General features: G+C 67.3%; 91 protein-coding genes and 2 tRNA genes (2 of these 93 running past the window's edge). 55 read left to right on the top strand and 38 right to left on the bottom strand.

The window, feature by feature from the left end:
- The 9 genes from HH212_RS03410 to HH212_RS03370 form a co-directional block, all read left to right on the top strand.
- Positions 1–231: the 3' portion of an RES family NAD+ phosphorylase gene (locus HH212_RS03410; protein ID WP_229217546.1), read on the top strand. Its footprint begins 384 nt before the window's first position; the window shows 231 of its 615 coding nt (coding positions 385–615); its start codon lies off the left edge, out of view; its stop codon occupies positions 229–231.
- A 48-nt stretch (positions 232–279) separates the two neighbouring features.
- Positions 280–1,686 (top strand): ethanolamine ammonia-lyase subunit EutB, encoded by a 1,407-nt coding sequence (locus tag HH212_RS03405; protein ID WP_169434096.1) that lies wholly within the window; start codon positions 280–282, stop codon positions 1,684–1,686.
- Positions 1,683–2,492, top strand: a complete 810-nt coding sequence (gene eutC / locus HH212_RS03400) for an ethanolamine ammonia-lyase subunit EutC (RefSeq protein WP_169434095.1) — start codon at positions 1,683–1,685, stop codon at positions 2,490–2,492. The genes HH212_RS03405 and eutC overlap by 4 nt, the downstream gene beginning before the upstream one ends.
- 209 nt (positions 2,493–2,701) lie before the next feature.
- Entirely contained in the window at positions 2,702–5,530 is a 2,829-nt protein-coding gene (locus HH212_RS03395; RefSeq protein ID WP_229217545.1) for a type VI secretion system Vgr family protein, read from the top strand.
- A gap of 15 nt (positions 5,531–5,545) precedes the next feature.
- Positions 5,546–7,858: a T6SS effector phospholipase Tle3 domain-containing protein gene (locus tag HH212_RS03390; RefSeq protein ID WP_169434094.1), complete on the top strand. Its 2,313-nt coding sequence runs from the start codon at positions 5,546–5,548 to the stop codon at positions 7,856–7,858.
- The gene (locus HH212_RS03385) at positions 7,855–9,690 is read left to right on the top strand and encodes a type VI lipase adapter Tla3 domain-containing protein (RefSeq protein WP_169434093.1); all 1,836 of its coding nucleotides are present in this window, start codon (positions 7,855–7,857) and stop codon (positions 9,688–9,690) included. Before HH212_RS03390 ends, HH212_RS03385 begins: the two co-directional genes overlap by 4 nt.
- Positions 9,691–9,715: 25 nt before the next feature.
- On the top strand, positions 9,716–9,982 hold the full coding sequence (locus HH212_RS03380) for a PAAR domain-containing protein (RefSeq protein WP_169434092.1): 267 nt from the start codon (positions 9,716–9,718) through the stop codon (positions 9,980–9,982).
- Positions 9,983–10,124: 142 nt separating this feature from the next.
- Positions 10,125–10,811, top strand: a complete 687-nt coding sequence (locus tag HH212_RS03375; protein WP_169434091.1) for a dihydrofolate reductase family protein — start codon at positions 10,125–10,127, stop codon at positions 10,809–10,811.
- A 146-nt stretch (positions 10,812–10,957) separates the two neighbouring features.
- The gene (locus HH212_RS03370; RefSeq protein WP_169434090.1) at positions 10,958–11,338 is read left to right on the top strand and encodes a translational machinery protein; all 381 of its coding nucleotides are present in this window, start codon (positions 10,958–10,960) and stop codon (positions 11,336–11,338) included.
- Between the two features lie 55 nt (positions 11,339–11,393).
- Here HH212_RS03370 and HH212_RS03365 read toward each other — a convergent pair whose 3' ends face one another.
- The 8 genes from HH212_RS03365 to uraH form a co-directional block, all read right to left on the bottom strand.
- Positions 11,394–12,629, bottom strand: coding sequence for a type II secretion system F family protein (locus HH212_RS03365; RefSeq protein WP_169434089.1), 1,236 nt, complete (start codon positions 12,627–12,629; stop codon positions 11,394–11,396).
- Positions 12,630–12,639: 10 nt separating this feature from the next.
- Positions 12,640–14,367 carry a type IV-A pilus assembly ATPase PilB gene (pilB, locus tag HH212_RS03360; protein WP_169434088.1) on the bottom strand — a complete coding sequence of 576 codons (1,728 nt, stop codon included), beginning with the start codon at positions 14,365–14,367 and terminating at the stop codon, positions 12,640–12,642.
- Positions 14,368–14,666: 299 nt separating this feature from the next.
- Positions 14,667–15,074 carry a hypothetical protein gene (locus HH212_RS03355; protein ID WP_169434087.1) on the bottom strand — a complete coding sequence of 136 codons (408 nt, stop codon included), beginning with the start codon at positions 15,072–15,074 and terminating at the stop codon, positions 14,667–14,669.
- Between the two features lie 11 nt (positions 15,075–15,085).
- Complete coding sequence (locus HH212_RS03350; RefSeq protein WP_169434086.1) at positions 15,086–16,327, bottom strand: hypothetical protein; 1,242 nt, start codon at positions 16,325–16,327, stop codon at positions 15,086–15,088.
- Between the two features lie 344 nt (positions 16,328–16,671).
- A complete protein-coding gene (locus HH212_RS03345; protein ID WP_169434085.1) occupies positions 16,672–18,255 on the bottom strand; it encodes a methyl-accepting chemotaxis protein in 1,584 nt (527 codons plus the stop codon).
- Positions 18,256–18,327: 72 nt separating this feature from the next.
- Positions 18,328–18,726 carry a hypothetical protein gene (locus HH212_RS03340; protein ID WP_169434084.1) on the bottom strand — a complete coding sequence of 133 codons (399 nt, stop codon included), beginning with the start codon at positions 18,724–18,726 and terminating at the stop codon, positions 18,328–18,330.
- An 11-nt stretch (positions 18,727–18,737) separates the two neighbouring features.
- Positions 18,738–19,982, bottom strand: a complete 1,245-nt coding sequence (locus HH212_RS03335; protein WP_169434083.1) for a hypothetical protein — start codon at positions 19,980–19,982, stop codon at positions 18,738–18,740.
- Positions 19,983–20,323: 341 nt separating this feature from the next.
- Positions 20,324–20,677, bottom strand: a complete 354-nt coding sequence (gene uraH, locus HH212_RS03330; protein ID WP_169434082.1) for a hydroxyisourate hydrolase — start codon at positions 20,675–20,677, stop codon at positions 20,324–20,326.
- A 123-nt stretch (positions 20,678–20,800) separates the two neighbouring features.
- Here uraH and puuE point away from each other — a divergent pair, with 123 nt between their 5' ends.
- The 10 genes from puuE (at position 20,801) to HH212_RS03280 (ending at position 38,262) form a co-directional block, all read left to right on the top strand.
- Complete coding sequence (puuE, locus tag HH212_RS03325; protein WP_169434081.1) at positions 20,801–21,757, top strand: allantoinase PuuE; 957 nt, start codon at positions 20,801–20,803, stop codon at positions 21,755–21,757.
- Positions 21,758–21,872: 115 nt separating this feature from the next.
- Positions 21,873–23,372, top strand: coding sequence for a xanthine dehydrogenase small subunit (gene xdhA / locus HH212_RS03320; protein WP_169434080.1), 1,500 nt, complete (start codon positions 21,873–21,875; stop codon positions 23,370–23,372).
- 2 nt (positions 23,373–23,374) lie between these two features.
- A complete protein-coding gene (xdhB, locus tag HH212_RS03315; RefSeq protein WP_229217544.1) occupies positions 23,375–25,921 on the top strand; it encodes a xanthine dehydrogenase molybdopterin binding subunit in 2,547 nt (848 codons plus the stop codon).
- Positions 25,922–25,937: 16 nt separating this feature from the next.
- The gene (gene xdhC, locus HH212_RS03310; protein ID WP_169434079.1) at positions 25,938–27,110 is read left to right on the top strand and encodes a xanthine dehydrogenase accessory protein XdhC; all 1,173 of its coding nucleotides are present in this window, start codon (positions 25,938–25,940) and stop codon (positions 27,108–27,110) included.
- Positions 27,110–28,423: a guanine deaminase gene (guaD, locus tag HH212_RS03305; protein WP_169434078.1), complete on the top strand. Its 1,314-nt coding sequence runs from the start codon at positions 27,110–27,112 to the stop codon at positions 28,421–28,423. The genes xdhC and guaD overlap by 1 nt, the downstream gene beginning before the upstream one ends.
- Before the next feature lie 53 nt (positions 28,424–28,476).
- Complete coding sequence (locus tag HH212_RS03300; RefSeq protein ID WP_170205238.1) at positions 28,477–30,012, top strand: amidohydrolase family protein; 1,536 nt, start codon at positions 28,477–28,479, stop codon at positions 30,010–30,012.
- A 620-nt stretch (positions 30,013–30,632) separates the two neighbouring features.
- Positions 30,633–34,037 (top strand): TonB-dependent receptor, encoded by a 3,405-nt coding sequence (locus HH212_RS03295; RefSeq protein ID WP_169434077.1) that lies wholly within the window; start codon positions 30,633–30,635, stop codon positions 34,035–34,037.
- 203 nt (positions 34,038–34,240) lie between these two features.
- Positions 34,241–35,983, top strand: coding sequence for a bifunctional metallophosphatase/5'-nucleotidase (locus tag HH212_RS03290; protein ID WP_169434076.1), 1,743 nt, complete (start codon positions 34,241–34,243; stop codon positions 35,981–35,983).
- 41 nt (positions 35,984–36,024) lie between these two features.
- Positions 36,025–37,077 carry a S1/P1 nuclease gene (locus tag HH212_RS03285; RefSeq protein WP_169434075.1) on the top strand — a complete coding sequence of 351 codons (1,053 nt, stop codon included), beginning with the start codon at positions 36,025–36,027 and terminating at the stop codon, positions 37,075–37,077.
- Positions 37,078–37,353: 276 nt separating this feature from the next.
- Positions 37,354–38,262: a MipA/OmpV family protein gene (locus HH212_RS03280; RefSeq protein ID WP_169434074.1), complete on the top strand. Its 909-nt coding sequence runs from the start codon at positions 37,354–37,356 to the stop codon at positions 38,260–38,262.
- A gap of 221 nt (positions 38,263–38,483) precedes the next feature.
- On the opposite strand, the gene HH212_RS03275 is transcribed toward HH212_RS03280, so the two are convergent.
- From HH212_RS03275 to HH212_RS03255, 5 genes are all read right to left on the bottom strand, one after another.
- Positions 38,484–39,449 (bottom strand): ABC transporter permease, encoded by a 966-nt coding sequence (locus HH212_RS03275; protein WP_169434073.1) that lies wholly within the window; start codon positions 39,447–39,449, stop codon positions 38,484–38,486.
- A 2-nt stretch (positions 39,450–39,451) separates the two neighbouring features.
- Positions 39,452–40,558 carry an ABC transporter permease gene (locus HH212_RS03270; protein WP_169434072.1) on the bottom strand — a complete coding sequence of 369 codons (1,107 nt, stop codon included), beginning with the start codon at positions 40,556–40,558 and terminating at the stop codon, positions 39,452–39,454.
- 15 nt (positions 40,559–40,573) lie between these two features.
- Positions 40,574–42,103 (bottom strand): ABC transporter ATP-binding protein, encoded by a 1,530-nt coding sequence (locus HH212_RS03265; protein ID WP_169434071.1) that lies wholly within the window; start codon positions 42,101–42,103, stop codon positions 40,574–40,576.
- 97 nt (positions 42,104–42,200) lie between these two features.
- Positions 42,201–43,202 (bottom strand): BMP family lipoprotein, encoded by a 1,002-nt coding sequence (locus tag HH212_RS03260; RefSeq protein ID WP_169434070.1) that lies wholly within the window; start codon positions 43,200–43,202, stop codon positions 42,201–42,203.
- 428 nt (positions 43,203–43,630) lie between these two features.
- A complete protein-coding gene (locus HH212_RS03255; RefSeq protein WP_169434069.1) occupies positions 43,631–44,710 on the bottom strand; it encodes an alpha/beta hydrolase in 1,080 nt (359 codons plus the stop codon).
- Positions 44,711–44,937: 227 nt separating this feature from the next.
- Between HH212_RS03255 and HH212_RS03250 the strand changes: the two genes are divergently transcribed.
- Entirely contained in the window at positions 44,938–45,240 is a 303-nt protein-coding gene (locus HH212_RS03250; protein WP_169434068.1) for a YciI-like protein, read from the top strand.
- A gap of 90 nt (positions 45,241–45,330) precedes the next feature.
- Positions 45,331–45,846 carry a hypothetical protein gene (locus tag HH212_RS03245; protein WP_169434067.1) on the top strand — a complete coding sequence of 172 codons (516 nt, stop codon included), beginning with the start codon at positions 45,331–45,333 and terminating at the stop codon, positions 45,844–45,846.
- Between the two features lie 91 nt (positions 45,847–45,937).
- On the opposite strand, the gene HH212_RS03240 is transcribed toward HH212_RS03245, so the two are convergent.
- Entirely contained in the window at positions 45,938–47,269 is a 1,332-nt protein-coding gene (locus tag HH212_RS03240; RefSeq protein ID WP_169434066.1) for an NHL repeat-containing protein, read from the bottom strand.
- Positions 47,270–47,508: 239 nt separating this feature from the next.
- On the opposite strand from HH212_RS03240, the gene HH212_RS03235 reads away from it, so the two are divergent.
- The 3 genes from HH212_RS03235 to pcp are packed head-to-tail and all read left to right on the top strand — an operon-like array spanning position 47,509 to position 49,877.
- Positions 47,509–48,249: a DUF969 domain-containing protein gene (locus HH212_RS03235; RefSeq protein WP_169434065.1), complete on the top strand. Its 741-nt coding sequence runs from the start codon at positions 47,509–47,511 to the stop codon at positions 48,247–48,249.
- The gene (locus HH212_RS03230; RefSeq protein WP_169434064.1) at positions 48,246–49,211 is read left to right on the top strand and encodes a DUF979 domain-containing protein; all 966 of its coding nucleotides are present in this window, start codon (positions 48,246–48,248) and stop codon (positions 49,209–49,211) included. Before HH212_RS03235 ends, HH212_RS03230 begins: the two co-directional genes overlap by 4 nt.
- Before the next feature lie 18 nt (positions 49,212–49,229).
- Complete coding sequence (pcp, locus tag HH212_RS03225; protein WP_169434063.1) at positions 49,230–49,877, top strand: pyroglutamyl-peptidase I; 648 nt, start codon at positions 49,230–49,232, stop codon at positions 49,875–49,877.
- An 18-nt stretch (positions 49,878–49,895) separates the two neighbouring features.
- Here the strand turns inward: pcp and HH212_RS03220 are convergent, their stop codons facing one another.
- The 3 genes from HH212_RS03220 to HH212_RS03210 are packed head-to-tail and all read right to left on the bottom strand — an operon-like array spanning position 49,896 to position 52,990.
- Positions 49,896–50,798, bottom strand: coding sequence for a LysR family transcriptional regulator (locus HH212_RS03220; RefSeq protein ID WP_169434062.1), 903 nt, complete (start codon positions 50,796–50,798; stop codon positions 49,896–49,898).
- Positions 50,799–50,851: 53 nt separating this feature from the next.
- The gene (locus tag HH212_RS03215; protein ID WP_169434061.1) at positions 50,852–51,769 is read right to left on the bottom strand and encodes a pseudouridine-5'-phosphate glycosidase; all 918 of its coding nucleotides are present in this window, start codon (positions 51,767–51,769) and stop codon (positions 50,852–50,854) included.
- Between the two features lie 3 nt (positions 51,770–51,772).
- Complete coding sequence (locus HH212_RS03210) at positions 51,773–52,990, bottom strand: carbohydrate kinase (RefSeq protein ID WP_169434060.1); 1,218 nt, start codon at positions 52,988–52,990, stop codon at positions 51,773–51,775.
- Between the two features lie 295 nt (positions 52,991–53,285).
- Here HH212_RS03210 and xapA point away from each other — a divergent pair, with 295 nt between their 5' ends.
- The 7 genes from xapA (at position 53,286) to HH212_RS03175 (ending at position 62,048) form a co-directional block, all read left to right on the top strand.
- A complete protein-coding gene (xapA, locus tag HH212_RS03205) occupies positions 53,286–54,152 on the top strand; it encodes a xanthosine phosphorylase (RefSeq protein ID WP_169434059.1) in 867 nt (288 codons plus the stop codon).
- Positions 54,153–54,351: 199 nt separating this feature from the next.
- Entirely contained in the window at positions 54,352–55,545 is a 1,194-nt protein-coding gene (locus HH212_RS03200; RefSeq protein ID WP_169434058.1) for a phosphopentomutase, read from the top strand.
- On the top strand, positions 55,542–56,498 hold the full coding sequence (gene deoC / locus HH212_RS03195; protein ID WP_169434057.1) for a deoxyribose-phosphate aldolase: 957 nt from the start codon (positions 55,542–55,544) through the stop codon (positions 56,496–56,498). Before HH212_RS03200 ends, deoC begins: the two co-directional genes overlap by 4 nt.
- A 16-nt stretch (positions 56,499–56,514) precedes the next feature.
- Positions 56,515–58,899, top strand: a complete 2,385-nt coding sequence (locus HH212_RS03190; protein WP_370663906.1) for an aldehyde dehydrogenase family protein — start codon at positions 56,515–56,517, stop codon at positions 58,897–58,899.
- 260 nt (positions 58,900–59,159) lie between these two features.
- On the top strand, positions 59,160–60,482 hold the full coding sequence (deoA, locus tag HH212_RS03185; protein WP_169434056.1) for a thymidine phosphorylase: 1,323 nt from the start codon (positions 59,160–59,162) through the stop codon (positions 60,480–60,482).
- 195 nt (positions 60,483–60,677) lie between these two features.
- A complete protein-coding gene (locus HH212_RS03180) occupies positions 60,678–61,094 on the top strand; it encodes a cytidine deaminase (protein WP_169434055.1) in 417 nt (138 codons plus the stop codon).
- Between the two features lie 183 nt (positions 61,095–61,277).
- Positions 61,278–62,048 carry a DUF2076 domain-containing protein gene (locus HH212_RS03175; protein ID WP_169434054.1) on the top strand — a complete coding sequence of 257 codons (771 nt, stop codon included), beginning with the start codon at positions 61,278–61,280 and terminating at the stop codon, positions 62,046–62,048.
- A gap of 103 nt (positions 62,049–62,151) precedes the next feature.
- Here the strand turns inward: HH212_RS03175 and HH212_RS03170 are convergent, their stop codons facing one another.
- The 4 genes from HH212_RS03170 to HH212_RS27030 all read right to left on the bottom strand — a co-directional run bounded on the left by HH212_RS03170 (position 62,152) and on the right by HH212_RS27030 (position 64,754).
- A complete protein-coding gene (locus HH212_RS03170; RefSeq protein ID WP_169434053.1) occupies positions 62,152–62,589 on the bottom strand; it encodes a VOC family protein in 438 nt (145 codons plus the stop codon).
- A 77-nt stretch (positions 62,590–62,666) separates the two neighbouring features.
- Positions 62,667–63,557 (bottom strand): LytR/AlgR family response regulator transcription factor, encoded by an 891-nt coding sequence (locus HH212_RS03165; protein ID WP_229217543.1) that lies wholly within the window; start codon positions 63,555–63,557, stop codon positions 62,667–62,669.
- A complete protein-coding gene (locus tag HH212_RS03160) occupies positions 63,554–64,462 on the bottom strand; it encodes a sensor histidine kinase (protein WP_229217542.1) in 909 nt (302 codons plus the stop codon). Before HH212_RS03160 ends, HH212_RS03165 begins: the two co-directional genes overlap by 4 nt.
- Complete coding sequence (locus HH212_RS27030) at positions 64,449–64,754, bottom strand: hypothetical protein (RefSeq protein ID WP_211172448.1); 306 nt, start codon at positions 64,752–64,754, stop codon at positions 64,449–64,451. The genes HH212_RS03160 and HH212_RS27030 overlap by 14 nt, the downstream gene beginning before the upstream one ends.
- On the opposite strand from HH212_RS27030, the gene HH212_RS03150 reads away from it, so the two are divergent.
- The 3 genes from HH212_RS03150 (at position 64,663) to HH212_RS03140 (ending at position 69,631) form a co-directional block, all read left to right on the top strand.
- Entirely contained in the window at positions 64,663–67,752 is a 3,090-nt protein-coding gene (locus HH212_RS03150; protein ID WP_308633267.1) for a PAS domain-containing protein, read from the top strand. The genes HH212_RS27030 and HH212_RS03150 overlap by 92 nt on opposite strands.
- Positions 67,753–67,891: 139 nt before the next feature.
- Positions 67,892–69,214, top strand: coding sequence for a hypothetical protein (locus tag HH212_RS03145; protein WP_169434051.1), 1,323 nt, complete (start codon positions 67,892–67,894; stop codon positions 69,212–69,214).
- A gap of 36 nt (positions 69,215–69,250) precedes the next feature.
- Positions 69,251–69,631, top strand: a complete 381-nt coding sequence (locus HH212_RS03140) for a hypothetical protein (RefSeq protein WP_169434050.1) — start codon at positions 69,251–69,253, stop codon at positions 69,629–69,631.
- Between the two features lie 79 nt (positions 69,632–69,710).
- On the opposite strand, the gene HH212_RS03135 is transcribed toward HH212_RS03140, so the two are convergent.
- From HH212_RS03135 to HH212_RS03125, 3 genes are read right to left on the bottom strand one after another with little or no spacing between them, the layout of a single operon-like run.
- The gene (locus HH212_RS03135; protein WP_169434049.1) at positions 69,711–70,271 is read right to left on the bottom strand and encodes a GNAT family N-acetyltransferase; all 561 of its coding nucleotides are present in this window, start codon (positions 70,269–70,271) and stop codon (positions 69,711–69,713) included.
- 11 nt (positions 70,272–70,282) lie between these two features.
- Entirely contained in the window at positions 70,283–70,960 is a 678-nt protein-coding gene (locus HH212_RS03130; RefSeq protein ID WP_169434048.1) for a TetR/AcrR family transcriptional regulator, read from the bottom strand.
- Between the two features lie 11 nt (positions 70,961–70,971).
- Complete coding sequence (locus HH212_RS03125; protein ID WP_169434047.1) at positions 70,972–72,504, bottom strand: aminotransferase-like domain-containing protein; 1,533 nt, start codon at positions 72,502–72,504, stop codon at positions 70,972–70,974.
- A 397-nt stretch (positions 72,505–72,901) separates the two neighbouring features.
- On the opposite strand from HH212_RS03125, the gene aptA reads away from it, so the two are divergent.
- From aptA to HH212_RS03080, 9 genes are all read left to right on the top strand, one after another.
- Positions 72,902–74,218 (top strand): omega-aminotransferase AptA, encoded by a 1,317-nt coding sequence (gene aptA / locus HH212_RS03120; RefSeq protein ID WP_169434046.1) that lies wholly within the window; start codon positions 72,902–72,904, stop codon positions 74,216–74,218.
- Between the two features lie 10 nt (positions 74,219–74,228).
- Positions 74,229–75,728 (top strand): CoA-acylating methylmalonate-semialdehyde dehydrogenase, encoded by a 1,500-nt coding sequence (locus HH212_RS03115; protein ID WP_169434045.1) that lies wholly within the window; start codon positions 74,229–74,231, stop codon positions 75,726–75,728.
- Between the two features lie 217 nt (positions 75,729–75,945).
- Positions 75,946–77,319 carry an NAD(P)-dependent oxidoreductase gene (locus tag HH212_RS03110; protein WP_169434044.1) on the top strand — a complete coding sequence of 458 codons (1,374 nt, stop codon included), beginning with the start codon at positions 75,946–75,948 and terminating at the stop codon, positions 77,317–77,319.
- Positions 77,307–78,602 carry an NAD-dependent dihydropyrimidine dehydrogenase subunit PreA gene (gene preA / locus HH212_RS03105; RefSeq protein WP_169434043.1) on the top strand — a complete coding sequence of 432 codons (1,296 nt, stop codon included), beginning with the start codon at positions 77,307–77,309 and terminating at the stop codon, positions 78,600–78,602. The genes HH212_RS03110 and preA overlap by 13 nt, the downstream gene beginning before the upstream one ends.
- A gap of 101 nt (positions 78,603–78,703) precedes the next feature.
- The gene (locus HH212_RS03100) at positions 78,704–80,176 is read left to right on the top strand and encodes an NCS1 family nucleobase:cation symporter-1 (protein ID WP_169434042.1); all 1,473 of its coding nucleotides are present in this window, start codon (positions 78,704–78,706) and stop codon (positions 80,174–80,176) included.
- Positions 80,177–80,208: 32 nt separating this feature from the next.
- On the top strand, positions 80,209–81,675 hold the full coding sequence (hydA, locus tag HH212_RS03095) for a dihydropyrimidinase (protein ID WP_169434041.1): 1,467 nt from the start codon (positions 80,209–80,211) through the stop codon (positions 81,673–81,675).
- A gap of 154 nt (positions 81,676–81,829) precedes the next feature.
- Entirely contained in the window at positions 81,830–83,080 is a 1,251-nt protein-coding gene (locus HH212_RS03090) for a Zn-dependent hydrolase (protein ID WP_169434040.1), read from the top strand.
- Entirely contained in the window at positions 83,070–83,657 is a 588-nt protein-coding gene (locus tag HH212_RS03085; RefSeq protein ID WP_169434039.1) for a sigma-70 family RNA polymerase sigma factor, read from the top strand. Before HH212_RS03090 ends, HH212_RS03085 begins: the two co-directional genes overlap by 11 nt.
- Positions 83,654–85,009, top strand: coding sequence for a hypothetical protein (locus HH212_RS03080; protein WP_169434038.1), 1,356 nt, complete (start codon positions 83,654–83,656; stop codon positions 85,007–85,009). The genes HH212_RS03085 and HH212_RS03080 overlap by 4 nt, the downstream gene beginning before the upstream one ends.
- Before the next feature lie 3 nt (positions 85,010–85,012).
- Here HH212_RS03080 and HH212_RS03075 read toward each other — a convergent pair whose 3' ends face one another.
- From HH212_RS03075 to HH212_RS03055, 5 genes are all read right to left on the bottom strand, one after another.
- Positions 85,013–87,994 carry a DUF2135 domain-containing protein gene (locus HH212_RS03075; protein ID WP_229217541.1) on the bottom strand — a complete coding sequence of 994 codons (2,982 nt, stop codon included), beginning with the start codon at positions 87,992–87,994 and terminating at the stop codon, positions 85,013–85,015.
- A 214-nt stretch (positions 87,995–88,208) separates the two neighbouring features.
- A complete protein-coding gene (locus HH212_RS03070; RefSeq protein ID WP_169434037.1) occupies positions 88,209–89,414 on the bottom strand; it encodes an ammonium transporter in 1,206 nt (401 codons plus the stop codon).
- 238 nt (positions 89,415–89,652) lie between these two features.
- The gene (locus HH212_RS03065) at positions 89,653–90,744 is read right to left on the bottom strand and encodes an oxidoreductase (RefSeq protein ID WP_169434036.1); all 1,092 of its coding nucleotides are present in this window, start codon (positions 90,742–90,744) and stop codon (positions 89,653–89,655) included.
- Between the two features lie 54 nt (positions 90,745–90,798).
- Positions 90,799–92,604, bottom strand: a complete 1,806-nt coding sequence (locus HH212_RS03060; protein ID WP_169434035.1) for an allantoate amidohydrolase — start codon at positions 92,602–92,604, stop codon at positions 90,799–90,801.
- 181 nt (positions 92,605–92,785) lie between these two features.
- The gene (locus HH212_RS03055; protein ID WP_169434034.1) at positions 92,786–93,724 is read right to left on the bottom strand and encodes a LysR substrate-binding domain-containing protein; all 939 of its coding nucleotides are present in this window, start codon (positions 93,722–93,724) and stop codon (positions 92,786–92,788) included.
- A gap of 148 nt (positions 93,725–93,872) precedes the next feature.
- Here HH212_RS03055 and HH212_RS03050 point away from each other — a divergent pair, with 148 nt between their 5' ends.
- Both HH212_RS03050 and HH212_RS03045 read left to right on the top strand, forming a co-directional pair.
- Entirely contained in the window at positions 93,873–95,132 is a 1,260-nt protein-coding gene (locus HH212_RS03050) for a urate hydroxylase PuuD (RefSeq protein WP_169434033.1), read from the top strand.
- A gap of 26 nt (positions 95,133–95,158) precedes the next feature.
- Positions 95,159–96,391: a M20/M25/M40 family metallo-hydrolase gene (locus tag HH212_RS03045; protein WP_169434032.1), complete on the top strand. Its 1,233-nt coding sequence runs from the start codon at positions 95,159–95,161 to the stop codon at positions 96,389–96,391.
- 108 nt (positions 96,392–96,499) lie between these two features.
- Here the strand turns inward: HH212_RS03045 and HH212_RS03040 are convergent, their stop codons facing one another.
- From HH212_RS03040 to HH212_RS03025, 5 genes are all read right to left on the bottom strand, one after another.
- On the bottom strand, positions 96,500–97,045 hold the full coding sequence (locus HH212_RS03040; protein ID WP_169434031.1) for a GNAT family N-acetyltransferase: 546 nt from the start codon (positions 97,043–97,045) through the stop codon (positions 96,500–96,502).
- A 72-nt stretch (positions 97,046–97,117) separates the two neighbouring features.
- Complete coding sequence (locus tag HH212_RS03035; RefSeq protein WP_169434030.1) at positions 97,118–97,573, bottom strand: hypothetical protein; 456 nt, start codon at positions 97,571–97,573, stop codon at positions 97,118–97,120.
- Positions 97,573–99,966, bottom strand: coding sequence for a S9 family peptidase (locus HH212_RS03030; RefSeq protein ID WP_211172499.1), 2,394 nt, complete (start codon positions 99,964–99,966; stop codon positions 97,573–97,575). Before HH212_RS03030 ends, HH212_RS03035 begins: the two co-directional genes overlap by 1 nt.
- 235 nt (positions 99,967–100,201) lie before the next feature.
- On the bottom strand, positions 100,202–100,333 hold the full coding sequence (locus tag HH212_RS27605) for a hypothetical protein (RefSeq protein WP_255486921.1): 132 nt from the start codon (positions 100,331–100,333) through the stop codon (positions 100,202–100,204).
- A gap of 59 nt (positions 100,334–100,392) precedes the next feature.
- Positions 100,393–100,659 (bottom strand): hypothetical protein, encoded by a 267-nt coding sequence (locus HH212_RS03025; protein ID WP_169434028.1) that lies wholly within the window; start codon positions 100,657–100,659, stop codon positions 100,393–100,395.
- 236 nt (positions 100,660–100,895) lie between these two features.
- Here HH212_RS03025 and HH212_RS03020 point away from each other — a divergent pair, with 236 nt between their 5' ends.
- The 7 genes from HH212_RS03020 (at position 100,896) to HH212_RS02990 (ending at position 111,393) form a co-directional block, all read left to right on the top strand.
- Positions 100,896–101,528, top strand: a complete 633-nt coding sequence (locus HH212_RS03020) for an ANTAR domain-containing response regulator (protein WP_169434027.1) — start codon at positions 100,896–100,898, stop codon at positions 101,526–101,528.
- Positions 101,529–101,605: 77 nt separating this feature from the next.
- The gene (locus tag HH212_RS03015) at positions 101,606–102,751 is read left to right on the top strand and encodes a CmpA/NrtA family ABC transporter substrate-binding protein (protein ID WP_169434026.1); all 1,146 of its coding nucleotides are present in this window, start codon (positions 101,606–101,608) and stop codon (positions 102,749–102,751) included.
- A 294-nt stretch (positions 102,752–103,045) separates the two neighbouring features.
- Positions 103,046–104,341 carry an MFS transporter gene (locus HH212_RS03010; RefSeq protein ID WP_169434025.1) on the top strand — a complete coding sequence of 432 codons (1,296 nt, stop codon included), beginning with the start codon at positions 103,046–103,048 and terminating at the stop codon, positions 104,339–104,341.
- Positions 104,342–104,379: 38 nt separating this feature from the next.
- The gene (gene nirB / locus HH212_RS03005; protein ID WP_169434024.1) at positions 104,380–106,914 is read left to right on the top strand and encodes a nitrite reductase large subunit NirB; all 2,535 of its coding nucleotides are present in this window, start codon (positions 104,380–104,382) and stop codon (positions 106,912–106,914) included.
- Between the two features lie 32 nt (positions 106,915–106,946).
- Positions 106,947–107,300, top strand: a complete 354-nt coding sequence (nirD, locus tag HH212_RS03000) for a nitrite reductase small subunit NirD (RefSeq protein WP_169434023.1) — start codon at positions 106,947–106,949, stop codon at positions 107,298–107,300.
- A 2-nt stretch (positions 107,301–107,302) separates the two neighbouring features.
- Positions 107,303–108,562 carry an NAD(P)/FAD-dependent oxidoreductase gene (locus tag HH212_RS02995; protein ID WP_211172447.1) on the top strand — a complete coding sequence of 420 codons (1,260 nt, stop codon included), beginning with the start codon at positions 107,303–107,305 and terminating at the stop codon, positions 108,560–108,562.
- A gap of 14 nt (positions 108,563–108,576) precedes the next feature.
- Positions 108,577–111,393 (top strand): nitrate reductase, encoded by a 2,817-nt coding sequence (locus tag HH212_RS02990; RefSeq protein WP_169434021.1) that lies wholly within the window; start codon positions 108,577–108,579, stop codon positions 111,391–111,393.
- 183 nt (positions 111,394–111,576) lie between these two features.
- Here HH212_RS02990 and HH212_RS02985 read toward each other — a convergent pair whose 3' ends face one another.
- The 4 genes from HH212_RS02985 to ispB all read right to left on the bottom strand — a co-directional run bounded on the left by HH212_RS02985 (position 111,577) and on the right by ispB (position 113,994).
- Complete coding sequence (locus tag HH212_RS02985; protein ID WP_169434020.1) at positions 111,577–112,536, bottom strand: TerC family protein; 960 nt, start codon at positions 112,534–112,536, stop codon at positions 111,577–111,579.
- 193 nt (positions 112,537–112,729) lie between these two features.
- Positions 112,730–112,806, bottom strand: a tRNA-Pro gene (locus HH212_RS02980).
- A 71-nt stretch (positions 112,807–112,877) separates the two neighbouring features.
- Positions 112,878–112,954: transfer RNA gene (locus tag HH212_RS02975), tRNA-Pro, on the bottom strand.
- Positions 112,955–113,004: 50 nt separating this feature from the next.
- Positions 113,005–113,994, bottom strand: a complete 990-nt coding sequence (gene ispB / locus HH212_RS02970) for an octaprenyl diphosphate synthase (protein WP_169434019.1) — start codon at positions 113,992–113,994, stop codon at positions 113,005–113,007.
- 401 nt (positions 113,995–114,395) lie between these two features.
- Between ispB and rplU the strand changes: the two genes are divergently transcribed.
- From rplU to obgE, 3 genes are all read left to right on the top strand, one after another.
- Positions 114,396–114,707: a 50S ribosomal protein L21 gene (rplU, locus tag HH212_RS02965; RefSeq protein WP_170205233.1), complete on the top strand. Its 312-nt coding sequence runs from the start codon at positions 114,396–114,398 to the stop codon at positions 114,705–114,707.
- Positions 114,708–114,748: 41 nt separating this feature from the next.
- Positions 114,749–115,051, top strand: coding sequence for a 50S ribosomal protein L27 (gene rpmA / locus HH212_RS02960; protein ID WP_169434018.1), 303 nt, complete (start codon positions 114,749–114,751; stop codon positions 115,049–115,051).
- A 79-nt stretch (positions 115,052–115,130) separates the two neighbouring features.
- Positions 115,131–115,343: the start of a GTPase ObgE gene (gene obgE, locus HH212_RS02955; RefSeq protein ID WP_169434017.1), read on the top strand. Its footprint extends 900 nt past the window's final position; the window shows 213 of its 1,113 coding nt (coding positions 1–213); its start codon is at positions 115,131–115,133; its stop codon lies beyond the right edge, outside the window.

The raw sequence follows: 115,343 nt of genomic DNA, 5'->3' as shown, positions 1-115,343 counted from the left end.
TGGGCCGCGGCCATCCACGCCGCCTGTCCCGACGTGCAGGGCCTGTGCTGGACCTCGCGCCAGGACGACAGCGCGCGCGCCATGGTGCTGTTCGGCGACCGCATCGCGCCCGCCACGCTGCGCCGCGAGGGCGCCACGCGCAGCCTGACCGCGGACCCGGCCGCGTACGGCGAACTGCTGGCGCTGGCACAGCAGATCGGCGTCGATATCGTGCCGGGCACGATGTCCTGACGTTTCATGTCCTGACGCTTTACAATCGGCGCAAGGAGGGTCGCAGCGATGAGCAGGTATACCCATGTGATCGGCAGCCGCACCTACGTATTCGCCGATTTGCGCGAATTGCTGGCCAAGGCCACGCCGGTGCGTTCCGGCGATTACCTGGCCGGCGTGGGCGCCGCCAGCGCCGAGGAACGCGTGGCCGCGCAGATGGCCCTGGCAGCGCTGCCGCTCACGCGCTTCCTCGACGAAGCCGTCATCCCCTACGAAGAAGACGAGGTCACGCGCCTGATCGTCGATACGCACGACGCCGCCGCCTTCCAGCCGGTCCGCCACCTGACGGTCGGCGACTTGCGCGACTGGCTGCTGGGCGACGCCGCCGACGGCGCCACGCTGGCACGGGTGGCGCCCGGCATCACGCCGGAAATGGCGGCGGCGGTCTCGAAGATCATGCGCATCCAGGACCTGGTGCTGGTGGCGCGCAAATGCCGCGTCGTCACGCGCTTTCGCAACACCATCGGCCTGGCCGGCACCTTGTCCACGCGCCTGCAGCCGAACCACCCGACCGACGACGCCTCCGGCATCGCCGCCAGCCTGTTCGACGGCCTGATGTACGGCGCCGGCGACGCCGTCATCGGTATCAACCCGGCCACCGACAACGTCGGGCAAGTGACGCGCATCGTCGGCATGCTCGACGAGATCATCGGCCGTTATGGCATTCCGACGCAAAGCTGCGTGCTGACCCACATCACCAACACCATCGCCGCGATCGAACGCGGCGCGCCGGTCGACCTGGTGTTCCAGTCGATCGCCGGCACGCAAGCCGCCAACGCCAGCTTCGGCATCGACCTGAAGCTGCTGGAAGAAGGACGCCAAGCCGCGCTGTCGCTGGGACGCGGCACGCTCGGCAGCAACGTCATGTATTTCGAGACCGGCCAGGGCAGCGCACTGTCGGCCGGCGCCCACCACGGCGTCGACCAGCAGACCTGCGAGGCGCGCGCCTACGCGGTGGCGCGACGGTATCAGCCGCTGCTGGTGAACACCGTGGTCGGCTTCATGGGGCCGGAATACCTGTACGACGGCAAGCAGATCACCCGCGCCGGCCTGGAAGACCATTTCTGCGGCAAGCTGCTCGGCCTGCCGATGGGCTGCGACGTCTGCTATACCAACCACGCCGAGGCCGACCAGGACGACATGGATGTTCTGCTGACCATGCTGGGCGCGGCCGGCTGCAACTTCGTCATGGGTATTCCGGGATCGGACGACATCATGCTGAACTACCAGACCACGTCGTTCCACGATGCGCTGTATGCGCGCCGGGTGCTGGGCCTGTCGCCGGCGCCGGAATTCGCGGCCTGGCTGCGCAGTATCGGCATCTTCGAAGGCGAGGGCGTGGCACAGCTGGGGCAGGGCGTGCCGGCGGCGTTCCAGGGCGCGCTGCTGCAACTGTCCGCAAAGGAGACCTCATGAGCGAGCCCACCGTGATCGACAATCCGTGGCAAGCGCTGCGCCGCTTCACCGGCGCGCGCATTGCCCTGGGCCGCGCCGGCATCAGCCAGCCGACCGCGGCGCAACTGGCGTTCCAGCTCGACCACGCGCGGGCGCGCGATGCGGTGCACCTGGCGCTGGACGTGCCGCGCCTGCGCCAGGCGTTGGAAGAGGGACTGCCGTCGCTGCCCGGGCCGTGCCTGCTGCTGCACAGCGCGGCGGCCGACCGTCACGTCTACCTGCAGCGGCCGGACCTGGGACGGCGGCTGGATGCGGCCTCGCGCGCGGCGTTGCACGCGCATGCGGCTTCGCGGGCCGGTGGATACGACCTGGCCGTGGTGCTGGCCGACGGCTTGTCGGCGCTGGCGATCGAGCAGAATGCCTTGCCCTTCCTGCAGGCGCTGCAGGCGCGCATCGCCGCGCAAGGGTGGTCGCTGGCGCCGCTGGCCATCGTCGGGCAGGGGCGGGTGGCGGTCGGCGACGAGGTCGGCGAATTGCTGGGGGCGCGGATGGTGGTGGTGCTGGTCGGCGAGCGGCCTGGTCTCAGCTCGCCCGACAGCATGGGGCTGTACATGACTTGGCAGCCGCGCGTGGGGCTGACTGACGAGAGCCGCAATTGCATTTCGAACGTGCGGCCGGCGGGGATGCAGTGTGCGGAAGCGGCGGCCAGGCTGCATTGGCTGCTGGCCGAGGCGTGGCGGCGCGGGGGGAGCGGGGTGGGGTTGAAGGATGAGTCGGGCGGGGACTTGATTACACCGTCACAGACTGGTAAGACTTTCTTGTTGTAACTACAAATAGTGCAATAGCCAAGCTATTTCATGGTGCTCTGAAAATTTATGCGCTAATAGTTTATTGCGTAATGTCAGTAATAAAGTCATTTACGATAAACGCAACAGTAAATAGCTAGTTGCGATAACGCATTATTTATCATTGATCGGTCGCCAATAATTCTTCCTTGGGTCAGCACCTGACTCGCTTATCCAGGAAGGAACAGACCATGGCAGAAGGCGATACAGCTCAGGCGCTCGACCTGATGCAATATACCCTTGTCACACGTGACCGCCCAATTGGCCTTGCCTTGGCACAGTCAGGAGGCCTACCTGCCGATCTGTTGCTACCGCAGCGGTTGATCGGAAAGGAAGCCATGTTCGATGGCTTCGTTTATCGCGTCTTGTGTGTTTCAAAAAATGCACAGTTAGCCCTGAAAGAATTTATCGGGTTGCCGGCTGAATTGCGTATCGTTACCGATAGGGGCCAACAGCGCCGCATTTGCGGCATCGTCACAGAGATGGCATCCGGCCAGAGCGATGGAGCACTCGCGACCTATCAACTCACGATACGCGATGCCTTATCGGTCATGGACAAGCGAATCAATACCCGCATATTCCGCAATCAGAACGAATTGGACGTCGTCAAAATAATTCTTGGCGAATGGCTCAAGCGCAGCGGTGTATTGTGTGCGAGCTTCGATTTTCATATCGAAGCTGGGCTCGACAGCAAATTTCCGAAACGCGAATTCATCATGCAGCATAACGAGTCCGATGCTGCGTTCATCCGGCGTCTGCTGCAACGACGTGGTATCGCATGGTTTTTTCGCAGTGGATTACCGCAGCGTGGCGATAGACATAATCAGGTCGATGCTATCGGCCATACCCTGGTCATGTTCAAGGACCCGCGTCGACTACCACGCAATATGGCGGAGAGCGTTCGTTTTCACCGTGATGCGGCTACCGAACAGCGTGATGCCGTCACCGGATGGAGTGCCGCACGTTACCTGCAACCTGGCAGTTCGTCCTTGCATAGTTGGGACTACAAACAGCCATCCGGTGGCGCGTTCATGGCAGCGCATTCACAATCCGTCGTCGACCAAGGCAAACGCGGGAACGAAGTGGCTGCCACGCTTGATGATTATTGCGTCATGGCGCCGCATGCTGGTAACGATGCACGTGACCTCGGCGAACTGGCCGATGCACGCATGGCGTACTATGAATATGAGGCCAAATCTTTTTTCGGCGAAGGCGGTATACGCGACTTTGCAGTGGGCGAATGGTTCAGTCTCGAAGGACATTCGGAAATCGATACCCATGTGGCAAGCGAACGCGAATTCGTGATCACGGCTCAGCAGATCGCGGCTGCCAATAATCTGCCTGTCGAGATCAGCGCCCGGGTCGCGCGTCTGTTCGGACGTAATGGTTGGGATCAGGGAGATTATGCGGTTTTCACCGACGACGCCAAGCGGCCGGTTCGTTACCAGTCGCGCTTCACCTGCGTGCGGCGCGGCATTCGCATCGTGCCGCCGCCTGCCATGCTGCTGCGCCCGGCATTACAGACGGCCATCGTGGTCGGTCCGGCCAAGGAAGAGGTGTGGTGCGACGAACTTGGGCGCGTCAAGATCCGTTTTGCGGAAATGCGTCCGCAAGACCATGCGCATGCAGGCGGTGCCGGCAGCGCCAATTCGGACGCAGACTCGGCTTGGGTACGTGTGGTGTCCGGCTGGGCCGGCAGTGCCATCGGCCCGCATGGAGAGGCCGGCACACGCTTGTTGCCGCCCGTTGGTACCGAAGTCCTGGTCGACTTCGCTGGCGGCGATCCTGACAAGCCTATCATCATCGGTCAGTTGTACAACAGTGCTGCGCCGCCACCTGCGTTTCGCCATGAAGGCGAACTACCGACAACCAGATACCAAGCAGGAATCCGCTCGCGCGAGGTGGGTGGCAAGCGCGGTAATCAGCTGCGGCTGGATGACACGTCGGGCCAGATCAGTGCGCAACTGGCAAGCGATCACGCCGCGACCGAGCTGAATCTCGGATACCTGACCGAGCCACGCCAGGATGGCAGGGCGGCGCCCCGCGGCGAAGGTGCGGAGTTGCGCAGCGAGGAAGCGATCGCCCTGCGCGCCGCCAAGGGCATCCTGCTCAGCAGCTGGAAATTACTCGGCGGTGCACGCACGAAAGGCAGCCAGCTTGCACGCGAGGATTTCCTGATGCTGCTGCGCGAATGCGGTGAACTGTGCACGTCTCTCGGCAAACATGCGGCTGAACACAACGGCCTACCGATCGATGGCAAGGAGCAGGACGAATTGCTGGCCTGCTTCAAGCAATGGGAGGACGGCAGCAATACCGCACCCGATGCGGTCGAGCCGGGCCAGCCGGTGATCGGGATCACCTCCCCGGCCGGCATCGGCTTCGCCAGCAGCAAGGCCATCGTCACCTACTCGGCACGCAATATCGATAGCGTGGCCCAGCGACACCTGCAACTGACCGCCGGCCAGCATATCGGCGTACATGCCGGCAAAGGGATTTCACTGTTCGCTCAAAACGATGGACTCAGTGCCATCGCCCATTTCGGCAAGCTGCTGCTTCAGAGCCAGCACGACGACACCGACGTCAACGCCGCCAAAAACCTGAAACTGAGCGCCACCGACGGCATGGCCACGATTTCCGCCAAGGTGATCCTGCTGGTGGCAGAAGACGGTTCTTTCCTGAAACTGGGCGACGGTGCGCCTGTGCTGGGCAGCAAACAGCCGCTCACGTTCCACGCGCCGGATTTTCTCTACGACGAACCGGAAACCATGGCGGCGCAATTCCCGGCTTTCGGCAAGGGCGGTGCCGATCAGAAGCTGGCGGTGCACTACGCACCTGGTATTCCGCTCGAGAACGGCGAACGGCCGCCCGGTGGCGCCGTCAAGGACGCGAAACTGAAGATTGCCCTCAGCGATGGTACTGCGCTTCAGGCGCGTAGTGGCGCCGACGGCAAATCCGACCTGATCGAGCGCGATGCGATGCACATGGCCGATATCGGTCTGTTGCGTGGTGGCGACCAATAATTTTCTGGAGCGAACATGAGCGGCAAGTATCCAAAACCGGAATACGTGGCGAGCCAGACCAGTACTGTGCTACAGCACAAGCGGGCCGCCGACAAGATCATCGAGCACCCACGTGACAAGCCGGGCAACATCATCATCATCCATGGCGTGAACGATGTCGGTAGTGGCTTTGGCGAGGTGGAAGAGGGCTTGTGCGCCGGGCTGGAACAGCGCTTGTTCCGCCATTTCAAGCCGGCGGCCTATACAGCACCGACCGACAAGGACGAGGTCGTGGACGACCCGGACCTGGTGTATTTCAAGCGCAAGACAAACAAGGAAACGGATAGCCCGGTAATTCCGTTTTACTGGGGTTTTCGGGAAGTCGGGAGCGAGACAAAAACCGTCAATGGCCAGAAGACCGATCGATACGGCAACCGCCTCGACAAGGATTTGTCGAAAGGCGGCGGCCCATTCGGCAATGCCACCAGCACGCTGCCCGATATGTGGAATCGCGGTGTCGGAGCACCGGTCGATGTGATGCGCGATCCTCTGCGGCCACTGAAGGATGGCCCCGGGCACATGTACATGGTGCTGGCCGCGCGCCGCATGGCGGCCCTGGTGTCGATGATCCGCGACTACGAACCCAAGGACACGGTGACGATTGTCGCCCACAGCCAGGGATGCCTCATCAGCTTGCTTGCCCAGGCATTCCTGATGGAAATGGGCGAGCGCACGGCCGACGCATTGATCCTTACGCATCCGCCGTACAGCCTGGAAGATGAATGGAAATTGGCTGCCAGTGCCGTCAGTTTATTTTCAGGCGGAACCGACGAAGTAATGAAGCCGCATTACGACAAGATTTCGGGAGTGCAAAGTTTGCATGGAAGATTACAGACGCTGGTCAACATCGTGCAGGGCATTGCGAAAGCCAAGGCAACGGCACCGGTTTTTGCACAGATCACCGAGACTGGTTGCAATGGCATGGTCGAAGGTCGCTGGAAGCCGGACGGCGACCGTGATAACCGGGGCAAGGTATATCTATATTTCAGCCCGGAGGACATGACAGTCGCATTGGAGAACATGCGCGGTATCGGCTGGCAAGGTATACCGGACCATATCGAAGGTTTACAGGCAAGTTACGAATCGGTGAAAAAGAAGTGGGGCCGTGGCGGCGATGTCGATATGGTGCGACGGCAGGAATGGACGCCGCACTCGGTCAAACGCCAGCCGCTGAAGGAGCTTGGCGACAGCTTCCGTCAGCGGGTGTTCACCGCCAAGCAGCGCCCGGATCCTCGCACCAGGAAAGCGGCACCGGTACTGGTCGGCCTGCCACCGCACGACTTCGTGCTGCGTGTGGCAGGCGAGGACGATCACGCGCACGTCGAGTCCAGCGGAAGAAGTTTGCGTAGTTCGCTGCCGATAGCCACATGGCCGCCACATCCTGAAGACAAACCCGAGCAACGACGTCTCGGTATCCGCACGATCAATGGCGAAGCACTGGCCAAGCCGTGCCTGGCCGATATGCGCGGCAACCAGATCGATGCCGACAGGATCCCGGCGAACTCGATGCATGCCAACCTGAAGCCTGCCGATCGCGGTCCATGCGAAGAAGTGGATCCTATCACTGCGGCGATCGCCGTCACCGCCAGTGGCGGACTCCAAGTGCAGCGCGAACAACGGCCGGACCCGACGCTGCGGAGCACATCCCCTGGCATCCAAGTCGGCCAAACCGGGCGGGTTCATTCTGGCGGCACGACACAAGACCTTGGCAAAGCGGAACTAGATCGGATGACGGCTTCATACAACAAGGAACGTTTTCCTGATGGTACCGACCCGAACGACAACTTTACCGTGATACGCGCCATTCGCTACCCGGACGGCAAGGTAATGGCGGACATCATGGAAAGCCCGAACGCGGCGCGCCGGCGCTGGCAACATGAAGTGTCCGCCAAATCCTTTCATAGCGCGATCTTTGACAGCCGCAAGAACCACAGCCAGGTGACGGCGTATGACGTTGCCATCGGCAGCGGCAAGGCATCGAGCGATCCCAATTTCTACGCCTACCTGTGTGCGGTGGCGGACTGGCGACTGAAAAATCCTCCGCCTAGGGACCAGCTTCGTCCAGGAATGATGATCTGGAGCGAATTCATTACAAAGTACAGCGCTTATCTCGGATGCGAGCCCAAGTGGCGACGTGAACTGATAGAAGGCAATGTGGCTTATTACAGCAGCGGACGATTGCCGACGTGTTTGCCCTTATTGACAGGAAAACTATGTGACATCGTGATATCGGAAACGAAGAGTGGAAGCCGGATCAACCGGCCGGATTTGCCGACGGAGAAAACATGAGTGCGCCGACTTTTGTTGAAGACAAGGTGGCGGTTAAGCAGCCCAAGGCCTGGCGCTATGTTGCCGGCGCGGTGGCGAGTTTTCCAATCGTGCTTCTACTGTGGCTGATGTTCGATTTTCAGGTATTGCACCCGGAATTATCCAATGCTGACATGGAGACGACGATGGACAAGATCAGGTGGTTCGGCGTGCCGCTGATAGCGGTTGCGCTGCTGTTCGGTACTGGTTGGCTGGTTGCGGCCTTCAGGGCCAATGCGCGTTCGCAAGAGTGGGAGCAAAAGACGCGGCATCTCAAGGACCAGGAAACGGCGGCGCATATGGAAAAGGTGCGCCGTGAATACGTGCTGGAAGTCATAGGCATGGGCGTCACGGTCGAGAAATACCGGCAGGGCAGGCTGTGGGATATCCTGCAGCAAGGAACGCCTTATACCAGCATCCGCGAGAAGGATCCCAACAAATACGAGTGGACGTCGGACGACAAGATTGGGGTGAGCGGCGGACGTGCGCTCGACGCGCTCGAGAACGGTGTCGAGCCGTCGCCGATGTTCTGGGGCGTGCCGACTTTTTATGCCGGGAGTGCCATCTTGGACCCTGCCGAAGAGCCCAGCGAGATACGGCCGATGGCGGGCATGGGAGCTAGTGCGGAAAACACGGGAATGGCATGGCATCTGTTCGTCACCGGACCATGGCAGCTTGGAGAGCGCCCTGATCAGTTGCTGGAGCAAGTGTTCGCGTTCTTTGATGCCCATCCGGACCTGCCTTATGCCGTTCTCATGGCCGACGACAGCTCGGTCGCGCGGCATATCTCACGCGCTCCCGGCAGTCCACCAATTATCACAGATGGTTATTTCATACCCGAGATGCCCGATTCAACCGCCGTTTTCGTCCTGGCGCGCCGTGAAAGAATCGAGCCGTTGCGCCCATACATCTGGAACGATCCGGACAACGACTATCTCCAGGAAAACCTGCGCAGGATGTATTACGCATTGAAGGACACGGTGCCCACGCCTGAAAAGCTCGCCAATAACGATGTATTCAATAGGAGTCGCCCGCCCACGGTTGCCGAATGGCTCACCGCCGCCGCTGCCTTCGCCAAGCGTCCAGTCTTCGACAAGAAAGAAGCCGACATCTCGCTGGCCGCTTTCCGCCGCTGGCTGAACGACCCTCCCAAGGATTGGAAACCGACGCCCTGGTTTCCCGTTCCGTGGAACCGCAACCAGATGCAAGCTTTCGACAATTTGCCGTCGCTGGGTTATATCCACCGTCCGGTCTTCGTCAAATTCGAGGACGGACACGGCCGGCCGGTCAAGCGCCGTGCCGACCGCCAAAAGATCCTGGAATCGGGCTGGCAGCAAGCCCTGCAAACCTTGCCGGCGGGCGAACGGGCCAAAGGCCCGGCGCGTATCGTCGGTGCATTCGGCAAGCAGGTGGAGCAGCAGCTCGCATTCGAAGGCACCCTATACAGTTATGCCGCGCAAGGCGGACCGGAAATCGACACCGGCAAGACCGCACAGTTCATCAATACCGATCACCGCATCGGCAATGCCGGAGCGAGCACGTTCTTCATGCAGATGGCGCTCGGCGTCATGGGCAGCTACATCGAAGGCGGTACGTCGGCCGCCGTCAACCTGCGCGATCCTGCCGGCGCAAGCATCGTGTTCATCAGCCCGCCGACCGAGGAAAGCCGCAAGAAACAGGGAAGGCGAGATGTGTTCAAACACAAAGTGACACCTGCTATCGATCCCGAAAACTATAAGCCACCCACGGTCGGTGAGGTCCTGCACACCGGTGCAGTGCCGGCAGAGTCGCAAAAGAGCGCGTCACAGCATTGAATTCAAAGCATGAAAAGGAACAACTATGCGTAAAGTGATTCGGCTGGGCGACACCACGTCCCATGGCGGCAAAGTGATCGGCACGGCCGCCAGCAATTTCAAGGTAGGAGGCATTCCTGTCGCCTGTGTCGGCGATTCCTGTACTTGTCCCATATCAGGGCATAACGGATGCAAGATCGTTAGCGGTTCGCCGCGTCATCACATCAAAGGCGTTTCGATCGCCTTTGAAGACGACGTGACCAGTTGCGGTGCGAAACTCAAGTCGAGTGTCGAAAATTTTCGCACGATATGATTGCGTAATACATATGACGCTACTCCGGCGCGTACGATGCTGCCGTCGCTTTCCCATTGATTTTTGGTTCGACAACACCAAGTCAAGCCAAGACCCAAAATTTGTCTTCCCAATATCAATGGTATCGCTCCCGGAGAACCCGATGAAACCCTACGTTATCTGCCACATGATGTCCTCGCTCGACGGCCACGCACTGACCGATGGCTGGGACCGCCCGTTCAAGAAAGCCGCAGGCGACCTCTACGAAAAACTGGCCCAGACTTTCGAGTTCGACGGCTGGATCTGTGGCCGCACCACGATGGAAGAAATCGCCCACGGCGAGGGCTATCCGAAAGGGCTGGCCAAGGCGCCGCTGCCGCGCACCCACTACTTTGCCAAGCGCGATGCGGACACGTATGCGATCGCCATCGATGGTCACGGCAAGGTGGCCTGGAAAAGCAATGAAGCGCTGGGTTCGCACGTGGTCGCCGTGCTGACCGAAGCGGTCGCCGACGATTACCTCGCCTACCTGCGCTCGATCGAGGTCTCCTACATTTTCGCCGGCAAGACCGACATCGACCTGGCGCTGGTGCTGCAGATCCTGTCCGACGAACTCGGCACGAAGCGCCTGGTGGTCGAAGGCGGCCCCCACGTGAGCGGCTCGTTCGTGAATGCCGGCCTGGTCGACGAGGTCAGCGTGCTGATCCTGCCGCTGGTCGACGGGCGCGGCGAGCACCCGTCATCGTTCGAAATCGCCAAGGAGGCGTGGACCAGGCCGAGCTACCTGACCTTGGCCTCGGCCGATGTGCAGGAAGGCGGCGCCGTCTGGCTGCGCTACAAGCGCCACTGAGGCGCTGCTTGCATCGACTGTGTTCCCGCTCGCGCTTTCCGCTCGTGCTTGGTGCGTCACCGTACTCACACAGGGCGTGGCTTGCTTTAATCTGATGCCACTGTCTGTTTCAGTAATTTATTGACAACTTCATCAGGAAACTTACCATGGCATTCAACAACACCATCGTCTGGCTCGACCACACCAAAGCCCAAGTCATCCATTTCGACAAGGATGCGTCGGATACCGAATCGTTCAAGACGCATTCGAGCCATCCGCATCCGCATCAGAAGCATGGCGACAACCATGTGAATGGCGACGACAACACACTGTTTCACAAGGATATCGCGAACGCATTGACGGACAGCCAGCAGATCCTGGTGGTCGGTCCTTCGGAAGAAAAGAAAGTGTTCGTTACCTATCTGACCGAGAAAATGCCGGCGATCGCCGCCAAGATCAAGGCCGTCGAAACCGTCGATCACCCGTCGGAAGGCCAGTTGCTGGCCTACGCCCGTGAGCATTTCGTGAGCAGTGGCGGCATGCGCTAAATCGCAAGCCTGAAAGTGCGCGTCGCTTTGCCTTCAGGCGAATGGACGCGCATTCTCACACCACCGATCCCAATTTAAAGATCGGCAAATACATCGCAATCACCAGCCCGCCGATCAGCACCCCGAGGATCACCATGATCATCGGCTCCATCAGCGACGACAAGGCCGCCACCGCCTCGTCGACTTCCTCTTCATAAAAATCGGCCACCTTGCCCAGCATCCCGTCCAGCGCGCCCGATTCCTCGCCGATCGACACCATCTGCGTCACCATGTTCGGAAATACATTGGCATTCTGCATCGCCACGGTCAGGCTGGTGCCGGTGCTCACTTCGGTCTGGATGCGCCTGGTGGCGTCGACGTAGACCGCGTTGCCGGAGGCGCCGCCGACCGAATCCAGCGCTTCGACCAGCGGCACGCCGGCGGCGAACATGGTGGCCAGGGTACGGGTCCAGCGGGCGATGGTGGCCTTGCGGATCACGCCGCCGAACACCGGCAGGCGCAGCAGCAGGCGGTCCATCGCGGCCTGCATGTTGGGCGAGCGGCGCCAGGCCTGGAAGAAGAAGTACAGGCTGCCGAACAGCGAGCCGAAGATCAGGTACCACCACTTGACGACGAAGTCGGAGATGCCCATCACGATCAGGGTCGGGGCGGGCAGGTCGGCGCCGAAGCTGGTGAACACTTCCTTGAAGGCCGGCACCACCCAGATCATGATCACGGCGGTGACGATGAAGGCGATCGCCAGGATCGAGATCGGGTACATCAGCGCCGACTTGATCTTGGCCTTCAGCGCCAGCGTCTTTTCCTTGTAGATCGCCAGGCGCGTGAGCAGGTCTTCCAGGATGCCGGCCTGTTCGCCGGCGCCCACCAGGTTGCAGAACAGCGGGTCGAAGTACAGCGGGTACTTGCGGAAGGCGTTGTTCAGGCTGGTGCCGGTCTCGATGTCGCCGCGCAGGTCCAGGATCAGCTTCGACATGGACGGGTTCGCATGGCCCTTGCCGACGATGTCGAACGATTGCAGCAGCGGCACGCCGGCCTTCATCATGGTGGCCAGCTGGCGCGTGAACAGCGTCAAGTCCTTGTCGACGATCTTCTTGCCGCTGCGATACGCCTTCTTTTTGACCTTGGTCACCATGATGCCCTGGCGGCGCAGAGTCACGTTGACGATGGTTTCGCCGCCGGCGCGCATTTCGCCGCGCACGATCTTGCCGGTCTTGTCGCGGCCTTCCCAGGCGAACACGTGTTCCTTGACCTGGGCGCCGCCGGCGCGCAGTTGCGCTGAAGTGGTTGCCATGCTTGCCGTCCTATTCGTTGGTGCAGCCGAGGACTTCCTCGAGGCTGGTGAGTCCTTGTTTCACCTTCATCAGGCCGGAGCGACGCAGAGAATTCACGCCTTCCAGCTCGGCCTGGGCGGCGATCTGCATGGCGTTGCCGTGCCCCAGGATCAAGGCTTCGATCGCTTCCGTGATCGGCATGATCTGGTAGATGCCGACGCGGCCCTTGTAGCCGGAACCCAGGCAGCGCTCGCAGCCGATCGGGCCGTACGGCTTCCAGTCGCCTTCCAGGTCGGCGTCGCGGAAACCCGCCGATTTCAATACGTCGCGCCCGACCTCGAGCGGCTGCTTGCAGGTGCACAGGCGGCGCGCCAGGCGCTGCGCCGTGATCAAGATCACGGAGGAGGCGATGTTGAATGGCGCCACGCCCATGTTCATGAGGCGCGTCAGGGTGGACGGGGCGTCGTTGGTGTGCAGCGTCGAGAACACCATGTGGCCGGTCTGGGCCGCCTTGATCGCGATGTCGGCGGTTTCCAGGTCGCGGATCTCGCCCACCATGATGATGTCCGGGTCCTGGCGCAGGAACGCCTTCAGGGCGATCGGAAAGGTCAGTCCCGCCTTTTCGTTGACGTTGACCTGGTTCACGCCGGGCAGGTTGATCTCGGCCGGGTCTTCCGCGGTCGAGATGTTGATGCCGGGTTTGTTCAGCAAATTCAGGCAGCTGTACAGGGACACCGTCTTGCCGGAGCCGGTCGGGCCGGTCACCAGCACCATGCCGTAGGGGCGGGTGATGGCGTCCACCAGCAGCGCCTTCTGGTCGGGGTCGTAGCCGAGCGCGTCGATGCCCATCTGTGCCTGTGTGGCGTCGAGGATACGCATGACGGTCTTTTCGCCGAACAGCGTGGGCAGCGTGCTGACGCGGAAGTCGATGGTGCGGGTCGGCGACAGCACCAGGCGCATGCGGCCGTCCTGCGGCACGCGCTTTTCCGAGATGTCCAGTTTGGCCAGCACCTTGATGCGCGAGACCAGCTTGTCGCGGATCGCCAGCGGCGGCGCCATGTGGTCGCGCAGCACGCCGTCCACGCGCAGGCGGATGCGGTACTGCTTTTCGTAGGGTTCGAAGTGCAGGTCGGATGCGCCCAGCGTGATCGCGTCCATCAGCACCTTGTTCAGGAAGCGCACGATGGGCGCGTCCTCGACTTCGGACACCGGCGCTTCCGCTGCCGCGGCCTGCGATTCCTCTTCGGCGAATTCGATGTCGCCTTCCTCGCCCACCAGGTCGTTCAGGCTCTGGTCGCCGCTCTTGGCCAGGCTGGCCAGCAGCGCCTGCAGCACGTCGTGGGCGACGATCACCGGCTCGACCGAGGCTTCGCTCTGGAACTTGATCTGGTCGAGGGCCTGGGAATTGGTCGGGTCGGACAGCGCCACCGACATCTTGTTGCCGCGCTTGGACAGCGGCACCACGCGCAGCGTCTGCATCAGCTTGGCGTCGATGGCGTTGGCGGGCAGCATCTCCGGGCTGAAGGCGGACAGGTCGAGCAGCGGGTAGCCGAAGGTCTCGGCGCAGAACAGCGCCAGGTTGCGCGCATCGATCGCGCCCGAGCCGAGCAGGGCGTCGATGAAGCCGACCTTGTCGTTGGCCGCCTTCTTTTGCAGGGTGTCCGCCTGCGGCATGCCGAGCTTGCCGGACTGGACCAGGGCGCGCGCCAACCCGGGCAGCATGCTGCCAGTGGTGGTGGTGGGAAGGACTGCGGCCATAAGTCAGGAACGGAAGGAGGACGACAGGCAGGGCATGGCAAGCGCTGTGGGAAGCGGCCCCGGCGGATGCTTTGGATGATGCCCGTGGGCACTAAATTTGTAAAGAGATTGTCGTAAGGAAAGAGGTATACATACCACGTAGACAGAATGGCATGCGCTACGGCATGGGCGTGAATGCAAGGACATGGCGCTCCCGATGGCGGTGTGAGGGATGCCGGGCCATGCTGGGGCTGCCGGCGCCCGGTTGGACAGCGACCGGGCGCGACAGTTCCGGATCCCGACCGGGATCCGGTGGTGGATTACTGGGCGGTGTACAGCACCTTCACCGAACCGTCGACCGCACCCTTGTCGATATAGCCGATGGCTTTCGGATCGGCGGCGACGGCCTTCTTGACGGCGGCGCTGTCGGCGACTTCCTTCGGCATCGTGGCCTTGCCGGTGAACACCAGCTTGGACCACAGCGATTTCACCTGCGCGCTGTCCTTGTCGGTCACTTTTTTGTAGAACTCGGAACGGATGGCGGCGCTCTCCGGCTGGTCGACCGGGGTCATGGCGCTGGATTTGCCGAGGAAGAACTGGGCGACCTGGTCCTTGCTCATGCTGCTCTCGGCGGCCTTCGGGTTGCCCACGACCACGACTTCGGCCATTGCCGGCACGGCCAGGGCAAACGCAGTGGCAGCGAGCGTGGCGTTGATCAGTTGTTTCATATGGGCTCTCCTCAGAATACGAAGTCGACGGCGACGGCGCCGACGGTGACCGGGCCATGGAAGCCCGGCGCGGTGTGCACGAACAGGCCGCTGCCTTGCGGCCTGATGCGGTCGACCTGGAACTTGACGTCGACCGAGCTGGCCACGTCCCAGCGCAGGCCGATGCTGTCGGTGGTCTGGGCCTTGCCGTTGTCGCCGTTGCGCAAGCCTTCCACGACGGCGTTCAAGGCGCGCACGGTCGGGGTGCAGGCCGCCGGATAGCCGGCTGGGCAGGACGTCGGGATGGTGTTGGCGAAGTCGGCCTTGACCGTCAGCCTGGCGTGGGTGTAGTAGGGCAGGAACTTGCCGATGCGGTAGCCCCCCATCACGTACCAGGCGTCGGTGGCGCCGGAGTTGGTGGCCAGCTTGCGCTTGGCGTATTCGCTCTGCAGCACGATGTCGTGCCAGTCCATGCCGGCGCCGACCGAGGTGAAGGTGCCTTTCTTGTCGCGGCTTTCGATCAGGCGCGCCATGTCGTTGATCTGGCCGATGCGCAGCGCGGTGCCGGCCTTGTCCAGCGTGGCGATCAGGGTGTTCAGCTGCGCCGAATCGGCCACCGTCACCTTGGATTCGGTACGGCCGAAGCGCAGCGTGAACGGGCCGTGTTCGGCGCTCAGGTTGATCGCACGTACGTTCTTGGCATCCACGTGGGCGCCGCCGGTGACTTCGGTCTTGCTGCGGCCCAGCGCCACCTGCGCGGTGAAGGTGGTGTCGGCATACGCCGTCTGCCAGGTCAGGTCGACGCCGTCGACGCTGTTGAGCGGCACCAGCGAATACACTTCCGACGGCGGACGCAGGAAGGTGTTGGCATAGCCGACGTTGCGGTAGTCGGAAATCATAAAGGCGGGCAAGCCGACGCGGCCGGCGCGCACGCTCAGGTTGTCCGAGATTTTCGCCTTGGCGAAGGCCCAGGTCAGTTCGGCGCCGTAGTCGTCGGTGGCGTCCTTGCGCACCAGGCCCTGGCCGGTGACGGACAGCCAGTCGTTGACGCGGTAGTCGGCCTGCAGGCCGAGGTTGGAATCGACGCCGGTGCGCGGGTCCTTCTTGACGCCGCTGACCTGGTTGGGACGGGCGAATTCGGCCTGGTCGGTATCGCCCCAGGTGAGGGCGCCGGTGCCGAAGCCGCTGATGCGCAGCGCGGAAGTGTCCTGGGCATAGGCGCTGGACATGGCCAGCGGCAGGGCGAGCACTGCCGCGGTAAGGATGTTGTTCATGGATACGGTGGGTCGGGTTATTGCGTTGAGGTGATGAGAGACGAGTGAAACAGTGCTGCCCAGTCGTTGAAGGCACACTGTTATTTGCTGAAAATGATTGTAATTTGAGACAAATTGTTTCCACAAGGAAAATGCGTGAATATTCACATTTCCTAGTGGAAATTATCAATTTTGTTGTGCCGTATATACAGCCAGCATGTCCAGGGACTGGCGCTGCCACCGTTTCCCAGCCTGGAAGACGGCTGGACGCCGCGCCGCATTTCCAGCATTGTCCGCACCAATGAAAAAGGGCCGGAACCGCCTTCGCGGTCCCGGCCCTGCGGCAGGACGCCGGCGGCGCCGCTTCAGCCGGCCAGTGCCAGCGGCGCCGGACGCGCGCTGTGTGTACCTTGCATGGCCGGGCGGCCGCCCGCGTCGGCCAGCTTGAACACGGCCAGCGCGCCCGACAACTGGCCGGTCTGGTCGGTCAGCGATTCGGCCGCGGCCGAGGCTTGCTCGACCAGCGCGGAATTCTGCTGCGTCATCTGGTCCATGTCGTCGATGGCGCGGCCGATCTGTTCGATGCCTTCGGTCTGGCGCTGGCCGGCTTCGCTGATCTCGGCCATGATGTCGTGCACCTTGCGCACCGAGGCCACGATCTGCTCCATGGTCACGCCGGCCTGGTCGACCAGCGCCGAGCCGGCGTTGACCTTGGCCACCGAGTCGCCGATCAGTTCCTTGATTTCCTTGGCGGCGGCGGCGCTGCGCTGGGCCAGGTTGCGTACCTCGCCGGCCACGACCGCGAAGCCGCGCCCCTGCTCGCCGGCGCGCGCCGCTTCCACCGCCGCGTTCAATGCCAGGATGTTGGTCTGGAAGGCGATGCCGTCGATCACCGAGATGATCTCGACGATCTTGCCGGCCGAAGAATTGATGGCGCCCATGGTCTGCACCACGTTGCCGACCACTTCGCCGCCGCGGGTGGCGATATCGCTGGCCGACACCACCAGCTGGTTGGCCTGGTTGGCGTTGGCGGCGTTGGCGCGCACGGTGTCGGTGAGCGATTCCATGGCGCGCGTGGTGTTTTCCAGGCGTCCGGCCTGCGACTCCGTGCGGCTGGCCAGGTCGGCGTTGCCGCTGGCGATCTCGGCGCTGGCCACGGCGATGGTCTCGGCCGAGGTCTTGATGCCGGATACCATGTTGGCCAGGCGCGCGCGCATGTCCTGCAGCGCGGCCAGCAGGCTGTGCTGGTCGCCGGCCTCCAGGCGGATTTCCATCGACAGGTCGCCGGCGGCCACCGCGCGGGTGATGTCGCGCGCATACTTCGGCTCGCCGCCCAATTGCTGCCAGATGGTGCGCACCACGAACCAGGACACGGCGACCATGGTCAGGATCACGACCAGGGCGGTGGCGATGGTGGTGACCAGCACGCGGCGCACGCTCGATTCGCTGTTGGCGATACCGCTGGCAAATTTCTGCTGCGCCTGTGCGGCAAATGCCGCCACGTCCTTGTTCAGCACGCCCAGCGCGCCCTGCATGCGCGTCACCGTGGCCTGCGGATCGCCTTGCTCCATGTCGAGCATGATCTTGGCGGCGGATACCGCCGGCGCCAGGTAATCCTCGAATTCCTTCGACAGGCGCTTGCCGGTGTCTTCCATGCCGGCGATCCTGACCACCTTGGCCAGGCGCGCGCGCACCCGGTTGGCTTGTTCGTTCACCTGGCCGATACGTGCCTTGTCGCCTTCGCTGACCGCGTCGCGCAAGCCGTCGGTGACGCTCTGGATCTCGGCCGTCAGCGCCTTGGAGGCATCCAGCAGCGGGAAATCGGTGCTTTCGGTGGTGTGGATCGAATCCAGCGCACGGCTGGCGAAACTGGTGCTGACGGCGACGCCGAGGCCGAAGATGACGGCCGAAATGACCGGTAGTGCCCAGATCCTGCGCTTGATGCTCATATGTTGACGACTCCTGGAGAATGCGAAAAAATGCCGGTCCGTCCGCGCACGGGACAGGCCGGCATCCGTCGTTTACGGCGCGGTATACAAAACCTTGACCGTGCCGTCGACCGCGGCCTTGTCGATGTAGCCGATCGCCTTCGGATCGGCGGCCACCGCCTTCTTGACGGCAGCGCTGTCCGCGGCTTCCTTCGGCATCGTCGCCTTGCCGGTGAAGACCAGCTTGGACCACAGCGCCTTCACCTGGGACGCATCCTTGTCGGTGACCTTCTTGTAGAACTCGGCGCGGATCGGCGCACCCTCGGCCTGGTCGACCGGGGTCATGGCGCTCGATTTACCGAGGAAGAACTGGGCGACCTGGTCCTTTGTCATGCTGGCCTCGGCAGCCTTGGGATTGGCCACCACCACCACTTCGGCCATGGCCGGCGCGGCCAGCGCGCAGGCGATCACTGCAATCATCAGTCGGTTCATGCCAGGCTCCTTCAAAACACGAAGTCGAGGGACACCGCGCCCACCGTCACCGGGCCGCGGAAGCCCGGTTGCGGCGCGATCAAGAGGCCGGTGCCGTTCTGCGGACGCACGCGGTCGACCTGCGCCTTCAGCGCCACCGAGCGGTAGAAGTCCCAGCGCACGCCGATGCTGTCGGTTTCCTGCTCGCCCTGGCCGACGCCGCTGACCTTCAGGCGGTTGACGCCGTTCGACAGCGCCGCCAGGGTAGGGGCGCAAGCCGCCGGATAGCCGGCCGGGCAGGCGCCCGGCACGGTGTTGGCGACGGCGCTGTCGATCTTCAGCGACGAGTGCAGGTAGTAGGGCAGGAACTTGCCGACGCGGTAGCCGGCCATCGCGTACCACGAGGTGGTGTCGTTGGCATAGCCGTCGATCTTGCGCTTGGCGTATTCGGACTGGACGATGATGTCGTTCCAGTCGAGGCCGATGCCGGCCGAGGTGAACGACGCTTTTTTCCTGTGCAGTTGCAGGTCGTCGGCCAGCTGGTTCAACTGGGCGAAACGGTAGCCGCTGCCGGCAGCGCGCAAGCCGTTCAGCAGGCCGTTGACGGTGGTCGAATTGTCGATGCTGATCTTGGTGTCGGCACGGCCGATACGCATGGTCAGCGGGCCGTGTTCCGCCACCAGGTTGAGGACGGTGACGTTGTCGCCTTTCATGGTCAGGCCGCCGGCCAGGTCGGCCTTCGAGCGTCCCACGCCCAGCTGGGCGGTCAGGTTGGTGTCGCCGTAGGCGTGCTGCCAGGTACCGTCCACGCCGTCCAGGTGGTTGAACACCACCTGCGAATACATCTCGGTGGGCGGACGCAGGAAAGTATTGGCGTAGCCGACGTTGCGGTAGTCGGAGATCATGAAGATCGGCAGGCCCATGCGGCCGACGCGCACGCTGAACTCGTCGGACAGCTTGGCCTTGGCGAAGGCCAGGGTCAGCTCGGCGCCGAAGTCGTCCTCGGCATCCTTGCGCACCAGGCCCTGGGCGGTGGCCGACAGCCAGCTGTTGAGCGGCGCATCGGCCTGCAGGCCGAGGTTCGAATCGACGCCGGTGGTGACGTGCTTGTCGGCGCCGCTGGCCTGGTTGGGGCGGCCGAATTCGGCGCGGTCGGTATTGGTCCAGGTGAGGGCGCCGCTGCCGAAGCCGCTGATGCGCACGGCGTTGTCCTGCGCATGGACGGCAGGGACGGCAAGGGGCAAGGCGAGCAAGCTCGCGATAACACGCTTTTTCATAGGGATACTCGAGAAAATATAGATCAGGGTTACGCAAGGCCTGTTGCGCAGGACACGCCAAATGGCAGGCCAAACAACAGATTTATCGAAAATGATTGTATCCCTGCGGCAATTTTTGCTGCAAGAAAAACGTAACCTTGATTCACAGCAATACGAACGACCAAAACAAACTGTTGTAGGCTCCCTACATAGTTTCAATCGTGATATTGAACAATTTGACGATCGGCGCTATCGCCGGGCAGCGGCAATGGGCCGTATGCTGGAAAGCGATGCGATGCGATGCGATGCGATGCGAGGGGAAGGATGGGCACGGGCGCCGCGCGGCGCCCGCGATTGCCGGCTCAGCTGCCGCGGTAGGTCGAATACGACCACGGCGTCACCACCAGCGGCACGTGGTAGTTCTGGGAAGCGTCGGCCACGCCGAAGGCGATCGTGACGCGGTCGACGAAGCGCGGCTCCGGCAACGGGATGCCGTGCGCCGCAAAATAATCGCCGGCGGCGAATACCAGTTCGTAGCGCCCGGCGCGCAGGGCATCGCCTTCCAGCAGCGGGCCGTCGCAGCGGCCGTCGGCGTTGGTGACGGCGCGCTTGAGCAAAGTGCGGCCGGCGTCGCCGGCTTCGTACAATTCCACCGCCACGCCGGCGGCGGGCCTGCCTTGCGCCGTGTCGAGCACGTGGGTGCTGAGTTTTCCCATCCCGAGTTTCTCCTGTCGATTATGGCCATATGGCGGCACTGACATGCCGTATGCCGTCGATGATATACCGGTGTGCTTTTTGCAATATAAGATGGCGGATATACCCGACCCGAGCCGAGGCCCATGAACGACAGCATCCAGCACTATCCGCGCGACCTGACCGGCTACGGCCGCAATCCGCCCCATCCGCAATGGCCGGGCGAGGCGCGCATCGCCCTGCAGTTCGTGCTCAACTACGAGGAGGGCGCCGAGAACAGCGTGCTGCACGGCGACCCGGCCTCGGAAACCTTTTTGTCGGAGATCATCGGCGCCCAGGCCTTTTCGATGCGCCACATGAGCATGGAATCGCTGTACGAGTACGGCTCGCGCGCCGGGCTGTGGCGCATCCTGCGCCTGTTCGAGGAACGCAAGCTGCCGCTGACGGTGTTCGGGGTGGCGATGGCGCTCCAGCGCCATCCGGAAGCGGCGGCGGCATGCCGCGAGCTGGGCCACGAGATCGCCTGCCACGGCCTGCGCTGGATCTCGTACCAGCACGTCGACGAAGCCACCGAGCGCGCCCACATGCGCGAGGCGGTCGCCATCCTGCGCGAACTGACCGGGGAAGCGCCGCAGGGCTGGTACACCGGACGCGATTCGCCGAACACGCGCCGGCTGGTGGTCGAGCACGGCGGCTTCGACTACGACAGCGATTACTATGGCGACGACCTGCCGTTCTGGACCCGGATCGAGATCGCAGGAGAAGACGGCGCGCCGCTGGCGAAGCCGCACCTGGTGGTGCCGTACACGCTGGACACCAACGACATGCGCTTCGCCGCCATGCAGGGCTTCAATTCCGGTACCCAGTTCTTCGATTATCTGAAAGATGCCTTCGACGTGCTGTACGCCGAGGGCGACCCGAACGGCCTGAACCAGCCGAAGATGCTGTCGATCGGCCTGCATTGCCGCCTGGCCGGGCGGCCGGCGCGGGCGGCCTCGCTGGCGCGCTTCCTGGATTATGTGCAGCGCCACAACCATGTTTGGATCACGCGCCGCATCGACATCGCGCGCCACTGGCGGGCGGTGCACCCCTTCGTCGGCTAGCGCCGGCGGCGTTCATCGATATACGAATTGACTGATATGTAAAATCATTTTTTTCTGATATCCATAATTTGCGCCCGATGCTACTCTTGCGGGTTGGTTTACATCCGAGGCAAGCATGTCCACACCGATCCGTTTCCTGTTCCGCGGCGCCGTCCAAGAAGTGAGCGGGGTGGCGCCGACGCAGACCATCCTGCAGCACCTGCGCGAGGACCGCCATTGCACCGGCACCAAGGAAGGCTGCGCCGAAGGCGATTGCGGCGCCTGCACGGTGGTGATCGGCGCGCTGGAAGGCGACGACCTGCAGCTGAAGGCGGTGAACGCCTGCATCCAGTTCACGCCGACGCTGGACGGCAAGGCCCTGTTCACGGTGGAAGACCTGCAGCAGGCCGGCGGCGCACTGCATCCGGTGCAGCAGGCGCTGGTGGAGTGCCACGGTTCGCAATGCGGCTTCTGCACGCCGGGCTTCGCCATGTCGCTGTGGGGCATGTACCTGAAACAGGCGCCGGACGCGGGCGCGCCGAGCCGCTGCCAGGTCGACGACGCCCTGTCCGGCAACCTGTGCCGCTGCACCGGCTACCGCCCGATCATCGACGCCGCCCGCCGCATGACCGAACTGCCGCGCGTGGCATTCGACCGCGCCGCGCTGGCGGACCAGTTGCGCGCGCTGCGGCGCGACGGCGGGTCGGTGTACAGCCACGCCGGCCGCGCCTTCCATGCGCCGCGCACGCTGGACGAGCTGGCGGCGGCGCGTGCGGCCAATCCGGACGCGGTGCTGGTGGCCGGTTCCACCGACGTCGGCCTGTGGGTCACCAAGCAGTTGCGCGAACTCGGCGACATCATCTACCTCGGCCAGGTGGACGAGCTCAGGCAGGTGCGCGAACGGGAAGGCGACATCGAGATCGGCGCCGGCGTGTCGCTGGAAGACGCCTACGCCGCCGTGTGCCGCCACTACCCGAACGAACTGGGCGAACTGCGCCAGCGCTTCGCTTCTCTGCCGATCCGCAATGCCGGCACGCTCGGCGGCAACGTCGCCAACGGCTCGCCGATCGGCGACTCGATGCCGTGGCTGATCGCGCTGGGCAGCATGCTGGTGCTGCGCGGCCCGGACGGCGAACGCAGCATGCCGCTCGAGGATTTCTACCTCGGCTACCAGCACAAGGCCTGGCTGCCGGGTGAGTTCGTGCAGGCGCTGCGGGTGCCGCTGCCGCAGGCCGGCACGGCGTTCCGTGTCTATAAACTGGCCAAGCGCTTCGACCAGGACATCTCGGCCGTGTGCGCCGCCTTTGCGCTGCAGCTGGACGACGGCGGTACGGTGCGCGCGGCGCGCATCGCCTTCGGCGGCATGGCGGCCACGCCGAAGCGCGCCCTCGGGGCGGAAAGCGCGCTGCGCGGCCGCGCCTGGGACGAAGCCGCCCTGCGCGACGCCATGGCGGCGCTGGCCGGCGACTACACGCCGCTGTCGGACATGCGCGCCTCCAGTACCTACCGCATGCGCGCGGCGCAGAACCTGCTGCGCCGCTTCTGGCTCGAGACCCGCATCGACGATCCGCTGCCGCCGCAGTCGGTGAACGCGTTCGCCGCCGGCCGCGGCGCCGCGCATGTGGAAGGAGCATGAGCATGAACGACGCAGGCGTCCCCGTTTCCACCCTCCAGCCGGCCCCCGGCGCCGGCAGCGGACCGGATGTCGACAGCGCGCGCGATCCCTTGCCGGACCCGGTACGCGAACCGGTCGCCGAGCCGGTGCCGGGCAGCGCGCCGGCCGTGACGGCCGAGGCGCCGGCAGCGCCGCAAGCCGATACCGCGCCGGCGGCGCCGCGAGCCGATGCCGCGCCTGCGCCCGCCGCCGCGCCCTGGGCCGCGGTCGGCAAGCCGGCGCCGCACGAATCGGCGCGCCTGCACGTGCTCGGCCAGGCCGACTACACCGACGACATCGCCGAGGTGCGCGGCACCCTGCACGCGGCGCTGGGCCTGTCCGCCAGGGCGCATGCGCGCATCCTCGCCATCGACCTGTCGCGCGTGCGCGCCAGCCGCGGCGTGACGGCGGTGTACACGGCCAGCGACATCCCCGGCACCAACGATTGCGGCCCGATCATCCACGACGATCCGATCCTGGCCGACGGCCTGGTGCAGTACGTCGGCCAGCCGGTCTTCATCGTGGTGGCGGACAGCCACGACAACGCGCGCCGCGCCGCGCGCCTGGCCGAGGTCGACTACGAAGAACTGCCGGCGATCCTGACGCCGCAGGCGGCGCGCGCCGCGCAGTCGTACGTGCTGCCGCCGATGCGCCTGCAGCGCGGCGATGCCCAGGCCGCCTTCGAGCGCGCCCCGCACCGCGTCAAGGGCGAACTGTATGTCGGCGGCCAGGAACAGTTTTACCTGGAAGGGCAGATCGCCTACGCCATCCCGCAGGAAAACCAGGGCATGCTGGTGCAATGCTCGACCCAGCACCCGAGCGAGATGCAGCACGTGGTGGCGCACGCGCTCGGCCTGCATTCGCACCACGTGACGGTCGAGTGCCGGCGCATGGGCGGCGGCTTCGGCGGCAAGGAATCGCAATCGGCGCTGTGGTCCGCCGCCGCCGCGGTGGCGGCCAGCCTGCTGCGCCGTCCGGTCAAGCTGCGCGCCGACCGCGACGACGACATGCTGGTCACCGGCAAGCGCCATTGCTTCCATTACGAGTACGAGGTCGGCCACGACGACGACGGCCGCATCGTCGCGGCGCGCGTCGACATGGTGTCGCGCGCCGGCTATTCGGCCGACCTGTCCGGCCCGGTGGCCACGCGCGCGGTCTGCCACTTCGACAACGCCTATTACCTCTCCGACGTCGATATCCGCGCCGCCTGCGGCAAGACCAACACGCAGTCGAACACCGCCTTCCGCGGCTTCGGCGGGCCGCAGGGCGCGATCGCGATGGAATACGTGCTCGACGAGATCGCGCGCAATCTGGGACGCGACGCGCTCGACGTGCGCAAGCTGAACTTCTACGGCCGCAAGGGGGAAGGGCGCGATGTCACGCCCTACGGCCAGGTCATCGTCGACAACGTCATCCACGAACTGGTGGACGAGCTGGAAGCCGGCAGCGACTACCGCGCCTGCCGCGCCGCCATCGAGGCCTACAACCGCGCCAGCCCGGTGCTCAAGAAGGGCCTGGCGCTCACGCCCGTGAAATTCGGCATCGCCTTCAACGTCACCCACCTGAACCAGGCCGGCGCGCTGGTGCACGTCTACGTGGACGGCTCGATCCTGGTGAACCACGGCGGCACCGAGATGGGGCAGGGCGTCAACACCAAGATCATGCAGGTGGTGGCGCACGAACTGGGCGTGGACCTGGCGCGCGTGCGCGTCACGGCGACCCGCACCGACAAGGTGGCGAATACCTCGGCCACGGCGGCTTCCACCGGCGCCGACCTGAACGGCAAGGCGGCGCAGGATGCGGCGTATCAGATCCGCCAGCGCCTGGCGGCATTCGCCGCGCGCCAGTACGGCGGCGACCCGGACGGCGTGCGCTTCGCGGCGGACACGGTGTCCGTCGCTGGCCACGAGATTCCGTTCGGTGACCTGGTCGCCAAGGCCTATCTGGCGCGCGTGCAGCTGTGGTCGGACGGCTTCTATGCCACGCCGGGCCTGTCGTGGGACCCGAAGACCATGACCGGCAATCCGTTTTCCTACTTCGCCTACGGCGCGGCGGTGGCGGAGGTGGTGGTCGACACCCTCACCGGCGAATGGAAGCTGACCCGCGCCGATGCGCTGTACGACGCCGGCCGCTCGCTCAATCCCGCCCTCGATATCGGCCAGGTCGAAGGCGCCTTCATCCAGGGCATGGGCTGGCTGACCACCGAGGAACTGCGCTGGAACGGCGCCGGCAAGCTGACCACGCACGCGCCGTCGACCTACAAGATCCCGGGCGTGTCGGACTGCCCCGAGGATTTCCGCGTGCGCCTGTTCGACAACGCCAACGTCGAGGATTCGATCCACCGTTCCAAGGCGGTGGGCGAGCCGCCGCTGCTGCTGCCGTTCTCGGTGTTCTTCGCGATCCGCGATGCCATTTCCAGCGTCGGCGGGCACCGCGTCGATCCGCCCCTGCAGGCGCCGGCCACCTGCGAAGCCATCCTGGATGCGGTGGCGGCGGTGCAAGCCGCCGGCGCGCCGGTGCGGGCCGCCTGAGCATGGAGGCTTGAGCATGGACGACTGGCTGTTCGCCGGCGCCGACGGCCGCGCTGCCGCCCTGCCGGAGCAGGCGGTGCTGGTCACGGTCGCGCACGCCGAAGGCTCGGTGCCGCGCGAAGCGGGCGCGCACCTGCTGGTCGGCGCGGCGGCGCAGTGGGGCACCATCGGCGGCGGCCACCTGGAGCTGCGCGCCATCGAGCGCGCCCGCGCCATGCTGGCGGAAGGCGCCCTGGCGGCGCGCCTGGAGCGCTACCCGCTCGGACCCGGCCTGGGCCAGTGCTGCGGCGGCGTGGTGCACCTGGCGTTCGAGCGCGTCGAGCGCGACGAGTTGGCCGCGCTGGCGGCGCAGGTGGCCGGCCGCGGCCAGGATGGCTGGCGCCTGGCGGCGCTGGACGGCTCGCCTGCCGCAGCGCTGTTCGATGCCGGTGGCGGCTTGCTGCATTGCGGCCGCCATGCCGCGCACGCCCGGGCGGAACATGCCGCGGCCGGCGGCGCGTGGTGCGGCGCTGCCGCGGCAACGGCCGACGCCGGCCGGGCGGCGGGCGCGGCATCCGCCGCCGCGTCCGTCCCGGCGCCGATAATGCAACACACGCCGCAGCACCCGCCGCAGCAGGGCGTATTCCCCGCCTTCGACCGCGCCGGCGGCACCCACGTGCTGCGCGACGCCGCCGGCCGGCGCTGGCTGGCCGACCGCGTCGCGGCGCCGCACCGGCACGTGCTGCTGTTCGGCGCCGGCCACGTCGGCGCCGCCCTGGTGCGCGTGCTGGGCGCGCTGCCGTGCCGCGTGACCTGGGTGGACGAGCGCGCCGACCTGTTTCCGTCCGCGCTGCCGCATAATGTCACCGTCGAGGCCACCGATACCCCGGAAGCCGTGGCCGCGCAGGCCGCGCCCGGCGCCTGGTTCCTGGTCATGACCCACAGCCACGCGCTCGACCAGCGCCTGGCCGAGACGATCCTGCAGCGCCCCGGCCAGGACTGGTTCGGCCTGATCGGATCGAGCACCAAGCGTGCGCAGTTCGAACGCCGCCTGCGCGAGCGCGGCATTTCCCAGGCGCGCCTGGATGCCATGGCGTGCCCGATCGGCGTGCCCGGCATCGCCGGCAAGCAGCCCGGCGTGATCGCCGTCGCCGTCGCCGCGCAGCTGCTGCTGGCCTGGGAAGCCATCCCCCAATTAGAGAGAAACTGATGTCGACCGAATCCACCGTGCAGGCCTTCCGAGCGAGCCTGCTGCATTTCCACGCCGATCCGGCTTTTACGGCGGACGCCCACACCTGGATCGAGGATGGCCTGCTGGTCGTCGAGGACGGCCGCGTCAAGGCCGCCGGCGACCATGCCGCGCTGCTGCCCACGCTGCCGCCCGGTGCGCCCGTGGCTGATTACCGCGGCAAGATCATCTGCCCCGGCTTCATCGACACCCACATCCACTTCCCGCAGACCGACATGATCGCCTCGCCGGCGCCGGGCCTGCTGCCGTGGCTGGACACCTACACCTTCCCGACCGAGCGCCGTTTCGAGGACCCGGCGCACGGGCGCGCGACGGCCGATTTCTTCCTGGACGAGCTGCTACGCAACGGCACCACCACGGCGCTGGTCTACTGCACCGTGCATCCGGGGTCGGTGGATGCGCTGTTCGAGGCCAGCGCCGCGCGCCGGCTGCGCATGGGCGGCGGCAAGGTGCTGATGGACCGCCACTGTCCCGACTTCCTGCGCGACAGCGCCGACATGCGCGACAGCCAGGCGCTGATCGAGCGCTGGCACGGCAAGGGCCGCGCCATGTACGCGATCACGCCGCGCTTCGCCCCGACCTCGACCGAGGCGCAACTGGTCGCCACCGGGGAGCTGGCCAAGGCCTATCCGGACACCTTCATCCAGACCCACGTCGCGGAAAACCAGGACGAATGCGCCTGGGTGGGCGAGCTGTTCCCGCAGCGGCGCAGCTACCTGGAAGTCTACGAGCACTACGGCCTGATGCGCCCGCGCGCCATGTTCGGCCACTGCATCTGGCTGGACGACACCGACTTCGCACGCATGGCGGACACCGGCGCGGCGATCTCGCATTGCCCGACCTCGAACCTGTTCCTGGGCAGCGGCCTGTTCGACCTGGCGCGCGCCGACAATGCCGGGGCGCCGGTCTCGCTGGGCACCGACGTCGGCGCCGGCACCTCGTTCTCGATGTTGCAAACCATGAATGAAGCGTATAAAGTTGCGCGCTTGAAAGGCAGCTACCTGCCGGCGCTGCGCATGTTCTATCTCGCCACGCTGGGCGCCGCGCGCAGCATGCGGCTGGAGGGCACGATCGGCAATTTCGTGCCCGGCGCCGAGGCGGATTTCATCGTCCTCGACCCCAAGGCCACGCCGCTGCTGGCGCGCCGCACCGCGCACAGCGACGCACTGGAAGAGACCCTGTTCGCGCTGGCGCTGCTGGGCGACGACCGCGCCATCCAGGCTACCTATGCGCTGGGGCGCCGGGTGCACGAGCGCGGCGCGGCGGCGGGGTAGGGCGCAGCTGTCTTGACATGCCGTTCCATTCCACCAGCCGAGAACCATCCATGATGCAGAAGAACCTGAGCCGCCCCTTGCTGACCGCCCTGGCCGCGGCCGCGATCGCCGTCCCGGCGCTGGACGCCGGCGCGCGTCCCGCTGTACGTTCCTCCGCGGCGTCCGTGCGCGCCAACGAAGCCGCCACCGCGCGCCACTACGCCGCGCTGATCGCCGGCGCCCAGCCGCAGACGGCCGAGCTGACCCTGTTCTTCTCGCAGATGCCCAAGGGCGGCGACCTGCACCACCATTACTCGGGCGCGCTGTACGCCGAAAGCTATGTCGACTTCCTCGACAAGCAGGGCCTGTGCGTCAACAAGCATACGTACCGCATCGAGACCGACAAGGCGCTGATCGAGGCCGAGCGCGCCAAGCCGCCGGCGGCGCGCAACTGCCTCGGCACGGCCGAGGTGTACGCCGACGACCAGACCTGGCGCGAGCTGCTGCAGCGCTGGTCGAGCAAGGACTTCGCCAACCACGGCGCCCTGCAGGCGCCGCCGGACCGCCAGTTCTTCCAGACCTTCGGCTATTTCGGCCCGGTCTCCAACGCCAACTTCCACGACGGCCTGGTGGAAATCAAGAACCGCGCCATCCAGGAAAACGTCGGCTACATCGAGACCATGTTCAAGCTGGCGCCGTTCGTGGCCGACAAGGAGTTCGATGCCCAGGCCTGGAACAACGCCCGCGACGACGCCGCCTTCGACGCCCAGATGCGCGCCTGGATGACCACGCTGGACCGGGACGCCAGGTTCAACGGCCAGGTCGCCGACTTCGTGGCCAAGGTCGAGGATGCCGCCGCCGGCATCGACGACGAGCGCTTCACGATGCGCTACCAGACCTACGTGCTACGCCTGCTGGCGCCATCGCAGGTGTTCTCGTCGATGCTGGCCGGCTTCAAGGCCGCCCATGACGGCGGCAAGAGCGGAGGAAAAATCGTCGGCGTCAACATCGTCGGCCAGGAAAGCCAGATGGTCTCGATGCGCGACTACACGCTGCACATGAAGATGTTCCGCTTCCTGAAGTCGGTGTATCCGGACGTGAACCTGGCGCTGCACGCCGGCGAACTGGCGCTGGGCGACGTCCCGCCCGAGCAGCTGCAGTACCACATCGACCAGGCCCTGAACCTGGCCGGCGCCAGGCGCATCGGCCACGGCATCGACCTGGCCCACGAGAGCAACGCGCCCGCCATCATGAAGGCCATGCGCGAGAAGGATGTCCCGGTCGAGATCAACCTGACCTCGAACGCCTTCATCAACGGCGTGCAGGGCGCCGACCACCCGATCACCCTGTACCGCCGCTACGGCGTGCCGTACTTGATCTCGACCGACGATGCCGGCGTGACCCGCCATAACCTGTCGGGCGAGTACGTGCTGTTCGCCAGCCGCTACAAGCCGGGCTACGCCGAGGTGAAGAAGGCGTCGTACAACAGCATCCGCTACAGCTTCCTGGCCGCCGCCGACAAGGCGCGCCTGACGCGCCAGCTCGACGAGCGTTTCGCCAAATTCGAGGCCGCCATCGCGGCGCTCGAGCGCACCAGCGCGAAGCATTGATCGCGGGCGCTGCGGCGCCGTTTACCTCCCGTTTTTCGTCCTTCCGGCCGGCCGCACATCTGCGGCCGGCTCCCTCCGGCAGTCTCCCGACCGAATCGACCGTGGCAAAAACGCATATGTTTATGCACCGGGTGTGGTCAACTCGCGACAAATCTCGCGCTTTCTCACTTTGCCTGCTTAAAAAATAAGCGAAAAAATTTCATTAAGGAACGCACACCTTATAATCCGCCCGAGCCCTTTTCCGAGGGAAAACGCCGTGTTTCGATGGTTTTCTGCCGCTTTTTTGGGCGACTTAGTCGCGCAAGCTCTGAATGGCAAAGCGAAAACGTATTTGTCGGCCATTGAAACTTCATGCAAATTGGTCTTTTGTTAACCGAGCGCAAGGCTAAAAAAGCGGAAAAGTGGTTGTAACAGGCAGGAAATAATTCGCAGCTATCATCGCCGGCGCTGCTTTTCGATGGTGCAAATGGCAAGGGCCTGCACCGTCGATGAGCGAGATTGAAACCAGAACATTTACGGCCAGGGAACATCAAGATTTCCGGTCGGTCCAGGATCGCAGTACTTGTAAAGAGGGAAACTTCGGTTTCCAAACATAACATCAGTCTTTTTGGGGTTTAACAATGATCTATCAGAAACGGATCCAGCTGACCAAGCTGGCGCTGGCGTTGTCGGTGGTGCTGGCTGGCGCGCCGGCGCTCGCACAGAACACGACCTCGGCAGTGGCCGGTCGTATCTCGGGCGCGGACGGCAAGCCGGCCGCCGGCGCCTCGGTGCAGATTATCCACACCGAATCCGGCTCGGTCAGCACCGTCACCACCGACGCTGAAGGCCGTTACTCGGCACGCGGCCTGCGTACCGGCGGTCCGTACACGATCATCATCACCAAGAACGGCGAGACCGAGCGCCGCGAAGGCGTGTTCCTGCAACTGGCGGAAACCGCCACCGTGGACGCCACCGTCGGCGCCCAGATGCAGACCGTGACCGTCGCCGGCAACCGCGCGCGCGCTGACATCTTCAACCGCAACAACATGGGCGCCGGTACCTCGATCAGCAACGCCCAGCTGCAGACCCAGGCATCGATCAACCGCAACCTGCAGGACTACGCACGCGCCGACCCCCGCGTGTCGCAGACCGACAAGGAGCGCGGCGAGATCTCGGTCGCCGGCCAGAACTCGCGCTACAACTCGATGACCGTCGACGGCGTCGCCATCAACGACACCTTCGGCCTGGAAGCCAACGGCAGCCCGACCGCGCGCCAGCCGATCTCGATCGAAGCGATCCAGTCCGTGCAGGTGAACGTCGCCAACTACGACGTCACCCAGAAGGGCTACACCGGCGGCAACATCAACGCCGTCACCAAGTCCGGCACCAACAAGTGGCGCGGCGGCGCGTACTACGTGTACCGCAACGACAAGCTGGCCGGCGACCGCTACAACACCGCCAGCGGCATCTACAGCGACCCGCCGAAGTTCGACGAAACCACCAAGGGCATCTGGGCCAGCGGTCCGATCATCCAGGACAAGCTGTTCTTCTACGCATTGACCGAAGAGACCAGCTCGAGCCGCAGTGCGCCGGACTTCGGCTACGTCGGCCAGGGTTCCGGCTCGACCGTCGGCGTCACCCAGAGCGAAATCACGCGCGTGCAGAACCTGGCCAAGAGCCGCTACGGCCTGGACCTCGGTTCGACCGTCGCCGGCGGCGGCAACCTGAGCTCGCGCGAGCAGATGTTCAAGGTCGACTGGAACATCAGCGACAACCACCGCGCCAACGTCCGCTACCAGCGCACCTCGCAGTCCGAGCCGATCTTCCCGGGCTTCTCGGCCACCGGCGTCTCGCTGAGCTCCTACCTGTACCAGCAGAACAAGGAAATCGAGACCGTCGTCGCCCAGGTGTTCTCCGACTGGACCCCGACCTTCTCGACCGAGTTCAAGGCCTCTTCGCGCGACTACGATTCGGTACCAAAGAACAATGCGCGCCTGCCGACCCTGGGCTTCCAGTTCAGCGGTCCGCTGCCGACCGACGCGCCGAGCGGCACCCGCACCGGCAACCGCTTCCTGAACGCCGGCACCGAGAACTCGCGCCAGCAGAACGTGCTGGGTACCCGCACCCAGGACTACTACGGCGGCGCCAACTGGACCGTCGGCGACCACGAAATCAAGTTCGGCGCCGACTACCAGAAGAACAAGATCTACAACGCGTTCCTGCAGAACGTCTACGGCAACTACACCTTTGCCTGCGACAACAACTTCAGCTACAGCTTCGGTTCGATCAACTGCTCGAGCGCGTCGCTGGCGCAGGTCGAAGCCGCCGTGCTGGAAAACTTCCAGCGTGGCCGTCCATCCTCGTACACGCTGCAGAGCGCCGCCGCCGGCTACACCCTGAACGACGCCGTTGCCGCGTTCACGATGGACAATACCGGCCTGTTCCTGCAGGACACCTGGAACCTGAACCGCCAGCTGACCCTGAACTACGGCTTCCGTGTCGACAAGCTGGGCGTGGACAAGCGTCCGCTGCGTAACGCCGCCGTCGCCGCGCCGCTGGTGGCGAATGCCGCCGGCGTGCGCCAGACCGGCGGCTTCGGCCGCGACAACACCGTCACCGCCGATGGCCAGAAGCTGTTCCAGCCGCGCGTCGGCTTCAACTACCGCTTCGACACCCCGCGCCTGATGCAGGTGCGCGGCGGCGCCGGCCTGTTCCAGGGCGCAGCGGCGGCGGTGTGGATGTCGAACCCGTTCCAGAACGCCGGCATCGCCACCCGCACCATCACCTGCTCGACTTCGGGCGCGGTCCGTTGCCCGAACGTGGACGGCACCTTCAGCATCAACCCGGACACCCAGCCGAGCGTCACCGGCGCGCCGTCGACCGCCAACGTCGACCTGCTGGATCCGAGCCTGCGCCAGCCGTCGGTATGGAAAGCCAACCTGGCCTTCGAAACCGAACTGCCGTGGTACGGCCTGGTCGCCGGCGCCGAGTACCTGTACACCCACAACAAGGACGGTATCTATTACCAGAACCTGAACCTGGGCAAGACCACCGCCACCGGCAGCGACGGCCGTCCGATGTTCTGGAACGCCACCGGCGGCCTGCTGCAGCGCTGCTGGGTCCCGGGCAACAACTCGGTGACCGTCGCCAGCGGCTGCACGACCACCGCCAAGGCGCTGAACAACATCTCGTACGGCAACGTGCTGCTGGCCACCGGTACCGACAAGGGCGAAAGCCGCCTGCAGACCGTGTCGCTGAGCTACCCGATGACCAAGGGCATGAGCTGGTCGGTCGCCGCGACCCACACCTTCGCCACCGAAGTGTCGAACCTGTCGTCGTCGACCTCGAGCTCGAACTACGGTGCGCGCAGCTCGTTCAACCCGAACGAAGACATCGCCGCCAACTCGTCGTACCTGGTCAAGAACCGCGTCAACGCCACCATCAACTTCGAGAAGAACTTCTTCCAGGCATACAAGACCCGCTTCGGCCTGTTCTACGAAGGCCGTACCGGCAAGCCGTACAGCTGGACCTTCAAGAACGACCTGAACGGCGACGGCATCAGCACCAACGACCTGATGTACATCCCGAAGTCGTTCGGTTCGGGTGAAGTGACCTTCGCGGGCGACACCGCGACCAGCCACGCCAACGAGCAGCGCTTCTGGGACGTCGTCAACGCCAACAAGGCGCTGCGCAACGCTGCCGGCGGCGTCGTCGGCCGCAACAGCGACTTCGCACCGTGGACCAACAGCGTCGACCTGCGCCTGAGCCAGGAAATCCCGGGCCTGTTCGCACGCAACAAGGGCACCGTGTCGTTCGACATCTTCAACGTCGGCAACCTGCTGAACAAGAAGTGGGGTCACATCAACGAAGTGCCGTTCTCGTCGTCGGGCGGCTACACCCGTGGCTTCGTCGACTACGCCGGCCTGGATGCACAGGGCCACTACGTGTACTCGGTGCGTACCCAGGTGGACGACTACGCGATCCGCCAGGTCAAGGGCGAGTCGCAGTGGGCTGCCCAGGTCACCCTCAAGTACGAGTTCTGATCGCCCGATCGGACTTGTTTTGAAGGTTTGACCCGATGACGGCCGGTGGCGACACCGGCCGTTTTTCTTTTCTTTTTTTGCTTGCGGACGGTGCCTGTAAAGACCGGCGCCGGTGCGCGCCATGCCATAATCCGGGGCGCCGCGGCCCGCGTCTGCGCAGGCAAGCGGCACACGCTCCAGCTACGAATAAGGTGATTTTCTTCATGACCGCTTCACGTTCCGTCCGCCGTTCCGTCCACCTTCCCGCACGCGCCGCATTGAACGCGCTGGCCGCCGCCCTGGCGCTGGCCCTTGGCGGCTGCGCCGCCACCGGCCCCGGTGCGCCGGCAGCCGCCGGTCCTTCGGGCCTGGTCGAACTCAACCTGGTGGCGCTGAACGACTTCCACGGCAACCTCGAAGCGAGCAAGTACACCGCCGCGGCGGACGGCGCCAGCGAAAAACGCACCATCCAGGCCGGCGGCATCGACGTGCTGGGCGGCGCCCTCGATGCCTTCCGCAAGGAAGACAAGGACCTGCTGTTCGTCGCCGCCGGCGACCTGGTCGGCGCCAGTCCGGCGATGTCCTCGATGTTCGCCGACGAGCCGAGCATCGTCGCCATGAACCGCATGGGCCTGGTCGCCAGCGCGCTCGGCAACCACGAATTCGACCAGGGCAAGAACGAACTGCTGCGCCAGCAGCGCGGCGGCTGCGATTCGCCGCGTCCAGACAAGGCGTGCCGGCTGTCGCCCGACTTCAAGGGCGCCGGCTTCAGCTACCTGGCCACCAACGTCATCGACCAGCAGACCGGGCGCAACCTGGTGCCGGGCTGGCGCATCGTCGACGTCAAGGGCGTCAAGGTCGGCCTGATCGGCGCGGTGCTGCAGGACGTGCCGTCGGTGGCGGTGGCGTCCGCGGTCAAGGGCTTGACCTTCCTGGACGAGGCCGAGTCGATCAACAAGGTGCTGCCGGCCATGCGCGCCCAGGGCGCGCAAGTGTTCGTGGTGCTGATCCACGAGGGCGGCCACACCGGCGAAGCCTACGACAAGCAACACTGCGACGGCCTGGAAGGCCCGATCGTCGGCATCGTGAAAAAACTCGATCCGGCGATCCGCCTGGTCGTCACCGGCCACTCCCATAAAGGCTACCTGTGCAAGGTCGACGGGCGCGTGGTGACCCAGGCCGACGCCTATGGCCACCTGGTCTCGCGCATCAGGATGACGGTGGACGCCGTGTCCGGCCGCGTCGACGACATCGCCGTGCGCAACGTGGTGATGGCGCCCGGCGCCTTTGCGCCCGATGCGCAGCTGGCCGCCTACCTGCAGGACGTGCGCACGCGCAGCCAGGCCGAACTGGACAAGCCGGTGGCGCGCATCGGCGCTGCCGCCGGCCTGTCCCGGCGCGAAAACAGCGACGGCGAATCGGCGCTGGGCGGCCTGATCGCCGACGCCGCCGTGGCCGCCACGCAGGACAAGGGCGTGCAGGTCGGCTTCATGAACCCGGGCGGCATCCGCAAGGACCTGGAAGCCGGGGAGGGCGGCGTGGTCAGCTTCGGCCAGGCCCAGGCCGTCCTCCCGTTCGGCAACACGCTGGTGGTGCTGGACCTCACCGGCGCCCAGCTGCGCGCGCTGCTCGAGCAGCAGTGGCAGCGCGAAGGGCAAGGCTATATGCTGCAGGTGTCGCGCGGCCTTTCCTACCAGTGGGATGCCAACCGTCCCGCCGGCCGGCGCGTGGTGGCCGGCAGCCTGAAGGTGGACGGCAAGCCCGTCGAGGAAGGCCGCCATTACCGCGTGGTGGCCAACAACTTCCTGGCCGACGGCGGCGACAACTTCCCGGCGCTGGCCAAGGGCGTCAACCGGCTGGACACCGGCATGCGCGACCTGGACGCCCTGATCGCCTACATGAAGCAGCACCCGGACACCGGCGCGGCATCCCTGGCGCCGCAGGCGCGCATCCGCAAGCTGCGCTGAGCGCCGATATCCGATAAATCGTTTATATCCAAGGAATCAAGATGAAGAAACTGGCTTGTGTGCTGGCGCTGGCAGGCGCCTTCGTTTCCCTCGACGCCGCGGCCTGGGGCAACGACGGCCACCGCGCCGTGGGCGCCATCGCCGACCGCCTGCTCAAGGGCAGCAACGCCGAAAAGCAGGTGAAAGCGCTGCTGCTGCCGGGCGAGACGCTGGAATCGATCGCCAACTGGCCGGACTGCGTCAAGGGCACCTACTGCGGCCCGCAGACCCCGGAAATGATCGACTACGTGAACGCCAACCCGAAGCACAGCGAGTACCACTACACCGACGTGCCGTTCCAGCTGGACCACTACCATGACGGCGCGGTCGGCACCGCCGACGACGACATCGTGCAGACCCTGAAGGAAGCCATCGCCGTCCTGCAGGGCAAGGACACGCCTGCCACCAACCCGCACAAGTTCACCCGGCGCCAGGCGCTGATCCTGGTCACCCATCTGGTCGGCGACATCCACCAGCCGCTGCACGTGGGCGCCGCCTTCGTCTCCAAGGATGGCAAGTTCGTGGTGCCGGCCACCAAGGCGCAGATCGACGAGACCGCGATCTTCGATTCGCGCGGCGGCAACAACCTGCTGCTCGACGACGAGAACCTGGAACGCATCAGCGCCGGCGTGATCCCGGCTGGCGAGCCGAAGGTGGTCAAGCCGGGCGTGCCCAAGGCACTGACGAAACCGTTCCACTCGTACTGGGACACGACCACGGTCGACTACGCGTTCCGCCGCAACCGCAACAAGACCCCGGACCAGTTCGCGCAGTGGGCGATCGATTCGAAACCGGACGTGGTCAAGAACACCGGCGTGCCGGCGACCTGGCCCTACCAGTGGGCCGACGACGCGCTGGTGGCGTCCAAGGCCGCCTACGGCCCGGTCACGGTCGGCAAGCTGACCCCGCAGGTGAGCAAGAAGGGCGAGACCTATTACACCTGGACGCTGGAAGTGCCGAACGACTACCCGGTGCCGAGCTCGGCGCTGGCGCGCACGCAGCTGATCAAGGGCGGGTATCACCTGGCGCAGGTGTTGCAGGCGATCTGGCAGTGACGAAGCGCCGGTCCTGCCAGCGCTATGGACAGTCGTCGCATTACCACCGTCGTTCCCGCGCAGGCGGGAACCCAAGCCGGCTTTTCAACGAAGTCTGCAGCGAATTCGCTCCGATGGTGATCGGTAACGGAGCATGGGCCCCCGCCTGCGCGGGGGCGACGTTCACGAGCTGACGAAAGAACACCGGCCGCACATCGCAGGTGCCGAAAGCACGGTCCCCGTACCGACACGCATCGCTTAGAATGACGCCAATCCCGTCATTCCATGCCTTTCCCGATGCGATCCATCTCTTTCCCCGCGCTCGCCCTCGGCGGCGCCATCCTGTCCTGCGCCGCGCACGCCGGCGCGCTTGAACCCGCACCGCAATCCGCGCCGCCCGAAGCCATCGCATCAGCGCCCGAAACGCGCCTCGAACCGGTCGACCCCGGCCTGCCGTTGTGGGAAGCCGGCATCGGCGCCGCCTCCTTCGCCACGCCGGCGTATCCCGGCGCTTCCGACCGTTCCAACCGAGTGCTGGCGCTGCCCTTCCTGATCTACCGCGGCAAGGTCTTGCGCGCCGACCAGAACGGCGTCGGCGCGCGCCTGCTGAACACGGACAAGGTCGAATTCGACATCGGCTTCGCCGCCGCGCTGCCGGCCGATTCCGACGACGTCGCCGCGCGCCGCGGCATGCCGGACCTGGGCACGCTGGTCGAATTCGGCCCGCGCGTGAAATTCAAGTTCGCCGACCTGGGAGAGTACGGCCGCATGCGCGCCGAGCTGCCGCTGCGTACCGTGATCGAGGGCAGGGGCGGCCTGCGGCGCCAGGGCTGGACCACGGAGCCACGCCTGGTGTGGGAACGGCGGGCGGATGACGGATGCTGGACCGTCGAGGGCCAGCTCGGCGCCTTGTTCGGCGACCGCCGCATCAACCGCTACTTCTATGAAGTGGCGCCGCGGTATGCGACCGTGGACCGTGCGGCGTATGCGGCCGACGCCGGCCTGATGCTGGTGCGCACCGGCGTGTTCGGCACCTGGCGCATGAACCCGGACGTGCGCGTGTTCGGCTTCGTGCGCTACGAGAGTTACGCCGGCGCGGCCAACCGCGACAGCCCCTTGATGCGCAAGTCGACCGGCGCCTCGGCCGGGATCGGCTTCGCGTGGACCCTGGCGCGCTCGGCGGCGCGGGCGCGGGTGGCGGAATGATCGTGCGTAGGGTGGACGGCTGCACCCGCACATGATGCGCATCGCCGCCGTCAACGCCGTCCACGCGTCCAACATACGCATGCATGACCGCATGCCCGCATGACGCATCATGGCCACGCAACCGGCACGTACATGCGCGAACACGGCTCGTATCGGCATCGCAAAAAACGGGGAATGAAACGATACCCGCGGACCGAGCGGCCCGCGGGCAGGGAGGCATCTCAGCGCGATTTGACGAAGGGCTTGCCCAGCGCCTTGGGCGCCACCGACTTCGCCATCAGGCCGGCCAGCACCACCACGGTGACGACATACGGGATCATCTGGATCAGCGAGCCCGGAATGCGGCCCACCACCGGCAAATCGACGCCTTCGAGCTGGATCTGCACCGCGCCGAACAGGCCGAACATCAGGCAGCCCATCACGGTGTGCAGCGGACGCCAGTTGCCGAACACCAGCGCGGTCAGCGCCAGGTAGCCGGCGCCGGCCGACATGTCGCGCAGGAAGAAGCCGCTCTGGACGATGGCGAGGTAGGCGCCCGAGAACGAGCACAGCACGCCGGCCACCAGCATCGCCAGGTAGCGGGTGCGCTCCACCGAGACGCCGGCGGCGTCGGCCGCGTGCGGGTTCTCGCCGCAGGCGCGCAGGCGCAGGCCGAAGCGGCTGTGGTACAGCACCCAGTGCACGATCGGCACCAGGATGAACGCCAGGTACACCAGCACCGACTGGCCGCCGATCACGTGGCCGTACAGCCAGCCGATGAAGGGGATGTTGTCCAGTGCTGCGGTGCCGGGCAGGACCACGTCGGTCAGGCGCGCCGCGCCCAGGTCCGGCGTGCGCCCGCCCTGCTGGAAGAAGAACTGCGCGACCACGAAGGTCAGGCCGCTCATGGCGATGTTGACGGCGATGCCGCACACCAGCTGGTTGCCCTTTTGCGTGATCGAGACGAAGGCTTGCACCATGGCCAGCGCCACCGAGACGGCGATGCCGGCGGCGATGCCGTACCACGGGTTCTGCGTCGTGTACGCCACCGCGGCCGAGACGAAGGCCGAGGCCAGGATCTTGCCTTCCAGGCCGATGTCGACCACGCCGGAGCGTTCGGCGAACAGGCCGGCCATCGCGGCGAACATCAGCACCGGCGCGTTGCGGATCGTGGAGACCACGATGCTTGCGAGATGAAGGTCTTCCATGCTTATACCTTGTTGATGCGGGTGGAGTTGCCGCGGGTGAGGTTGATCAGTTTCAGCACGGCCGGCGCGTAGAAATTCTCCATCGCGCCGCAGAACAGGATGATCAGGCCCTGGATGAAGATGAAGGTCTCCTGCGGGATGTTCGGCTTTTCCAGCGAGAGGTCGAAGCCGCCCTGGATCAGCGCGCCGAACAGCACCGACGACAGGAAGATGCCGACCGGGTGCTGGCGTCCCATCAGCGCGATGGCGATGCCGACGAAGCCGGCGCCGGCCGGGAAGTTCAGCGACAGGTAGTGGGTCGAACCGAGCACCGAGTTCACCGCCGCCAGGCCGGCCAGCGCGCCCGAGACCAGCATGGTGACGACGATGGTGCGGCTGATCCGGATGCCGGCGTAGTGCGCCGCATGCGCGTTCAGGCCGGTCGCCTTGAGCTTATAACCCCATTCCGAGCGCGACATCATGACGCCGTAGATCGCCAGCGCCGCGATCGCCACCAGGAAGCTGATGTTCAGGGGCGTATCGCCCAGCGCCGGGAACCAGGCGTTCAGCGGCGGCAGCGCGGCGGCTTCCGAGAACACGCGCGAGGCCGGATTCTGCTGGCCTTCCGGGATCATGTACTTGACGATGATGAAATTCATCAGGCTGGCGGCGATGAAGTTGAACATGATGGTCGTGACCACCACGTGGCTGCCGCGCTTGGCCTGCAGGTAGCCGGGCAGGAAGGCCCACAGGCCGCCGAACAGGGCCGCGCCGAGCATCGCCAGCGGAATCAGCAGCACGGCCGGCAGGTGCGCGTCGAAGGCCAGCATGGCCAGCGTCACGCCCAGGCCGCCGACGTACATCTGGCCTTCCGCGCCGATGTTGAACAGGCCGGCCTGCATCGCCACCGAGACCGCCAGGCCGGTGAAGATGAAGGTGGAGGCGTAGAACAGCGTATAGGCCAGGCCTTCCGGGTTGACGATGGCGCTGTTGACCAGGATCGTCATCGATTCCAGCGGGCTCTCGCCCAGCAGGTGGATCACCAGCGCGGCGACCAGCAGCGCCGACAGCAGGTTCAGGATGGGCAGGACGAAACCCGTGGCCCAGCGTGGGAGTTCAGTCGTTTTCATGTCAGCTTCGTTCGGTCATGACTTGTGCAAGCCGCCCATGAGCAGGCCGATGCGGGTGGTGTCGAATTCGTCGACCGGCAAAATGCCGGTGATGCGACCGCCGGACATCACGATGATGCGGTCGGCCAGCGCGCGCACTTCTTCCAGCTCGACCGAGGACAGCAGGATCGCCACGCCTTCGTCGCGCAGGCGCAGCAACTGCGTGTGGATGCTCTCGATGGTGCCGATGTCGACGCCGCGGGTCGGCTGGCCGACCAGCATCAGTTTCGGATTGGCCGAGACTTCGCGCGCGATCACGACCTTTTGCTGGTTGCCGCCGGACAGCAGGCCGATGCGCAGGTCCGGATTATTCGGGCGCACGTCGAAGGCTTGCAGCAGGTGCGCGCAGCGCTGCGCGATCTTCCTGAAGTCGAACAGGCCCCAGCGGTTCCTGACGTGCTTCTGGTAGCCGAACACGGTGTTCTGCATGACCGAGAAATCCTTGATCACGCCGTCGCGCAGGCGGTCTTCCGGCACGTGGCCGATGCCCAGGTCGCGGAACGTGGCCGGCATGCCGTCGGCGTTGGTACGGCCCGCGTAGGGCAGGGGCTGGCCGAGGAAGTCGACGCTGCCGCTGCTCGGCAGGCGCATGCCGGACAGGATCTCGAGCAGCTCGCTCTGGCCGTTGCCGGACACGCCGGCGATCGCCACCACCTCGCCCGCGTGCAGGGTGAAGTCGATGTCGGCCAGCAGAGTCACGCCGCTGCCGTCCTTCAGCCCGAGGTTCGACACCTTCATGACTTCCGCGCCCGGATTGTAGGGCTTGCGCGGCAGCTCGCTCTGGATCGGGCGGCCGACCATCATGTTGGCCAGCTGCTCGCGCGTGGTGTCGGCGGTCTGGACGGCGCCGACCACGCGGCCGGCGCGCATCACGGTCACCTCGTCGGTGATCTCCTTGATCTCCTGCAGCTTGTGGGTGATCAGGATGATGGTCTTGCCTTGTTCCTTGAACAGCCGCAGGATCTCGAACAGCGACGCGGTTTCCTGCGCGGTGAGCACGGCGGTCGGCTCGTCCAGGATCAGGATGTTGGCGCTGCGGTAGATCTGCTTCAGGATCTCGACGCGCTGCTGGGCGCCCACCGACAAATCGTGCACGGTGGCCAGCGGATCGACGTCGAGGCGGTAGCGCTGGCAGATCTCGCGCAGCTTGGCCTCGACCTGGGCGCGGGTGGCGGCCAGCTTGAAGGCGCCTTCGTTGCCGAGCATGACGTTGTCGAGCACGGTCATGTTCTCGACCAGCATGAAGTGCTGGTGCACCATGCCGATGCCGAGGGCGATCGCTTCGTGGCTGGTGCGGATGGTGCGCTCGGCACCGTCGATCAGGAGCTGGCCGCTGTCGGCGTTGTAGTAGCCGTACAGGATGCTCATCAGCGTCGATTTGCCGGCGCCGTTCTCGCCGATCACGCCGTGGATCGAGCCCTTGGCGATGGTGAAGCTGACGTCGGCATTCGCCTGCACCGCCCCGAAGGCTTTGCTAATGTTGCGAAATTCTACGGCTGGCTGCATAGCGGTCTGTGTCAAAGAAGATGGAATGCATTCGTTCAAAAGCGCACCGCGCCGGGAGTGCCGGCGCGGTGCGCTTGACGTGTAAAACGGACGAGGCTTACTGCGGGCAGGAGCCGGCGGCGCGGTAGTCGACCACCTTGATCTTGCCGCCGACGATGTCGGCCTTGGCGGCGTTCACGCGCTTTTCGATGTCGGCCGGGACCACGCTGCGGTTATCCTTGTCCAGCACCCAGTCGACGCCGCCTTCCTTCAGGCCCTTGTAGGTCACGCCCGGGGTGAACTGGCCGCTTTTCGCCTGCATGAAGGCGTCGTAGGTGACGTTGTCGACGTGCTTGACCATCGAGGTCAGCACCGAGCCCGGCTGGATGCCGTTCTGGTTCGAATCGACGCCGATCGCCAGCTTGCCCTTGGCCTTGGCCATCTGCAGCACGCCCAGGCCGGAACCGCCGGCCACCGCGAACACCACGTCGGCGCCGCGGTCGAATTGCGCGCGCGCCAGTTCGCCGCCCTTGGCCGGGTCGTTCCAGGCCGCGCTGGTGGTGCCGACCATGTTCTGCTGGATGGCGACCTTGCCGTTGACCGCTTTCGCGCCCTGGGTGTAGCCGCAGGCGAAGGCGCGGATCAGCGGGATGTCCATGCCGCCGACGAAGCCGATGTTCTTGCTCTTGGACGCCATGGCGGCGGCCACGCCGACCAGGTAGGAGCCTTCCTGTTCCTTGAACAGCACCGAATTCACGTTCTTGCCGGTGGCGTTGCCGTCGATTAGGACGAAGTGCGTGCCCGGAAACTCGGCCGCGACCTTTTGCACCGCCTGGGTCTGCGAAAAGCCGATCGCCGCGATCAGGTCCAGCTTCTTGCGCGCGAAGCCGCGCAGGGTCTGCTCGGCTTGCGTGTCGCTGCTGGCCTGGGCTTCGTAGACGTTGATGCCGGTTTCCTTCTTGAAGCGCGCCGCGCCTTCGGCCGCCGACTGGTTGAACGACTTGTCGAACTTGCCGCCGGCGTCGTAGACGATGCCCAGCTTCGGCGCGCCCGGCGCCGCCGCGGCGCCGCCGGCGACGCACAGCGCCGCGATCGTCATACTGAGTTGCTTGAATTTCATGTATTGGCTCCTGGAATCCTAGTATTGTACCCGGCGCAGCGGCTGCATTGGGAGGACATGCACGGCTTCCCGCCGGGCGGCGAACGGAAACGGTCGCCGCATCGCATTGCGGGGAGGCTTTGTGCCAGCGGATTGTGTCAGACCTGCTCGTATCCTGTGGTGTCGATTTGTAACGCGGTCGGGGCCGATATGAGCGCCGTCGCGTCATCGCAACAGCCGCCCATGCATCGGCTCTTCGACCACGGCGCTGCGCTTCGGCATCCCTTCGCAGCTCGGCTCTACAACTATGCAACAGCCCATTTACTCGTGGCAAATACGATTTTACTTCGCAATTTATTTGGTGGAAATATAAATAAAGACAACTTTCAGCAATTTCTCACTGAAAACCACAGGATCGCCGCGCGATCGCGGCGCCCGTGCAGCCGGCATCATTCGATGGCCACGGATGGCGCGGGCCGGAAAGGCAGGGCAGGCGGGGAATTGGACGGGGAGACGGCAGCGGCGTCGTTCCCCGGCAGAAGCGCGCCAGCGCCGCTGCGCACGATGGCGGATGCGACGCTGCCTGCGCCGGCGGCGGGCGTGATGGTGGTGGCCGGGGCTGCGGCGGCCGGCGTTCCGGCGGCCGGCGTTCCGGCGGCCGGCGCTCCGATGGCCGGCATACCGGCCGCAGGTGCCGGCCGGCGGAAGCGGTCGGTCAAAAAGGCGGCGATGCGTTCCTGGGTCGCCGCCAGGTAGGGAATGTTCATGTGGTTGGAGCCGGGCACCACCTCGTCGCCGCACAGCCGGGCCAGCCTGGCCACCAGCTGGTCGGTATGCGAATGCGGCACCACGTCGTCGCTGGCCGCGCGCAGCACGTAGGTGGGGGCGGTGAGCGAAGGCGCGTACTTGATCGACTCGAAACGGTGACGCAGCATGTAGCCGATCGGCATCCCGCGGAAGCGCCGCTTGGCGATCGCCAGGATCGAATCGTAGGGCGTGACCAGCACCACCGCATGCGCCGGGCGCGCCTTGGCCACCTGCACCGCCACGCCCGAGCCCAGGCTGCGGCCGACCACGGCGATGCGCTGCGGGTCGACGTGGTCACTGGCGGCCAGCCAGTCGAACAGCATGCGTCCGTCGTCCACCATGTGGATTTCGGCCGGGACGCCGTGCGACGCGCCGTAGCCGCGGTAGTTCATGGCCAGCACCGCCATGCCGGGAAACAGCCGGGCGGCATCGCGCACCACCCACGACACTTCCTCGGAGCGGCCGCCGAAATACAGGACCGCCGGGTGCCGGCCGGGCAGGTGCGGCGTCATCAGCCAGCCGGACAGGCGCGTGCCATCGGCCGCGCGCAGCACCACCGGGCGGGTACGGTGGCCCTGGCTGCGCGGACGAGCGACTTCACGGCGCAGGGTGGGATTGAACACCAGGCGGCGCTGGTTGGCCGTCACCGCGGCCGTCAGGCCCAGCCACAGCATGCTGGCAACACCAGCCATCCCCGCCGCCATCTTTTGTCGTGTGTTCATGCGGACAGTGTAGCTCTGCCATGGAAACACGCTGTGCGTTCGTGCGCAAATGATGAGTCAAGGCGCTTTTGAAGGACAAATCGAGAAAAGAGTGGTTTTAAGGTGACAGGCAGGCACATGCTTCCTGCGCTGCATAAAGATGCGGTCTCATGTTTTACGGATACCGTTGCCTTTCATGTAATGCCTTGCTAGCCTTGTCACCGGTTCGATTTTGTCGAGGAGACGACGTGCACTACCTGCTGATGTATGACCTGGCCCCGGATTACCTGGAACGCCGCGGCGAATTCCGCAACGAACACCTGCAACTGGCCTGGGACGCCCAGGAACGCGGCGAGATCGTGATCGCCGGCGCGCTGGCCGATCCGGCCGATTGCGCTGTGCTGCTGTTCAGCGGCGATTCGCCGGAAGCCGCCGAGCGCTTCGCGCGCGCGGACCCGTATGTGACGCAAGGCCTGGTCACGCGCTGGCGCGTGCGGCCGTGGACCACCGTCGTCGGCAAGGATGCGTTCAAACCCGTGCGCCCGGATTAATCTGTTGGCATGGATTCAAGCGCCAGGCCCGGCGAGGTTCAATGTTCTGTCAGAGGTGCCCCTTATCGATGTCATCCTCGGGAGGAAATCATGCGCAAACGATTGTTGATCGGTACTGCCTTGCTCGGCGCCTGCCTGCCGGCGCTGGCCCAGGAATCCCTGTTGCTCGGGCGTGTCGAGCGCATCACCATGCTGCCACCCGGCGCGGCGGCCTGCCCGGCGGCCTGCCCGGCACTGTCCGCGAAGCAGCCCGACGGCAGCGTGCGCGTGTGCGTCTCGAACGAGAGCGGCTGCCAGCAGACCGAGTTCCGCATCGAGCGCGTGCTGCTGGGGAACGAGGCGACCAGCCTGAAAACCTTCCAGGGCCGCATCGGCGAGTGGGGCCGGCTGGATTTCCCGAACACGCACGAGCCGATCCTGGTGCACGTCGACGCTGGGCGCGTGCATTGGGCATCGACCGCCGAACGCGACGGCAAGCTGTACATCGACGCCGCCGGCCTGGAGCGGGACACCGTGGCCGGCGTTGCCGTGCGTTCGATCGCGCCGGATGAGCGCGGCACGATCGCGCTCGACCGCTTGCTGGGCGGCACGCGCGCGCCCAGGTAGGCGCAGCCGCGCCCGTCCCGGCCGCACCGGCACGCCGGCCTGGATGTGCCGGCGCGCCGGCCGGGATGCGCCGGCGAGCCCGGACGAGCGCTTACTTCGCCACCAGCAGCTTCACCACCAAGTTGTGCGTGGTGATGGCGAGCGAGCCGTCCGGCGCCAGCGCCACGCCCGTCGGCCGGTCCAGGCCGCCGGGCAGGGCGCCCAGCACGATGCCGTTCTTGCCGGTCACGCCGGCCACGGTGGAGGTCACGTTGTCGAGGTTGATGCGGCGGATGGTGGCGTTGCCGGTGTCGGCGACATACAAATCGTTGCCTTCGATATCGATCCCGGACGGCGAGCACAGGCGCGACTGGCCGGCGCCGCCGTCGGCGGCGCCGCACTGGCCCGGCAGGCCGGCCAGGGTCGAGACGCGGCCGTCGGGGGCGATCATCCGCACCGTCGAATTGCCGGTGTCGGCGATATAGACGTTGTCCCACTGGTCTACCACCACGTCCTGCGGGCTGCAGAAGCGCGCCGCGTCGCCGCGCCCGTCGGCGCTGCCGCACACGCCGGCCGCGCCGGCCACCGTGGTCACGCGGCCGGCGCTGTCGATGCGGCGCACGGTGTGGTTGCCGGTATCGGCCACCCACAGGTTGCCGGCGCGGTCGAGGGCGATGCCTTTCGGGTTGCAGAACTGGGCGATGCTGCCGTTGCCGTCGTTGCTGCCGCAGGTGCCGCTGCCGGCCACGGTGGCGACCGCGCCGGACGGGGTGATGCTGCGGATCGCCGAATTGCCGCTGTCGGTCACGTAGAGCTTGCCGTTGGCATCGCTTTCCAGGCGGCTCGGGCCGTTGAAGCGGGCTGCGCCGCCGCTGCCGTCGGCATAGCCGAGCGTGCCGGCGGCGCCCGCCAGCGTGGTGACCACGCCCTGCGGCGTGATCTTGCGGACGGTGGCGCTGGCGCTCTCGGCCACGTACAGGTTGCCGGCGCCGTCGGCGGCGATGCCTTGCGGATCGTTGAAGCGTGCCGCCGAGCCGGTGCCGTCGCGCGTGCCGCTGCACACGCCGCAGACGTCGCCGGCGATCGGAAACATGCCGGTGGCGCCCTGCGGCCGGTCCGGCCAGCTCGGCCACTCGGGGTGGTCGGGCCAGGGGTGGTAATCCGGGCCGTCGTACCAGTAGCCGCCGATGCCGATGCCGACCTCGCCGCCGCCGCAGCCGCCGATGCCGGCGCCGAGCGCCAGCAGCAGCGGCAGGATGCGCAGCCGGCGCAGCGCGGATGGCTGGCACGCGGGAAGGGCGCGGCGCAGCGCGCGCGGCAGCGAAGGCAACTCGCGCAGCAGCCGGGCAAGGCGGCGCGCCGGTAACGATGCCGGCACCGGCACCGGCACCGGCACCGGCACCGGCACCGGCGCCGGCCGTGGTCGTGACGTGGATGCGTTCATGGCAAGTCCCTCATGTCGTATGGCGTGATCGAAGCGGTGGAACCCGATCGGAGCTTACCGAGCGCGCCCATTCGGGCCATGCGGGTGCTCAATGCGTTCGGGGAACTTCATGAGGGCGGTACGCGCGCGGCATGAAAGCGACGCCGACGCCGGAAGAGACGCACTGGTCCGCCGACGCATTTGCCTTGTCTAGGCAGTGAGGTAATATCTCGCGAGCAAAATCATTCGACTGGAGAACCATGCACACCGCCGTCAACCTGTGGCCGCTGCTCGGCATCGCCGTGGTCGCCGCCGGCTTCCTGTTGCGCGCCAATCCGGTGCTGGTGGTGATCGCCGCCTGCGCCGTCACCGGGCTGGCGGCGGCGCTGCCGCCGACCCATATCCTGGAATCGCTGGGCAGCGCCTTCCTCAAGACGCGCAACCTGCCGCTGATCCTGCTGCTGCCGCTGGCGGCGATCGGGCTGCTGGAACGTGCCGGCTTGAAGGAGCACGCGCAGGCCAGCATCGCCCGGGTGCGTTCGGCCACGGCCGGACGCCTGCTGACCGTCTACCTGCTGGTGCGCGAGCTGGCCGCTGCCTTCGGGCTGACCAGCCTGGGCGGCCATCCGAACATGGTGCGCCCGCTGGTGGCGCCGATGGCGGAGGCGGCGGCCGACGCCGCCGCGGCCAAGGCAGGCGGCGCGCTCGGCGAGCCGCTGCGCCAGCGCATCCGCGCCATGAGCGCCGCCACCGACAACGTCGGCCTGTTCTTCGGCGAGGACGTGTTCGTCGCCTTCGGCGCCATCGTGCTGATGCAGACCATCCTGCGCGCCGAAGGACTGGAAGTCGATCCGCTGCACATGGCGCTGTGGGGCATCCCGACCGCGGTGTCCGCCTTCGTCATCCACGCCTGGAACCTGCGCCGGCTCGACCGCCGCATCCTGCGCGAAGCCATGGCGGCGCAGCCGCGCGCCGGACACGGCATGCAGGCGCGCCCGTGATCTCGATCGACCTGTTCTATCTGCTGGTCGGGCTGCTGTTCGCCGCCACCGCCATCCTCAACCTGCGCGACCGCGCCAACCCGCGCCGCTACACCACTGCCCTGTTCTGGGGGCTGTACGCCATGCTGTACCTGCTCGGCGAGCGCCTGGCGCCGCTGGCGGCGGGCGTGCTGATGGTGGCGATGGCGCTGGTCGCCGGCTTCGGCCTGGTACGGCCGGGCCGCGCGCCGCTGCCGGGGGAAACGGCGCGGCGCGCGTCGGCGGCGCGCCTGGGGCACAAGCTGTTGATCCCGGCGCTGGCGATTCCGGTGGTGACCATGATCGGCTCGACCCTGCTGAAGGACGTGCGCGTCGACCTCGGCGGCTTCGCCGGGCCGCTGCTGGACCCGAAAAACCTGACCCTGGTCAGCATGGGTTGCGGCGCCATGGCCGCGCTGGCGCTGGCCTGCCGGGTCACGCGCGCCACGCCGCTGCAGGGCGTGCGCGAGGCGCGCCGCCTGATCGACGCCATGGGCTGGGCGGTGGTGCTGCCGCACATGCTGGCCGTGCTCGGCCTGCTGTTCGCCGAGGCCGGCGTCGGCAAGGCGGTGGCGCACGTGACGACCGCGTACATCGGCCTGGATTCGCGCCTGCTCGCCTGCGCCGTGTTCTGCATCGGCATGGCGCTGTTCACGATCGTCATGGGCAACGGCTTCGCCGCCTTCCCGGTGATCGCTGGCGGGATCGGTATCCCGGTGCTGGTTGGGGTGTATCATGCGAATCCGGCCGTGATGGCGGCGATCGGCATGTTCAGCGCCTACTGCGGCACGCTGCTGACGCCGATGGCCGCCAACTTCAACATCGTCCCGGCAGCGCTGCTCGAACTGCCGGACAAGAACGCCGTGATCAAGGCCCAGCTGCCGACCGCGCTGCCGGTGCTGGCCGTGAACATCGCGCTGCTGTATTTCCTCATGTACCAATAGAACTATTTGCCAGACCCCATGACCAAGACCATCCTGCTCACCGGCTTCGAACCCTTCAACGGTGCCGACATCAACCCCTCGTGGGAAGCGGCGCGCGCGCTGGACGGCTGGACCGGACCGGGCTTCCAGGTCGTCGCGCGCCAGCTGCCGTGCGTGTTCGGCCGCGCCAACGTGGCCCTGCTCGACGCGGTCGAGGAACTGCACCCCGACATCGTGATCGGGGTCGGCCAGGCCGGCGGCCGGCCCGAAGTCTCGCTCGAACGGGTAGCGATCAACGTCGACGACGCCAGCATCCTCGACAACGCCGGCCAGCAGCCGGTGGACAGCGCCATCATCGCCGGCGGCCCGGCCGCCTATTTCAGCACGCTGCCGATCAAGGCCATCGTGCGCGCGCTGCGCCTGCGCGGCTTTCCGGCCGGCGTGTCGCAGACCGCCGGCACCTTCGTCTGCAACCACGTGTTCTACGGCTTGATGCACCATGCGGCCGGGCGCCTGCTCAAGGCCGGCTTCGTGCACGTGCCCTACCTGCCGGAGCAGGCGGCGGCGCGCCCGGAACGGCCGCCGTCGATGGCGCTGGCGGATATCGTCGATTGCCTGCGCATCGCGGTCGAGCTGGCGGTGGGCGTGGACGGCGACGTGGCGGAGGCGGGCGGCGCCACGCATTGAGCGCGGCGCGCGCGCCGCCTACTCGCCCTCGGGGTGCAGGATCTTCAAGAATGCCCGCACCACCGGCGCATCGTCCTGGCTCGGATAGGTGATGTACAGATTGGCCGACGGCGCCCCGCTGCGGATCGGTAAAAAACGCACTCCCGGCCAGCCGATGCGGCTGGTGGTCTGCGGCATCAGCGCCACGCCCAGCCCGGCGCCGACCATCGCCAGCAGCGTCTGCGGCTCGGCCGCCTCCTGGAAGATGGCCGGCTGGAAGCCGGCGTCGATGCAGCACTGGATCAGGTAGCGCGGCTCGGCCGACTGGTCCAGGTGCAGCGTCAGCATCGGCTCGTGCGCGATGTCGGTCAGGTCGATGGCGTCCTCCTGCGCCAGCGGATGGCGCGCGTTGATCGCCACGCACACGTCCTCGCGGAAGCACAGGTCCTGGCGCAGGTTGGCGTGCTTGAGCGCCTCGTCGTCCAGCTTCGGCTCGCGCCAGAAGCCGACGTCGATCTGGCGCGCGCGCAGCGCTTCCCACTGGTCGTTCGGCCCCAGTTCGTGGATGGTCCAGGTCACGCGCGGAAACTGGCTCTGGAACTGTTCCAGCAAGCCGGGAATCGGCCCCCACATGGCCGAGCCGACGATGCCCACGCGCAGTCGCCCGACCTCGCCGCGGTCGATCTGCCGGATGGTGTCGATGGTCATGCGCATGCGCCCCAGCAGGTCGGCCGCTTCCTGCATCAGCGCCTTGCCGGCCACCGTCAGCTCGAAGCTGCGCGTGGTGCGCGCGAACAGGCGCACCCCGAGTTCGCTCTCCAGCTTCATGATCTGCTGCGACAGCGGCGGCTGCGAGATGTGCAGGCGCTCGGCGGCGCGGCTGAAGCTCTTTTCTTCGGCCACCGCCAGGAAGTATTTCAGCTGCTTCAAATCGATCGACATGGATTCGCTCTCGGTTGGGACGGCGCCTGCCCGCCGCTTGCTTGCGTCGCCGCTTATTTGGCCATTTGTGCCAGCGCCAGCGCCAGCTGCGCGCCGACCAGGGCGTTGTGCTTGACCAGCGCGATGTTGGTCGCCAGGCTGCGCCCGCCGGTGAGTTCCTTGATGCGGCCCAGCAGGAACGGCGTCACCGCCTTGCCCTTCACGCCTTGCGCATCGGCCTCGCCCAGTGCCTGGGCGATGATGGCGTCGATCTCGTCGCCGCGCATGGCCGACGCTTCCGGCACCGGGTTGCCGACCACCACGCCGCCGGCCAGGCCGAGCTGCCACTTGGTGCGGATGAAGCGCGCCTGTTCTTCCGGCGTGTCGAGCTGGAAGTCGGCCTGGTAACCGCTCTCGCGCGTGAAGAACGCCGGGAAGCCGCCCTGGCCAACGCTCACCACCGGCACGCCGTGGGTTTCCAGGTATTCCAGGGTCAGGCCGATGTCGAGGATCGACTTCACGCCGGCGCACACCACGGCGACGCTGGTGGCAGCCAGTTCCTGCAGGTCGGCCGAGATGTCGAAGCTGGTTTCCGCGCCGCGGTGCACGCCGCCGATGCCGCCGGTGACGAACACCTCGATGCCGGCCAGGGAAGCGCAGATCATGGTGGCGGCCACCGTGGTCGCGCCGAGTTTGTTTGTCGCCAGCACGTAGGCCAGGTCGCGCCGGCTGACCTTCAAGGCGTCGCGCGAATTGCCGAGCGTTTCCAGCTGCGCGTCGGACAGGCCGATGCAGATCTTGCCGCCGATGATGGCGATGGTGGCCGGCACCGCGCCGGCATCGCGGATCACCTGCTCGACGTCGCGGGCGGTCTGCACGTTCTGCGGGTAGGGCATGCCGTGCGAGATGATCGTCGATTCCAGCGCGACGATCGGCTTGCCGGCCGCGCGCGCGGCTTGCACTTCGGGGGAGAATTGGAGAAAAGCTTGCATGGTTCAGTCCTGTTCGGGTGATGCGGAGTTTGTGTTCGTGTTCGCGTTCTTGTCGAGGCTGGCGACGATGTCGGCATCGACTGCGGCCAGGCTGTCCGGGCCGAGATCCGGGTGCACGGTCGCGCGCGTGCCCACGGTCAGCTTCGAGAGCTGCAGGCCGCGCCGGCAGGCCAGCACCAGGCCGCCGTCGCGCTCGTCGCCTGCGGCGCCGGCTTCGTCGTCGGCGCCCAGGTCCTGCGCCAGCGACCAGCACACGGCCGCCGCGAAGGCATCGCCGGCGCCGGTGACGTCGACCACCTCGGCCTGCGGCGCCGCCAGGTGCACGATGGGGGCAGTGGGGCCGTCGGTCAGCAGCACGCCGGCGGCGCCGCGCGTGACGACCACGTCGCGCGCGCCCTGCGCCTGCAGCGCGCGCATGGCGGCGCCAAGCGCGGCGTCGTCGGCAAGGTCATGGCCGGCGCGCGCCGCCAGTTCGCCGGCATTCAGGATCAACAGGCGCACGCCGGACAGGTCGCGCGGCAGGCGCGCCATCTTCGGTTCCGACACCGCCACCAGCACCAGCGGCGCCTCGCCGCGGCGCGCCCCGTCGACGATCGCCTCGACCGTCGCCAGCGGCAGGTTGAGGTCGGCCGCCACCAGCGCCGCGCCCGTGAACTGGGCCTGGCGCGCGGCGATGAAGGCGGGGTCGAGCTGTTCGTACAGCGCCATGTCGGCCAGCGCCACCACCATGTCGCCGTCCTGGTCGAGCACCGCGGTGTAGGTGCCGCTGGACACGCCGTCCAGGCGCAGCGCGCCGCGGGTGTCGATGCCGAGCGTCTCGGCATGGGTGAGCAGGGCGGCGCCCGAGCCGTCGGCGCCGATCGCCGTCAGCAGCGATACCTGCGAACCCAGGCGCGCCAGGTTCTCGGCGATGTTGCGCGCCACGCCGCCGAAGGATTCGCTCTGCACCGCCGGGTTCGAGGTGCCCAGCGCCAGCGTATCCAGCGAACGCAGCTTGCGGTCCAGGTTGGCGGCGCCGACGCAGACGATGGGACGGCGCTGCGGCGCGGTCGGCAGCACGTAGGCGCGGCCCAGCAGCTTGCGCTCGCGGATCAGGCCGGCGATGTAGCCGGCCACGGCCGAGCGCGACAAGCCGAGCTGGCCGGCCAGGTCTTGCTGCGCGATGAACGGATTGGCGCGGATCAGCGCGAGTAATTGTTGTTTCTTGCTTTGTTCGGACACGGTCGACATCGATTTAAACTTTTGTCTTTCATGTTAAACATATGTTTTAACGACGTCAACGCCAGCCGTTTTTGCCGGACTCATATAGAACAATCAACGAAAACAAGCCGGAGCGATTTACGATGGCGATTTATATAGTCTACATATAAATCAAGCAAAAAAATGGTATTTGCCATACCAATCCGCGATAATGCATAGTTCGCACATTCTGGTGCGCGGCCGCCCGCAAACCGTGCGACGTGCCCGCCGCCACCCGCACCGATTCCCGCATCGACCCAACTTATTTCTCGCGACAATGACCACTCACGTATTCAGCAATACTCCTTTCGACGCAGCCGACGTCATCCGTGCCCGCAAGCCCGGCTTCCAGCCGCGCGCCGCCCTGATCCTGGGTTCCGGCCTGGGCGTGCTGGCCGAGCAGATGACCGACGCCGTCTCGATCGGCTACGCCGACCTGCCGGGCTTCCCGATCAGCACCGTGCACGGCCACGCCGGCGAACTGGTGCTCGGCCTGCTGGCCGGCGTGCCGGTGGTGTGCATGAAGGGCCGCGGCCACTTCTACGAAGGCTACGGCCCGGGCGTGATGACCTCCGCCGTGCGCACCTTCAAGCTGCTCGGCTGCGAACTGCTGTTCGTGACCAATGCCGCCGGTTCGCTGCGTCCGGAAGTCGACGCCGGCAGCGTGGTGGTGCTGAACGACCACATCAACCTGCTGCCGGGCAGCCCGATGGCCGGTCCCAACGACGAGCGCTTCGGTCCGCGTTTCTTCAGCATGGCCAACGCCTACGACGCCGAGCTGCGCGACCTGGTGAAAGCCACCGCGGCGGACAAGGGCGTCACCCTGGCAGAAGGCGTGTACCTGGCCTGCCCGGGCCCGAACTTCGAGACCGCCGCCGAAATCCGCGCCTTCAAGACGCTGGGCGCGGACGTGGTCGGCATGTCCGTGGTGCCGGAAGTGATCGCCGCGCGCCACTGCGGCCTGAAGGTGGCCGGCCTGTCGGCCATCACCAACCTGGCCGAGGGCCTGAGCCCGTTCCCGCTGTCGCACGAGCAGACCCTGAAATATGCGGCGATCGCGGCCAAGGACATGGTCACGCTGATCCATGGCTTCGTCGAGCGTTTAGGCCAGACTGGCGCCGCCACCACGACCGCCGCTGCCTGATTACGGCCAGTGCAGCCAGAGCCGTCGTCCCCGCGCAGGCGGGGACCCATGCTGAGGCTCCGATAATCGTTAAACCGATGTCGAGGTAAACATTTTCTGAAGCTGGGTATGGGTCCCCGCCTTCGCGGGGACGACGGGTCAGCGATTCACTGCATCGAACGACATCAGCTCACTCCAACAACCGATTAGCGAGTAATCCATGTCACGCGCATTCATCCTCCTGCTTGATTCCTTCGGCCTCGGCGCGCTGCCGGATGCCGACAAATACGGCGACGCAGGCGCCAACACCCTCGGCCACATCGCCCAGTGGGCAGCCGACGCCGGCACGCCGATGGCGCTGCCGAACCTGGAACGGATCGGCCTGGGCGCCGCCGCGCACAAGGCCAGCGGCGCATGGCCGCAGGGTTTTAAGGTCCGTGACGGCTTCACCGGCGCCTGGGGCGTCGCGCGCGAGCAGTCGACCGGCAAGGACACGCAAAGCGGCCACTGGGAAATCGCCGGCGTGCCGGTGCTGTTCGACTGGGGCTACTTCCCCAAGACCGTGCCCTCGTTCCCGAAGGAGCTAACCGACAAGCTTCAGGAACTCACGGGCGTGCCCGGCTGGCTGGGCAACTGCCACGCCTCCGGCACCACCATCATCGACGAGCTGGGCGACGAGCACGTCGCCAGCGGCAAGCCGATCCTGTACACCTCGGCCGACTCGGTGCTGCAGATCGCCGCGCACGAAGAGCACTTCGGCCTGGAGCGCCTGTACCAGGTGTGCGAAGCGGCGTATGAGCTGGTCAAGCCGTACAACATCGGCCGCGTGATCGCGCGTCCGTTCCTGGGAGCGAACGGCAAGTACAAGCGCACCAGCAATCGCCACGACTACGCGGTGCCGCCGGTGGCGCCGACACTGCTGGACCACGTCAAGGACGGCGGCGGCGAAGTCATCGCCCTCGGCAAGATCAGCGACATCTTCGCGGGGCAGGGCGTGTCGCGCCTGGTGAAGGGCGCGGACAACATGGCGCTGTTCGACCGCCTGCTGGAAGTGGCCGACGAGGCCGGCGACAAGTCGCTGACCTTCGTGAATTTCGTCGACTTCGACATGCACTTCGGCCACCGCCGCGACGTCGCCGGCTATGCCAACGCGCTGCACGAGCTGGATGCGCGCCTGCCGGAATTCATGGCCAAGCTGAAGGAAGGCGACCTGGTCGTGGTCACCGCCGACCATGGCTGCGACCCGACCTGGAGCGGCTCCGACCACACGCGCGAACACATCCCGGTGCTGTTCTTCGGCCCGGCCGCGCCGGCTAGGGAGCTGCCGGTGTCAGACACCTTCTCGAACATCGGCGCCACGCTGGCGAAACACCTCGGCGTCCAACCCCTCTCGAACGGAACCGCACTGCTATGACCCAGAACCTGGATTTCCAAAGAAACACCGCGGTCGGACTCGACCTGGGCTGGATCAACCACCTGAAGGTGAACCGCAACGCCGCCGAGCGCCGCGCCGCCAGCCTGGCCAACCGCCGCACGGTGAAGAAGGATTACCAGGCCGCCTGGCTGATCCGCGCGATCGAGTGCATCGATCTCACCACGCTGTCCGGTGACGATACCCCGGGCCGCGTCGAGCGCCTGTGCCGCAAGGCCATGCGTCCGCTGCGCGCCGATCTGATGCAGGCGCTCGGCATCGAGACCTTGAGCACCGGCGCCGTGTGCGTGTACCACGAGATGATCACGCCGGCGACCCAGGTGCTGCAGGGCCGCCTGCCGATCGCCGCGGTCTCGACCGCGTTCCCGGCCGGCCTGTCGAGCATGGAAACCAAGCTGCGCGAGATCGAGTTGTCGGTGGCCGCCGGCGCCACCGAGATCGACATCGTGATCACCCGCCAGCACGTCCTGACCGGGAACTGGCAGGCGCTGTACGACGAGATGGTGGCCTACCGCCAGGCCTGCGGCGAGGCGCACGTGAAGGCGATCCTGGCCACCGGCGACCTGGTCACGCTGGAAAACGTGGCCAAGGCCTCGTGGGTGTGCATGATGGCCGGCGCCGATTTCATCAAGACGTCGACCGGCAAGGAAGGCGTGAACGCCACCATTCCGGTGTCCTTGGTGATGGTGCGCGCGATCCGCGAATACCACGAGCGCACCGGCTTCATGGTCGGCTACAAGCCGGCCGGCGGCGTGTCCACCGCCAAGGCGGCGCTGCAATACCTGACCGTGATGAAGGAAGAGCTGGGCAACGAATGGCTGCAGCCGCACCTGTTCCGCATCGGCGCTTCCAGCCTGCTGACCGACATCGAGCGCCAGCTCGAGCACCACGTCACCGGCAGCTACTCGGCCGCCCACCGCCACGCGCAACCCTGATCACTACGGATTCTTCATGCCAACGATTAAAGAGATTCTGCAAACTATGGATTACGGCCCCGCACCGGAAAGCACCAAGGAAGCGCACGCGTGGCTGGACCAGCATGGCCGCCGTTTCGGCCTGTTCATCGACGATGCCTGGAGCGAGGCCGCCGACACCTTCGGCTCGTTCAACCCGGCCGACGGCAGCGAACTGGCGCAGGTGACGCAGGCGAGCGATGACGACGTCGAGCGCGCCGTGCAGGCCGCGCGCCGCGCCCAGCCGGGCTGGGTGGCGCTGGGCGGCCACGGCCGCGCGCGCATCCTGTATGCGCTGGCGCGCCTGCTGCAGCGCCATGCGCGCCTGTTCGCGGTGCTGGAAACGCTGGACAACGGCAAGACCATCCGCGAGACGCGCGACGCCGACCTGCCGCTGGCCGCCCGTCACTTCTATCACCACGCCGGCTGGGCGCAACTGCAGTCGGAAGAATTCGCGGATTACCGCGCCGTCGGCGTGGTCGGCCAGATCGTGCCGTGGAATTTTCCATTGCTGATGCTGGCCTGGAAGATCGCCCCGGCCCTGGCCGCCGGCAACACGGTGGTGTTCAAGCCGGCCGAGTACACGTCCTTGACGGCGCTGCTGTTCGCCGAAATCTGCCAACAGGCCGGCCTGCCGGCCGGCGTGGTCAACATCGTCACCGGCGACGGCCGCGTGGGCGAGGCCATCGTCAACCATCCTGGCATCGACAAGATCGCCTTTACCGGTTCCACCGAAGTCGGACGCATGATCAGGAAGAGCACCGCCGGCAGCGGCAAGAAGCTGTCGCTGGAACTGGGAGGTAAGTCGCCGTTCATCGTGTTCGAGGACGCCGACCTGGATGCCGCCGTCGAGGGCCTGGTCGATTCGATCTGGTTCAACCAGGGGCAGGTGTGCTGCGCCGGCTCGCGCCTGCTGGTGCAGGAGTCCGTCTATCCGCGCTTCATCGCCAAGGTCAAGGCGCGCATGCAGAACCTGCGCGTCGGCTCGCCGCTGGACAAGTCCAACGACATCGGCGCGCTGGTCGACCCGGTGCAGCAGCAGCGCATCCACGGCCTGGTGGAGTCCGCCCGCGCCGAAGGCTGCGAGATCTGGCAGCCGGACGGCGCCGCCCCGGCCGAAGGCGCGTGGTACCTGCCGACGCTGATCACCGGCGCCTCGACCTCGGCCGCCGTGGCGCACACCGAGATCTTCGGGCCGGTGCTGGTAGCGTCCAGCTTCCGCACCCCGGGCGAGGCGGTGCAGCTGGCCAACAACACGACCTATGGCCTGGCCGCCTGCGTCTGGAGCGAGTCGATCAGCCTGGCGCTGGACGTGGCGCCGCAGATCAAGGCCGGTGTGGTCTGGATCAACACCGCCAACCAGTTCGACGCCGCCTGCGGCTTCGGCGGCTACAAGGAATCCGGCTTCGGCCGCGAAGGCGGCAGGGAGGGCATGGTCGAATACCTGGTGCCGCTGTCCGAAGACGCGCGCCCGGCGGCGCCGGCATCGACGCGCATGGCCGACAAGGGCCAGGTCACGCCGCAGGATGCCGGCCCGTTCGCCCTCGACCGCACCGCCAAGCTGTACATCGGCGGCAAGCAGGCGCGCCCGGACGGCGCCTACAGCCGCGCCATCCACGGCGCCGACGGCAGCTACCTGGCCGACATCGGCGAAGGCAGCCGCAAGGACATCCGCAACGCGGTGGAAGCGGCGCACAAGGCGTCCGGCTGGGCCAGGGCGACCGCGCACAACCGCGCCCAGGTGCTGTACTACCTGGCCGAGAACCTGGCGATCCGCGCCGACGAGTTCGCGGCGCGCATCGCCCGGCAGACCGGCGCGAAGGACGCGGACAAGGAAGTGCAGGCATCGATCGAGCGCCTGTTCTACTGGGCCGCATGGGCCGACAAGTACGACGGCCAGGCGCACCAGCCGCCGATGCACGGCATCACCGTGGCGCTGAACGAGCCGGTCGGCGTGATCGGCATCGTGTGCCCGAACGAACAGCCGCTGCTGGGCTTCGTCTCGCTGGTGGCGCCGGCGCTGGCACTGGGCAACCGTGTGGTGGCGGTACCGTCGGAAATGCACCCGCTGTCCGCGCTCGATTTGTACCAGGTGCTGGACACCTCCGACCTGCCGGGCGGCGCGCTGAACATCGTCACCGGTTCGGCCGACGAACTGGCGCGCACGCTGGCGACGCACTTCGACGTGGACGCCGTGTGGCGCCACGACGGCTCGCTTGATGGCTGCGCCGAGGTCGAGCGCCTGTCGGCCGAGTCGCTCAAGCGCACCTGGACCGGCGGCGCCAAGGGGCGCGACTGGTTCGACGCCAGGCAGACGTGCGGACGCGCGGTGCTGCAGCATGCGAGCCAAGTCAAGAATGTATGGATACCCTACGGCGCCTGAGGAAACCTCGATAAACCTACTGCGCGTCGGATTGTCGTCCTGTGATGCTCGCTGTACATGCGTACAGCTCCGCTTCTCGGACAACACTCCTTCCGCTCGCTACGGTTTCTCGAGGTTCCGTTAGGCCTGTAGGGAAACCGTCGAAGCAACGACGGATAGGGTGGGCAAGTGGATATTCCCGGCTTGCCCTTCGTCGTTTCCGACGTCGCCAATATAGCCAAATTAATTGTTTATCTGAATGTAGAGAGACCAAAAATACGATGTTCCTCCCCCAAGAAATCGTCCGCAAAAAGCGTGACGGCGGCACCCTGAGCGCCGAAGAAATCCAGTTCTTCGTGCGCGGCATCCCCGACGGCAGCGTCACCGAAGGCCAGATCGCGGCGCTGGCGATGGCCGTGTTCTTCAACGACATGACGATGGACGAACGCGTCGCGTTCACGCTCGCGATGCGCGATTCCGGCCAGGTCATGGAGTGGAAGTCGCTGAATCTGCCCGGCCCGGTGGTCGACAAGCACTCGACCGGTGGCGTCGGCGACGTCGTGTCCCTGATGCTGGGTCCGATGATCGCGGCCTGCGGCGGCTTCGTGCCGATGATCTCGGGCCGCGGCCTGGGCCACACCGGCGGCACGCTCGACAAGTTCGACTCGATTCCGGGCTACTCGACCGTCCCCGACCCGGAACTGTTCAAGAAAGTGGTGAAGGAAGTCGGCGTCGCCATCATCGGCCAGACCGCGCAGCTGGCGCCGGCCGACAAGCGCTTCTACAGCATCCGCGACACCACGGCGACCGTGGAGTCGGTGGCCATGATCACCGGCTCGATCCTGTCGAAGAAGCTGGCGGCGGGCCTGGACGCGCTGGTCATGGACGTGAAAGCCGGCAGCGGCGCCTTCATGCCGAGCTACGAGAAATCGGTGGAATTGGCGGAATCGATCGTCCACGTCGGCAACGGCGCCGGCACCCGCACTTCGGCCATCCTGACCGGCATGAACGAGTCGCTGTGCCCGGCGGCCGGCAACGCGGTCGAAGTGCGCGTGGCGATCGATTACCTGACCGGCAGATCGCGCCCGGCGCGCCTGCACGAAGTCACGATGGCGCTGTGCGCCGAGATGCTGGTGATCGCGGGCCTGGCCGCGAGCGACGCCGAAGCGCATGCCAAACTGCAGCACGCGCTCGATTCGGGCGAGGCGGCCGAGCGCTTCGCGCGCATGGTCACGGCGCTGGGCGGCCCGGCCGACCTGGTCGACAATCCGGATGCGCACCTGGCGCGCGCGCCGATCGTGGTGCCGGTGCCGGCGCTGGAGGCCGGCTACGCCTATTCGACCGACTGCAGGGGCCTGGGCCTGGCGGTGGTCGGCCTGGGCGGCGGGCGCATCCGCCCGCAAGACCCGATCGACTTCGCCGTCGGCCTGACCGGCCTGGTCGAACTGGGCGCGCGCATCGAACCGGGCCAGCCGCTGGCGCTGGTGCACGCGCGCACCGAGGACGCCGCCCAGCGCGCCGTGCGCGAGGTGCAGGCGGCGTACCGCATCGCCCAGGAAGCGCCGGCGGCGCAGCCGATGATCTACAAGACCATCCGGCCATAAGAAGTAACAGCGACACACCGTCGTCCCCGCGCCACCGCCGTCGTGCCCGCGCCACCGCCGTCGTCCCCGCGAAGGCGGGGACCCATGCTGAACATAGCGGAGCTGAGGTGCAAGCATCACGACTGTGGCTGCTATGTATGGGTTCCCGCCTTCGCGGGAACGACGGTATTCTTCCGTGTTTTCATAGAAACTCCCATGAGCTACGAACACCTGATCGACGAAGCCCGCGCCGCGCGCGAACTGGCTTACACCCCATACTCCAACTTCAAGGTCGGCGCCGCCCTGGAATGCAAGGACGGCCGCGTGTTCCGCGGCTGTAACGTGGAAAACGCTTCCTACGGCCTGTGCAACTGCGCCGAGCGCACCGCCTTTTTCTCGGCCATCGCCCACGGCTACAAGCCGGGCGACTTCACGGCGCTGGCTGTGACCGGCGACACCGACGGCCCGATCGCCCCGTGCGGCGCCTGCCGCCAGGTGATCCTGGAACTGGGCGGCGGCGCATTGCCGGTGGTGCTGACCGACCTGAAGGGCGACCGCATGGACACCACCGCCGCCGCCCAACTGCCGAACGCCTTCGTCGGCGGCGACCTGCACAAGTCGTCGCAGCAGTAAGCGCAACAGTAAGCGCAAGATCGCGCGCACGTATCGTGCCTGCGCGGTGGAGCGCCGGGCCGCCGGGACAAGCAATCTTCCGTGCGACCGACCTGCGCCGATTCGGGCATTGTCTGGCTTGAAAATTTAGCCGTGCACACAACATGTGATGGCATATTCGCAATTCAAGACAGGAGCAAGGCCATGAACCAGCAAGATACGCAGATGTTGACTACTTTCCTGGGCCAGCTGACCCAGGCGCACGGCGTCCAGAAGGATGCGGAAGCCGATGCGCTGATCCAGCGCGCGGTGGCCCAGCAGCCGGACGCCGCCTATCTGCTGGTGCAGCGCGCGCTGCTGCTGGACCAGGCACTGAACAATGCCAAGAGCCAGATCGCGGCGCTGCAGGAACAGCTGCGATCGGGCGGGCAGGGCGGCGGCAAGTTCCTCGACGCGGACTCGTGGGGCAACAGCGGCACTGCGCGTCCCGAGGTGCGCGAGCAGCAGTACGGGCGCGACTATCCGCGCGACCAGCAGCCGTACCAGCCGCAGGGCGGCTATCCGCAACAAGGCGGCTACCCGCAGGGCGGTTATCCGCAGGCCGGCTACCAGCAGCCGGTGCCGTCGTCCAGCTTTCTGCGCGGCGGCTTCGGCGGCACGCTGGGCACGATCGCGGCCACCGCGGCCGGTGTGGCGGCGGGTGGTTTCCTGTTCCAGGGCCTGGAAAACATGTTCGGCGGCCATCATGAAAACGGCGGCGGCGCCAACCACCTGCTGTCCAGCGATGACCAGGGCAATAACCTGTTCAGCGACCAGTCGGGCAGCTCGCTGGCCGACCAGGCCGGCGTGGGCGATGTCGGCCAGTCGTCCGGCAACGATGGCGGCGGTGCGTCGGAAAGCCTGTTCGACAATGGTGGCGACAGCGGTTCCGGGTTCTTCGATGGCGACGGATCGGATGAGGGCTTGTTCAGCTGAGCTTCTTTTTGGACACGGTGGCAACTGCACCGATTGATCGGTCCAAGTAACTCGGCATGGGTCCCCGCCTGCGCGGGGACGACGGGTATATCCGTTCTCTCTCTTAGCCGAACAAACGCTCCGGCTGCCACGGATCGTAGGTGCCCACGTTCCACACGTGTCCCTCGGGGTCGCGGCACAGGAAGCCCCGGCTGCCGAACTCGGTGTCGGCCGGCTCTTCCAGGATGACGGCGCCGGCCGCGCGCGCGCGTTCGCAGACGCGGTCGGCATCCAGCACGCGCAGATAGACGGTCTGGGTCTGGCGTCCGCCGATCTCGTCGGGCTGGGCCAGAAGGCGGCCGTATTCTCCCTCGCTGCTGACCGAACCCAGCATGATCATGCCGTCGCCGGCTTCGCTACGCAGCGTCAGCTGGGCGTGGGCGATGGCGCCGTCGATGCCCGGCACCGCCACCTGGCACTCGAAGCCGAAGGCTTCGGCCAGCCAGTCGATGGCGGCGGGCGCGTCGCGGTAGCGCAGGCAGGGGATGGCGATGGATGGCATGGCGGCTCCTCGGGTAGGTGGCGATGTCCTATCCTACCAGCGCCGCGCCGCGTTATCGATCGCACTACGTTGCGTCCTCACATCTGCTGGAACAGGTAACCGTGGTTGCGGCTGACTTCCAGCTCGTGCGCGCTGCCGCGCAGGCGCAGCAGCTGGCGCCCGCGCAGGTCGCGCACGACCTCGGCGATGGCATCGACCCGCACCAGCGTGGACCGGTGGATGCGCCAGAACTCGTCCGGATCGAGTTCGTCCAGCAATTCCTTGAGGGTCTTGCGGATCAGGAATTCCGAACTCGCGGTCTGCACCCGCGTGTACTTTTCGTCGGACTGGAAGAACAGCACTTCGCGCGTGCTCACCATGCGCAGGCTGGCGCCGACTTGCGCCTGGATCCAGCGCAGGTAGCCATGCTTGCCGGCGCCGCCGGGAGCGTTGCCGTGGCCGCCGCGTTCCAGCAGCGTGGCCAGCCGCGCCAGCTGCGCGCCGATGTCGTCCGGCGCGCATGCGGGGGAAGCCATGCCGGCCGCAGCGGCGACGGCGGCGCCGGCGGCGGACCTGGCGGCGGGCGCCGCCTGCATGCGCGTGCGCAGGCGCGCGCAGGTGGTCGCCAGGCGCTCGGCCGACACCGGTTTCAGCAGGTAGTCCAGGGCGCCCTGCTCGAAGGCGTCCAGCGCATACTGGTCGTAGGCCGTGGCGAACACGATGTGCGCGTCGCGATACAGCCGGCGCGCGGCCTCGATCCCGGACAGGCCGGGCATGCGGATGTCGAGGAAGGCGATGTCGGGGCGGTGGCGCTCGCCCAGCTCGACCGCTTCCACGCCGTTGGCGGCTTCCGCCACGATGGCCAGCTCCGGCCACACCGCCTGCAGGCGCGCACGCAGCAGGTCGCGCATCGGCGCCTCGTCGTCGGCGATCAGGGCGGTGGCCGGACGCGCGCCGCTGCTGCCGGTACCGGCTCCGAGGCGCATCATGGCGCCTCCTTCATCATCCGGTAGGGCAGGCGGATGGTGGCGCAGGCGCCGCCGCCGGGCGGCATGGCGATCGAGAGTTCGGCCTGGGTGCCGTACAGCAGCTGCAGGCGTTCGCGGATGTTGGCCAGGCCGACGCCGTCGCCGGCATGCGTGTCGATGCCGACGCCGTCGTCGCACACTTGCACGTGCAGGTCGGCTTGCACCACATAGGCGCGCACGGTGACGGTGCCGCCGGCGATCTTCGGCTCCAGGCCGTGCTTGATGGCGTTTTCGATCAGCGTCTGCAGCATGGTCGGCGGGAACGGCGCGCTGCCCAGGAAGTCCGGCACCTCGAAGCGCACCGCCAGCCTTTCCTTCATGCGTGCCTGCATGATGGCGAGATAGGCGCGCGACAGTTCGACCTGCTTGCCGAGGGTGCCGCCGTCGCGCGCGCGCAGTTGCGGCAGCGCCGAGCGCAGGTAGTCGATCAGGTGGGCGTGCACGCGCGCCGCCTCGGGCGGATCGGTCTCGATCAGCTGGCCGATCAGCGCCAGCGTGTTGAACAGGAAGTGCGGCTCGACCTGGGCCTGCAGCGCGGCCATGCGTGCTTCCGCCAGGCTGCGCTCCAGCGTGGCCACGTTGGCCTGCAGCGTGGCTTCCTTGGCCAGCAGCTCGGCCTTGCGCTTGCCGCCGGCCAGCACTTTCACGGCAAGCGAGACGAAGATGTACCAGAAGCCGGCTTCGGGCGTGTTCACCAGGACGAAGAACACGCCCACGAACAGCCAGGTGAGGTACAGCTGGCGCCACTCGACCACGGCCAGCCAGTCGAAGAAGCGCCACCACAGCTTGCCGGCCTCGCGGCCGGCGTCGCGCACGAAATCCACGCCGCGGTTGAGCTGGCTGGCGCGCATGTCAGCGATCGGCATGGCTGGCGCGCGCGTCGTGCCGGTACATCTTGCCCTGGTGCAGGCCGCGGCGGCGGCGGCGGGCGTCCACGAAAAAGGCGCCGACGACCAGTTTCACGGCCATGAAGGCGACGAACAGGAACAGCGCCAGCGGCAGGATGCTGATGACCAGCGCCAGCGCCACGCAGCAGGCCGCCAGCGCCGGCCAGGGCAGCACGGCGATGGTGCGCGCGGCGCGGCGGCAGGCGCGCATGATGTCGTGGGCGAGGTCTTCCAGCGCGGCGCCGAGCTGGCGGAACGAAGCGTCTTTCATGATCTTTTCCTCATGCTTGTCGGGTTGCGATGGTGTGACTGTAACGGCGGCCGCCGGCGCTTTCCACGGCCTTGCGACGAGCGGTGCGAAACGCGGCGCCGGCGGTCGTGGCGGCGGATATACGGATGCCGGCTCATACGGGGACGGCCGTGTGCGCGTCATGTTATGCTGCGCGGTGATCATTGAAAACGGTAAGCAAAGCGGCCAGTCCTGTATGAATTCCCATAGCGATATCGACGTTGGTTTTTGTGTCATCGAGATGCGTTATGACGATCAGGGCCGGCCGGCGGATTACCGTTTCCTCGAAGTCAACCCGGCGTTCGCGCAGCATACCGGCCTGCAGGATGCCGCCGGCCGCTGGATGCGCAACCTGGTGCCGGAGCACGAGCAGTACTGGTTCGACCGCTACGCGGCGATCGCCCGCAGCGGGCAGCCGGCCCGCTTCGAATACACCGCGCAGGGTCTCGGCGGGCGCCACTTCGAGGTGTACGCGTACCGGACCGGCCAGCCCGGCAAGCACCACGTCGCCATCCTGTTCTCGGACGTCAGCGCGCGCAAGCGCGAGGAAATGCGGCGCGCGGCGCTGTTCGCGCTGAACGACCGCCTGGCACAGCTGGACGACACCGCCAGCATGACCGATGCCGCCTGCACCATCCTGGGCGAGACGCTGGACGTGCAGCTGGTCGGCTACGGCGTCGTCGATGCCGAGGCGGAAACCCTCACGGTGGAGCGCGACTGGACCACGGGCGGCGCGCCGTCGCTGGCCGGCACCGTCCAGTTCCGCGACTTCGGCTCCTACATCGAGGACTTCAAGCGCGGCGACACGGTGGTCGTACGCGATGCCCGGCTCGATCCACGCACCCGCGATTTCGCCGCCGCGCTGGAAGCGCGCAGCGCGCGCGCCTTCGTCAATACGCCGGTATTCGAGCGCGGCCGCTTCGTCGCGCTGCAGTACGTCAGCACCGCCTTCCCGCGCGACTGGAGCGAGGACGAACTGCTGTTCATCCGCGACGTGGCCGGACGCACGCGCGCCGCCACCGCCCGCGTGCAGGCGGAAAGCGCGTTGCGCCGCCTGGCCGCCTCGCTGGAGCAGCAGGTGCAGGCGCGCGCGCGCGAACTGGACCGCGCCTGGGAACTGTCGCAGGAACTGCTGGTGGTTGCGCTGCCGGACGGCACCATCGACGCGATCAATCCGATGTGGACGCAGGTACTCGGCTACGAGGCGCCGGACATCGTCGGCACCAGCTTCGTCGAGTTCACCCATCCCGACGACCTGGACGCCACGCTGGGCGTTTTCGCCGGCATGCTCGATCGTCCGTTGACCGTCCCGTATGCATACCGTTTCCGCCACAAGGATGGCTCGTACCGCTGGATCGCCTGGACCGGCGCCTTCAACGACGGCAAGGTGTATGCCGCCGGCCGCGACGTCACGGTCGAGCGCCAGCGCGAAAAGGCCTTGCGCGATGCCGAGACCTTTACCCGCCTGGCCCTGAACTCGGTGGGCGGCGTGGGTGCCTGGAGCGCCGACCTGCAGAACGGCATCTATTTCTGCGATGCCGCCATCGGGGAGCTGTACGGCCTCGATCCGGCGCGCATCGCCGACGGCATTCCCATCGCCGAATTCTTCGCCTACATCCATCCGGAAGACTTGCCGCTGCTGAAGGCCGAGATCGCGCGCCACCTGTCGTCCGACAAGGAGATGGCCTGGGAATACCGGCTGCAGCATCCGGACGGCAGGGTGCGCAGCGTGCTGTCGCGCTGGCGCAACCACCACGACGAGCACGGCGTGGCGGTGCGCCGCACCGGCGTCGGCATCGAGACCACCGGCCAGCGCAACCTGGAAGAGCAGTTGCGCCAGGCGCAGAAGATGGAAGCGGTGGGCCAGCTGACCGGCGGCCTGGCGCACGACTTCAACAATCTGCTGGCCGGCATCACCGGTGCGCTCGACCTGATGCAGATGCGCATGCGCCAGGGCCGCTTCGGCGACCTGGAGCGCTACATGACGGTGGCGCAGGGCGCGGCCCGGCGCGCCGCCGCGCTGACGCACCGCCTGCTGGCCTTTTCGCGGCGCCAGACGCTCGACCCGAAACCGACCGACGTCAACCGCCTGGTGAGCGGCATGGAAGAGCTGGTCCGGCGCACCATCGGCCCGCAGATCGCGCTGGAAACGGTCGGCGCGGTCGGCTTGTGGCCGACGCTGATCGACCCGGGCCAGCTCGAGAATTCGCTGCTGAACCTGTGCATCAACGCGCGCGACGCCATGCCGGACGGCGGCCGCATCACCATCGAGACCGCCAACAAGTGGCTTGACCAGGCGGCCTCGATCGTCCACGACATCCCGGAAGGCCAGTACCTGTCGCTGTGCGTGACCGACACCGGCACCGGCATGACGCCGGACATCGTGGCCAAGGTGTTCGAGCCGTTCTTCACCACCAAGCCGATCGGCGAGGGCACGGGACTCGGGTTGTCGATGATCCACGGCTTCGCGCGCCAGTCCGGCGGCCAGGTGCGCATCTATTCCGAGGTCGGGCAGGGCACCACGGTGTGCCTGTACCTGCCGCGCCACTACGGCGAGGCCGGCGCCGACGACGCGGGACGCGGGCGTACCGAAGTGGCACGCGCCGGCCAGGGAGAGACGGTGCTGGTGGTCGACGACGAGCCGTCGGTGCGCATGCTGGTGACCGAGGTGCTGGAAGACCTGGGCTACACCGCGATCGAGGCGGCCGACAGCGTGGCCGGCTTGAAGGTGCTGCAGTCGGACGCGCGCATCGACCTGCTGGTGACCGACGTCGGCCTGCCGGGCGGCATGAACGGGCGCCAGATGGCGGACGCCGGGCGCGAGCGCCGCCCGGGCCTGAAGGTGCTGTTCATCACCGGCTACGCCGAGAACAGCCTGATCGGCAACGGCCACCTGAAGCCGGGCATGCAGGTGCTGACGAAACCGTTTGCGGTGGACCTGCTGGGCGCGAAGATCAAAGAATTGATCGCGGCCCGTTGAGCGGTGGTGCGTGCACGCCGCGGTGTTGTATTTGTCGAACGGGCATGCGCCTGGGTTGGACAGCGCACGGTCGGCCGAGGCGGGCGGCGTTAGCTTGACGGGAAGGCAACGCACTCGTGCTGCCATCCGAGGAAACGCAATGAAATTCGCACCCGCACTCCTGCTGGCCGCCGCCGCCGCGACTGCGCAGGCGCAGGAAAGCGCCGCCATGGACCACGCCGCCATGGACCATACTGCCATGGACCATACTGCTATGGGCCATGGTAATACCGACGCCTCGGCCATGCCCACCATGATGAGCGGCATGCTCGGTCCGTACCCGATGGCGCGCGAAGCGTCCGGCACCAGCTGGCAGCCGGACGCCACCCCGATGGACGGCATCCACGCCATGCACGGCGACTGGATGACCATGGTGCACGGCTACGCCAACCTGGTCTACGACCACCAGGGCGGCCCGCGCGGCGACAAGCAGGCCTTCACCGAGAGCATGTTCATGGCGATGGCGCAGCGCCCGCTGGGCGACGGCACGCTCGGCCTGCGCGCCATGTTCTCGCTCGACCCGACCATCGGCAAGCGCGGCTACCCGCTGCTGTTCCAGACCGGCGAGACCGCCGACGGCGTGCATCCGCTGGTCGACCGCCAGCACCCGCACGACCTGTTCATGGAACTGGCCGCCACCTACAGCCGCCGGCTGGACGGCGACAGCGCGGTGTTCCTGTACGGCGGCCTGCCGGGCGAGCCGGCGCTGGGGCCGGTCACCTACATGCACCGCTATTCCGGCCAGGACAACCCGGAAGCGCCGCTGACCCACCACTGGCTCGATTCCACCCACATCACCTTCGGCGTGCTCACCGCCGGCTACGTGCGCGGCGGCGTCAAGCTGGAAGCCTCGGCCTTCAACGGGCGCGAGCCGGACCAGTACCGCTGGAACATCGAGACGCGCCGGCTCGATTCGGCATCCGCGCGCCTGAGCTGGAACCCGACGCCGGAATGGGCGCTGCAAGTCAGCCACGGGCGCCTGGACAGTCCGGAGCAGCTGGAGCCGAACGTCGCCGTGCACCGCACCACGGCCTCGGCCAGCTGGCAGCACGCGATCGACGGGCGGCCGATGCAGACCACGCTGGCCTGGGGCCGCAACCGCCACGACCCGGGCGACAGCAGCGACGGCTATCTGCTGGAGTCCACCATCGAGGCGCGCCCCGGCACCAAGGTGTTCGGGCGCTTCGAGCAGGTCGACAACGGCGAGCTGTTCGAGGAAGCTTCGCCGCTGCACCATCGCCAGTTCGACGTGCGCAAGCTGAGCGTCGGCGTGGTGCAGGACCTGTTCAGGGCCGGCGACGTGGCGTTCAGCGCCGGCGTCCTCGGCAGCAGGCACTGGGCGCCGGCCACGCTCGATGCGTTCTATGGCAACGATCCATCGTCGTACATGGTGTTCTTCCGCGCCCGGCTGGCGATGAAATAAGGAATAAACGGTATGCTGCGTTTCAAGAAAATCGTCATGTTGTCCCTCGCCGTATCCGCCATGGCGGCCGGCGCCGCGCAGGCGCGCGCGCCGGGTCCGGCTTATCCGAGCTGCGACTTGCCGGCCCAGCGCGCGCTGGCGGCCGCGACCGGCGGCGCCATCAAGGACCCGCGCCAGGCGCACATCTCAATGCGCGGAAACATCCTGCAGGCGGACATCGGCAGCGCGCGCAAGGCGCGCCGCATCACCCAGGTGCAGGCCAGGCGCTTGTTCGCGCGGGTGGAAACCGTGCGCCGCGATACCGACCGCTTCGTGCGCAAGCAGGGTTTCCTCAGCGCCGCCGAGCGCGCCAGCTACGACCGCGAGCTGGACGAGGTCGCCGGGCAGATCTGCGGCCTGCGCCGCACTGGCCGCTGATACGTTGCCGGGCGGCGGCGCTGCCGGGCCGCCTGGCGCGGTTGCCGGCTGCGCATGCCGCTGCGTCGATGACGGTCGCTCAGGCCCCTTGTTCCGTCCAGTAGCGCTTGAGCAGCCCGTAGTTGACGGTGTCGGCCGGCCGGCCGTGCACGATCCAGCGTTCCGGCATGTAGCCTTCCTTGCGGAAGCCGAGCTTTTCCAGCACGCGGGTGGAGGCCAGGTTGGCGGGGTCGACGTCGGCTTCGATGCGGTTCAGGTCGAGTTCGCGGAAGGCGTGGCCGAGCAGGGCGCGCAGGGCTTCGCCGGCATACCCGTGTCCCCAGTGGCGGCTGCCGATGGCGTAGCCGAGTTCACAGCGGCGGTTCTGCTCGAAGAAGTGGTGCAGCGACGCGTTGCCGATCAATTCGCCGCTGGCGCGCAGCACGATGCCCAGGCGCAGTCCGCTGCCGTCGGCGTAGGCGGCCAGGGTGGCGGCGATCGCTTCGGCCGCCTGGGCGACGTCGGTCCAGGGCTCGCGGCTCCAGTATCGCGTGACCTGCGGATCGGAGAATACGGCGAAGTGGGCGGCAACGTCGTTCTCGTCCAGCCAGCGCAACTGCAGGCGTTCGGTGTCGAGGACGGTCGGCGTCAGGCTGGGCATTGCGGTCTCCTTCAAGTCTCGTTGGCGGTGGGTGGCAGGCCGAGCGCGGCCAGCACCATGGCGGTGACGGTGCGCTCGGCGGCGTCGAAATCGTCCTGGTTCAATGCGTCGCGGCCGAGCACCAGCGCCATCTGCGGCGCGAAATCCGCATACGATTGCGTCATCGCCCACACCGCGAACAGCAGGTGGGTGGCGTCGACCGGCGCGATGCGGCCCTGGGCGATCCAGCGCTCGAACACGGCGATGTCGGCGCGCAGCAGCGGCACCACGCGGCGGCGGATGGTCTCGCCGTACAGCTTGGCGCCGCCGATGACTTCCAGCGCGTACACGCGCGAGGCCAGCGGCTGCTCGCGCGAAAAGGCCAGCTTGGCGCGCACGTAGGCGCGCAGCAGGTCGGCCGGCGCGCTGGATCCATCCGCTGCGTCGGCCAGGCTGGCCATGCGCGCCAGCCAGTCGTCCAGCACGTCGTCGAGCACGCGCCGGTACAGGGCTTCCTTGGTCGGGAAGTAGTACATCAGGTTCTGCTTGGACAGGCCGGCGCGCTCGGCCACGGTGGCGATCGCCGTGCCCTCGAAGCCGCAGGCGGCGAACAGGCGCACGGCTTCGGCCAGGATCGCCGCTTCGACCTTGCCGCGGTCGCGCCGGTTGCCGGCGCGGCGGGCGCTGTCGGTGATTGGCGTGGGTGGCATCGTGCGCTCCGTCATCGGCGCAGGGCGCGCAGGAAATCCAGCAGCGCCGGTTCGGCCGCGTAGGCGACGTTGAAGCGGAACCAGGCCTGGCGCGGCGGCTGCAGGCTGAAGAATTCGCCCGGCGCCAGCAGGATGCCGGCGCGCAGCGCCTGCTCGGCCACGGCGCGCCCGCTGCGCCGCGCCGCGCCGGTGCCCGCTCCAGGTCCGGCGCCGGGGCCGGCATCGAACTGCGGCCAGCCGGCGCTGACGAACATGCCGCCGCGCGGCTGCGCCAGCGGCGCCAGGCCGGCTTCGCCCAGGCATTCCAGCGTGCGTGCGCGCGCGCCGTCGAGCTGCTGCACCAGGCGCTCGACCTGGCGGCGGTAGATGCGCGCGCCGATGGCGTCGAACACGGCGCGCTCGTTGATCTCGGAAGTGGTGAGACCCGCCAGCATCTTGATGCGCACCAGTTCCGGCACCAGCGAGCTCGATGCGCAGATCGAGCCCACGCGCAGCGCCGGCGACAGCGTCTTGGAAAAGCTGCCGATGCGGATCACGCGGCGCAGGCCGTCCATCGCCGCCAGCGAGGCTTCGCCGCGCGCCGCCAGTTCGCGGTAGATGTCGTCCTCGACCAGCCAGAAATCGTGCTGCTCCGCCAGGCCCAGCAGGCGGTGCGCCTGCGCCTGCGAGAGCGAGGTGCCGAGCGGATTCTGCAGCACCGTGTTGACGAACATGAGCTTCGGCTGGCGCTGCGCCGCCAGCGCCGCCAGCGCGTCGAGGTCGAGCCCGTCGGCGCCGCGCGCGATGCCGACCGGTTCGCAGCCGTGGTGGCGCACCAGCGCCAGCAGGTTGCTGTAGCCGGGATCTTCCACCAGCACCACGTCGCCGGGCCGGGTGAGCGTGCGCAGCACCAGGTCGAAGGCGTGGGTGGCGCCGTGCGTCAGCAGCACCTGTTCCGGCTGCACCGCGAACAGTTCCTCGCTCAGCGTCGCCGCCAGTCGCTGGCGCAGCGCCGGGAAGCCGAGCGGGTGGCCGTAGCCGCGCAGGCGCCCGGCCGGGATCTTCATCGCGTGGCGCACCGCGTCCAGGATCGCGCCTTCGCCATACCACTCGGGCGGCAGCCAGCCGGCGCCGACCGGCAGCGCTTCCGACTGGCCGGAATACAGGTCCGAGGTGAGCGAGTCGAAGGCGGCGCAGGTGGACGGTGCCGGCGCCGGCGCCGCTGCGCCGGGTGTGGCGGCCGGCGGGAGTGCATCGGCTGCGCCGCGCGCGACGAAAAAGCCGGAACCGCGGCGCGAGGACAGCAATCCAAGGTGCAACAGGCGGTCGTAGGATTCGACCACGGTGAAGGTGCTGACGCCGTTCACTTTTGCGAATTGTCGAACCGAGGGCATGCGGGTGCCGATTTGCAGAATGCGCCGATTGACCAGGTCGGCGATGGCGGACACGATCTGGTCGACCAGGCTGGCGCGGCGCTGGCGGTCGATGGGGAGCAGGGGCCAGGCGGGTGTGTCGGGCTTCCCTGAGGCGCTTCGTTCGGTATCGCTTGCCGTTGTGACCTTCATGGCATTCCATGTTCGTTGAACGCGTGGACGGCAAAGCCGGCTAGGCGCCCCGTCCACCCTACGGTGTTTCACCCGACGGTTTCGCGCCGTTTCCGGGCGTCGATGCACCGTCGTTGCGCGGCGTTTGCACCCCGGCGGAACGTCGCCGACTGTACTGGTCGTACGGCCTGTACGGTTGGTCAATTACGCCGATTGTGTATATGTGCCGGCCCCGGTATCGCTGTCTATTATTGCATCATGATTTTGCCAATTGGTAAATTTTTCACCGATCGGCGTGAACTAAGCTGCTGACACAAGCCCCAGGGCAAGGCGCATCGTCGAAGACAGTACGCCAGTACGGCGAGACGAATGCAACGCCGCCCTGGGGCTTGTGTCAGCGGCGCCAACGGAGACGTGTATGAACGAAACAAAGCCGGCATCGATGTCGGCGTTCTGGATGCCTTTCACCAACAACCGCGACTTCAAGGCGCAGCCGCGCCTGCTGGTCTCGGCCGAGGGCATGTACTACAAGGACGTCGACGGCAACGCCATCCTCGACGGTACCGCCGGCCTGTGGTGCGTGCCCTGCGGCCATGCGCAGCCGCGCATCGTCGCCGCCGTCAGCGAGATGGTGGGGCAGCTCGACTTCGCGCCGACCTTCCAGATGGGCCACCCGGCCGCCTTCGACCTGGCCGAGCAGCTGATGGAGTACACCGGCCACAAGTTCGGCCACGTGTTCTATACCAACTCGGGCTCGGAAGCGGTCGACACCGCGCTGAAGATCGCCATCGCCTACCACAAGGCGCGCGGAGAAGGCAGCCGCACCCGCCTGATCGGGCGCGAGCGCGGCTACCACGGGGTCGGCTTCGGCGGCCTGTCGGTGGGCGGCATCGGCGCCAACCGCAAGCACTTCGGCCCGCTGCTGCCGGGCGCCGACCACCTGCCGCACACCCACGATTTGTTGAAGAACGCGTTCTCGCGTGGGGAACCGGACTTCGGCGTCGAGCTGGCCGACGAACTCGAGACGCTGGTGGCGCTGCACGACGCCTCCAACATCGCCGCCGTCATCATCGAGCCGGTGTCCGGCTCCACCGGGGTTCTGGTGCCGCCCAAGGGTTACCTGAAGCGCCTGCGCGAGATTTGCGACAAGCACGGCATCCTGCTGATCTTCGACGAGGTGATCACCGGCTTCGGCCGTTTGACCACGCCGTTCGCGGCCGATTACTTCGGCGTCGAGCCGGACATGATGACCACCGCGAAGGGCATCACCAACGGCACGGTGCCGATGGGCGCGGTGTTCTCCAAGCGCTTCATCCACGACGCCTTCATGGATGCGCCGGCCGGCATCGAGCTGTTCCACGGCTATACCTATTCCGGCCATCCGCTGGCCTGCGCCGCCTCGCTCGCCACCCTGGCGGTGTTCAAGGAGCAGGCCATCCTCGAGCACGCGAAATCCATGCAGCCCTACTGGGAAGACGCCGTGCATGCCTTGCGCGGGCTGCCGCACGTGATCGACATCCGCACCGTCGGCTTGGTGGCCGGCATCGAGCTGGAACCGATTCCGGGCAAGCCGGGCGCGCGCGCCTACGCCGCTTCCAAAAAGGCGTTCGCCGACGGCGTCCTGATCCGCACCACCGGCGACATCGTCGCGCTGTCGCCGCCGCTGGTGCTGGAAAAGAAGCACGTCGACGAACTGTTCGGCAAGCTGGCCGACGTACTGAAAAACCTGGATTGAAGGAGACGCCATGACGATCGAGACCATCGGCCATGTGATCAACGGGACCGAGACCCAGGGCAGCGGCGGCCGCTTTGCCGACGTGTTCAATCCGGCGCTGGGCACACCCTGCGCGCGCGTGGCGCTGGCGGATGCGGCCGACGTGGATGCGGCGGTGGCCGCCGCCGCCGCCGCCTTCCCGGCCTGGGCCGCGACCCCGCCGCTGGCGCGCGCGCGCGTGCTGTTCGCCTACCTGCAACTGTGTCGCCAGCATGCCGACGATTTCGCGGCGCTGGTGACGCGCGAGCATGGTAAAACCTTCAGCGACGCCCAGGGCGAGGTGGTGCGCGGCATCGAGGTGATCGAGTTCGCGGTCGGCATCCCGCAACTGCTGAAGGGCGAATTCACCGACCAGGTGGCGCGCGGCATCGATGCCTGGTCGATGCGCCAGCCGCTGGGCGTGGTGGCCGGCATCACGCCGTTCAACTTCCCGGTGATGGTGCCGATGTGGATGTTCCCGATCGCCATCGCCTGCGGCAACACGTTCATATTAAAACCGTCCGAGCGCGATCCGTCGCCGTCGCTGTTGCATGCGAAGCTGCTCAAGCAGGCCGGGCTGCCGGACGGCGTGTTCAACGTGGTGCAGGGCGACAAGGCGGCGGTCGACGCGCTGCTCGACCACCCGGACATCCAGGCCCTGAGCTTCGTCGGCTCGACCCCGATCGCCGAAACCATCTATGCGCGCGGCACGGCGAGCGGCAAGCGCGTGCAGGCGCTGGGCGGCGCCAAGAACCACATGGTGGTCATGCCGGACGCCGACATGGAGATGGCGGTGGATGCCTTGGTCGGCGCCGCCTACGGCTCGGCCGGCGAGCGTTGCATGGCGATCTCGGTGGCGGTGGCGGTCGGCGACGCCGCCGACAAACTGGTGCCGGCGCTGGCCGCGCGCGCCGCCGCATTGAAGATCGGCGACGGCATGACGGCCGGCGCCGAGATGGGGCCGGTGGTCAGCGCCGAGGCGCGCCGGCGCATCGAGGGCCTAATCGGCGAGGGCGTGGAGCAGGGCGCCACGCTGCTGGTGGACGGACGCGGCCACCGGGTAGAAGGGCGCGAGAACGGCTTCTTCGTCGGCGGCACATTGTTCGACCACGTGCAGCCGTCGATGAGCATCTACCAGGAAGAGATCTTCGGCCCGGTGCTGTGCGTGGTGCGCGTGCCGGACGTCGGCAGCGCGTTAGAGCTCGTCAACGGCAACCAGTACGGCAACGGCGTCGCCGTGTTCACCCGCGACGGCGGCGTGGCGCGCGAATTCGTGCGCCAGGCGCAGGCCGGCATGGTCGGCGTGAACGTGCCGCTGCCGGTGCCGATGGCCTTCAACAGCTTCGGCGGCTGGAAGCGCAGCCTGTTCGGCGACCACCACGCCTACGGACCGGAGGGCGTGCGCTTTTATACGCGGCACAAGGCGGTGATGCAGAGGTGGCCAAATACCGCCACCAGCGGTGCGGAGTTCGCGTTCCCGCAGATGAAATAGCACTGAAACTGCGTCGTCCCCGGCCTCGGCGGCCCCCTTGGCGGGGACCCAAGCAGTGGCTCCGATAACCGTATCGTATGCGTCACAACGGCAGGTTTTCTTTGGCTCAGCATGGGTCCCCGCCTGCGCGGGGACGACGGAATGAACGTTTTCAACGCTTCAAGCACTACTGTACTTTGATCGTCGTACCCCACTACCCCGAACCCGAAGGATGCCCATGATCGAATCCCTCCAGCACCTGCCGCCGGCCGCCGGCACGCACAGCCTGCTGGCCGAGCGCTTCACCGACCTGGCGCCGCCGCTGACTGCGCGCCAGGCCGCGGTCGAAAGCATGCGCTGCCTGTACTGCCACGATGCGCCCTGCGCGCGCGCCTGTCCCACCGGGATCGACGTCGCCGGCTTCATCCGCAACATCCGCGAGCAGAACATCGACGGCGCCGCCTACGGCATCCTCAAGCAGAACATTTTCGGCGGCGCCTGCGCCCGCGTGTGCCCGACCGAGATCCTGTGCGAGGACGCCTGCGTGCGCAACGACGACAGCGAAGGCCAGCCGGTGAAAATCGGCCTGCTGCAGCGCTACGCCACCGACCATGCGCGTTTCGACTGTCATCCCTTCCAGCGCGCCGCCGCCACCGGCAAGACGGTCGCCGTGGTCGGCGCCGGGCCGGCCGGCCTGGCGTGCGCGCACCGCCTGGCGATGCTGGGGCACGAGGTCGTGGTGTTCGAGGCGCAAGGCAAGCCGGGCGGCCTGAACGAATACGGCATCGCCAAGTACAAGCTGCCGGGCGACTTCGCCCAGCGCGAAATCGACTTCCTGCTGGCCATCGGCGGCATCGAGATCCGCTACGGCCAGGCGCTGGGCGCCGACCTGCACCTGCCGGACCTGCAGGCGCGCTACGACGCGGTGTTCCTCGGGCTCGGCCTGGGCGCCAGCCGCCGCCTCGGCCTGGCCGGCGAGGATGCGCCCGGCTTGATGACGGCGGTCGACTACATCGCCACGCTGCGCCAGGCCGCCGACCTGGCCGCGCTGCCGCTGCCGCGCCGCGCCATCGTGATCGGCGCCGGCAATACCGCGATCGATATGGCGGTGCAATTGAAGCGCCTGGGCGCGCAGGACGTCACGCTGGTGTACCGGCGCGGCGTCGAGGCGATGAGCGCCACCGGCCACGAGATCGACATCGCCAAGGCGGCCCAGGTGCGCATGCTGACCTGGGCCGCGCCGCTGGCCGTGCTGCTGGACGAGGGCGGCAAGGTGCGCGGCATGCGCTTCGAGGAAACCCGCATCGAGGACGGACGCCTGGTCGGCACCGGCGCCACCGTCGAGATCGCGGCCGACGCCGTGTTCAAGGCGATCGGCCAGGGCCTGGACACGGCCAGCCTGTTCGATCCGCCGGCGCGGGCATTGGCGGACGACGCCGGCCGCATCCGCGTCGACGCGCGTTTCCGTACCGCGCTGCCGGGCGTGTACGCCGGCGGCGACTGCATCGCGCCGGGGCAGGATCTGACCGTGCAGGCGGTCCAGCACGGCAAGCTGGCCGCCATGGCGATCGACCACGACATCCAATCCACGGAGGCCGCATGGCGGACCTGAGCATCGATTTCTGCGGTATCCAATCCCCCAACCCGTTCTGGCTGGCCTCGGCGCCGCCGACCGACAAGGCCTACAACGTGGTGCGCGCCTTCGAGGCCGGCTGGGGCGGCGTGGTGTGGAAGACGCTGGGCGAGGACCCGCCGGCGGTCAACGTATCGTCGCGCTATTCGGCGATCCACGGCAAGGACCGCGAAGTCATCGGTTTTAATAACATCGAGCTGATCACCGACCGCAGCCTGGAAATCAACCTGCGCGAGATCGCGCAGGTCAAGCGCGCCTGGCCGGACCGGGCGCTGATCGTGTCGATGATGCTGCCGTGCGAGGAAGCGCCGTGGCGCGAAATCCTGCCGCTGGTGGAGGCGACCGGCGCCGACGGCATCGAACTGAACTTCGGCTGCCCGCACGGCATGCCCGAGCGTGGCATGGGCGCGGCGGTGGGGCAGCAGCCCGACTTGATCGAACTGGTCACGCGCTGGTGCAAGACCTACACGCGCCTGCCGGTGATCGTCAAGCTGACCCCGAACATCACCGACGTGCGCGCGCCGGCGCGGGCGGCGCTGGCCGGCGGGGCGGACGCGGTCTCGCTGATCAACACCATCAACTCGATCACCCACCTCGACCTGGACCGCATGGTGGCCTACCCGGTGGTCGGCGGCGCCAGCACCCACGGCGGCTATTGCGGCGCGGCGGTCAAGCCGATCGCGCTGAACATGGTGGCCGAGATCGCGCGCGATCCGCTCACCGCGCGCCTGCCGATCTCCGGCATCGGCGGCATCGGCAACTGGCGCGACGCCGCCGAATTCATCGCGCTGGGCGCCGGTTCGGTGCAGGTGTGCACCGCGGCGATGCTGCACGGCTTTCGCATCGTCGAAGAGATGCAGGACGGCCTGGCGCGCTGGATGGACAGCAAGGGCTATCCCAACATCGCCGCGTTCTCGCGCAAGGCGGTGCCGAATACCACCGACTGGAAATACCTGGACATGAACTACCGGGTGATCGCGCACATCGACCAGGACCAGTGCATCAAGTGCGGCAAGTGCCACATCGCCTGCGAGGATACGTCGCACCAGGCGGTGGCCAAGCTGGTCACGGCCGGCCCGCGCGGCGAAGGGCGGCGCTACGAGGTGATCGAGGAAGAGTGCGTGGGCTGCAACCTGTGCGAGATCACCTGTCCGGTGGAGGGGTGCATCAGCATGGTGCCGCAGCCTGCCGACAAGCCGTACATGAACTGGACCCAGGATCCGCGCAATCCGCGCGCGGTGGCGGTGGCAGATGAGGCCTGAGATGCCCGTGGCATTGTTATTGCTGGTTGAACGCGTGGACGGGGAAACCGCCTCGCCGGCCACGCCCACCCTACCAATCCCACACCGCGGAGACTAGCCCGATGACCGATACCGACCTCTGGAACCACGATCTCGCCCCGACCGATGCGTCGCAACGCACCTGGCGCTGGTACCACTTTGCCGCCCTGTGGGTCGGCATGGTCATGTGCATCCCCGCCTACACGCTGTCGGCCAGCCTGGTCGAAGCCGGCATGTCGGCCCAGCAGGCCGTGTTCACCGTGTTCCTGGCGAATACCATCGTGCTGCTGCCGATGCTGTTGATCGGCCACGCCGGCACCCGCTACGGCATTCCGTACGCGGTGCTGGCGCGCGCCTCGTTCGGCACCCGTGGCGCGCGCCTGCCGGCGCTGATGCGCGCCATCGTCGCCTGCGGCTGGTACGGCATCCAGACCTGGTTCGGCGGCAGCATGATCTATACGCTGCTGGGCGTGCTGCTCGGGCACGAAGTCGGCGGCGCCAAGCTGGCCGGCCTGGGCATCAACGGCGCGCAGCTGGCCTGCTTCCTGGCGTTCTGGGCGATCCAGCTCTGGTTCATCGTGCACGGCATGGAATCGATCCGCAAGCTGGAAACCTACACCGCGCCGCTGAAGATCGCGATCTGCTTCGTGCTGCTCTGGTGGGTGTACGACAAGGCGGGTGGCTTCGGTCCGCTGTTGCACCAACCCTCGGCCTTCGTGGCGGGCGGCGCCAAGGCCGGGCAGTTCTGGACCACCTTCTGGCCCTCGCTTACCGCCATGGTCGGCTTCTGGGCCACGCTGGCGCTGAACATCCCCGACTTCACCCGCTTCGCACGCACCCAGCGCGACCAGGTGCTGGGCCAGTCGATCGGCCTGCCGGTGCCGATGGGCTTGCTGGCCGCGCTGGCGGTGATCGTCACCTCGGCCACCGTGGTCCTGTACGGCAAGGCGCTGTGGGACCCGGTCGATCTGGCCAGCCGCATGACCGGCGCCGCGGTGCTGGTGGCGCTGGTCGTGCTGCTGGTGGATACCGTCAGCGTCAACCTGGCCGCCAACCTGGTGGGGCCGGCCTACGACTTTTCCGCACTGGCGCCGCGCCATGTGTCCTACCGCATGGGCGGCTATCTCACCGCCGCCATCGCGCTGGCGATGATGCCCTGGAAGATCCTGGAATCGACGCAGGGCTATATCTTCACCTGGCTGATCGGCTACTCGGCGCTGCTGGGGCCGATCGCCGGCATCCTCATCATCGACTACTACCTGGTCCGCAAGACCGCGCTGGCGGTCGAGCAGCTGTACCGCGACGACGGCATCTACGGCTACCGCAACGGCTGGAACCCGGCCGCCATCGTCGCCTTTGTCGCCGGCGTGCTGCCGAACATCCCGGGCTTCCTGAACGCCGCCTTCCCGCAGGCGTTCCCGGACGTCGGCGCCGGTTTCAAGACCGTCTACACGTATGCCTGGTTCGTCGGCATCGCCGTGGCCGCGCTGGTGTACGGCGCGATGATGAAGGGACGGGCGCTGCCGGCGCTGCACGCCGCGCGCTCGATCGAGTGACAGATGAACCAATCGCCAATCAGGAGGCAAGCATGACCGTATTGATCCGTGGCGGCACTGTCGTCAACGCCGACCGCGCATTCCGCGCCGACGTCCTGTGCGCCGGCGACAAGATCGTCGCCGTGGGCGACAACCTGGAAGCGCCGCCGCACGCCACCATCGTCGATGCCGGCGGCCAGTACGTGATGCCGGGCGGGATCGACACCCACACCCACATGCAGCTGCCCTTCATGGGCACCGTCGCCGCCGACGATTTCTATACCGGCACGGCGGCCGGCCTGGCTGGCGGCACCACCACCATCATGGACTTCGTGATCCCCGATCCTCGGCAGCGCCTGCTGGACGCCTTTCACACCTGGCGCGGCTGGGCGGCCAAGTCGGCGGCCGACTACACCTTCCACGTGGCCGTCACCTGGTGGGACGACTCGGTGCACGAGGACATGGGCACGCTGGTGCGCGAACACGGCGTGAACAGCTTCAAGCACTTCATGGCCTACAAGAACGCGATCATGGCCGACGACGAGACGCTGATCAAGAGCTTCCGCCGCGCGCTGGAACTGGGCGCGATCCCGACCGTGCACGCCGAGAACGGCGAGCTGGTGTACCAGCTGCAGCGCGAACTGCTGGCACGCGGCGTGCGCGGGCCGGAGGCGCATCCGCTGTCGCGCCCGCCCGAGGTCGAGGCCGAGGCGGCCAACCGCGCCATCGCCATCGCCGCCGTGCTGGGCACGCCGCTGTACATCGTGCACGTCTCGTGCGCCGAATCGCTGGACGCCATCGCCCGCGCCCGCGCGCGCGGCCAGCGCGTGTACGGCGAGGCGCTGGCCGGGCACCTGGTGATCGACGACAGCGTGTACCGCAACCCGGACCCGGCCTATGCGCGCGCCCACGTGATGAGTCCGCCGTTCCGCTCGCCGCAGCACCAGGCCGCGCTGTGGCAGGGCCTGCGCGGGGGAAACCTGCACACCACCGCCACCGACCACTGCACCTTCTGTGCCGCACAAAAGGCGGCCGGCGCGGACGCGCAGGGACAGGAAGATTTCACCCGCATCCCGAACGGCTGCGGCGGCGTCGAGGAACGCATGATGGTGGTGTGGGATGCGGGCGTGAACAGCGGCGCCCTGAGCCCGTGCGAGTTCGTCGCCGTGACTTCGGCCAACGCCGCCCGCATCTTCAACATCTACCCGAGGAAGGGCCTGGTCGCCGCCGGCTGCGACGCCGACCTGGTGGTGTGGGACCCGCTGGCCACGCGCACGCTGTCGGCCGCGACCCAGTTCTCCAAAGGCGACGTCAACGTGTTCGAGGGGCGCACGGTGCGTGGGGTGCCGACCCATACGCTGGCGGCGGGCAAGCTGGTGTACGTCAACGGCGACTTGCGCGCGGAACAGGGCGCGGGACGGTATGTGGCGCGGCCGGCGTTCACCGGTGCCGATGCCGGCGGCGCGGCCGGTGCGGCCGGCATGCACGGTGCCCCCGCCACCATGGCCGCAATCCCCTGACCGTCGCCCCCGCGCAGGCGGGGGCCCATGCCGAGTTCGCAGCACTTCACGGCCAACGCTACCGGAGGCTGTGCATGGGTCCCCGTCTGCGCGGGGACGACGGCTCGACGTTTCCCGAATCGATCATACGTACACGCAACTGGAGAATGGCACCATGAACACCCTGCGCATCAACGGCGACCGCCTGTGGACTTCCCTGATGGACCTGGCCCGCATCGGCGCCACCGACAAGGGCGGCGTCAAGCGCCTCGCGCTCACGGATCTCGACCGCCAGGGCCGCGACCTGGTGGTGCAATGGGGCCGCGAAGCGGGCCTGGCCGTCACGGTCGACCGCATCGGCAACGTCTTCATGCGCCGCGAAGGCACGAATCCGGCCCTGGCGCCGGTCGTCACCGGCAGCCACGTCGATACGCAACCCACCGGCGGCAAGTTCGACGGCAACTACGGCGTACTGGCCGGGCTGGAAGTGGTGCGCACGCTGAACCAGCACGGCATCCGCACCGAGGCGCCGATCGAGGTCGCCTTCTGGACCAACGAGGAAGGCTCGCGCTTCGTGCCGGTGATGATGGGCTCCGGCGTGTTCTGCGGCGCCTTCAGCCTGGAGACCGCTTATGCCGCGCGCGACGTCGACGGCAAGTCGGTCGGCGAGGAGCTGGAACGCATCGGCTACCGCGGCGACGAAGTGCCGGGCGATCACCCGATCGGCGCCTACTTCGAAGCCCACATTGAGCAGGGGCCGGTGCTGGAAGACGCGGACAAGGTGATCGGCGTGGTGCCGGCGGTGATGGGCCTGTCCTGGTACGACTGCACGGTGAACGGCATGGAGGCGCACGCCGGCCCGACCCCGATGCACCTGCGCCGCGACGCGCTGCAGATGGCCACGCGCATCATGCAGGAAGTGGTGGCGATCGCCGACCGCTACCCGCCGTACGGGCGCGGCACGGTCGGCATGGTGCAGGTGTTCCCCAACAGCCGCAACGTGATTCCGGGCCAGGTCAAGTTCAGCATCGACCTGCGCAACGTCAGCGACGACCTGCTGAACACCATGCACGACGAGATCACGGCGTACGTCAACCGGGTGCGCGCCGACAGCGGCCTGGCGATCGAGCTGGAGCGCGTGTCCTACTATCCGCCGTGTCCGTTCCACCCGGACTGCGTGGATGCGGTGCGCACCGCCACCGAACTGCTCGGCTACCCGGCCATGGACGTGGTCTCGGGTGCCGGCCACGACGCCATCTACGTGGCGCGCCTGGCGCCGGCCGGCATGATCTTCGTGCCGTGCAAGGACGGCATCAGCCACAACGAGATCGAGGATGCCCGGCCGGATCACCTGGAGGCCGGCTGCAACGTGCTGCTGCACGCGATGCTGGCGCGCGCCGGTGCTATCATGGCGCATGCCGATTGACCCCTCCGACGAAGACCTGGCCCTGTGTTACCGCGACGGCGACCTGGCCGCTTTCGAGGAGCTGTACCGGCGCCACAGCGGCGGCCTGTACCGGTTCATCGCTTGGCGTTCGCCGCGCCGCGAATGGGTGGACGAGGTCGTGCAGGACAGCTGGGCCGCGCTGCACCAGGCGCGCGGGCGCTACGTGGCCAGCGCCTCGTTCCGCACTTTTCTTTACCAGATCGCGCGCAACCGGCTGATCGACCTGATCCGCCACGACCCACGCACCCTGCTCGAGAGCGAACTGGGCGGCGCACACGGACTGGCGGCGTTGGCCGACGGCCAGGGACAGGGCGCCACGCCGGAAGAGGCGCTCGACGCACGCCAGCAGACCACGCTGCTGCACCGGGCCATCCGCGCGCTGCCGGACGAGCAGCGCGAGGCGCTGGTGCTGCAGCAGTTCAGCGGACTGGCGCTGGACGAGATCGCGGCGCTGTGCGGCGTGCCGCTGGAAACCGTCAAGAGCCGGCTGCGCTACGCGATGCGCAAGCTGCGCGACCAACTCGCCACCGATACCGCCAGGGAGGCCGGAGCATGACCACGCGCCACGACGACGACCGCGAATTCGACGCCTTTTTGCGCGGCGAGGACGAGCTGTCCGCGCTGCTGCGCCAGGCCGGTCAGCCGGCGCCGCCGCCGGAACTGGACGCGCGCATCCTGGCGCAGGCGCGCGCCGCCTTGCGCGAGCCGGTGCGCGCGGCCAACGATGCGGATGCGGGGGCGGATGGGGGTGGCGGCGTGGAGGCGGGTGCGGGTGCGGGTGCGGGCGGTCTGGCGCCGGCGATCCGGCCGGCGTCGAAGCGGGTGCAGGAAATGCCGTTCGCGGCTGCTCCGGCCGACACCCATGGTGCGCCCGTGCGGCGCGCGCCCTGGGCGGTGCGCCTGCGCGTGCCGCTGGCCCTGGCGGCGACGGCGCTCATCGGCGTCTCGCTGGGCTTGCATTGGGAAGGCTGGCGCGATGCGGCGCCGGCGGTGCCGGTGGACAGTGCGCCGGCATCGGCTGCCCCGGCAGCGCCGGTGACGCCATCTGCCGTTGCGGAGCCGTCGTCTGGGGCCGCCGCCCAGCCGACGCAGTCCGAGGCCGCGCCGGCGACCGCACGGGATGACGCGGCCGCCAAGCGCGCTGCCCCGGCTGCGCATGGCCGCCTGGCCGGCAGCGCCGCGCCCGAGCCGTCGCAGGCAGCGGCGCTGGCATCGACGATGGACGAGGTGATGCCGCCGCCGCCGCCCGAACCTGCATCGATATCGCCACTTCCACCGGCACCGGCACCGGTATTTTCACCGCCGTCCGCATCGACGCCGGGAGTCATGGCGCGTTCCCGTTCCGGCACGCCATCGTCTTCTTCCGTGACGGCACCGGCCTGGCCGGAACCCGTGGCGCCGCCGGTTTACTACCGCGCCCCGCAGCGCGAGCCGGCCGCGCGTGTCGCGGCGCCGGCATCCGCGCCTGCGCTCGCACGGGTTCCCACGCCTGCGCCGGCTGCGGCACCCGCGCCCGCATTCGTTCCAGCGCCGGCGCCACCTTCCGCACCCGCACAGGCCGCGCGGTCCGCGCTACCTCCCGCACCCGCACCGGCTGCGCCGCCGCCTTCGCTCGCGCTCCCGGCGCCGCCGGCGTCTTCATCCGCTGCCGCACAGGCAAAACGCGCGCCGGCGTCCGTCGAGGTCACCGGCAGCCGCGTGGCCCGCGCCGACGCGCCGGCCGCCGACGCGCGCGCCGAACGCTGGCTGGCGCTGCTGGCCGAACTGCTCGACCGCCGCCTCGACGCCGACGCGCGCGACAGCTGGCGGCATTTCCGCCGCGAGTACCCCGATTATCCGGTGCCGGCGGCGCTGCAGGCGCGCATCGACGCGCTGCCGGCCGCGCCGGCCGCGTCGATCACTCGCTAACGTTCAGCGCCGCGCCGGACGCCCGTTCCCTGCGGGCGCGGCGCCGACCTCGAACTCGCCGACGAACACGGTCTCGCCCCGGCCGCGCAGGCGCAGCGTCACCAGTTGTTCCTGCGCGCGCGGCGTGCCGAAGCCGGTGGTCAGGCGCAGCTGCAGCGTGGTGCTAGACGCCACCAGCTGCTGGCGGTGGCCGTAGAAATTGGCTTCCACCTTGTACTTGCCGGGCTTGGCGTCGCGCAGCGAGAACTCTTCCGGCCCGTAGCCGCCGGTGACGTCGCGCGACATCTGCCCGCCCTGGTAGGTCAGGCGGTTGGCGTACATGCAGCGCTCGCCATTCGGGTCGGTCACCCACAGGTCCATGTCGCTGTTGTCGGCGTCCCAGGTCAGCACCGCGCGCAGGTCGAGCGGCATGGGGCGCAGCAGGCGCGCATCGAAGCGGCTGGCGTCGACCTTGCCCCTGGCGGCGGCGATGACGGCGTTCAGGTCGGCCAGCGTGATCAGTTCGACGTCGGCGAAGCGCGCATCCCATTCGCGCACGACCACCTGGTACAGGGTGTCGGCCGCCTCCTGCGCGCGGCCGACGGCGGCGTAGGCCAGGCCGAGGTCGCGCCACGATTGCGGCTCGTCCTCGGCCAGGCGCAGCACGCTCTCGAACACCGGCACGGCGAGTTCCGGCGCGCCGGCCTGCAGCAGGCGGTAGCCGAGGATGCGCAGCACCTGGCGGTTTTCCAGGTCCATCTCGGCCAGGTTGGACAGCACGCGCAGCGCCAGGTCGCGCTGGCCTTTCTCGAACAGCAGGTCGGCGACGTCGAGGTAGAACGCGCTGCTGTTGAAGAAGTCGGGTTTCTGGTCGAGGTAGATGGCGTAGGCCTGCTGCGCGTCGGCGCCGCGCAGGCGGTCCAGGTAGCGCGCATCGGGCGTCCATTTCTGTAGCGCGATGCCGAGTTGCGCTTGAGCGCGGGCGGCGGCGGCAGGATCCACGCGGCTGCCGCTCACCTGCACGCTGCGGTACGCCATGGACGGCGCGGCCGGCGCCGGGGCAGGCATCATGGGCGCCGGTGCCGTCGTGCTGCGCGCCTGGAAAGCCGGTTCCGGCGGCGGTGGCGGCAGGATGACATCGCCCGGCTGCGCGCCGCTGCGTCCGTCGCGGCGATAGATCGTGCTGCCCTCGCCAGTGTCCACGGTGATTTTCGGTTGCGGCGGCGCGCCTTTCGGATAGCCCGTCTCCCACCACGCCTGTTTGGCGTCGAGCTCGCGCAGCACGCGCTGCAGGTGCGATTCGCGCGCCGTGGCCAGCGTCTCGGTGCGCAGCGACTGCATCTGCGCGAACGCCTTGCGCAGCTCGGGCGGCGGCGCGATGTCGTGGCGGACGTAGTCGTCCAGCCGCTCCAGCACGATCAGCGAGGTGTCGCGCGTGGCGATGCCGAAGCGCTTGCCGAGACGGGCGATCTCGGCGCGCTTGAGCAGGTAATCCGCCTGCAGCGCGTCGATGCGCCAGCCGGCCCACAGCAGCGGCGCCAGCGGCTGGCGGGGGCTGGCCTGCGTCACCGGCACCGCGACGCTGCCCCCGCCGGCGAAGGTTACGCGCAGCAGCGCATCGGCGCGCTGGCGGCGGCCGGCCACGCGCACGATGCCGCCGTGCGCGTCGATCGATTCGGCCTGCAGGTCGGCCAGGCCGTCGCCCTGCAGCGCGGCGATGCGCGCGCCGTCGGTCACGAGCGCGCGGGCGGCGGCGTCGATGGCGCCGGGGGCGATGTCGACCAGGCGGCCGTTGCCGCGCCGCGCCAGTGCGTCCAGGTAGCCGGTGTCGGCGCCCGGCGCCGCGTTCAGCACGAACAGGCGCTGCGACGGCAGCAGCGTTGGGAAGGTGCGCGCGCCATAGTTGTCCAGGCCGTCGGACACCAGCAGGTATTCATTCACTGGCGCGCCCGCCAGGCGCGGCGCGGTCCAGGCGCCGAGCGCGCTGGCGCCGTCGTAGACCGTGCCTTCCAGCTCGCGCCGCAGGGCTGACCAGTCGCCGCCGCGCACGCGGAAGGTGCGCGGCGCCTCGGCGCGGTCGCGCAGCCGGACCAGCGCCACGTCGATGTCGCCCGCGGCGCGGAAGTAGCGCTCCAGCACGGCCAGTTCGAGGTCGTGGCGCCGCGCCGCGCCCGAGCCGGAGCTGTCCCACAGCAGGCCCATGGTGCGCGGCAGCGCGCGCGGCGCCGGCGCGGTCGTTACCGGGATCTCGGCGTAGAAATACGATTCGTCCTCGAATTCGCCGGTCCAGGCGCGCGCGCCGTCGTCGGCCTTGCCGGCGATGGTCAGCGCATCGTTGGCCAGCAGGCGGCGCGGCAGGCTGGCCTTGAAGCCGTCGGCGGCCGGCTGGAACGGCGCCGGATCGAGCGCATCGGGCAGCACCGGGGCGGCGGCCGCGCTGTGCACGCTGACCTCGGCGGCGATGTCGCCGGCGCCGGCCGCGTAGGGCAGCGGCAGGCGGTAGGTCCAGCGCCCGCTGGCGCGTTCCAGCGCCTGCGCCAGCTGCACGCGCACGCGGCGCGTGCCGTGCGCCGGGATCGGGTACACGCGCAGCTTGAGATTGTCGCCCTGCGTGGTTTCCAGCAGGGCCGGGTCGACGCCGCGGCGCACGATCGCCTCGAACACCTGCCGTCCCTTGGCCTTGTCCACCGGCACCGCCGGCCGCATCGCGCCGTCGAGATCCAGCGCGAAGCCGGTCACGCGCTGGCCGGGCGCCAGCGGGAACTGCAGTTCGCCTTCGAGCACGCGCTCGTTCGGGTTGTAGAAGGTCAGCTCGATCGTGGTGGCGGCCATGCCGCCGCCGATGTCGACCGCCAGGCCGGCCTGCTGCAGCTGGATCGGCGTGCGGGCGTCAGGGGCCAGCAGCAGCGGGCGCGGTGGCGGGGTCGCGCGGCGCGCGGATTGCGCGAGGGCCGGGGCGCACAGGATGCATGCGCCCAGCAGGAGGGTGGCCAGGATGCGAGGCATGGAAGGAACTCCGGTGGTTGTTCGTATCCATGGAACGGGCCAGTTGCCGCGGCGGGGTTAAGTCGAAATTAATTTAATGGGAGAAGATAGGTAGGCCTGGATTTCGAAGTGTCCATGGCAGGGCAGCGTGCAAGGTGCTGCATGCGATGTATGGGTCCCCGCCTGCGCGGGGACGACGCGGCTACGCAGGCCGCGCATCTTCAGGTGCGGCATGTCACTGGAACGTCGTCTCCCGTTCCGGCGTGGCGCTGATGCGGTGGATCGCCAGGTCGGCGCCGTCGAATTCCTGTTCGGGGTCCAGGCGCAGGCCCATGGTGGCCTTGAGCGCGCCGTACACCAGCCAGCCGCCCAGGCCGGCCACCAGGATGCCGAGCAGGGTGCCCAGCAACTGCGACACAAGCGAGACGCCGCCCAGGCCGCCCAGCGCGTGGCTGCCGAAGATGCCGGCGGCGATGCCGCCCCAGGCACCGCACAGGCCGTGCAGCGGCCACACGCCGAGCACGTCGTCGATCTTCCAGCGGTTCTGCGCCAGCGTAAACATGACGACGAAGATGGCGCCGGCGACCGCGCCGGTGAACAGCGCGCCCAGCGGATGCATCAGGTCGGAGCCGGCGCACACCGCGACCAGGCCGGCCAGCGGGCCGTTGTAGGCGAAGCCGGGGTCGTTCTTGCCCATCACGAAGGCGGTCAAGGTGCCGCCCACCAGCGCCATCAGCGAATTCACCGCCACCAGGCCGTTCATCTTGTCCAGCGTCTGCGCGCTCATCACGTTGAAGCCGAACCAGCCGACCGTCAGGATCCAGGCGCCCAGCGCCAGGAACGGGATGTTCGACGGCGGGTGCGCGGCGATGCGGCCGTCCTTGGCATAACGCCCGCGCCGCGCGCCCAGCAGCAGCACCGCCGGCAGCGCTGCCCAGCCGCCCACCGCATGCACCACGATCGAGCCGGCGAAGTCGTGGAAGGGCGCGCCGAAGGCTGCCGTCAGCCAGCCCTGGAAGCCGAAGCGGTTGTTCCAGGCGATGCCTTCGAAGAACGGATACACCAGGCCGACCAGCAGCGCGGTGGCGGCCATCTGCGGATAGAACCTGGCGCGCTCGGCGATGCCGCCCGAGATGATGGCGGGGATGGCCGCGGCGAAGGTCAGCAGGAAGAAGAATTTCACCAGTTCGTAGCCGTTCTTCGCCACCAGCGTGTCGGTCGGCTTGATGAAATGGATGCCGTAGGCGATGCCGTAGCCGACGAAGAAATAGGCGATGGTCGAGACGGCGAAATCGATCAGGATCTTGACCAGCGCGTTGACCTGGTTCTTGCGGCGCACCGTTCCCAGTTCGAGGAAGGCGAAGCCGGCGTGCATCGCCAGGATCATGATCCCGCCGAGCAGGATGAAGAGCGCGTCGGCGCCGTTTTTGAAAGCATCCATGCGGTACTACTCCAATAAAGTGCAGAAGAGATGACTGAGCACTATCGGATAGCAATAAGCGTTCCATTTTGGGGAGAGGGTGCACCCCTGGCGGGCATGCATGCGGTATCGCCCGTTTTGCGTGCATGCGGCGGTGCATGCGACACCGAAGGCACGGCAGCGGTGCGCGTATGCGCCAAAATGGTGAATAGTGAAACAGGCAAGGCAGCGCATTGCGCGCCGCCTTCCGCAGGTGCGGTTATGCCAGGCCGGGCACGTCGTCCAGCAGGATTTCGCGCCGTTCGGCATGGCTGCGCCGTCCCGCTTCCAGCAGGCGCATCACGTCGATGGCGTCGCGCGGCGGCACCGGATTCGCGGCCTGGCCGAGGATGGCCGCGCGCACCAGGCGGTAGTACTCCGGATAGGCGCCGTTCTCGGTCGCCAGCGTGGATTCGTGCAGCACGCCGTCCCGCTCGACGCGCAGGATGCCCGGTTCGGCATCGATACCCCATGCGGCCGGGTCGGCGCCGGGCAGCTTGCCGGCCTTGAGGTCGGCTTCCTGCGGATCGAGGCTGGGTTTGACATAGCTGCCGCGCGTGCCGTGCAGCGCCAGGCGCGGGCCGGGGGCGGCCGCCAGCATGCTGGCGCACACGTCCACGCGCAGGCCGTCGGCATAGCGCAGGCGCGCCTGGACGTTGTCGGCGGCCAGGGCGCCGCCGTGACTGCCCGCCCCGGTGCGCAGCGTCGGCAGGTCGGCCTGGATCGCCAGGGGCCTGCCGAACAGGTGCAGCGCGTCGTACAGCAGGTGCGGACCGAGGTCCATCCACACGCCGCCGCCGGCAGCGGCGTCTTCCTTCCAGCGCGCCTGCGGGTTGGGGCGGAAGCGGTCGAAGTGCAGGGTGGCGTGGCGCAGCCGGCCCAGCGTGCCATTGAGCAGCAGGCGCTCGGCGCTGCGCGTGCTGCTGTCCCAGCGGCGGTTGTGGAACACGCTCAGCACCAGGCCGCGCCCGTCCGCCAGGCGCGCCAGTTGCAGCGCCTCGTCCAGCGTCGGCGTGAACGGCTTGTCGACCACCACGTGCTTGCCGGCTTCCAGGGCCAGCCTGGCCAGTTCGAAATGGGTGTTGTTGGGGCTGGCGACCACCACCAGGTCGATATCATCGCGGGCGATCAGGGCGCGCGCATCGTCCAGCACCGTGACGGCGCCGCCCAGGTCGGCATGCACCTTGGCGGCGTCGCTGCTGGACACCGCCGCGATCGCCAGGCCGGGCGTGGTCCGGATCAGGGGCGCGTGGAATACCTTGCCGGCGAAGCCGTAGCCGATGAGTCCTGCCCGTAGCGTCTTGTCGTGCATGTCGAATTCCTCGATGTCGTGGCGATCGGGCGAGTGTAGCGCATCGGCGCTGCGTCAGCGGTCGCTGTGCAGGAAGTCGCGCAGGAAGTCGAGCAGGACGCGCGCCGCGACGTCGGCGTCGTCGGCGGTCATGGTTTCCAGCGGATTGTGGCTGATGCCGCCGTTGCCGCAGCGCGTGAACAGCATGGCGACGTCGGTCACGGCGGCCATCGCCATGGCGTCGTGGCCGGCGCCGGACGGCAGGTCGACGCGTGGCAGGCCGGCGCGCTCCACCGCCTCGCCCAGCCGGTCCATCAGGCGCGGCGCGCATGGCGCGGCGGCGGCCTGCAGCAGTTCCTCGACATGATGGTCGATGCGGCGGCGCGCGCAGATCGCCGTGATCCCGTCCAGCACGTCGCCCACCGCCGCCAGGCGCACGGCGTCGTCGGCGGCACGGATGTCGAGCGACAGGCGGCAGCGGCCCGGGATCACGTTGACGGAACCGCCCGGCACCGCCAGCTGGCCGACCGTGCCGACCAGCGCGCCGGCGCCCTGTTCGCCGCAGCGGCGCTCGACCAGCAGCACGATCTCGGCGGCGGCGGCGGCGGCGTCGCGCCGCATGTGCATCGGCGTGGTGCCGGCGTGGCCGGCCAAACCGTCCAGCTCGACCAGGTAGCGCGAACTGCCGGCGATGGCGCTGACCACGCCCAGCGCCAGGCCGCGCTCCAGCAGCACCGGACCCTGCTCGATGTGCACCTCGACGAAGCCGAGCAGGCTTGCCGGATCGCGCGCGATGGCGGGGATGGCGGCCGGATCATGGCCGGCTTCCTGCAGCGCGGCGCGCATGCTGGTGCCGTCGGCGTCGAGCGCATCCAGCAGCGCCGGGTCGAAGCGGCCGGCCAGCGCGCTGCTGCCGAGGAAGGTGCTGCGGAAGCGCACGCCTTCTTCCTCGGCAAAGCCGATCACGTCCAGGTGGTACGGCAGGCGTTCGCCGCGCGCATGCAGGTGCCTGACGATGGCCAGCGGCAGCAGGATGCCGAGGCGGCCGTCGTACTTGCCGCCGTTGCGCACGGTGTCGTAGTGCGAGCCGGTGAGCAGGGCGCGTGGCGGGGCGTCCGCCTGCGTGCCCGGCGCGGCGGCGTAGCGGCCGACCACGTTGCCGACGGCGTCGAAGTGGACGTCCATGCCGGCGGCGCGCATCCAGGCGGCCAGTTTCGCCGCGGTGCGGCGGTGGGCCGGGGTCATGTAGGCACAGGTCAGCACGCGGTCGGTGCCTTGACCGCTTTCGTCGCCGTTTTCGTCGCTGATTGCGCCGAGTTCTTCCGCCCACGCCATGATGTCCGGGCCGAACGCGAGTTCGACGCCGAGCAGCGCGTTCAGGCGGATCTCGGCGATGCGGTGCACCTGGCGCAGCGCTTCGGCCAGCTCGCCGGCGCGGCCGTCGGCCAGGCGGCGGCGGAAGGTGGCGACGATGTCTCGCCGCGCGAGGCCCTGGCCGGTCGGGCCCTTCACCGCCAGGATGAAGGGAAAGCCGAACCTGGCGTTGTAGGCCGCGTTCAATTCGTGCAGGGCGGCGAATTCCGCCGGGCTGCAGCGGTCCAGGCCGGAGGCCGCCTGCTCGCCGGTCGATTCCGCCGTCAGGCTGCCGGCGATGGCGGCCTTGCCCGCCAGTTCGGGGTGGGCGCGCAACAGGGACAATCGTTCATCGTCGCTGGCCTCGGATACGGCGTCCTGCAGCGCCAGCTTGAGGGCGGCCAGCGTGGCGAACGGACGCCGGCCGGCGGCGCGTTCGGGAATCCAGGGCGAGTGTTCGTAGATGCCGGACAGGCGCTCGACGAAGGCGGCGGTGTCGAGCAGGTTCAGGTCGTCGAGCGTGGTCATGGCGGCATCCGGTCAAGAGAACGTTCGATGATAAAGCGCCGCATTGCCCGGATCATAAGGCGGCGCGCATGTGACAGGCCCGTTTGTCGATATATGGGGTCTCACCACGGCATGCATGACCGACATATCGGCCACGGTTGAACGCGTGGACGGCAAACCCGCCTCGCCGGCCACGCCCACCCTACGTCTTCACCAACGCGCGCGCCGCCGCCGTGACCTGGTCGCGCAACCATTTATGTTCGGCCGACTGGTGCACGCGCTGGTGCCACAACTGGTAGAAGCGCATCGGCGGAAACTTGATCGGCGCTGCGAAATTCTTCAGCGGCAGCGTCTTTTCGTAGAAGCGGATGAACTGGCGTCCGGTCGTCAGCACCAGGTCGGTCTGGGTCAGCATGTACGGGATCAGGCCGAAGTAGGGCGACTCCACCGCCACCTTGCGCTGCAGGCCCTCGCGTTCCAGGAACGCGTCGATCACGCCGTGGTAGCCGGGCAGCATGGCCGACGGCGCCACGTGCGGCAGGGCGAGGTAGTCCTCGACCGTCATGGCGTCGCTGTCGGTGCGCTTGGCATAGGGACTGTCGGCGCGCATGGTGCAGACGATCGGGTCTTCGAACAATTTGGAGATGTGCAGGTGCGCCGGCGGCTCTTCCCAATTGGCGATCACCAGGTCGATCTCGCCGTCGGACAGCATGCGCAGGTAGTCGGTGCCCGGCCCGAGCTGGTGGATGGTAACGCGGCTGTTGGGCGAGCCGCGCCGCACCATGGCGACCACGTTCGGCAGGAACTGGGTGTCGAGGTAATCGGGCGCGGCGATGCGGAAGGTGCGCGCCGCTTCTTCCGGCAGGAACGGCGACTTGCGGATGAACAGGCTCTCGGTCTCGTCGAGGATGCGCTTGGCCGGTTTCAACAGGCTTTCGCCGTGCTGGGTCGGCACCATGCCGCGCGCGCCGCGCACCAGCAGCGGGTCGCCGGTCAGTTCGCGCAGCTTGCGCAGCGAGGCCGAGATCGACGGCTGCGGCTGGTTCAGCTTGAGCGCCACGCGCGAGACGTTCTTTTCCACCAGCAGCAGGTACAGGATGCGGATCAGGTGCAGGTCGAGGTGCTGGGGCAGGCTGGACATGGGGCTCGATGGGGGCGGTGGAGGGCGCGTATATGCAGGTTCTTATGTTGAATATACGGCATTTTTCATGTTGAACAAAATAAAAAGAGTTTATCTTGGGGGCGGTTTCGGGTTTATATTCTATTAATTGCTGTATTGAGGGAGTTTCATGCACGCGCTCGACTATCTGCTGCCCTACGGGCTCGAATGGATGAATCTCCTGGTGCGCTGGCTGCACATGATTACCGGCATCGCCTGGATCGGCGCCTCGTTCTATTTCGTCTGGCTCGACAATTCGCTGCGGCCGCCGGCGCCGGGCGGGGAACTGGCGAAGAAGGGCGTGGCCGGAGAGCTATGGGCGGTGCACGGCGGCGGCTTCTATAATCCGCAAAAGTACATGGTGGCGCCGGCCGAGCTGCCGCCCGACCTGCACTGGTTCAAGTGGGAAGCGTATTCGACCTGGCTGTCGGGCTTCGCGCTGCTCACCATCGTCTACTACTTCAACGCCCAGGCGATGATGATCGACCGAGGCGTGGCCGACCTGTCGTCGTGGCAGGCGATCGGCATCGGCCTGGGCAGCCTGGTGGCCGGATGGGTCGTGTACGACCTGCTGTGCCGCTCCAGGCTGGGCAAGCACGACCTGGCCTTCGGCATCGTCATCTTCGCCTTCCTGGTGGGTGCGGCCTGGGTGCTGACCCACTTCCTCAGCGGACGCGCCGCCTACATCCACGTCGGCGCCATAATCGGTACCATCATGGTGGCCAACGTGGCGATGGTGATCATTCCCGGCCAGCGCAAGATGGTCAATGCCATGCTGGCCGGCCAGAAGCCGGACCCGGTGTACGGCATCCGCGGCAAGCAGCGCAGCGTGCACAACAACTACTTCACGCTGCCGGTGCTGTTCATCATGATCAGCAACCACTTCGCCATGACCTACCACCACGCGCACGCGTGGGCGGTGCTGGCGACGATCATGGCGGCCGGCGTGTTCATTCGCCACTTCTTCAACCTGCGCCACAAGGGCCGCGTGGAGTGGAAATACCCGGCGGTAGGCGTGGCGCTGCTGCTGGCGGTGGCCGTGGCGATCGCGCCGCGTCCGTCGACCTCCAGTCCAGCCCTGGCCGGTGGGGCGGCGCCGTCCGCCGCCGGCGTGCATGCCAACGCCGGCGCCCAGTTCGCGCAGGTGCAGGGCATCATCGCCCAGCGCTGCGTCTCCTGCCACGCGGCGCACCCGACCCAGCCCGGCTTCGCCGCCGCGCCGGCCGGGGTGGCGCTGGACGACGCGGGCGGCATCGCCCGCAATGCCGCCCGCATCTACCAGCAGGCGGTGCAACTGAAGGCGATGCCATTGGCGAACATGACCAACATGACGGACGCCGAGCGCGCCCAGGTGGCGGCGTGGTTCGAGGCCGGCGCAAAGACCAACTAGGACAAACCGGGAAGCACGACGCAATCATGGAACCGAATCAGCAACGGCTGCTGGCGTGGATCGACGCCCACTTCGACGAGCAGGTCGCCTTCTTGCAGGAGATGATCCGCATCCCGACCGACACCCCGCCCGGCAACAATGCGCCGCACGCGGACGCGGTGGCGGATCGGCTGCGCGACTACGGCTGGCAGGCCGAGAAGCACGCGGTGCCGCAAGAGCGCGTGCGCGACTACGGCATGCAGAGCATCACCAACCTGATCGTGCGGCGTCCTTACGGCGGCAGCGGCCCGACCGTGGCGCTGAATGCCCACGGCGACGTGGTGCCGCCCGGCGAGGGCTGGAGCAAGCCGCCGTATGGCGGCGTGGTCGAGGACGGCTTCATCTACGGCCGCGCGGCGGCGGTGTCGAAGAGCGACTTCGCCACCTACGTGTTCGCCGCGCGCGCGCTGGAAGCGCTGGGCGTACCCCTGGCCGGCGCGCTCGAGCTGCACTTCACCTACGACGAGGAATTCGGCGGCCTGCTCGGCCCCGGCTGGCTGCTGGAGCAGGGCCTGACGCGGCCCGACTTCGTGATCGCCGCCGGCTTCGCCTACGACATCGTCAACGCCCACAACGCCTGCCTGCAGCTGGAAATCACGGTGCACGGCAAGGCCGGCCACGGCGCCATGCCGGAGACCGCGGTCGACGCATTGCAGGCCGCCACGCGCATCCTCAACGCCATTTACGGCCAGTTGCCCGAACTGAAGAAGATCAGGTCGAACGTGCCCGGCATCGATTCGCCCACCATGCTGGTGGGCCGCATCGACGGCGGCACCAATACCAATGTGGTGCCGGGCAAGGTGGTCATGAAGATGGACCGGCGCATGATCCCGGAAGAGGATCCGGTGCTGGTCGAGGCGCAGGTGCGCGCGCTGGTCGAGGACGCGGTGCGCGGCGTGCCCGGCATCCGTATCGAGATCCGCCGGCTGCTGCTGTCGCAGGCGCTGCGACCGCTGCCGGGTTCCGAGCAACTGGTGGCCAGCCTGCAGCGCCATGGCGCCGCCGTGCTCGGCGAGACGCCGCAGGCCAAGGGCACGCCGCTGTACGCCGATGCGCGCCTGTACGGCGAGCGCGGCATCCCGGCGGTGCTGTACGGGGCCGGACCGCGCACGGTGCCGGAATCGAACGCCAAGAAGGCGGACGAGCGGCTGGCGCTGGAGGATCTGCGCAAGGCGACCAAGGTGGTGGCGCTGACGCTGCTGGATTTTCTGGGCGGATGAGGCACGGCGCGCGGCGGCCCGGGACGGGATAGCGGCGACGCTCGCGCGCAGCGGCCGGGCCGCCGGGGTGTCGGGCGTCGCCATGAACGGGCGGGTACGGTTTGACTGCTACTGGAGCGCCTTGCGCATCAGCGTCAGGTTCACCGCCACCTGGCCGCCGCCGAGCGCCAGGCTCAGGTCGTGTACCGGCACGAAGCCATGTGCGGTGTACAGCGGTACGCCCGGCATGGTCGCCGTCAGTTCGAGCGCGGCGAAACCTGCCGCCAGGGCCTGCGCGCTGCAATGCCGCATGAGCATCGAGCCGAGGCCCAGGCGCGCCATGCCCGGATCGACGAAAAAGGCGCGGATCTTGGCCGCCTCGGTGGCCGGGTCGAGCAGGCGATCCGGCGCGGCCTTGTGCTGGTCGCCGCCATAGGGCGTCGAACGCTTGCTCCAGCCGCCGCAGGCGACGATGCGGGTGTCGTCTTCGATGGCGAAGTAGGTACCGTCCCGAATGAGCTGGGTGTCGACGCCGAACACCTCGCGCGTGATCGCGTGCGCCTGTTCGGACGTGTAGAAGCCGGCCGACAGTCCGATGCCGGAGCGCTCGATCAGCGTTTGCAGCGCAGGCGTGTCGGCCACCGTGGCGGCGCGTATCTTGAAATCGGTTCGCATCGGCGCATTCTACCGGCATTCAAGCAGCGCCTCGCCCGGTATCGCCGGTGCGCGTACTGCACCGTCGCATTGCTACGGACTGCGTCCGGCGCGCCGGATTTGCCTGGCAACGGGGGCGGGGGAACCTCCCTCCCGCGCCGGGGTGCCCGGGCCGGCCGTATCGGCGGGCTTGGGCGCGGACACCGGCGGCTCCATCTGGCGCGGCGCCCGCGGCGCGGGTGTCGCCTGCAGCGCGGAAGGCGGCTGGGCAGCGGCGGTCGCCGTCGCGGCTTGCGTTCCATAGCGCGCCGCCCGGACTTTCTCGTCGTCGACCTGGCCTGTGACCGGGAAGCCGACATAGGTCGGTACGTCGGTTCCCGTTTGCGCCCGTGCGGCCGCGCAGGCGGGAACCAGCAAGGCGCACAGCAGCGCGCCGGCAAGGAGGGAACGGGGACGGCACGCCACGGCGGCTGCGGAAGCCGGCGCGCCGCCAGGCTTGCCGAAGCGCTGCCCGCGGCCTTGCCCGCACGCCGCTGCCGTCACCGGCATCACGGCTGCTTGAGCGTCCGCTCGAACAGCTGGTAGATGCGGCGGTACTCGTCGTACCAGCTCTCCGGCTGCACGAACGAATGCCGCTCCAGCGGATAGCCCGCCAGTTCCCAATTGTCCTTTTTCAGCTCGATCAGGCGCTGCGCCATGCGCACCGAATCCTGGTAGAACACGTTGTCGTCGACCATGCCGTGCGCGATCAGGAGGTGGCCCTGCAGGTTCTGCGCGTACTCGATCGGCGAGGAGATCTTGTACGCTTCCGGATCCAGCTCCGGCGTGTTGAGGATGTTGGCGGTGTACTCGTGGTTGTAGGTGGTCCAGTCGGTCACCGGGCGCAATGCGGCGCCGGCCTTGAACACCTCGGGCGCGCGCAGCATGCCGATCAGCGTCATGAAGCCGCCATAGCTGCCGCCGTAGATGCCGACTTTATTTGCGTTGCCCTGCTGGTTGGCCACCATCCAGTTCACGCCATCCAGGTAGTCGTCCAGTTCCGGGTGGCCCATCTGGCGGTAGATCGCGGTGCGCCACTTGGCGCCGTAGCCCTTGGAGGCGCGGTAGTCCATGTCCAGCACCACGTAGCCCTTCTGCACCAGCAGGTTGTGGAACATCTGCTCGCGGAAATAGGGCGTGTAGCGCCTGGTGACGTTCTGCAGGTAGCCGGCGCCGTGCACGAACATCACCACCGGATACTTCCTGTCCGGGTCCAGCCGGTCCGGGCGGTACAGCTTGGCCCACACCGGATCGGCGGCGCCGTGGGTCGACGGGACGCTGACGAACTGCGGCTGGACCCAGTCGCGCGCCTTGAAGTCCGGGGTGCGGGTGTCGGTCAGCTTCACGGTCGCGCCGCCGGCCGAGGGCAGGGCGGCGATCTGCGGCGGCAGGTAGGGGCCGGAATAGCGCACCAGCAGCTTTTTCTGGTCGGGCGACAGGCGGAATTCCTCGACGCCGCCGTCCAGGCTGCTGACCTCGCGCGTGGCGCCGTCGCGCGCCGCGACCGCGCACACCTCGTAGGCGCCCGGCGTCTTGCGGTTGCAGACCACCCAGGCGGTCTGGCCGTCGGCCGACCAGGCCACGTCCGAGGCTTCCCACTTGCCGCCGGTGAGGGCGCGCGCGTTGCCGGCGGCGTCGCGCACGTACAGGTGCGAGTAGCCGCTTTCCTCGGACAGGTACCATAGCGTGGCGTTGTCCGGCTTCCAGCCGAAGTCGTTGTTGTCGTAGTTGACCCAGGCCGCATCGCTCAGGCGGTGCACCGGTTTCAAGGCCGCGTGCGGCAGGTCGACGGTGGCGATCCAGCGGTCCTTGTTGTCGACCGCGCGCAGCATGATGGCCAGGTTGGCGCCGTCGCGGCTCCAGCTGACGGCGTCGCCGCGGAAGCCGATCGTCACCGGGCGGTTGCCTTTCAGGGGATCGAGCTTGCGCTCGGCGCGCATGGCGGCCAGCGGGTCGGTGCCGATGCCGGGCAAAACGTCGAGCGGCACGTCCTTGACCTCGCGCGTGGCCAGGTTGACCAGTTTCAGCGCCTGGCCGGCCGGCGCGTCGCGGCCGACGCGGGTGCGCTCGTCCGCGCTTTCCTCGTAGCCGCTCTCGGTCACGTAGCGCGGCATCTTGCCGATACGGCCCTTGTCGCCGTCCTTGGGGCCGGTCACCACCAGCAGCCAGCGGCCGTCCGGCGACAGGTGGCTGTTGAGAATCGCCACTTTGTCGCCGAGATAAATCGGGCCCGGCGCGCGGGTCGGATCGGCGCGCCGCTCTTCCTCGCCGCGCGCGCGGTTGGCGTCGCGCTCGTCCTTCTGGCGTTTCAAGGTCGCGATCAGGCGCAGCTGCAGCTCGCGCGACTGCTTGTCGGCCGCGCTGCCGTCGGGCGGCGCGTTCGGATCCCTGGCCGCGCGCAACAGCGCCAGCGGCGCCACCAGGCGCTCGGCGCGCTGCCAGACCATCCAGTCGTCGCCGCTGCGGAACTGCACGCTGCGGCCGTCCGCCGCATACTGCACGGCCTTGACGGCGTCTTCCCTGGCGCCGCTGCCGCGCACGATCTGCACCAGGGCGCCGCTTTTGAGGTCGCGTTCGAACAGGTCGCCGTTGCGCAGCACCAGGGCGCGCGTGCGTTCCGGGTTGTAGACCATGTCGGCGCTGTCGAGCTTGGACAGTTCGGTGTCGCGCACCTGGCGCGCCTTGCCGTTGCCCGCGTCGACCTGCCAGGTATCGCGCACCGGCGAGCCGGTGCGCTTCTGCTTGTAGAACACTTCCTTGCCATCCCAGTTCCACCAGGCCGCCTCCACGGGCGTGCCGATCCAGTCCGGATTGGCCATGGCCTGGTCGAGGGTGATGGGCGTGGAAGCGAAGGCGGGCAGCGCCAGCACGGCGGCGAGAACGGTCAGGGTAGGGAGTCGCATCATCGGTCGGGTCGAGCGGAACGCGGGCATGCATTCCGGGTCAAGAATTGCAAAAAAGCATTCTAGCGCAGGCGATGACGGGGCTGGGCGGGTTTCGCGAGGGGAGTGGTGTGCCTGCGTAAGTACGGCATGCAGGAAAAGGAGAGGTACGTGTTATTGCAATGCACAAAAGACAACGCCCGGCAATCCGGGCGTGTGGCGATTCGATGCTGCCCGCGCATGCGGGCCGCTGCGATTACATCTGCGGGTGCTGCGCGGTCCACAGGTCGGTCGGGGTGGTGGCCGACGGGTTGCGCACGAACATCACGATGCGGGTGACGATGGCCAGGGCGGAGATGGCGACGGTGACGTATTCGATCGGGGTCATGATATGTATCCTTGTATGCTTGAGATTCGGTTGATGTGTTTCTGTTCGGTGCTGCGTATTCAGTTCTTTGCCGTGTCGCGCGACATTTCGGCGGCCAGGGCCGGTGCATAGTGTTCGCATGCGGTGCCCAGGATCAGCAGCTTGGCCAGGCTTTGCTGCTCGGTGCGGGCCAGGGCGCCGCTGGCGGGTTGGGCCGCGTCGTGCACGAACCAGCCGCCGTGGGCGGTGTACAGTTCGATCGCGAAGTTGCGGATCTTGCCAAAGGTCTCGGCGACGATGCTGCGCAGGCCACTGTTCTGCGCTTGGGCGATGGTTGCGGTGTTCATCGATTTCTCCGTTCATTTCCTGAGTTGTTGCGTTGCAGTATAGGGACGATTTCTCTATAAATGAACTTTTAGTTTGTGATGCATCCCATTCGCGCTGTGAATATTTTCTTCAAGGCAATTATTGTGTTTTGGCGATTACGGACATCGGTTTTCTGAATATCTGCAGAGCTCGCCTCGTTGCAAAGTCGTGGTTAGGCAGGGGTAGGCTTGGCCCGGAACTTGCATATTCCCCAGGCATGAAACCGCCTTCTCCACGCACCCTGCGCATCGTCGTCGTCAATTCCCAGGCCGGCGCCGGCCTGGACGAGCACAGCGCGGCCGCCCAATCGCGGCGCAACGCGGCGCTGCGCATCGGCCTGCTCGAATCGGGCTACGACATCGTCGCCTCGCTGCCGGCGGATATCTTCCTGCCCGGCCGCATCGCCCAGATCCAGCCGGACATGATCATCATCGACAGCGAATCGGATGCGCGCGACGTGCTCGAGCACATCGTGATCGCCACCCGCGACGAGCCGCGCCCGATCGTGCTGTTTACCGACGACCAGACCGAATCGAGCATGGATGCGGCGCTGGCGGCGGGGGTATCGGCCTACATCGTCGACGGCCTCCAGGCCGAGCGTGTGAAAGCGGTGCTGGACGTGGCCATGGTGCGCTTCCGCCGCGAGCAGAAGCTGCTGGACGAACTGTCCGATACCCGCCGCCAGCTGGCCGATCGCAAGCTGATCGAACGCGCCAAGGGCGTCGTCATGGCGCGCCACCGGTTGAGCGAGGAAGAGGCCTACCGCAAGCTGCGCAACATGGCCATGAACCGCAAGCTCAAACTGGCCGAGATCGCCCAGCGCGTCCTGGACGTCGAAGACCTGCTCTGAATTCGGGGTCAGAGCAGATTGAATGTGCTCTGACCCCGAATTAGGGCAAGTTCACTAGAGAAATAGAAAGGCATTACATGACGGAACGCACCCAGATCAAGGCCGGCTTCATGCCGCTCACCGATTGCGCCTCGCTGGTGATGGCGTCGGTGCTGGGCCTGGACCAGCAGTACGGCATCGAGCTGGTGCTCAGCCGCGAACATTCTTGGTCGGGCATGCGCGACCGCCTGGTCAGGGGGGAACTCGATGCCGCCCATGTGCTGTACGGCCTGCTGTATGGGGTCGAGATGGGCATCGGTTGCGCGGCCACGCCGATGGCGGTGCTGATGAATCTGTCGCGCAACGGCCAGGCCGTCACCGTGTCGCGCGCGCTGGCGGAGCAGGGCGTGACCAGCCTGGAAGCGCTGGCCGACCTGGTGCGCCGCAGCGGGCGCCGGCCGGTGTTCGCGCACACCTTCCCGACCGGGAACCATGCGATGTTCCTGTCCTACTGGCTGGCCGCCGGCGGCATCGACCCGCTGCGCGACGCCGAGCTGGTGACGGTGCCGCCCGGCCAGATGGCGGGCAGCCTGGCGGCCGGGCACATGGACGGTTTCTGCGCCGGCGAACCCTGGAGCGGCAATGCGGTGCTGGATGGCAGCGGTGTCACGCTCACGGTCAGCCAGGACATCTGGCCGGACCACCCCGGCAAGGCGCTCGGCGCGCGCGCCGATTTCGTCGACGCCAACCCGGACGCCAGCCGCGCCCTGGTGGCGGCGCTGCTGGAAGCGGGGCGCTGGATCGACGAATCCGACGCCCACCGCGCCGCCGCCGCCGAGGTGCTGGCCAGCCCGGCCTATCTGAACACCGACATGCAGGCGATCCTGGGCCGCCTGCAGGGCCAGTACGACGACGGCCTGGGCCGGCACTGGCGCGACCCCGACCCACTGCGCTTCTTCGCCGACGGCGACGCCAATTTCCCGTGGCTGTCGGACGGCATGTGGTTCCTGACCCAGCAGCGGCGCTGGGGCCTGCTGCGCGAGGACCCGGACTACGCGGCGCTGGCCGCCCGCGTCAACCGCATCGAGCTGTACCGCGAGGCGGCGCTGCTGGCCGGCGTGGCGGCGCCGAGCGCGACGATGCGCAGTTCGGTGCTCATGGACGGCAAGGTGTGGAACGGGCTCGACCCGCATGCCTACGCCCATTCGTTCGCCATCCACCGCCTGGCGCCCGGCGGGGCGTAAACAGTGCGCCCCGGCGAGAAGCGCGCCATGTTGGGGCATGGTGCACTGCAACGAAGCGCCATCCCGGCAAGGTTTGATCGAGTTCACGGGCGGCGCGCTCTGGCACGGCTCTTGCACTTATCCCCGTAAAGGATCAACGGCGATCCCTTCGATGTACAGAACCACAGCCGGTCCAACGGCGGACCGGCAAACAGGACAACGGCGTCCGCTGCACCCGAAACACGAAGAACGTGTTCGGCCAGGCAGCGGACGCCTTTTTCGTTTTCTGACGATCAAAATAAAGGGAGCCTGGACATGGCCGGCAAAGCAAACAGCATCAAGCTTTTCTCCTTCAACACGCCGCAGATGCGCGCCTTCCACATGAGCTGGGTGGCGTTCTTCGTGTGCTTCTTCGCCTGGTTCGCCTGCGCGCCGCTGATGCCGGTCATCAAGGGCGAGTTCCACCTGTCGGTCGGCCAGATCGCCGACATCAACATCGCCGCCGTCGCCATTACCATCCTGGTGCGCCTGCTGGTCGGCCCGCTGTGCGACCGCTTCGGCCCGCGCAAGACCTATACCGGCCTGCTGGTGCTGGGCGCGATCCCGGTGCTGGGCGTGGCCATGGCGCAGAACTACGAAAGCTTTCTGCTGTTCCGCCTCGGCATCGGCGCGGTCGGCGCCAGTTTCGTGATCACCCAGTACCACACCTCGGTCATGTTCGGCCCGAAGGTGGTCGGCACCGCCAACGCGGCGTCGGCCGGCTGGGGCAACAGCGGCGGCGGCGTGGCGCAAGCCTTGATGCCGCTGCTGATGGGCGCGGTCGTGATGGCCGGCGTCAGCGAGACCATGGGCTGGCGCGTGGCGCTGCTGGTGCCGGGCGTGGCCATGCTGGTCACCGCCGTCGCCTACTGGAAGCTGACCCAGGATTGCCCGGAAGGTAACTACGCCGAACTGCGCGCCGCCGGCGTGCCGTTCGAAGCCAGCGGCAAGGGCGGCTGGGCCAGCTTCGTGCAAGCCTGCGGCAACTACCGCGCCTGGCTGCTGTTCGTCACCTACGGCGCCTGCTTCGGCATCGAACTGTTCATCCACAACACCGCCGCCGTCTATTACGTCGACCACTTCGGCCTGTCGCTCAAGGCGGCCGGCATGGCCGCCGGCAGCTTCGGCCTGCTGGCGCTGTTCGCCCGCGCCCTGGGCGGCTGGCTGTCGGACCGCGCCGCGGCGCGCGGCGATCTCAATAGCCGCGTGAACCTGCTGTTCATCCTGATGGTGGGCGAGGGCCTGGGCCTGCTGTGGTTCTCGCACGCTGCCAGCGTCACCCTGGCGATTGCCGCCATGCTGGCCTTCGGCCTGTGCACCCACATGGCCTGCGGCGCCACCTACGCGCTGGTGCCGTTCGTGAACCGCAAGGCGCTGGGCGGCGTGGCCGGCATCGTCGGCGCCGGCGGCAACGTCGGCGCGGTGCTGGCCGGCTTCCTCATGAAAGGCACCGGCGACGTGCGCCAGACCCTGATGATCCTGGGCGGCGCCGTGCTGGTGGCCAGCGTGTGCGCGATCGGCGTGCGCTTCAGCAGCAGCGCCCTCGAAACCCCGGCCGCTGCGGCGGCATGAGGTTTGCTTTACAAGTTCAAGCAAGGAAGGAAAGCATCATGAAACTCATCGTCATCGGCCACGGCATGGTCGGCCACAAATTCCTGGAAACCCTGGTCGCCGACGGCGGCCACGGCTTCGACGTCACCGTGCTGGGCGAAGAACCGCGCGCCGCCTACGACCGCGTGCACCTGTCCGAATTCTTTTCGGGGAAGACCGCCGACGACCTGTCGCTGGTGGTGCCGGGTTTCTTCGAGCGCGACAAGCTGACCCTCAAATTGAACGCCAGGGCCGTCGCCGTCGACCGCGACGCCAGGACGGTCACGTTGGCCGACGGTGAAGTGCTCCCTTACGACAAGCTGGTGTTCGCCACCGGCTCGACCCCGTTCGTGCCGCCGGTGCCCGGCAAGGAGCGCAAGGATTGCTTCGTCTACCGCACCATCGAAGACCTGGAAGGCATGCGCGAATGCGGCGCGCGCGGTCGCTCGGGGGTGGTGATCGGCGGCGGCCTGCTCGGCCTGGAATGCGCCAAGGCGCTGCGCGACCTCGGCCTGCAGACCCACGTGGTCGAATTCGCGCCGCGCCTGATGGCGGTGCAGGTCGACGAACTGGGCGGGCGCACCCTGCGCACCAAGATCGAGGAACTGGGCGTGACGGTGCACACGCAAAAGAACACGCTGCGCATCGTCGATGGCGAAAGCGCCACGCACCGCATGGAATTCGCCGACGGCAGCCAGCTGGAAACCGACATGATCGTGTTCTCGGCCGGCATCCGCCCGCGCGACGAACTGGCGCGCGCCTGCGGCCTGGCCATCGGCGCGCGCGGCGGCATCGCCATCGACGGCGCCTGCGTCACCTCGGACCCGGACGTGTACGCGATCGGTGAATGCGCCGCCTGGAACGGCCAGACCTTCGGCCTGGTGGCGCCGGGCTACGACATGGCGCGCACCGTCGCCAAGGCGCTGCTCGGCCAGGAAGGCAGCTTCGCCGGCGCCGACATGAGCACCAAATTGAAACTGATGGGCGTGGACGTGGCCAGCATCGGCGATGCCCACGGCGCCACCGCCGGCAGCCGCAGCTTCCAGTTCAGCGACGAGCGCAAGGGCATCTACAAGAAGATCGTGGTGTCCGAAGACGGCAAGCGCCTGCTGGGCGCGGTGCTGGTGGGCGACGCCGCTGAGTACGGCAGCCTGCTGCAGATGATGCTCAACGATATGCCGCTGCCCGACTCTCCCGAATTCCTGATCCTGCCGCAGGCCGAAGGCGGCATCCGCCCGGCGCTCGGCGTCGACGCGCTGCCGGCCGCGGCCCAGGTGTGCTCGTGCAACGCCGTGACCAAGGGCGACATCTGCCAGGCCGTGGCCGGTGGCGCCAACGACATCGGCGCGGTGAAAAGCTGCACGAATGCCGGCACCTCGTGCGGCGGCTGCGTGCCGCTGGTCACGCAGATCATGAAGGCGGAAATGAAAAAGGCCGGCCTGGCGGTCAGCAACCATCTGTGCGAGCACTTCCCGTACTCGCGCCAGGAACTGCACCACCTGGTGCGCGTGGGCGGTATCAAGACCTTCGGCGAGCTGCTGCACAAGCACGGCCGTGGCCTCGGCTGCGACATCTGTAAGCCGGTGGCCGCCAATATCTTCGCCTCGGCCTGGAACGACTTCGTGCTCAAACCCCAGCACGCCAGCCTGCAGGATTCGAACGATTACTTCCTCGGCAATATCCAGAAGGACGGCACTTATTCCGTGGTGCCGCGCATGGCCGGCGGCGAGGTGACCCCGGACGGCCTGATCGCGGTGGGCATGGTGGCCAAGAAGTACGGCCTGTACACCAAGATCACCGGCGGCCAGCGCGTCGACCTGTTCGGCGCGCGTGTGGAACAGCTGCCGCACATCTGGGAAGAGCTGATCGCCGCCGGCTTCGAGACCGGGCACGCCTACGGCAAGTCGATCCGCACCGTGAAATCCTGCGTCGGCTCGACCTGGTGCCGCTACGGCGTGGGTGACTCGGTCGGCTTCGCGGTGGCGCTGGAGAACCGCTATAAAGGCTTGCGCGCGCCGCACAAGATCAAGTTCGGCGTGTCCGGCTGCACGCGCGAATGCGCCGAGGCGCAGTGCAAGGACGTCGGCCTGATCGCCACCGACAAGGGCTGGAACCTGTACGTGTGCGGCAACGGCGGCATGAAGCCGCGCCACGCCGAGCTGCTGGCGTCCGGCCTGGACGAGGCGACCGTGGTGAAAATGATCGACCGCTTCCTGATGTTCTACGTGCGCACCGGCGACCGCCTGCAGCGCACCAGCACCTGGCGCGAGAACCTGGAGGGCGGCCTGGATTACCTGAAGCAGGTGGTCCTGGACGACAAGCTGGGCATCTGCGCCGACCTCGAAGCCGACATGCAGCACCTGGTCGACACCTACGTCTGCGAATGGAAGGAAGCGATCGAGGACCCGGCCGTGCGCCAGCGCTTCAACAGCTTCGTCAACAGCGACGCCGCCGACCCGACCGTGGTGTTCGTGCCGGAGCGCGGCCAGATCCGCCCGGCCACGCCGCAGGAGCGCGAGCTGCGCCGCGTGATCCCGATCGCCGCCGGCGTGTGAGCGGCCGAATCAACGTCATCAAGGAGAATCCCATGCAGCGCGACCTTCAAACGCAACACTGGAACCCGATCTGCACGCTGGAGCGCATCGTGCCCGATACCGGCGTGTGCGCGCTGATCAACGGCCGGCAAGTGGCCGTGTTCCGCGTCGGCGCCGACGAGAGCGCGCCGCGCCTGTTCGCCATCGACAACGTCGACCCGAATTCGGACGCCGCCGTGCTGTCGCGCGGCCTGGTCGGCAGCATCGGCGAGCGCATCGTGGTGGCTTCGCCGATCTACAAGCAGCACTTCGACCTGCAGACCGGCGAATGCCTGGAAGCGCCGCACAACTCGGTGTCCAGCTATCCGGTACGCGTCGAGGATGGCCGGGTCTGGGTGGGAGCCTGACCATGGAAGCGCACGATGCGCCGGATGTCGACAAACCGTCCCTCGTGGTGATCGGCAACGGCATGGCCGGCATGCGCACGGTCGAGGAATTGCTCAAGCTGGCGCCCGACATGTACCGCATCAGCGTGTTCGGCGCCGAGCCGCACGGCAATTACAACCGCATCCTGCTGTCGCCGGTGCTGTCCGGCGAAAAGGCCTTCGCCGACATCATGCTCAACACGCGCGAGTGGTACGCCGAGCACGGCATCGCCCTGCATGCGGGCGATCCGGTGACGCGCATCGACCGCAAGCGCCGCATCGTGCATGCGCAATCCGGCCTGGCGGTGGAATACGACCGCCTGCTGATCGCCACCGGCTCGAAACCCTTCATCGTGCCGGTGCCGGGCCACCAGCTCGACGGCGTGGTCGGTTTCCGCGACCTGCAGGACGTCGACGCCATGCTGGCCGCCGCGCGCGCGGGCGGCCATGCGGTGGTGATCGGCGGCGGCCTGCTCGGCCTGGAAGCGGCCAACGGCCTGCGCCGCCAGGGCATGGAGGTGAGCGTGGTGCACGTCACCGCCAGCCTGATGAACCAGCAGCTGGACGCCTCCGCCGCCGGCCTGCTGCGCGCCACGCTGGAGCGGCGCGGCCTGCGTATCCTGCTGGAGCGCCAGACTGCCGAGATCGTCGCTGACGAAGAAGGCACGCGCGTGCGCGCTGTGCGCTTCCAGGACGGCGAAGAGATCCCGGCCGACCTGGTGGTGATGGCGGCCGGCGTGCGTCCCAACATCGCGCTGGCGCAGTCGGCCGGCCTGCACTGCGAGCGCGCCATCGTGGTCGACGACACGCTGCAGACCTACGACCCGCGCGTGTACGCGGTGGGCGAGTGCGTGCAGCACCGGCGCGCCACCTTCGGCCTGGTGGCGCCGATCTGGGACCAGGCGCGCGTGTGCGCGGCGCACCTGGCCGGCGCCGGCCACCGCCGCTACGTGCAGCAGGCCACTGCCACCAAATTGAAGGTGACCGGCGTCGACCTGTACTCGGCCGGCGACATCGTCGGCGGCGAAGGCAGCGAAGACCTGGTGCTGCGCGACCGCCGCGGCGGCGTGTATAAACGCCTGGTGGTGGCCGGCAACCGCCTGGTCGGTGCGGTGCTGTACGGCGACGTGGCCGACGGCCCCTGGTACTTCGACCTGATCCAGAAGCGCACCGACATCGCGTCGATGCGCGACCAATTGTTGTTTGGCCAGGCCCTTGCGGAGAACGCGAAGCAGGCGGCTTGAGCGGGAGTATCACCATGAAGTTGTCCGAACAGTCGTTCATCCAATCCGCCGCCACCGTGCGCACTACCTGCCCGTACTGCGGCGTCGGCTGCGGCGTCAACGCCAGCATGGGCAAGGATGGGACGCTGGCGATCGCCGGCGACGCCGACCATCCGGCCAGCCGCGGGCGCCTGTGCGTGAAGGGTTCGGCGCTGGGCGAGACCGTCGGCATGCAGGGGCGCCTGCTGGCGCCGATGCTGCGCGACGCCGATGGTGACGGCGGCGGCGCGCTGCGCGAAGCCACGTGGGACGAGGCGCTGGACAAGGTCGCCGCCGGCTTCCAGCGCATCATCGCCGAGCACGGGCCGGACGCGGTGGCGCTGTACGTCTCGGGCCAGCTGCTGACCGAGGATTACTACGTCGCCAACAAGTTCATGAAGGGCTACGTCGGCAGCGCCAACATCGACACCAACTCGCGCCTGTGCATGTCCTCGGCGGTGGCCGGCCACAAGCGCGCCTTCGGCGAAGACGTGGTGCCCGGCTGCTACGAGGACTTCGAGCTGGCCGACATGATCGTGCTGGTCGGCTCCAACGCGGCCTGGTGCCATCCGACGCTGTACCAGCGCATCGCGCGCGCCAAGGAAGCGCGCCCGCACCTGAAGATCGTGGTGATCGACCCGCGCCGCACCGCCACCTGCGACATCGCCGACCTGCACCTGCCGTTGAAGCCGGGCGCCGACGTGGCGCTGTTCAACGGCTTGCTGGCCTACCTGGCGCAGCAAAACCGGCTGGACGCCGCCTTCGTGGCCGGCCACACGACGGGCCTGGACGATGCGCTGGCGGCGGCCGGGCAGGGCGGCAACCTGCTGGAAGTGGCCAGGGCCTGCCGCATCGACCCGCAGCTGCTGCGCCAGTTCTACGAATGGTTCGCCGCCACCGACAAGGTGGTCACCGCCTTCACCATGGGCGTCAACCAGTCCAGCAGCGGCGCCGACAAGGTCAATGCCATCATCAACTGCCACCTGGCCACCGGCCGCATCGGCAAACCCGGCATGGGGCCGTTCTCGCTGACCGGCCAGCCGAACGCCATGGGCGGGCGCGAAGTCGGCGGCCTGGCCAACATGCTGGCCGCGCACATGGACCTGGACAATCCGGACCAGCGCGCGGCGCTGCAAGGCTTCTGGCAGGCGCCGCGCATGGCCGAGCGGCCCGGCCTGAAGGCGGTCGACCTGTTCCAGGCCATCGAAGCGGGCAAGGTCAAGGCGGTGTGGATCATGGCGACCAACCCGCTGGTGAGCATGCCGGACGCCGACCAGGCCCGACGTGCCCTGGCCAAATGCGAGCTGGTGGTGGCGTCCGACATCGCGCTCGGCACCGATACCAACGCCGTCTCGCACGTGCTGCTGCCGGCGCTCGGCTGGGGCGAGAAGGATGGCACCGTCACCAATTCCGAGCGCTGCATCTCGCGCCAGCGCGGCTTTTTGTCGGCGCCCGGCGCCGCGCGGCCGGACTGGCACATCATCTGCGACGTCGCCCGCCGCATGGGTTACGCGGGGTTCGATTTCACCGCGCCGCACGAGATCTTCGACGAGCACGCGCGCCTGAGCGCCTGGCAGAACGGCACGCCGGGACAGCGCCGCCGGCTGTTCGACATCGGCGGCCTGGCCGGCATGACGCGCGCCGCCTACGATGCGCTGGCGCCGCTGCAGTGGCCGGTGCTGGCTGGCGCGGCAGCGTCGTTGGCGGCACAAGGAGAGGAACAAGAAGCGGCACGAGAAGCTGCACAAGAAGCGGACGCCAGCACGCGCCTGTTCGGCGACGGCATGTTTTCATTCCCCGACGGGCGTGCGCGCTTCGTCGCCACCGTGGCGCGCGCGCCGGCCAACCTGCCCGACGGCGACTATCCGCTGGTGCTGAACACCGGCCGCGTGCGCGACCAGTGGCACACCATGACGCGCACCGGCAAGTCGCCGAGACTGGCCGAGCACGTGCCGGAACCCTTCGTCGACATGCACCCGCAGGATGCGCTGCTGTGGGGCGTCAAGGCGGGCGAACTGGCGCGCGTGGTGAGCGGCTGGGGTTCGGTGGTGGCGCGCGTGCAGCACGGCGGCGGCATCGCGCGCGGCAGCGTGTTCATGCCGATCCACTGGAGCGCCCAGACCGCGTCCGACGCGCGCGTGGGCGCGGTGGTGAATCCGGCGGTGGACCCGGTCTCGGGCGAGCCCGAGTTCAAGCACACGCCGGTGCGCCTGGAGCCGTTCGGCGTCAACTGGTACGGCTTCATCCTGAGCCGCAGCGAACTGCCGCTGCTGGAAGCGGCGCACTGGACCCGCATCCAGGGCGCCGATTTCATCCGCTACGAACTGGCCGGGCGCAAGCCGTTCGCCGACGCCGCCGGCTGGGGCCGCGCCCTGCTGGGCGTGGCGCCGCACGAGCACGGCGCCGCCGACGACGAGGGCGCCGACTGGATCGAGGCCGAGGACCGCAACGGCGGCGTGTACCGCGCCGCGCACCTGGTCGACGGCCGCATCGAAGCCTGCCTATTCGTGTCGCGCCGCCAGGATTTGCCGGCGCGCGCCTGGCTGGCCGGTATGTTCGCCAAGGAGCGCCTGGCGCCGGCCGACCGCATGGGCCTGCTGTCGGGCCGCGCGCGCGAGCAGGGCGTCGACGCCGGGCCGACCGTGTGCTCGTGCTTCGGCGTCGGCCGCAAGACCATCGAGATCGCCATCCGGCAGCATGGCTGCAAGGATGCGGCGGCGGTGACGGCCTGCGTCAAGGCGGGCGGCAATTGCGGGTCGTGCATTCCGGAGATCCGCGCGATCCTGGCCGAGGCGCGCGCAGTCGAAAACTGAGTGTTTTCATTGCTGTCGTGGATGATGGCGATAGCAGGGAATACGTCGTCCCGCGTATGCGGGGACCCATGCTGAGTGTCCAAGGTCGGTATTTTTAAAGCGTTCGAGTTACTTCCAATATACCGAATTCTGTCGCTCAGCATGGGTCCCCGCCTTCGCGGGGACGACGCGTTCAGGAGCCGATCACGGCTTGGGTACGGCTTTCGACGTCACCAGGCTGGCCACCACCGACGCCGCCAGGATCAACCCCACCACCCCCAGCGCAATCCCGGTCGGGATTTTATACACATCCAGCAGCAGCATCTTGGCGCCGATGAACACCAGGATCGCCGCCAGGCCGTATTTCAGCAAATGGAAACGCTCGGCCATGTCGGCCAGCAGGAAGTACATCGCGCGCAAGCCGAGGATGGCGAAGATGTTCGAGGTGAACACGATGAACGGATCGCCGGTGACGGCGAAGATGGCGGGAATCGAATCGACCGCGAAGATCACGTCGGTGACCTCGACCATCAGCAGCACCACGAACAGCGGCGTGGCGTAGCGCACGCCCTGCTTCAGCACGAAGAAGCGCTCGCCGTGGTAGTCGTCGGTGATCTTCATGTGCCCGCGCAGCCAGCGCAGCACGCGGTTGTCGGCCAGGTCGGCGTCGTGGTCGGCCGCCAGCAGCATCTGCACGCCGGTGTACAGCAGGAACAGCCCGAACACGTACAGGATCCAGTGGAAGCGCGCCAGCAGCAGCGCGCCGACGAAGATCAGCACCGCGCGCAGCACGATCGCGCCCAGCACGCCGTACAGCAGCACGCGCTTCTGGTAGGCGGCCGGCACCGCGAAGAAGTTGAACAGCGTGATCCACACGAACACGTTGTCGACTGCCAGCGACTTCTCGATCAGGTAGCCGGTGACGTACTCCGTGGCCTTGGCGCGCGCCATGTCCGGTCCGACGATGTCCTGCAAATACCACCAGAACCACAGGCCGAAGCCGAGCGCGATGGTGATCCATACCACCGACCAGCCGGCCGCCTCGCGCGTGCTGACGCGGTGCGTGCCCGAGGTCTTGAGCACCAGGAAATCGACCGCGAGCAGGGCGGCGACCAGCGCCGTGAACGATAGATACAGGGTGGGGGTGCCTACGGATTCGAGCATGGCTTCTCCGGCTGACGACGATCGGCCGCGGTGGCGCGTGACGGCCCCGGCGGTATGCATATCGATTGTAGGTGTCAATACAGCAGGGCGGCGCGCGCAACGGCACGAGCGCATGCGCGACATGAAAAACCTGGCGTCAGGAGGAAAGACGGAACAAACGGAAAGAGACAGCGCGCGGAAGCAGACAGGAAGATGGTCGGGGTGAGAGGATTCGAACCTCCGGCCTCTACGTCCCGAACGTAGCGCTCTACCGGGCTAAGCTACACCCCGACTGGTAGTACCTGGAGCAGCGTGCGCGACCGTGGAAGGCTTTGCGTCGACACTGCGAGGGAGAAAACGGATGGTCGGGGTGAGAGGATTCGAACCTCCGGCCTCTACGTCCCGAACGTAGCGCTCTACCGGGCTAAGCTACACCCCGACTGTTCGAGAATCGTTGCCGAATCTCGGGAAGGCATTACTATAGTTGCCTCAATGGTTCCTGTCAACAGCGAAGCTGCACAGCTGGAGCAGGCTTTGCTTGTACTCGCTGTCGGGCAGGTCGGCGATGGCGGCGGCGGCGCGCCGGGCGGCGGCTTCGGCTTCGCGGCGCGTGTAGTCGAGCGCGCCGCTGTCCTGGACGGCAGTCAGCACGGCGTCGAAATGGGTCTCGTCGCCCTGCTCGATGCAGGTGCGGATCAGTTCGCGCTGCTCGGGCGTGCCGTTTTCCATCACGTAGATCAGGGGCAGCGTCGGCTTGCCTTCTCGCAGGTCGTCGCCGACGTTCTTGCCGATCTCGCTGGCGTCGCCCGCGTAGTCGAGCACGTCGTCGATCAGCTGGAAGGCGGTGCCCAGCGAGCGGCCGAATTCGCCGGCCGCCTCGATCCGGCTGTCGTCCGCGCCCGCCACCAGCGCGCCCAGCTGGGCAGCCGCTTCGAACAGTTTGGCGGTCTTCGAGCGGATCACGTTCAGGTAGTTTTCGCGCGTGACGTCCGGGTCGTGCATGTTCAGCAGCTGCAGCACTTCCCCTTCGGCGATCACGGTGGTGGCGCGCGACAGGATGCGCATGATGCGCATGTCGTCCAGCGCGGTCATCATCTCGAACGAGCGCGAGTACAAATAGTCGCCGACCAGCACCGAAGCCGCGTTGCCGAACAGGGCGTTGGCGGTCTGGCGCCCGCGCCGCATCGAGGATTCGTCGACCACGTCGTCGTGCAGCAGGGTCGCGGTGTGGATGAACTCGACCACCGCCGCCAGTTCGTGGTGCCCCGCGCCGCGGTAGCCGTAGGCATTCGCCAGCAGCAGCACCAGCACCGGACGGATCCGCTTGCCGCCGGCGCTGATGATGTACTCGGCGATCTGGTTCACCAGCGCGACGTCCGACTGCAGCCGCTGTCGGATCACAGCGTTGACGGCCTCCATGTCGGCGGCGATCGTGCGGGTGATGGGGTTCTGTTGGGCAGTTTGGATAGCGGCGGACAAGGCAGACCTGCTTGGAAGAGGGCGGTTTGAATTTTGTTAAGTGGCGCGATTATACGACAGACAAGCAAAACCCGCGCTTGTTCGCGCCTGGCGGTAAAGCCGTCGTCCCCGCGGCGGCGGGGACCCATACATAGCAACAGAATTCGGCAGATTGGAAGCAGCCCGACGGTATCAAGGCTATCGATTTCAGATCCTCAGCATGGGTCCCCGCCTTCGCGGGGACGACGGCCGAGCTACGTTTCCCCGCAGGATGTGGTTCCTGAGGCACTTGAATATCAATCCATCACAGCCATTTTGACGCTGTGCACAACTGCATGTATAATCCTCTGTTCCCCGGATCTCGAGGGCGGTTCGACGCGGTCTGGCTGGGAAATTTTTTAACAATCAATGAGGTTTCAATCATGTACGCGGTCATAAAAACCGGTGGCAAGCAATACAAAGTTGTCGCTGGCGAAAAACTCAAAGTAGAACAGATACCGGCAGACATTGGTTCCGAAATCACGATCGACCAGGTTCTCGCGGTAGGCGCGGGCGACAGCATCAAGTTTGGTGCGCCGCTGGTCGAAGGTGCTTCGGTTCAGGTGACTGTTGTGTCCCACGGTCGCCACGACAAAGTGCGTATCTTCAAGATGCGTCGTCGTAAGCACTACCAGAAGCGCCAGGGTCATCGTCAGAACTACACCGAAATCCAAGTGGTTGCGATCAACGGCTGATTGCCGCGCGTCCCTTCTTAAAGTCAGTCAGGAGTAAATAAATGGCACACAAAAAAGGCGGCGGTACTACTCGCAACGGCCGTGACTCGGAAAGCAAACGCCTCGGCGTGAAAGTCTACGGCGGCCAGGCAATCAATGCCGGCGGCATCATCATCCGCCAGCGCGGCACCCAGGTTCGTCCGGGCAGCAACGTTGGCCTGGGCAAGGATCACACCCTGTTCGCCCTGGTCGATGGCACCGTCAAGTTCGTCAAGCAAGGCGTCGGTTCGAAGCAGTACGTGACCGTCGTGGCGAACCAGGTGGTTGCAAACGAAGCAGTCGCTGAAGAAGCGATCGCAGCGTAATTGATTTTGTAAGGCGCAAGCCTTCAATCGAGAGGCTCTGCCCTGAGGTAGGGCCTTTTTAGTTTTTGGTGGTCTCATCATGAAGTTTATCGACGAAGCAAGAATCGAAGTCATCGGCGGCGACGGCGGCAACGGCTGCGCCTCGTTCCGCCGCGAGAAGTTCCGTCCGTTCGGCGGTCCCGACGGCGGCGACGGCGGCAAGGGCGGCTCGATCTGGGCGATCGCCGACCGCAACGTCAACACGCTGGTCGACTTCCGCTTTTCCAAGGTCCACACGGCCCGGAACGGCGAA

This window comes from Massilia forsythiae, assembly GCF_012849555.1.
Lineage (GTDB): Bacteria > Pseudomonadota > Gammaproteobacteria > Burkholderiales > Burkholderiaceae_D > Telluria > Telluria forsythiae.
The sequence above is the reverse complement of the archived record's forward strand: the minus strand, read 5'-3'. Positions and strand labels throughout refer to the sequence as shown.

What these genes read in the sequence shown, in the direction of transcription:
- HH212_RS03065 (WP_169434036.1), bottom strand. Translation starts at nt 90,744, where the DNA reads ATGCACGACAAGACGCTACGGGCAGGACTCATCGGCTACGGCTTCGCC.
- HH212_RS03350 (WP_169434086.1), bottom strand. Translation starts at nt 16,327, where the DNA reads ATGAACAACATCCTTACCGCGGCAGTGCTCGCCCTGCCGCTGGCCATG.
- HH212_RS03395 (WP_229217545.1), top strand. Translation starts at nt 2,702, where the DNA reads ATGGCAGAAGGCGATACAGCTCAGGCGCTCGACCTGATGCAATATACC.
- HH212_RS03375 (WP_169434091.1), top strand. Translation starts at nt 10,125, where the DNA reads ATGAAACCCTACGTTATCTGCCACATGATGTCCTCGCTCGACGGCCAC.
- xdhB (WP_229217544.1), top strand. Translation starts at nt 23,375, where the DNA reads ATGAACGACGCAGGCGTCCCCGTTTCCACCCTCCAGCCGGCCCCCGGC.
- HH212_RS03100 (WP_169434042.1), top strand. Translation starts at nt 78,704, where the DNA reads ATGACCGATACCGACCTCTGGAACCACGATCTCGCCCCGACCGATGCG.
- uraH (WP_169434082.1), bottom strand. Translation starts at nt 20,677, where the DNA reads ATGGGAAAACTCAGCACCCACGTGCTCGACACGGCGCAAGGCAGGCCC.
- HH212_RS03070 (WP_169434037.1), bottom strand. Translation starts at nt 89,414, where the DNA reads ATGGATGCTTTCAAAAACGGCGCCGACGCGCTCTTCATCCTGCTCGGC.
- pcp (WP_169434063.1), top strand. Translation starts at nt 49,230, where the DNA reads ATGACCAAGACCATCCTGCTCACCGGCTTCGAACCCTTCAACGGTGCC.
- HH212_RS03115 (WP_169434045.1), top strand. Translation starts at nt 74,229, where the DNA reads ATGACGATCGAGACCATCGGCCATGTGATCAACGGGACCGAGACCCAG.
- preA (WP_169434043.1), top strand. Translation starts at nt 77,307, where the DNA reads ATGGCGGACCTGAGCATCGATTTCTGCGGTATCCAATCCCCCAACCCG.
- rpmA (WP_169434018.1), top strand. Translation starts at nt 114,749, where the DNA reads ATGGCACACAAAAAAGGCGGCGGTACTACTCGCAACGGCCGTGACTCG.
- HH212_RS03200 (WP_169434058.1), top strand. Translation starts at nt 54,352, where the DNA reads ATGTCACGCGCATTCATCCTCCTGCTTGATTCCTTCGGCCTCGGCGCG.
- nirB (WP_169434024.1), top strand. Translation starts at nt 104,380, where the DNA reads ATGAAACTCATCGTCATCGGCCACGGCATGGTCGGCCACAAATTCCTG.
- HH212_RS03390 (WP_169434094.1), top strand. Translation starts at nt 5,546, where the DNA reads ATGAGCGGCAAGTATCCAAAACCGGAATACGTGGCGAGCCAGACCAGT.
- HH212_RS03075 (WP_229217541.1), bottom strand. Translation starts at nt 87,994, where the DNA reads ATGCCTCGCATCCTGGCCACCCTCCTGCTGGGCGCATGCATCCTGTGC.
- HH212_RS03050 (WP_169434033.1), top strand. Translation starts at nt 93,873, where the DNA reads ATGCACGCGCTCGACTATCTGCTGCCCTACGGGCTCGAATGGATGAAT.
- HH212_RS03015 (WP_169434026.1), top strand. Translation starts at nt 101,606, where the DNA reads ATGACGGAACGCACCCAGATCAAGGCCGGCTTCATGCCGCTCACCGAT.
- aptA (WP_169434046.1), top strand. Translation starts at nt 72,902, where the DNA reads ATGAACGAAACAAAGCCGGCATCGATGTCGGCGTTCTGGATGCCTTTC.
- HH212_RS03150 (WP_308633267.1), top strand. Translation starts at nt 64,663, where the DNA reads ATGGTGCGCGCGGCGCGGCGGCAGGCGCGCATGATGTCGTGGGCGAGG.
- HH212_RS03245 (WP_169434067.1), top strand. Translation starts at nt 45,331, where the DNA reads ATGCGCAAACGATTGTTGATCGGTACTGCCTTGCTCGGCGCCTGCCTG.
- HH212_RS02990 (WP_169434021.1), top strand. Translation starts at nt 108,577, where the DNA reads ATGAAGTTGTCCGAACAGTCGTTCATCCAATCCGCCGCCACCGTGCGC.
- HH212_RS03030 (WP_211172499.1), bottom strand. Translation starts at nt 99,966, where the DNA reads ATGCGACTCCCTACCCTGACCGTTCTCGCCGCCGTGCTGGCGCTGCCC.
- HH212_RS03140 (WP_169434050.1), top strand. Translation starts at nt 69,251, where the DNA reads ATGTTGTCCCTCGCCGTATCCGCCATGGCGGCCGGCGCCGCGCAGGCG.
- HH212_RS03385 (WP_169434093.1), top strand. Translation starts at nt 7,855, where the DNA reads ATGAGTGCGCCGACTTTTGTTGAAGACAAGGTGGCGGTTAAGCAGCCC.
- HH212_RS03130 (WP_169434048.1), bottom strand. Translation starts at nt 70,960, where the DNA reads ATGCCACCCACGCCAATCACCGACAGCGCCCGCCGCGCCGGCAACCGG.
- rplU (WP_170205233.1), top strand. Translation starts at nt 114,396, where the DNA reads ATGTACGCGGTCATAAAAACCGGTGGCAAGCAATACAAAGTTGTCGCT.
- HH212_RS03040 (WP_169434031.1), bottom strand. Translation starts at nt 97,045, where the DNA reads ATGCGAACCGATTTCAAGATACGCGCCGCCACGGTGGCCGACACGCCT.
- HH212_RS03380 (WP_169434092.1), top strand. Translation starts at nt 9,716, where the DNA reads ATGCGTAAAGTGATTCGGCTGGGCGACACCACGTCCCATGGCGGCAAA.
- HH212_RS03355 (WP_169434087.1), bottom strand. Translation starts at nt 15,074, where the DNA reads ATGAAACAACTGATCAACGCCACGCTCGCTGCCACTGCGTTTGCCCTG.
- HH212_RS03275 (WP_169434073.1), bottom strand. Translation starts at nt 39,449, where the DNA reads ATGGAAGACCTTCATCTCGCAAGCATCGTGGTCTCCACGATCCGCAAC.
- HH212_RS02985 (WP_169434020.1), bottom strand. Translation starts at nt 112,536, where the DNA reads ATGCTCGAATCCGTAGGCACCCCCACCCTGTATCTATCGTTCACGGCG.
- HH212_RS03165 (WP_229217543.1), bottom strand. Translation starts at nt 63,557, where the DNA reads ATGATGCGCCTCGGAGCCGGTACCGGCAGCAGCGGCGCGCGTCCGGCC.
- HH212_RS03090 (WP_169434040.1), top strand. Translation starts at nt 81,830, where the DNA reads ATGAACACCCTGCGCATCAACGGCGACCGCCTGTGGACTTCCCTGATG.
- HH212_RS03235 (WP_169434065.1), top strand. Translation starts at nt 47,509, where the DNA reads ATGCACACCGCCGTCAACCTGTGGCCGCTGCTCGGCATCGCCGTGGTC.
- HH212_RS03370 (WP_169434090.1), top strand. Translation starts at nt 10,958, where the DNA reads ATGGCATTCAACAACACCATCGTCTGGCTCGACCACACCAAAGCCCAA.
- deoC (WP_169434057.1), top strand. Translation starts at nt 55,542, where the DNA reads ATGACCCAGAACCTGGATTTCCAAAGAAACACCGCGGTCGGACTCGAC.
- xdhA (WP_169434080.1), top strand. Translation starts at nt 21,873, where the DNA reads ATGTCCACACCGATCCGTTTCCTGTTCCGCGGCGCCGTCCAAGAAGTG.
- HH212_RS03060 (WP_169434035.1), bottom strand. Translation starts at nt 92,604, where the DNA reads ATGACCACGCTCGACGACCTGAACCTGCTCGACACCGCCGCCTTCGTC.
- HH212_RS03255 (WP_169434069.1), bottom strand. Translation starts at nt 44,710, where the DNA reads ATGAACACACGACAAAAGATGGCGGCGGGGATGGCTGGTGTTGCCAGC.
- HH212_RS03035 (WP_169434030.1), bottom strand. Translation starts at nt 97,573, where the DNA reads ATGCCGGTGACGGCAGCGGCGTGCGGGCAAGGCCGCGGGCAGCGCTTC.
- xapA (WP_169434059.1), top strand. Translation starts at nt 53,286, where the DNA reads ATGACCACTCACGTATTCAGCAATACTCCTTTCGACGCAGCCGACGTC.
- HH212_RS03145 (WP_169434051.1), top strand. Translation starts at nt 67,892, where the DNA reads ATGAAATTCGCACCCGCACTCCTGCTGGCCGCCGCCGCCGCGACTGCG.
- HH212_RS03025 (WP_169434028.1), bottom strand. Translation starts at nt 100,659, where the DNA reads ATGAACACCGCAACCATCGCCCAAGCGCAGAACAGTGGCCTGCGCAGC.
- HH212_RS03405 (WP_169434096.1), top strand. Translation starts at nt 280, where the DNA reads ATGAGCAGGTATACCCATGTGATCGGCAGCCGCACCTACGTATTCGCC.
- HH212_RS03300 (WP_170205238.1), top strand. Translation starts at nt 28,477, where the DNA reads ATGCAGAAGAACCTGAGCCGCCCCTTGCTGACCGCCCTGGCCGCGGCC.
- HH212_RS03125 (WP_169434047.1), bottom strand. Translation starts at nt 72,504, where the DNA reads ATGAAGGTCACAACGGCAAGCGATACCGAACGAAGCGCCTCAGGGAAG.
- HH212_RS03055 (WP_169434034.1), bottom strand. Translation starts at nt 93,724, where the DNA reads ATGTCCAGCCTGCCCCAGCACCTCGACCTGCACCTGATCCGCATCCTG.
- HH212_RS03365 (WP_169434089.1), bottom strand. Translation starts at nt 12,629, where the DNA reads ATGGCAACCACTTCAGCGCAACTGCGCGCCGGCGGCGCCCAGGTCAAG.
- HH212_RS03260 (WP_169434070.1), bottom strand. Translation starts at nt 43,202, where the DNA reads ATGAAATTCAAGCAACTCAGTATGACGATCGCGGCGCTGTGCGTCGCC.
- xdhC (WP_169434079.1), top strand. Translation starts at nt 25,938, where the DNA reads ATGGACGACTGGCTGTTCGCCGGCGCCGACGGCCGCGCTGCCGCCCTG.
- HH212_RS03175 (WP_169434054.1), top strand. Translation starts at nt 61,278, where the DNA reads ATGAACCAGCAAGATACGCAGATGTTGACTACTTTCCTGGGCCAGCTG.
- HH212_RS03340 (WP_169434084.1), bottom strand. Translation starts at nt 18,726, where the DNA reads ATGAACCGACTGATGATTGCAGTGATCGCCTGCGCGCTGGCCGCGCCG.
- HH212_RS03215 (WP_169434061.1), bottom strand. Translation starts at nt 51,769, where the DNA reads ATGCAAGCTTTTCTCCAATTCTCCCCCGAAGTGCAAGCCGCGCGCGCG.
- HH212_RS03335 (WP_169434083.1), bottom strand. Translation starts at nt 19,982, where the DNA reads ATGAAAAAGCGTGTTATCGCGAGCTTGCTCGCCTTGCCCCTTGCCGTC.
- HH212_RS03110 (WP_169434044.1), top strand. Translation starts at nt 75,946, where the DNA reads ATGATCGAATCCCTCCAGCACCTGCCGCCGGCCGCCGGCACGCACAGC.
- HH212_RS03190 (WP_370663906.1), top strand. Translation starts at nt 56,515, where the DNA reads ATGCCAACGATTAAAGAGATTCTGCAAACTATGGATTACGGCCCCGCA.
- HH212_RS03290 (WP_169434076.1), top strand. Translation starts at nt 34,241, where the DNA reads ATGACCGCTTCACGTTCCGTCCGCCGTTCCGTCCACCTTCCCGCACGC.
- HH212_RS03080 (WP_169434038.1), top strand. Translation starts at nt 83,654, where the DNA reads ATGACCACGCGCCACGACGACGACCGCGAATTCGACGCCTTTTTGCGC.
- HH212_RS02995 (WP_211172447.1), top strand. Translation starts at nt 107,303, where the DNA reads ATGGAAGCGCACGATGCGCCGGATGTCGACAAACCGTCCCTCGTGGTG.
- HH212_RS03295 (WP_169434077.1), top strand. Translation starts at nt 30,633, where the DNA reads ATGATCTATCAGAAACGGATCCAGCTGACCAAGCTGGCGCTGGCGTTG.
- guaD (WP_169434078.1), top strand. Translation starts at nt 27,110, where the DNA reads ATGTCGACCGAATCCACCGTGCAGGCCTTCCGAGCGAGCCTGCTGCAT.
- deoA (WP_169434056.1), top strand. Translation starts at nt 59,160, where the DNA reads ATGTTCCTCCCCCAAGAAATCGTCCGCAAAAAGCGTGACGGCGGCACC.
- pilB (WP_169434088.1), bottom strand. Translation starts at nt 14,367, where the DNA reads ATGGCCGCAGTCCTTCCCACCACCACCACTGGCAGCATGCTGCCCGGG.
- HH212_RS03135 (WP_169434049.1), bottom strand. Translation starts at nt 70,271, where the DNA reads ATGCCCAGCCTGACGCCGACCGTCCTCGACACCGAACGCCTGCAGTTG.
- HH212_RS03345 (WP_169434085.1), bottom strand. Translation starts at nt 18,255, where the DNA reads ATGAGCATCAAGCGCAGGATCTGGGCACTACCGGTCATTTCGGCCGTC.
- HH212_RS03240 (WP_169434066.1), bottom strand. Translation starts at nt 47,269, where the DNA reads ATGAACGCATCCACGTCACGACCACGGCCGGCGCCGGTGCCGGTGCCG.
- HH212_RS03270 (WP_169434072.1), bottom strand. Translation starts at nt 40,558, where the DNA reads ATGAAAACGACTGAACTCCCACGCTGGGCCACGGGTTTCGTCCTGCCC.
- HH212_RS03085 (WP_169434039.1), top strand. Translation starts at nt 83,070, where the DNA reads ATGCCGATTGACCCCTCCGACGAAGACCTGGCCCTGTGTTACCGCGAC.
- HH212_RS03010 (WP_169434025.1), top strand. Translation starts at nt 103,046, where the DNA reads ATGGCCGGCAAAGCAAACAGCATCAAGCTTTTCTCCTTCAACACGCCG.
- HH212_RS03180 (WP_169434055.1), top strand. Translation starts at nt 60,678, where the DNA reads ATGAGCTACGAACACCTGATCGACGAAGCCCGCGCCGCGCGCGAACTG.
- HH212_RS03220 (WP_169434062.1), bottom strand. Translation starts at nt 50,798, where the DNA reads ATGTCGATCGATTTGAAGCAGCTGAAATACTTCCTGGCGGTGGCCGAA.
- HH212_RS03170 (WP_169434053.1), bottom strand. Translation starts at nt 62,589, where the DNA reads ATGCCATCCATCGCCATCCCCTGCCTGCGCTACCGCGACGCGCCCGCC.
- HH212_RS27605 (WP_255486921.1), bottom strand. Translation starts at nt 100,333, where the DNA reads ATGACCCCGATCGAATACGTCACCGTCGCCATCTCCGCCCTGGCCATC.
- HH212_RS03285 (WP_169434075.1), top strand. Translation starts at nt 36,025, where the DNA reads ATGAAGAAACTGGCTTGTGTGCTGGCGCTGGCAGGCGCCTTCGTTTCC.
- eutC (WP_169434095.1), top strand. Translation starts at nt 1,683, where the DNA reads ATGAGCGAGCCCACCGTGATCGACAATCCGTGGCAAGCGCTGCGCCGC.
- HH212_RS03265 (WP_169434071.1), bottom strand. Translation starts at nt 42,103, where the DNA reads ATGCAGCCAGCCGTAGAATTTCGCAACATTAGCAAAGCCTTCGGGGCG.
- HH212_RS03280 (WP_169434074.1), top strand. Translation starts at nt 37,354, where the DNA reads ATGCGATCCATCTCTTTCCCCGCGCTCGCCCTCGGCGGCGCCATCCTG.
- HH212_RS27030 (WP_211172448.1), bottom strand. Translation starts at nt 64,754, where the DNA reads ATGAAAGACGCTTCGTTCCGCCAGCTCGGCGCCGCGCTGGAAGACCTC.
- HH212_RS03160 (WP_229217542.1), bottom strand. Translation starts at nt 64,462, where the DNA reads ATGCCGATCGCTGACATGCGCGCCAGCCAGCTCAACCGCGGCGTGGAT.
- puuE (WP_169434081.1), top strand. Translation starts at nt 20,801, where the DNA reads ATGAACGACAGCATCCAGCACTATCCGCGCGACCTGACCGGCTACGGC.
- hydA (WP_169434041.1), top strand. Translation starts at nt 80,209, where the DNA reads ATGACCGTATTGATCCGTGGCGGCACTGTCGTCAACGCCGACCGCGCA.
- HH212_RS03045 (WP_169434032.1), top strand. Translation starts at nt 95,159, where the DNA reads ATGGAACCGAATCAGCAACGGCTGCTGGCGTGGATCGACGCCCACTTC.
- HH212_RS03020 (WP_169434027.1), top strand. Translation starts at nt 100,896, where the DNA reads ATGAAACCGCCTTCTCCACGCACCCTGCGCATCGTCGTCGTCAATTCC.
- nirD (WP_169434023.1), top strand. Translation starts at nt 106,947, where the DNA reads ATGCAGCGCGACCTTCAAACGCAACACTGGAACCCGATCTGCACGCTG.